This is a genomic window from Stenotrophomonas sp. NPDC077461 (assembly GCF_049545475.1).
GTDB lineage: Bacteria > Pseudomonadota > Gammaproteobacteria > Xanthomonadales > Xanthomonadaceae > Stenotrophomonas > Stenotrophomonas nematodicola.
In genome coordinates this window covers 110,042-218,081 of record NZ_JBMWDO010000004.1, presented here as the reverse complement: position 1 = coordinate 218,081, position 108,040 = coordinate 110,042, and the positions used below count along the sequence as shown (strand labels likewise).

Below are 108,040 nucleotides of genomic sequence, written 5' to 3'. Positions count from 1 at the left end.
CCGGCAGCGCCACGCGCGCCGTGTCGGCCGACAGGTTGAACGCCAGCAGCAGCGTCTCGCCGGCATGGCGACGCTCGAACATCAGCACCGGCTCGGCCGTCTCCAGGAACGCGATGTCACCCACCAGCAGGGTCGGCATGGTCCGCCGCCACGCCAGGAACTGGCGGAATGCGTTGAGCACCGACTGTGGATCGTGGCTCTGCACGGCTACCGCCGCTGCCTGATGCTCGGCCGGAATCGGCAGCCACGGCGTGCCGGTGGTGAAACCGGCCAGTGGCGCGTCGATCCACGGCATCGGCGTGCGGCAGCCGTCGCGGCCCTTGAAGTTCGGCCAGAAGGTGATGCCGTACGGGTCCTGCAGGGCCTCGAACGGGACGTCGGCCTCGCCAAGCCCCAACTCTTCGCCCTGGTACAGGCAGATCGAGCCACGCAGCGAGCACAGCAGCGCCACCAGCAGGCGCGCCAGCCGCGGCTGCGCCGGATGCCCGCCCCAGCGGGTCACCGCACGCTCCACATCGTGATTGGAGATCGCCCAGCACGGCCAGCCCTCGGTCATGGTCGCTTCCAGCCGCGACACGGTGTCGCGGATGTAACCGGCGCTGAAATCCTTCACCAGCAGCTCGAAGCTGTAGCCCATGTGCAGGCGGCCAGGCGCGGTGTACTCGGCGGTGGTGGCCAGCGAATCCTCGGCGGAAATCTCGCCCAGACTCACCGTCCCCGGGTACTCGTCGAGCAGGCCGCGCAGGCGCTCGATGAAGCCCAGGTTCTCCGGCTGCGTGTTGTTGTAGTAGTGGTACTGGTAGGCGTACGGATTGTCCGCGCTGAAGCCCCGGCCCACCCGCTGCTCCAGCGGCTTGGCCGGGTTGTCGCGCAGCTGCGCGTCATGGAAGCAGAAGTTGATCGAGTCCAGGCGGAACCCGTCCACGCCGCGGTCCAGCCAGAACCGCACATAGTCCAGCGTGGCCTGCTGCACGGCCGGATTGTGGAAATCCAGGTCCGGCTGGTCGGCCAGGAAGTTGTGCAGGAAATACTGCTCCCGGCGCGGCTCCCACTGCCAGGCCACGCCGCCGAAAATCGACATCCAGTTGTTGGGCGGGGTGCCGTCCTCGCGCGGGTCGGCCCACACGTACCAGTCCGCCTTGGGGTTGGTGCGGTCCTGGCGGCTCTCGCGGAACCAGGCATGCTCGATCGAGGTGTGGCTGAACACCTGGTCGATCATCACCTTCAGGCCCAGCGCATGCGCCTTGGCCAGCAGGCGGTCGAAGTCGGCCAGGGTGCCGAACAGCGGGTCCACATCGCGGTGATCGGCGATGTCGTAGCCGAAGTCGGCCATCGGCGAGGTGAAGAACGGGGAGATCCAGATCGCGTCCACGCCCAGCGCGGCCACGTAGTCCAACCGGTCGATGATGCCGGGCAGGTCGCCCACCCCGTCGCCGTTGGCATCGAGGAAGCTGCGCGGGTAGATCTGATAGATGACGGCGCCGCGCCACCAGGGAATCTGCAACATTTGAGGGCCCCCTCCGGGCTTCCAGGGCACCCGATCCGGGGGCCAGAACATACCCGCCAAGCTTAGCGGCGGCCCTGCCGGGATGGCGCTGCATGCATACGTATTCACGCCTGCGGCCGCCCCGGGCGGTCTTCGCGGGCGGAAGACGGCCGCAACGCCTATAATTCGCTGTACGCCTGAAAGTCAGACCGCATGACCATCACCGAAGACACCCGCCCCGCGCTGGGCCTGCCCCAGATCCAGTCGCTTGCCGCGCCCGACATGGCCGCCGTCGATGCCCTGATTCGCCGCCGACTGTCTTCGGATGTCGTCCTGATCAACCAGATCGCCGACCACATCATCTCCGCCGGCGGCAAGCGCCTGCGCCCGATGCTGGTCATGCTGGCCGGCCACGCGGTCGGCCAGGCCGGGCCGGAGCACCACCAGCTGGCAGCGATCATCGAGTTCATCCACACCTCGACCCTGCTGCACGACGACGTGGTGGACGAGTCCAGCCTGCGCCGTGGTCGCAGCACCGCCAACGCCCTGTGGGGCAATGCGCCGAGCGTGCTGGTGGGCGATTTCCTGTACTCGCGCAGCTTCCAGCTGATGGTCGAGTTGGACCGCATGCCGGTCATGCGGATTCTGGCCGACACCACCAACCGCATCGCCGAGGGCGAGGTGCTGCAGCTGCTGCACGTCCACAATCCGGACACCGACGAGGCGGCCTACCTGCGCGTGATCGAGCGCAAGACCGCGGTGCTGTTCGCCGCCGGCACCCGTCTGGGCGCGCTGGCCAGCGGCGTGGACGAGGCCACCCAGCAGGCGCTGTACGACTACGGCATGCACCTGGGCTACGCCTTCCAGATTGCCGACGATGTGCTGGACTACTCGGCCAACGCCGACGAACTGGGCAAGAACCTGGGCGACGACCTCGCCGAGGGCAAGGCGACCCTGCCGCTGATCCACGCGATGGCACATTCGGATGCGACCACCCGCGAGCGCCTGCGCGAGATCGTGCAGAACGGCGATGCCGAGGCGATGCCGGAGGTACTGGCCGCCATCCACGCCACCGGCGGGCTGGACTACAGCCGCCGTCGGGCCGAGGAATATGCCGACGCCGCCGAGCGCGCGCTCGACGCCCTGGCCGACAACGATGCCGTCGCCGCCCTGCGCGGTCTGGCGCGCTACGCGGTGCAGCGCTCGCATTGAGGCAAGCTGGGCCGACCGCGGGTCGGCTGCACCGCGCATCGCGCCGGCCGGCTCCCCTCAGCGGCGCTCGAAGCGCTCCTCGAAGAACTCGTCCAGTGCCTTCCAGGCACGCCTGGCGGCGCGCGGGTTGTACAGACAGCCCGGCGGACTGTTGGCGTCGGACTCGGCAAAGCAGTGCACCGCGCCGCTGTAGTTGGTGAACGTCCAGTCGACCTTGGCCGCGTTCATTTCCTGCTCGAAGCTGGCGATGTCGTCCTTGCTGACGCCCTTGTCGTCGGCACCGTTGAGCACCAGCACCGAGGGATGCGTGCCACCGGCCTTCGCAGGCAACGGCGAACCCAGCCCGCCGTGCAGGCTGACCACGCCGGCCAACGGCGCACCGGCGCGCGCCATCTCCAGCACCGTGGTGCCGCCGAAACAGAAGCCGACCGCGCCGATCCGGGCGGCGTCCACCGGCGCCTTGCCGGCCTGCGCCTTGAGCACCTCGATCGCCTTCAGCGCGCGTGCGCGCAGCACCGGCCGGTCATTGCGGAGTTTCGTCGCGACCGGTCCGGCCTCGGCATCGGTCTTCGGGCGCCCCCCCTTGCCGTACACATCGGCGACCAGCACCACGTAGTCGTCGCCGGCCAGCTGCTTGGCCTTGCCGATCGCCGAGTCGTTCACACCCTTCCAGTTGGGCACCATCACCAGACCGGGACGCGTGTCGGATTCGCTGTCGTCGTAGACCAGCACGCCGCTGAAGGTGGTGCCGTCCAGGCTCCACTCCACCGGCTGGGTCTTCATCGCCGCCATCGCCGGCAACGCGGCCATGCCCAGCAGCATCGCCGCACCCCACTGCCATCGCCTGTTCATTCGCCTGCTCCTCGGAAGAGAATCCGACTATACGGCGCGAAGCCGCAACGTCACGTAGAGCCGGGCTCTGCCCGGCTGTCGCGCGCAGCGCGGGGGCGCGTGGCCGGATCTACGGGGGATCGCGTGCGGTGTGAGAGGTGCGTGGCCGGACCCACGTAGAGCCGGGCTCTGCCCGGCTATCGCGCGCAGCGCGGGGGGCGCGTGGCCGGATCTACGTGGGATCGCGCGCGGTGTGAGAGGTCGTGGCCGGACCGGAGAGCAGCCGGGCAGAGCCCGGCTCTACGGGGATCACGCGCGGTGTGAGAGGTGCCTGGCCGGACCCACGTAGAGCCGGGCTCTGCCCGGCTGTCGCGCGCAGCGCGGGGGCGCGTGGCCGGACCGGAGAGCAGCCGGGCAGCGCCCGGCTCTACGGGGGATCGCGTGCGGTGTGAGAGGCGCCTGGCCGGACCCACGTAGAGCCGGGCTCTGCCCGGCTATCGCGCACAGCGGGGGGTGCGTGGCCGGATCGGAGAGCAGCCGGGCAGAGCCCGGCGCTACGGGGGAGCGCTGCGCTCAGGCAATGCCGATGCCCGGGATCGCGGTGATCTGGTCGGGGTCGAATCCGGCCAGTTCGGCGAAATGCCGGCCGCGGGCGACATAGTCGCGGTATACCCCGTAGCTCGGTGCGCCGGGCGACATCAGTACCACCCCGCCCTGCGCGCCCAGTGCAGCACGCGCCAGGCGCATCGCCTCGGCCAGGTCGGTGGCCGCATGCAGGCCGAAACGCCCCTGGTCTGCCAGCGGCTGCAGCAGATCATGGATGCGCGGCCCGTTGGCCCCCATCGTCACGATCTCCACCGGCGGCACGTCATGGGCCATATGCTGCACGAAGTCGTGCCAGTCCAGACCACGATCATGCCCGCCCACCAGCAGCGCGATGCGGCGGCCGGCGAAGCATTCCAGCGCCGCCAGACTGGCATGCGGTGTGGTGCTGATGGAATCGTTGACGAACGTGACGCCCTCGCGGCTGCCCACCGTCTGCAGCCGATTGGGCAACGGCCGGAACGCCTGCACCGACGGCGCCAGCGCCACCGCGTCCAGCCCCAGCGCTTCGACGGCGGCCAGTACCGCGCACAGGTTGCCGCGGTTGTGACGCCCTGGCAACGGCGTGCTGGCGGTGTCGAACACGGCCTGCCCGCCCCGATGGACCACATCGCCGCGCATGTGCCAGCCCTGCGGCTGGTTGAACCACACCACCTCGCTGTCGGGCAGCGACAGCGCGGCCAGGTGCGGATCGGCGGCATTGAGCACCGCGATGCGCGGCGCAGCCTCGGTGACCAGCCGCAGTTTGTCCTGGATGTAACGCGCTTCGCTGCCGTGCCAGTCCAGGTGCTCGGGGAACAGGTTCAGGATGACCGCCACCTGCGGATGCACGCCGCTGCGCGCCACTTCGCCGGTCTGGTAGCTGGACAGCTCCACCGCCCAGTACCGCGGCACCGGCTCCGGATCGAGCACTTCCAGCAGCGGCAGGCCGATGTTGCCCACCAGCGCAGTCGGCGCGCCGGAGGCACGCAGCAGATGCGCCAGCAGCGAGGTCGTGGTGCTCTTGCCCTTGGTGCCGGTCACGCACACCGTGTCGCGCACGGTGCCATCGGCATCGGCGTGCTCGGCGAACCACAGCGCGGTGCCGCCGATGAACTGCGTGCCCTGTGCGGCAGCGGCCTGCGCGACCTCCCCGTACGGGCTGATCCCCGGCGATTTGATCACCAGCTCGAACGCCCCCAGCGCCTCGCCGCTGACATCCGAACGCACCTGCAGCGCGCCGTGGGTCTCCTCACGGGCAGCGGCGGCTTCGGCCTCGGGACAGAACAGCGTCAGCGGCAGCGACGGCAGCCGCTGCTGCAGCACGCGGAAGGCCGCACGGCCTTCACGGCCCCAGCCCCACAGCGCGACCCGCTTGCCCTCAAGCTGCGAAATCCGCACGCAGGCGCTCCCAGATCGCCGCCGGAATCCGGTGTTCGCCTTCCAGTACCAGCAGCGGCTCGACCTGCAGTTCGCCTGCGTCGAGGTGCGGCTGGATCTCCTGGATGAAACGCTTCACCAGCGCGTCTTCGCTCCATTCCGGGCGCGCGGCCAGGGTCGCCATCGCCGCACGCGATTCGCGGCCTTCGCCGACGCATTCGAACGGCTTGTGGTCCTGGAATTCCAGCAGCGCATCGAAGCCGCCGGCCTGGTCGGCATCGTCCAGCAGGTTGCGGCCGAAGATGTTCACCAGGCGCGGCTTGGGCATGAACGGCGCCAGCGCCAGGAACACGAAGTGGCACTTCGGGCACACCCCGCACCAGCGGTTGACCGGGCGTTCGCCGAGGATGTGGAAGTTGCGGTTGCAGCTGGAGAAGTGCGCGTCGTAGAAATCACTCTTGGCGAACTGGCGTGCCACCGCCAACTCCGACAGCGGCCGCAGCAGCGAGTAATAGTGGAGATCGGCGGCGATGTGCGTTTCCACATGCTCGCCGAACGCCTGCTCGAACGCCCAGCCCTTGGACCACTGGTGGTTGACCTCGCCGGTGCCCGGAATCTGGCTGCCATAGCTGGCCGAGCGCTCGTTGGAGAACACCACCTGGTCCACGCCCTGCAGCAGCGCGGCCAGCACCATGATCATCGAGTTCACCGCAGTGACCGGGATATGCCCGTTCCACGCGCCCTGGCGGTTCAGTTCGAACAGCTCCGGGGCCAGCGTGCGGCCGATGTTGAGGATCGGCAGGCCAGTGCGTTCGGCGCAGGCGCGGATCAGTTGCGAACCGCCGATCCAGGTCACCGTCTCGGCGATGCCCAGCGTGCGCAGGGCCTCGATGCTGACCAGCGAATCCTTGCCGCCACCGATGGCGACCAGGGCATGCTCGCGCAGGCCCAACGCGGGCGCGGCCACCGGTGCGCCCTCGACCGGCAGGCGGAACCGCCCGCGCAGGTTCAGGCCATTGCGGTAGGCGAACTCACCCAGGCCGTTGAGGTAGACCGTTTCCACCAGCGCGGCGGTGGCCGCGTCGATGGCATAGCTGTCGATGCGCACCTGGTCCGGCACGCCGGCCTTGTAGTAGCTGACGCCGGCAATCAGGTGCAGCAGCCGCAGCGCCTGCTGCACGGCCTCGGCGCGGGCACCGTCGAGCACGAACGGGGCGCCCGGAATGGTCACCGTCTCGATCAGCTCGGGGCCGTCGTCGAAGGCGTAGACCAGTTGCGCCACGCCCGTGTCCGCCGCGAAATCGCAGCGGACGAAGCGGAAAACGGCAACCTGGTGTTTATCGAAAGCAGTCATGGTGTATCCGGTTCAGAGGGCGGCAGGCGGCAATCAAGGCACGTCATCGATGACGTCCTCGCGCGGCAGCTCGCGCTGGTTGTAAGTGTTGGCCATGACGTAACCGTAGGCGCCGGCATCGGCGATCAGCATCACATCGTCCGGGGCGGTCGACACCGGCAGGCGGCGGCGCTTGCCGAACACATCGCTGGACTCGCAGATCGGGCCGACCACGTCGAAGGCGGCCTCCGCATAGCCACCGAGGCGGCTGAGGTTGTCGATGTCGTGCCAGGCGTCGTAGAGCGCCGGGCGCATCAACGTGTTCATGCCCGCATCCAGGCCCACGCGGCGAACGCCGTCCTTCTCCACCACCTGGGTGGCGCGGGCCAGCAGCACGCCGGATTCGGCCACCAGGTAGCGGCCGGGTTCGATCGCCAGGCGGAACGCCGGGTGCACCGCCTTGACCTCGGCCAGGCCAACCGCCCAGGCCTCCAGGTCGAACGGCTCGTCGTCGGCGCTGTACGGAATCGGCAGCCCGCCGCCGATGTCGATGGTTTCGATGCTGCCGATGCGGCGCGCAAAACCGGCCAGTTCATCGCACATCAGGCGCCAGTGCTGCGCGGTTTCCACGCCGCTGCCCAGGTGCGCGTGCAGGCCGACCACGCGGGTGCCCAGCGCGGTGGCCAGACGCACGAATTCGTCCACGCGCGCGATCGGCAGACCGAACTTGGACTCCTTGCCGCCGGTGCGCACCTTGGCGTGGTGGCCTTCGCCACGGCCCAGGTCCACGCGCAGCCACAGCTCGCGGTTGCTGAACAGTTCCGGCCAACGCTGCAGCGCTTCCACATTGTCCAGGGTAACGGTCACGCCGAGCGCGAAGGCGGCCTCGTACTCGGTCCGCGGTGCGAAGCTCGGGGTGAACAGCACACGCCTGGGTGACAGCGTGGGCAAGGTGTTGAAGACATGCTTAAGCTCGCCGTGCGACACGCACTCCAGACCGAAACCCTCCTGTTCGAGCAGTGCCAGGATGGCCGGGTGCGAGTTGGCCTTGATCGCGTAGTAGCGCTGGTCGATGGCCTTGATCGCGGTCAGCGCGCGCGCACGCGCACGCACGGTCGGCAGGTTGTACACGTAGCGCGGCGTGCCGGCCTGGGCCAGCGCCAGCAGGTGCTCGCGCTGCCCACGCCACCACGCGGTTTCGCGCGCGCGGACGGTGCCGGCGATCTCGCGCCAGCGCGGGCCGAACACTTCGCCCTCCTCCACCGGCATCGCGCCGCTGTCGATCAGCTCGGCGTGCAGGATCGGCAGCAGGCCATCGGCATCGGACTCATCGATCACGAAGGTCAGGTTGAGGTCGTTGGACGACTGCGAAATCATGTGCACGCGCTCGCGGCCGAACGTGGCCCACACGTCGGACAGCTTGTGCAGCAGCGAACGCATGCCGCGGCCTACCAGGGTGATCGCCGCGCACGGCACGATCACCTTGACCTTGCAGATCTGCGACAGGTCCGCCGACAGCGCGGCCAGCACGTCGGTGTTGACCAGGTTCTCGGACGGGTCAAGCGACACGGTGACGTTGGTCTCGGCCGAACCGATCAGGTCCACCGACAACCCATGCTTCTTGAACAGCCCGAACACATCGGCCAGGAAGCCGACCTGCTGCCACATGCCGATGCCTTCCATCGACACCAGCACGATGCCGTTGCGGCGGCTGATCGCCTTCACGCCCGGCACCGGTGCGGCATTGCCGTCGATGCTGGTGCCCGGCAGTTCGGGGCGCTCGGTATCCAGGATCGCCATCGGCACGCCGGCATCGCGGCAGGGCTTGATCGAGCGCGGATGCAGCACTTTGGCACCGGTGGTGGCGATTTCCTGGGCTTCGTAGTAATCCAGCCGGGTCAGCAGGCGCGCATCGGGCACGTCCTTCGGATTGGCACTGAACATGCCCGGCACGTCGGTCCAGATCTCCACGCGACTGGCACCGAGCAGCGCGCCGAAATAGGCCGCCGAGGTATCCGAGCCGCCGCGGCCAAGAATGGCGGTACCGCCGTCGGCATGCCGCGAGATGAAGCCCTGGGTGATCAGCATGCGGGTGGGCTGTGCGTGGAAGCGCGCGACCCAGGCAGCATCGGCGCGCCACTGGCAGTTCACCGACAGGCGCTGCGACCACTCGCTCTGGTTGGGCTGCGGCGGCAGGGCATCGAGCCACTCGCGCGCATCCATCCAGCCGAAATCCAGGCCGCTGGCGCGCAGGTAGGCCGCGCCCACCGTGGAGGACAGCAGTTCGCCCTGGCCCAGCACGTCGGCCTGCCAGTCCAGCGGCCGCGTCGCCGCGCGCGGATCGTCGAGCAGCCCGGCCAGCGCAGCCAGCCGCGCGTCGAGCGCGCCCGCCTCCAGCGACAGTTCGACCAGGAACTCGCGATGGCGGGCGACCAGCGCGTCCACACGGGCACGGCTGTCGGCGGCGCCATCGGCGATCGCGGTCAGCTCGTTGGTCACCCCGGACAGCGCCGAGACCACCACCAGCACGCGCGAGCCGGTTTCTTCCGCACGTTTTTTCGCCAGCTTCCCGATCGTGTCCCAGCGGTGACGACGCGACACGGAGGTGCCGCCGAACTTCAGTACGATCCAACGATCGACAAGGGGGGAAGCTGACATGGAGGTAATGGAGAAGTCGTAGTGAGGGGATTCGCCCGGCACGCCGGGCCGAACCCCCGATTCTATGCCAAGCCCGGGCCGTGCAGGGCCGGCGTGCGGCGGCCCTGACGCATTCATGCCCGGCGCGCCGCCGTCGGCCCGGCGCGGGTTGGTAAGCTGCGCACCCCTTTGCCCCTGCCCGCCGCCTCGATGACCACCCGCCGTTTCCTGCAGTTGGACGTGTTTTCCCCCTATCCCGGTGCCGGCAATCCGCTGGCCGTGGTGCTCGACGCCGAAGGCCTGGACGATGTGGCCATGCAGGCCATCGCCCGCTGGACGCGGCTGCCGGAGACCACCTTCGTGTTCGCCCCGCAGGCGCCGGGCGCCAGCTACGGCATCCGCATGTTCAGCCCGCAGAAGGAAGTGCCGTTCGCCGGCCACCCCAGCGTGGGGACCGCGCACGCCGTGCTCGAGGCCGGCCTGGCCGCGCCGGTGGACGGCGTGCTGGTCCAGGACGGTATTGCCGGCGCGCTGCCGCTGCGTGTGGAGGGCAGCGGCGCCCAGCGCACCATCGCCATCCGCACCCCGCGTGCCCAGGTGGCCGAGGTGACCGTGGCCGATGACCCGCGCCTGCAGGCCGTGCTGGCCGGCTGGGCGCTGGGTGACCTGCCGCCGGCCCGCATGGACGGCGGGCGCAGCTGGTGGGTGGTGGAACTGGCCGACGAAGCGCACCTGCGCGGCCTCACGCCGGACTGGGCCGCGATTGCGGCCCTGGCTGAATCCACCGGCAGCATGGGCGTGTTCGCCTATGCGCGCAGCCAGGAGCCGGCCTACGACCTGGCGGTGCGCGCCTTCGTCGGCAATGGCCGCCGCTTCGAGGATGCCGCCTCGGGCGCGGCCAATGCGGTGCTCGCGGCGTGGCTGGACAGCCGGGGCGCGCTGCCCCGCGACGAACCGCGCTACGTGGTCAGCCAGGGCCGCGAAGTCGGCCACGATGCGCGGCTGAGCCTGCACATCGATGCCGGGGGCGATGTCTGGTCCGGCGGCCAGGTGCAGACCGTCATCCGCGGCACCCTGGACTGGTAAGCGCAGGGGCGGCGCGTCAGCGCGCCGCCTCGTATACCGGCGTGCCGCCCACCCAGGTGGCTCGCACCTGCAGGTCGGCCAGCTGCGCCGGGGGCACCTGCAGCGGATCGCGGTCGAACACCACGAAGTCGGCCTGCAGCCCCGGCTGCAGGCGACCAACGCGATCCTCGTCGCGACCGGCGAACGCGGCATCGGCGGTGAACCCACGCAGCGCCTCGGCGGCGCTCAACCGCTCATCCGGCTGCCAGCCAGCCGACGGGTGGCCGGTGCGGTCCTGTCGCGTCACGGCGGCATACAGCCCCAGCCGCGGATCAACCTGCTCCACCGGGAAGTCCGAGCCCAGCGCCAGCGGCACGCCCGCCGCCAGCATGCGCCGCCAGGCGTACGCCCCCAGGATGCGCTGCGGCCCGACGCGATCCTGCGCCCAGCCCATGTCCGAGGTCGCGTGGGTGGGCTGCATCGAGGCGATCACCTTGCCCTGCGCGAACCGCGGAATGTCCTCCAGCGCCACCACCTGGGCATGTTCCACGCGCCAGCGGTGATCGCCGCCGCTGCGCTCGCCCAGCACGCGTGCGTAGGTGTCGAGCACGATGCGGTTGCCGCGGTCGCCGATGGCGTGTGTGGCCACCTGCAGTCCGCAGCCATCGGCCTTGCGCACGGCCGTTTCGAAATCGGCCGGCGACGTCACCAGCAGGCCGCGGTTGTGCGGATCATCGCTGTAGTCGGCCAGCAGGGCGGCGCCACGACTGCCGAGTGCGCCGTCCATGAACAGCTTCACGCCGCGCATCGCCAGGTGACCGCCGGCATGCCGGTATGGCCCCTGCGCGCACAGATCGTCCAGTGCTCCGCCATTGCCGTCGGCATACGCCTCGATGCGCAACGGCAGGCGACCGGCATCGGCGAAGCGACGCATCAGCGCCAGGTCCTCGCGCGACACGCCCATGTCGTGCACGCCGGTCAGTCCCTGGCTTGCCGCCGCAGCCAGTGCGCGCGTCAGCATCTGTTCGCGCGCCGCTGCAGTGGGCGCGGGGATCGCGGCTTGCATCAGCCCCATCGCCTCATCGACGAACACGCCGGTCGGCCGACCCGCCGCATCGCGCTCGATGCGTCCGCCCGCCGGCTGCCAGCGCCCCTGCAGCGTGCGCTGCCCCGGCACCGCCGCCAGCGCGCGCAGGGCTGCGCTGTTGCCCCAGCCGGCGTGGCCGTCCACGCGCCCCAACCAGACCGGTCGATCCGGGAACGCCGCGTCCAGATCGGCGGCACTGGGGAAGCGCGTGTCGGCCCATCGATTCTGGTCCCAGCCGTTGCCGAGCAGCCACCCGTCGGGGTGGTCGGCAGCGAAGCGCTGCAGGCGTGCCACTACCTCCGCGCCGCTGTCCGCACCGGTCAGATCGGCCTGCATCAGCGTCTGCCCCAGGTACATCAGGTGCGCATGTGCGTCGATCAGGCCCGGCACCACCGTGACATCGCCGAGGTCGGTGAGCGGTGCCAAGGGGTACAGCGTCAGGAGGGCCTGGCGGTCGCCTACCGCCAGCACCCGCCCATCTGCCGTGTCCCAGGCCAGTGCGGTCGCCACCGGCGCATCCGCGGCGCCGGTATGGATGGTGGCGGCCGTGACCAGACGGACATCGGCCTGCGCCTGGGCGGCGCAGAAACACGACAGCAGGACAGCCAGAAGGCAATGGCGCACGCGAAGCTCCCGCAGAACGAAACAGGGGCGACTATGCCGCCCCTGCCGGGATCACTCAATCCGCGCTGCGGCATGCGTCAGCCGGCGAGCTCGGCCTCCAGCGAGATCGGCACCGCGCTGAGCGCCTTGGACACCGGACAGTTCTGCTTGGCATCGTCGGCGATGGCGCGGAACTGCGCCGCATCGATCTTCGGCACCACCGCCTTGACCTTCAACGTGATCTGCGACAACTGCGGGCCGCCTTCCATCGACAGATCGACCTTGGCCTCGGTATCCAGCGAGGTTGGCACGAAGCCGGCCTCGGTCAGCTTGGCCGACAGCGCCATCGTGAAGCAGCCGGCATGCGCGGCGGCGATCAGCTCTTCGGGATTGGTGCCCTTCTCGTCGCCGAAGCGGCTGCTGAAGGCGTAGCGGGTACGGTCCATGAGCCCGCTCTGCGGGGTGCTCAATTGTCCCTTGCCTGTCTTGAGGTCACCTTCCCAGTGCGCGGTAGCGTGTCGCGAAATGCCCATCGTGAGTCTCCTTCGGGATGAATGGCAGGCCCAGCCTAGACCGGCGGGCGTTAGCGTGGCGTCGGGTCGGAGGTGGCGCGGCCCCCGGCGTGCCGCGGCGGGTCGCACGCGCCACGTTTTCCGCACACGGAGGCTGTTTTCAAGGCATTTTCCGCAGGTACGCAGTGCGCCAACCGCCAGCATCGGCAAGCCGGGGGTACGCACAGCCCCGTGTTTTCAGGGCATGTGCTGATGCACTGCGGTAACCGGAACGGCGAAAAACGCGATTTTTATGCGTCTGCCTATTGGCGGCGCACCCGTGTTGCCCTACATTTCGCTTGCCGACGGGGTTCGGCGCGACCACACCACCAACCGTTCACGAGAACAGGACACCATGGCAAAGACCGCTAAAAAGGCTGCCCCGAAGAAGGCAGTGAAGAAAGTCGCTACGAAGGCAGCCGCGAAGCCGGCCGCTCCCAAGCCGATCAAGGAAGTGCTGAGCAAGTCTGGTCTGGTTGCACACATCGTTGAAGCGTCCGGCGTTGTCGCCAAGGACGTGCGCGCTGTGCTGGCCTCGCTGGAAGGTGCCGTGGCCGCCTCGGTCCACAAGAAGGGCGCAGGCAGCTTCACCCTGCCGGGCCTGCTGAAGATCACCACCGTCAACGTGCCGGCCAAGCCGAAGCGCAAGGGCATCAACCCGTTCACCAAGGAAGAGCAGTGGTTCGCCGCCAAGCCGGCCTCCACCAAGCTGAAGGTGCGTCCGCTCAAGAAGCTCAAGGACGCTGCGCTGTAATCAGCGCGCTTCCTGCAGCACCCGGACGGGACGGCCACGGTCGTCCCGTCTTTTTTTGGCTGGTCTGCCGATCGCAGCGCCCTTGCCCACGCCTCCCGCGCAACACAGCGTTGCCGCAGCGTCCGGCCATGCCTGCAATGCGCGCAAACCCTGCGCCGGCCCCACTGTGCGGCACACCGCCTGCGGCTGGAACGCACAAGGTGGAACACTGCGTGCGACCGTCCCTGTCGCCGATCCCGGGCGTGCGGCCTATGGTGGGCCTGTCCCCACTGTGCAGGCCGCCATGTCCACCTCCTCCCAGCGTTACCGCATTACCGTCACCCCGATCGAGAAGGACGGGTTGCAGTGCAGCGGGCGCTGCACCATCGAACTGGAGCACCGGGCGCAGCGCGACTGGATGCGCCTGCTGGAAGTGGCCAGGCGCCATACCGGGCTCAGCGGCGATGAGCGCGCCGCCGCCATCGTCGCCACCCAGCTGCTGCGCGATCTGGCCCAGCGCCACGCCGCCGAGCCGACGCACGCACTGACTGTGCTGCAGCCCCAGCTGGACGAGGTGCTCGGCGCGCTGGACGCCATCCAGGGCGCGCCCTGATCGACCGCGCCGGCTACACTCGCCCCATTCCAGGGGAGGGGTGCCGATGCGTTCTGCCAGTGTCCTGCTGCCGCTGCTGCTGATCGCCGGCTGCTCGTGCCAGCGTCAGGGCGATGGGGTCGAGGCGGCCGCCGCTGCGTCGGCCACGCCGTCGCCGCGCACCACCGCCGTCACCGTCCCTGCGGATGCCGATGCCGCTGCCGCGGCTGCCGGCACAGTGCCGGCGACGCCGCCGCCCGGTGCGGTGGCAGCGGGCGCAGCCGATGAAGGGGCCACCGTGCGCAACTACATCGGTGTGCTGCTGCGCGGGGATCGCGCTGCCGCTGCGGCGTACTGGGATGGCGGCACCACCCGCCTGCAGCCCGACGACGCCCCGCTGCACCGTCTCACCGACGTGGTGTCGCTGCGGGTGGATACCGACACGCCGATCGCGCGCGACACCGCCCGTCCCTCGCGCCTGCGCGAGGTGCCGATCCGCCTCCGCATCCTGACCCGGCAGGGCACGCTGCACTACCACGGCTGGTACCGCCTGCAGCCACGCGCCGATGGCAGCGGCTGGGAACTCAGCGGCGCGTCGCTGCAGCCGAGCCTGGACTGACCGAGCGGCACCGGCGCGCACGTGTCAAAGCTGGATTCAGGCAATGGCGCTATCGTTGGCCACTCATTCCCCACGGCCGCCGCCATGAACGTTCGCCCGATGTTGTCCCGCCTCGCCGCCTGCACCGTTCTTCTGGCCGCCGCCATCGGCGCGCAGGCCGCGCCCACCGTGTCCGGCCGCCAGCTGTCGGTTGGCGCGGCCGACGTGCAGCAGTATCTGGATGGCAGTTTCCCGCGGACCCAGGACGCCCTCGGCGGCCTGATCGCGATGACCATGAGCCATCCGCAGCTCGCGCTGCCGCAGGGCAACCGCCTGGATCTCGGTTTCGATGTCGCGCTGGGTACCGCCGGCAGCGCGCCGGCACCGCTGGGCAAGGTCAAGCTCAGCAGCGGTCTGCGCTACGACGCGCAGACCCAGGGCTTCCACCTTGAACAACCCACCGTGGACGACTTCACCCCGGCCAACAACGGCGGCAAGCTGGACTCGCGCACGCGCGGCCTGCTCAACGCTAGGCTGACCGACTATGCGCGCCGCGAACCGATCTACAGGATCGACCCCAGCGTGGCCGCGGTGCTCGGTGCATTGCAGGTGCAGTCGGCGCAGGTCGAGAACGGCAAGCTGGTGGTCACCTTCAACCAGGACCTGGGCAAGCTGATCCCGGCCGGCGTACTGGGCCGCTGACCGCAGCGGCGGCACCGGCAACCACCGCCGGACCCGGGGATGGCACCGACTGCGGGTCGGTGCCCTGCCCGTCTACGCCGCCAGTGCCTTGGCCACTGCGTCGGCAAACGCCGGAATGTCGCCCGGCTTGCGGCTGGTGATCACATGCCCGTCCACCACCACCTCGGCGTCGGTCCATTCGGCGCCGGCATTGCCCAGATCGGTTTTCAGCGACGGCCACGAGGTCAGGCGGTGGCCGCTGGCCAGGCCGGATTCGATCAGCAGCCACGGGCCGTGGCAGATCGCCGCCACCGGCTTGCCGGCTGCGCCGAACGCCTTGATGAACGCCACCGCCTGCGCATCGATGCGCAGCTTGTCCGGATTGATCACTCCGCCAGGCAGCACCAATGCATCGTAGTCGTCCGCCGTGGCGCCCTGCAGCGGCTGGTCCACGGCCACACTGTCGCCCCAGTTCTTGTCTTTCCAGCCGCGGATCCCCGCGCCGTCACCTGGCGCCACCACCTTCACCGTGGCGCCCCAGGATTCGAGAAGGCGTTTGGGTTCAAGCAGTTCGGACTGCTCGAACCCGTCGGTGGCCAGGATCGCGACGTGCTTGCCGTTGAGTGCGTGTGCCATGCAGGGCTCCGTGGATGAGGGAGCCTGCAGTGTGCCGGCACGGCCATTGGGCCCCGGTGACCGCGATGTGCACGCAGCGTAGGCTTACCGCTTGGGCTGCAGCATGGTCCCGGTGCACTTCTTCGACCCACAGCGGCATTCCCAGATCTTCTTCAGGCGCGCGGTGTGCCGCTCGGCCAGGACAATGCCGTAGTTGTAGGTCAGCTCGTCGCCCGGCTGGATATCCTTGATCGCCTCAATGAACACCTTGTCCTCGCGACGGTTGTCGCCCTCGGCCTCTTCGATCACCGCCTCGCAGTTCGGGTCGCAGCTGTGGTTGAGCCAGCGCGCATCGTTACCTTTGTAGTTGGCATCGATGACGTAGTCGTCATTGAGAGTGAACAGGAAGGTGTGGCCACTCTCGACGTCACCGGTGTCGTCCGCGTCGACATCGGCGTGGCTGCGCAGCAGCCCCTTGTACTGGATCACGCGCTCACCCTTGCTGATCGGCGCCAGCGCGAACACGCCATTGCCATGAATGGTGGACTTGCGCGCTTGGATCTTCTTGGGCATCTGGCTGGCCGTTGCGATGGGAAGGGCCGATTCTCCCTTAATCTTTGTGATTGCCAAAGCTACACTGTGTCCCGGCCCTGCCGCGGCCCCGCTGTCAGCGTCCTGAACGGGGTGGGTTGGATGCCCGGGGATAAAAGCGTACAATTTCAGTCCGCTTTATGGCTCTGCCTTCCCCATGCTCCGCGTCACCAAGCTCACCGATTACGCCACCGTCGTACTGACCGTACTCGCTGCCCGTCCGGGCGAGGTACTCAGCGCGACCGAACTGGCCGACTTCGCCAGCCTCGAACCGCCGACCGTCAGCAAGCTGCTCAAGCCGCTCGCCCAGGCCGGTCTGGTGGAAGGCCTGCGCGGCGTGCGTGGCGGTTACCGCCTCACCCGGCCCGCCGAGCGGATCTCGCTGTTCGAGATCGTCGAGGCGATGGAGGGGCCGCTGGCCCTGACCGAATGCAGCCACGACCACAGCCAGTGCGGCCGCGAGCTGCAGTGTGGTGCGCGCAGCAGCTGGCGCCTGATCAACGACGTGGTGGCCGAAGCCCTGCGCGCGGTCAGTCTGGCGCAGATCCTGCCCCCTCTCCCCCTTGTTGACGCCCACCGCCGCGCCATCGCGGCGGACGTCGTCTCCTGATCCACAGGCAGCCCCCATGGCCACCGATACCCTCGATACCGTCGCCGCCGGCGATACCCCCAACCGCGAGATCCACGAGCAGCTCGGCCGCAAGTACGCGGCGGGCTTCATCACGGAGATCGAATCGGACTCGCTGCCGCCAGGCCTGGACGAGGACACCATCCGTGCCCTGTCGGCCAAGAAGGACGAGCCGGAATGGATGACGCAGTGGCGCCTGGACGCCTACCGCCACTTCCTGACCATGCCGATGCCGGACTGGGCCAAGCTGCAGATCGCGGCGATCGACCTGCAGGCGCTGAGCTACTACTCCGCGCCGAAGGGCCCCAAGTACGCCTCGCTGGATGACGTGCCCAAGGAACTGCTGGATACCTACGACAAGCTGGGCGTGCCCCTGCACGAGCGCGCCAAGCTGGCCGGCGTCGCCGTGGACGCGGTGTTCGACTCGGTCTCGGTCGGCACCACCTTCCGCAAGGAGCTGGCCGAGAAGGGCGTGATCTTCTGCTCGATGTCCGAAGCCATCAAGGAGCACCCGGAACTGGTCAGGCAGTACCTGGGCAGCGTGGTGCCGGTGGGCGACAACTACTTCGCCGCGCTGAACTCGGCGGTGTTCTCCGACGGCAGCTTCGTGTTCATCCCCAAGGGCGTGCGCTGCCCGATGGAGCTGAGCACCTATTTCCGCATCAACGCCGGCCACACCGGCCAGTTCGAGCGCACCCTGATCATCTGCGAGGACAAGGCATACGTGTCCTACCTGGAAGGCTGCACCGCGCCGATGCGCGATGAGAACCAGCTGCACGCCGCGGTCGTCGAGCTGGTGGCGCTGGAAGACGCCGAGATCAAGTATTCCACGGTGCAGAACTGGTACCCGGGCGACGAGAACGGCGTGGGCGGCATCTACAACTTCGTCACCAAGCGTGCCGAATGCCGTGGCGCACGCAGCAAGGTCACCTGGACCCAGGTCGAAACCGGTTCGGCGATCACCTGGAAGTACCCGTCCTGCGTGCTGCTCGGCGACGACTCGGTGGGCGAGTTCCACTCGGTGGCGCTGACCCATCACCGCCAGCAGGCCGATACCGGCACCAAGATGATCCACATCGGCAAGCGCACCAAGAGCAAGATCGTCAGCAAGGGCATCAGCGCCGGCCGCGGCCAGAACACCTACCGGGGCCTGGTCAAGGTGGACCGCAATGCCGACGGCGCGCGCAACTACACCCAGTGCGACTCGCTGCTGATCGGCAAGAAGTGCGGTGCACACACCTTCCCGTACATCGAGGTCAAGAACCCGAGCGCGACGGTGGAGCACGAGGCGACCACCTCCAAGATTTCCGACGACCAGCTGTTCTATTGCCGCGCGCGCGGCATCGACCAGGAGAACGCGGTGTCGATGATCGTCGACGGCTTCTGCAAGCAGGTCTTCCGCGAGCTGCCGATGGAATTCGCGGTGGAAGCCAAGAAGCTGCTGGAAGTCAGCCTGGAAGGCTCGGTCGGATGAAGACCCTCCTCGCTCTCGTCCTGCTGCTGGGTGCCACGTGTCCGGCGTTCGCGCAGCGCGCCGACTGCAACCCGGGCGGCAACCAGATGGAACTCAATGCCTGCGCCGCGCAGGAACTGCAGCGGGCCGACGCCGCGCTCAACGCCGTGTATCGCCAGGTGCTGGCCAAACACGCCGGTGAAGCGGTCGCGCTGGAGAAGATCAAAGCCGCCCAGCGGTTGTGGATCCAACTGCGCGACGCCGACCTGGAGGCGCGTTATCCGGTAGGCAAGGACGAGAACCCGCGCGTCCTGTACGGCTCGATGTACCCGATGCTGTATGCCGGCTACAAGGCCGCGCTGACCGAAATCCGCACCACCTACCTGCGCAACGAATTCCTGGAGCGCAGCGAATACGACCTCTGAGTCGCGCTGCACGCCCAAATCCCTATCTGACAAGACGACTATTGCAATGTTGAAGATCGACAACCTGCACGCCCGCATCGGCGACAAGGAAATCCTCAAGGGCCTGTCGCTGGACGTGAAGCCCGGCCAGGTGCACGCCATCATGGGCCCCAACGGCGCCGGCAAGTCCACCCTGGGCAACGTCCTGGCCGGCCGCGACGGCTATGAGGTCAGCGAAGGCAGCGTCCAGTTCGAGGGCGCCGACCTGCTCGAGCTGGCCCCCGAAGAACGGGCTGCCGCCGGCCTGTTCCTGGCCTTCCAGTACCCGGTGGAAATCCCCGGGGTGAACAACACCTACTTCCTGCGTGCCGCACTCAACGCGCAGCGCAAGGCACGTGGCCAGGAAGAACTGGATTCCATGCAGTTCCTCAAGCTGGTGCGGCAGAAGCTGGCCGTGCTGCACCTGAAGGACGAACTGCTGCACCGTGGCGTCAATGAAGGCTTCTCCGGTGGCGAGAAGAAACGCAACGAGATCTTCCAGCTGGCGGTGCTCGAGCCGAAGCTGGCCATCCTGGACGAAACCGACTCCGGCCTGGACATCGACGCGCTCAAGAGCGTGGCCGACGGCGTCAACGCACTGCGCTCGCCGGACCGCTCGTTCCTGGTCATCACCCACTACCAGCGCCTGCTGGACTACATCAAGCCGGACGTGGTGCACGTGCTGGCCGACGGGAAGATCGTGCAGAGCGGCGGCCCGGAACTGGCGCTGGAACTGGAAGCCCACGGCTACCACTTCCTGAAGGACCGCGTGGTGCCGGAGGCAGCGGTCTGATGAGCGCACTGCTCGATTCCCTCGCCAGTGGCTTCTGCGGCAGCGACGCCCGTCGCGCCGAGCTGGATGCCGCGCTGCAGGCCGGCCTGCCGGGTCCGCGCACCGAAGCCTGGAAGTACACCTCGCTGCGCCAGCTGGAACGCCGCAGCTTCCGCCCGGCGCCGCTGGCCGCCGCCGAGGTCGACCCCGCGCTGCTGGCCGACGTGCCGTCGCCGCGCCTGGTGTTCGTCAATGGCCGCCCCTCCGCGGCGCTGAGCGAGCTGGGCGACCTGCCGGCCGGCGTGCAGCTGCAGACCCTGTCCGCGGCCCTGGCCGGCGGCGAAGACGCGCTGCGCTTCCTCGGCCGCCGTTTCGAGCGCAGCGACGAGATCTTCGCCCGCCTCAACGCCGCCCTCGCCGATGAAGGCGTGCTGGTGCGAGTGGACGACAAGGCGCAGATCGACCTGCCGCTGCAGCTGGTGTTCGTCAGCGTGGCCGGCAGCGCCGACCTGGCCTGGCACCACCGCCACCTGATCGAACTGCGCGCCGGCGCCTCGCTCGGCGTGATCGAGCACCACCTGCATGTGGGCGATGTCGCCCACCTGGGCAACACGCTGGTGCATGTGCACCTGGCGCAGGACAGTGTGCTGGCCCACGCCCGCGTGCAGGCCGATGGCGTGCGCGCCACCGCGCTGCTGCGCACCGACGCCGTGCTGGCCCGCAACGCCCAATACCGCCGCATCGACCTGGAGCTGGGCGCGGCACTGAGCCGCCACGAGCTCAACGTGCGCCTGGAAGGCGACAACGCCCAGCTGACCGCCAACGGCGTGCTGCTCGGCAATGGCCGCCGCCATGTCGATACCCGCCTGGGCATCGACCACATCGCACGTGATACCGCCTCGGAAATGCTGTGGCGCGGCGTGGCCGCCAACCGCAGCCGCGTGGTCTTCCACGGCGGCATCCACATCCGCGAAGGCGCCGATGGCACCGACGCCAACCTGTCCAACAAGAACCTGCTGCTCTCGGCCGATGCCGAGATCGATACCCAGCCCACGCTGGTGATCGACGCCGACGAGGTGAAGGCCGCGCACGGTGCCACCGTGGGCCAGCTCGACGCCAATGCGCTGTTCTACCTGCGCTCGCGCGGCCTGCCCGCCGACCAGGCGCAGCAACTGCTCAGCGCGGCGTTCTGCCACGAACCGCTCAAGGTGCTCGACGCGCGCCTGACCGGGCAGCTCGCCCGCCACCTCGACCGCGCCCTGGCACAGGCGGGCGTGGCATGAACCTGTCCACGCCGCGCCCGGTCGTGCCCACCGGCAGCGCCCCCGACTGGGCGCGCGTGCGCCTGGACTTCCCGCTGCTGATGCGCGAAGTGCACGGCAAGCCGCTGGTGTACTTCGACAACGCCAACACCGGCCAGAAGCCGGTGCAGGTGATCGGCGCGGTGGACGAGTTCTACCGCCGCTACAACGCCAACGTCAGCCGTGCCGTGCACGCGCTGGGTACCGAAGCCACCGATGCCTACGAGGGCGCGCGTGCGAAGCTGGCACGCTTCCTCAACGCGCGCGCCAGCGAGCTGGTGCTGTGCAGCGGCACCACCTTCGCGCTCAACCTGGTGGCCTACTCGTGGGCGCTGCCGCGCCTGAAGGCCGGCGACGTCATCCTGGTCTCGCGCATGGAGCACCACGCCAACATCGTGCCGTGGCAGCTGGTCGCCCAGCGCACCGGCGCGACCATCCGCGTTGCCGAGATCACCCCGGAAGGCGCGCTCGACCTGGACGCCCTGCGCAAGGCCATGACCCCCGAGGTCAAGCTGCTTGCTGTCACCCACGTCTCCAACGTGCTGGGCACGGTAAATCCGGTCCGCGAGATCTGCCGGGAAGCGCGCAAGCGCGGCATCGTCACCGTGGTGGACGGCTCGCAGGCCGTGCCGCACCGCAAGGTCGACATCGCCGCGATCGGCTGCGACTTCTACGCCATCACCGGCCACAAGATGTGCGGCCCCACCGGCACCGGCGCCCTGTGGGCCCGACGCGAGCACCTCGATGCCATGCCCCCGTTCCTGGGTGGCGGCGAGATGATCAAGGAAGTCAGCTTCGAGGGCACCGTGTTCAACGACGCCCCGCACAAGTTCGAGGCCGGCACCCCCAACATCGCCGGCTTCATCGGCCTGGGTGTGGCGGTGGACTACCTGGAAACGCTCGGCCTGGAGCACGTGGAAGCGCGCGAGGCCGACCTGCTGGCGCACTTCACTGAAGAGCTGAACAAGATCGACGGCCTGCGCATTTTCGGCACCACGCCGGACAAGGCAGCGGTGGTGTCCTTCCTGATCGACGGCGCCCATTCGCACGATCTGGCCACCCTGCTCGACCTGGAAGGGGTCGCTGTGCGCTCCGGCCAGCACTGCGCGCACCCGCTGCTGCAGTACTACGGCGTGGCGGCCACGTGCCGTGCTTCGCTCGCGTTCTACAACACGCATGATGAAATCGAGCGCTTCATTGCGGCGTTGAACAAGGTGCGCAAGTTGCTGGGGTGATGCGTCGGTGAGTACTGGGCGCCAGAGAAAACGCTGCGGGAGATCGCGGCGTTTTTTTTGCCATTGCCTCTGCACCGTGGCCAGCCCGCGCCGGCATGTCACCGTTCAATAGTGACGCTCTCGAGGACACCCATCCGGCCTGAATCAACCGGATCTGCGTGAGCGTTGCGGACACCCGCCTGATTCCAATGAAAGACACCGGTTGCCCGGACATACATCGCGTTGTCAGGCGCAGCCTTGAAGGACACCGCTCCCATGCCCGGACTCGTTCCTCGATAGATCACCAGTGAACTGGACGAGTCCCGCATGTCCAGCGCCTCACGCGTAGGAAAGACAAGAACGGCGTCGTTGACCTCATCCACCCATACGCCCACCGATATCTTCATTCCGTCGAATCGATCCGGTGCAGCAAGCACGCTGGTTAGGCTGGTCATGCAGGTCGGCGAGCCATCGCCATTCCCCTGCATCCTGCATGCCGCAGGCACCTGACTGCCCTCCCCGCCCGCCGGTAGATACCCGCATCCGGGAAGTGCGACGAGACCTGCGGCGAGCAGGAACAGGCGTAGGCAGGGCGTCATCACGGGGTCGGCATCCTCAATCCTGGCAACCTGCCAGCGGGAAGCAATCCCGCTGATCCATGCGGATGAAACATCCGCGTGGGAATGATCATACGGCGCCGCTCGGGTCGTAGTGGACATCTCCCGATTGCAGAGCCCGCCGGCATTTCAATGAATCAGCCGGTCATCAACGCCACGCTGGCAAAAGCCACTACCGCAATCACCAACAGTACGCGTATTGCAGCCATCTCGCCGCGAACCTGATGCAGCGCGTGTAACGGTGCCCGCTTCTCCAACCCCAGTACCACCGTCAGGTACGTTGCCTGCCCGTGCAGGCCCAGGGATTCTGGACAGCCCAGACGCCTCCATAGCGCTGGATACAGCTGAGGAAATCGCCGGGTAAATCTGAAAAACGTGATCAGGTAGAAAAAAACAGAAACAAACGCCACTAGAAAAACGATATTGATCATCATGGTAGTTCCCCGGGTGCAACCCGCAACGTCACACATCCCGACACTCGCTGCCGCCCGCGCCTCCTTCGCGCGTGACGACGCCAGCACGCTACAACCGCAGCATCGTGACGATTCCATACACAATCAGAACTGCGTATGTAGCCACAACGCCTCTCAGCACCCACCGCGTTCTGGCAGGGACGCTCAGCCCCTGCTGCGTCATTGCGAGCGCGAACACGCCACGCAGGCACGCAAACCACCAATCCACGTTCTGAATACCAACCCGGCGCAGCACATTCGGGTGTGACTTATCCATCCTGACAAGAAGAACGTGCGCGGCAATACCGTTAACCCACGCGGCCAGCCCCACGATCACGAGCATCATGGATAGCACCCCATCAACCCCATTCATTCCCAGCCCCCTGTCAAATCCACGATTCTTACCGGCACCATAGAACATGAGCCCCAGATGGGGGACCCGCCAGATGAACAGCATAAACACTCCCCAGTCCACACGGCCGGATCTGCTGCGCACCACACTGATCGTCGCCGTCACCACCGCGAAGAAGTGCTGCAGCGCTGGCCGCATTACTACCAGGGTGGCGGACGCGGCTGCTCAGAAGGACTGGGTTCCACGCGCCGACAGGCACAGGCGCTTGGCCGTGTGCGCGACCGTCCGCGCGCACGTTGTCATGTCGACGCCACAGCTGTCCGCCTCCAGAAACCTGTCATCGGACCCGACAATTGCGAAGTAGACCCGCTGTCTGGTGGGCTCGATGGTGCCTGCGCCAGCAACACGGACCACGTCTACTATCCGCACGCTGCAATACAATGGTGCGGCAGTGGAGCGCAGCACGTCTGCCACCGACATCGCATAGTCAATCGCCAGCGGGTTACCCGGCTGTTGATTGATCACATTGACATCTGCGGCCCGCTCCGGTGTGCAGGCGCTTGCGAAGATCGTGCAGAAGCCCAGGCTGCCCACGCACCCAGTCAACGCACCCACCCGGGACAGGATACCGGCTGATTCGCCAGACCCACCCAACTTGGCAACCCTTGGAAACTTGCGCATCGTAGCTACCTGCTCCGGAACGTGACCGATCGACTCCACCCGTGCGCCCCTCGAACCGAGGTTCCCTGCAGGGCCCTTCCAGTACGCACAACCCAGCTACTCCTGCGGATTCTTACAGGCGGAACGGGCGAGATCGGCTGCCTTGGCTACGCAATCTCCAACACCATCGGAGCATGTCTCAGCGGCTACGAACCGGTTCTGGCCATCAGCCACCACGTAGTAGAACCTATCCCCCGTCTTCCCGTCAGCCGAGCGCTCGATCTGAGATGCAATCAGATTCACCTTGATTCCAGGACCACCCACCCGGCCGTCTGATTCCAGACGACGGAGAAGCTCCACCTCAAACTTCTGTGCGCTGCCACTATGCGGCTGATGATTCAGCACATCAAAATCGCACGCCGGCCTGCTTACGCACCCCGACGTTCCGCAGATGATCGCCAACAGCACCGCACTCCGAGTCAGGCTGACGTCCACACTGGTCTCCATAGGCAAAAAGCCACGTGGACGTATCCGAGAACTGCCGATCAAGCCGCTTGGCATCAAGCCTCCCTTCGATGCTATGGAATCCCTTGAAGTCTCTCAGGTCAAGTTTCGAAGTGCCTTCATTTGACCCGCCTCGGTCCGACATGAAATGTGCGTTGGTGAACCCATCCTTCGGTACGGGCGTTCTAGCCCCAGGCACGCAAACCACCCATCCACTTTTTGATACCAACCCTGCATAGCGTATTCGGGTTTGACTTTCCACGACTCCTACCAACGACCATCCAGGGTGAACGCTATTCGCCGGATGCCGCCCCTTGGCTGGCGGGCTTGAGCATAAAGCGCGCGGCAACAACTCCAACATAGAACGTGATCCCCAGATAGGGGACCAACCAGATGAACAGCAGGAACATTCCCCAGTCGACAAGCCGGGAGATGCCATGCCGCCGTTCCTGGGCGGCGGCGAGATGATCAAGGAGGTCGGCGTCGAGGGCACCGTGTTCAACGATGCCCCACATATGTTCGAGGCCGGCATCCCCACATCGCCGGCTTCATCGGCCTGGGCGTGGCGGTGGACTACCTGGGGACCCTCAGCCTGAAGCACGTGGAAACACGCGAGGCCGCCCTGCTGGCGCACTTCACCGAAGAGCTGAGCAAGTGTCCGTCAGTTCGTCGGTCCGGCGCGCAACGCTACCGGTGTGGCGTCGTGGTGGACGCCTCCCGGTTGCGATGCCGCGCCGGCATTTTAATGACTCACCCGGTCATGAACGCCACGCCGGTAAAAGCAACTACCGCAATCGCCAACAGCACGCGTATTGCAACCATCTCGCCGCGAACTTGACGCAGAGCGTGTAACGGCACCCGCTTTTCCAACCCCAACACCACCGTCAAGTACGTTGCCTGACCATGCAGGCCCAGGGATTCTGGACAGCCCAGACGCTTCCATAGCTCTGGATATAGTCGCGGAAAGTTTTGAAGACCGTTTTTATGAATCAGCGGCGGCCTATCGTCAATAACCAATTGGCTATCGAAAACTGATACTCGAACCCACATCGGCTATCGTTATATTCACCTGCATTTCAATGAGGCTTTTTCCTACGCACTGATGCTGCAGCGCAATCAGGCGACGCGCTTGCACGGTCCCCGTTGTGCCCCCTTGCCCCCGCCCTCCCGGCCCGCCCCCAATCATGCAATAATGCGAACACTTCTCATTTGCATAGATCGCAATGGCGTCCCCGGTCGTCTCCCCCGATGCGCTCGCCTCGCTGTTCCGTGAGCATCACCGCTGGCTGCTGGCGCGGCTGAGCCGCCAGATGCGCTGCCGCTGGGACGCCGACTACACCTACACCAACTTCTGCCACAGCGGCCGCGCGTATCCCACCCGGACCGAGGCGTGCCACGCCGGCGGTGTCAACGACAGCTACGCCAGCAACCACATCCCGCCGCGCGCGGCCGGCGCGCTGACGTTGGGCACCCACCTGTTCGAGCAGCGCCTCACCGCCGGCACGCGGGTCAGCTACACCGGCCACCGGCCGATGCGCGAGGCCGGTGCCAGCCTGATCCCGGTGGTGGACTGGGGCTCGTACGTGCTGGTGGACGTATTCGCCAACTACCGCCTCAACGACCACGTCGCCGTCGACCTCACCGTCGACAACCTCACCGACCGCTACTACATGGACGCCATGACGCTGGGCCTGATGGCCTCGCCGGGGCGCACGGTGCGGTTGGGCTTCACCGTGAACTTCTAAGGAGCGCCCGCCCATGTCCACGACATCCCCTGCTGCCGCCGCCCCGACCCGCAGTCAGCGGCTGAAGGCAGCCACCCACGCCACTCACGACCGGCTCGACCAGCGCATCATGCGCGGCGACCCGTTTGCCTCCATCGACACCTACCGCCGCTTTCTGCGCGTGCAGTACCGCTTCCACCGCGACATCGCCGCGCTGTACGCGGTGCCGGCGCTGCACGCGCTGGTGGAGAATCTGGCCGAACGCCAGCGTCTGCAGGATCTGGCGGCCGACCTGGCCGACCTCGGCGAGCCCGTGCCGGCCGATGACGGCCGCGCACTGCCGGCCGACGTCGATCTGGCCACAGCGCTGGGATGGCTGTACGTCGCCGAGGGCTCCAACCTCGGCGCGGCGATCCTGTTCAAACTGGCCGCACGCATCGGCCTGGATGAGACCCGCGGGGCGCGTCACCTCGCCGGACACCCGGAAGGGCGCGCCCGGCACTGGCGCCAGTTCACCGCGGCGCTGGACGGCGCCGCGCTGGACCCGGCCCAGGAGCAGCGGATGATCGACGGTGCCACCCAGGCATTCGTGCGCGTGCACGGCTATGTCGAACAGGCGTTCGCGGCCTGAGATGGACGCCACCCAGCCCACCCTCGCCGTCCCGGCCGTCCGCCCACGTCACCGCGTGGTGCGTGCCGGTTACCTGCTGCTCGGGCTGCTGATGGTGGGCCTGGGCATCATCGGGGCGCTGCTGCCGGTGATGCCCACGACCATTTTCATGATCCTAGCGGCGGCCTGCTTCGGCAGATCCTCGCCCCGTTTCGAACGCTGGCTGCTGCAGCACCCCCGCTTCGGCCCGCCGCTGGTGCTGTGGCGCGAGCAGGGGGCGATGTCGCGCCGTGCCAAGGCATTCGCCTGCGGTGGCATGGCCGTCGGCTTCGCCGCGTTCTGGATCGCCGCCCATCCCTCGTTCGTGCTGTGGATCGCCGTGGCGATCGGCATGGGCGGCTGCGCGCTGTACCTGCTGTGCCGCCCGGTTCCGCGCGGCACCCCGCCCAGCCGCCTGCTGCAGATTGCCGAACGCCATGCGCATGGCCTGGCGGCCGTACTGACCGTGCTCGCCCACGTCACCGTCTTTGCCCTGCTGCTGTGGACCCGCGTGCCGACCGCGCCGGACCTGCCACCGCCGCCCGCCGAGCGCACCCAGCTGGTGCTGTTGCCGCCCCGTGCGCCGGAAGTGCCACTGGAGGAGATCGTCGCACCGACCCCGAGCACGGCCGCGTCGGTGCAGCAGCAGAAACCCGAGCCGCCGCGCCCGCTGCCGGACACCCCGCCGCGCGCCGCAGCGAACTGGGTGATTCCGCCGCCGACGCCGCCACTGCCCACGGTCGAATCGCCCGCGCCGCGGCAGCAGGACGCGTCGGTGGCCGCGGCACCGCTCACGCCGCCGCTGCCACCCGGCCCCAGTGAAGCCACGCCTGGCCGCGACAGCTGGGAAGGCCGCGTCATGGCGCGGCTGGAGCGCTTCCGCCGCTACCCCAATGCAGCGCGCGCGCGGCGCCAGGAAGGCATCGTGCAGGTCCGCGTGAGCCTGGCCCGCAACGGCACCCTGCTGGCGCTGTCGCTGGAACAGTCGTCCGGCTTCCCGCTGCTCGACCAGGCCGCACTGGAAACCTTCCGCCGCGCCGCGCCGCTGCCGGCCGTGCCCGACGAACGCCCGGCGCCGGTGGAACTGTCGTTCCCGGTGGAGTTTTTCATGCGCTGACAAGCGCGGCGGCCACACTGCAGCCGCGGGAACGGCTGCGGCGTTTCATTGCTTGCCTTCGAAGCGTTTGCGCTTGCGACTACGATTGCGACTGCGGTTACGCCTACGGCGCTCTATCTTTGGACTGCGCCGGGATGCCAGAAGAGAAATGATGCACAGCGCGACACCCACCACAGCCCATTGCATGCCGATGATCAGATGCGCGCGGGGCTCTCCAAAATAGATCACCAGTGCATAATCAATTCCGCATTTCGCGCGACATGGGATCGGCCCTTGAGCCAAGCCACGCATTACCGCGCCGCCATACGCGATAATGATCAAACCAATTGACAACCCAAATCCGCGCGCCCAGGCGCTCATCCCCGACCTCTCCACCGCTTTGTTTGGCCCCCCCTCAGGCCCGAGAGCCCCCGCATTTCCCGGCTTGATCGAGCGCAGGAAGCTCTCCAGCCAGCGCGTCCCCGCCCCCATCTCGCCCCCTCTGCGCATCATTGCACGTCAGTGACGTTTCCCGGCCACTGCAGGCGGACATTCAATCAACCTTGATCTATTCATCGAGCAGCCACGTTCCGTTGCATTTGGCATCGTTGCATGGACGAATCCCCAAACAGGGCGGGAGCGTTTCCAGCCCGCCCCGGCCCGCCTAGAATGTGCCCATGACCACCCTCACCTTCCGTGCGGCCACGCTGGCCGACATCCCCGCCCTTGTTGCCCTTGTCACCGCTGCCTACCGGGGTGATGCCAGCCGGGCCGGCTGGACCACCGAGGCGGACATGCTCGATGGCGCCCGCATCGACCCGCAGGGTCTGCAGGCCGATATCGAACGTCCGCGCAGCACCATCCTGCTGGCCGAACGCGAGGGCCGTCTGCTGGCCTGCGCGCATGTGGCCGACGACCAGGGCAAGGGCTACTTCGGCATGTTCGCGGTCGAGCCGACCCTGCAGGGCGGCGGCGTGGGCAAGCAGGTGATGGACGCCGCCGAAGCCCATGCGGCTGCGGCGTGGCAGCTGGAGGTGATGCAGATGACGGTGATCGACATCCGCGACGAGCTGATCGCCTTCTATGAGCGCCGCGGCTACCGCCGCACCGGGATCAAGAAGCCGTTCCCCTACGGTGACGAGCGCTTCGGCATCCCCAAGCGCGATGACCTGCAGTTCGAGATCCTTGAAAAGCCGCTGGTGGCCCAGGCATGAGCGACACCTGGACCTTCGTCTGCGCCAGCGCCGAGCTGCTTCCCGGTGAGATGAAGAGCACCTTCGACGAGGTGACCGGCACGCCGATCGTGGTGTTCAACCTCGATGGCGAGCTGTATGCACTGGAAGACCAGTGCACGCATGACGAGTTCGAGCTGTCCTCGGGCACCTTCGACACCGCCGAGGGCAGCATCGAGTGCGTACTGCACGGCGCGCGCTTCGACATCCGCGACGGCCGCGCCCTGTGTGCGCCGGCCTACTCGCCGGTGTCCCGGTTCCCGGTGAAGCGCGAGCACGACGCCGTCTGGACCCGCGACGACCGCGACTGACCGGTTTCGACGCCTGAATGGCGGGTCTTTGATAACGCGAATTGTTGCTATTAACATAGGCATTGCGGCGCTTTGGCCGCTCCTGCCTGGTCCTTCGTGCTTCGTCGCCGCCGCCGCTTCGGTATCGCCGCCCTGTGGGCCACGCTCTGCGTGGTGCTGCTGGGCCTGGCGTGGCCGGGCGACAGTGGCCGACCGGGTGCACCGGGCCGCCCCGCGGCTGCCGTCGAGGCGGCCGGCCACAGCACCCTCGACCTCGTCTCGCACGCCCAGCCGGCGCCTGCTCCGGTTCCCGAGGGGGTGCACGCGGCCCGGCTGGGCAGCGAGACCGGCGGCGACGCCGAGTCGGACAGCACTGCCATCCGTCGCGCCAGCCACCGGACCCCGTGGATCGCCCGGGTGCCACTGTGGCGCGCCGACGCGCTGCGCTGGCAGCGGCTGGAACCCGCGCTGCGGCTCAATCCCGGCCACGCCCCTCCCTACGCCTGATCCCGGCGTCAACGCCCTGCGTTGATGCCCTGCACGCCTGCGCGCCGCGGCGTCGTGGGCCATGCCTGCCCGCTCCTGTCCGCTGTCTTCCCGCCCCACACCCACCGGCCGCGACGCTCCGCCTGTTCCGGCCCCTGTCCGCATCCCCAGGAAATCCCATGACCGTCCGCCCCACTCCGCTGTCGTCCGCCCTGCTGCTGGCCATCGCCGCCCCCGCCCTGGCCCACGCCGAGACCGACGCGGGCGCCGATCCGCAGCGCGCCACCGAGCTGGATGGCGTCGATGTGCACGGGGAGCGCGTGCGCCCGCAGTCGTCCAAATTCACCGCGCCGCTGCTGGACACCCCCAAATCGGTCAGCGTGATTTCCCAGCAGGTGATCGAGCAGACCGCCGCCACCACCCTGCTCGATGCGCTGCGCACGGTCCCCGGTATCACTTTCGGCGCCGGTGAAGGCGGCAACCCGACCGGCGACCGTCCTTTCATCCGTGGCTTCGACTCGGCGTCGGACATCTACGTGGATGGCCTGCGCGATGCCGGCAGCCAGACCCGCGAAGTATTCGCGATCGAGCAGATCGACGTGGTCAAGGGCCCGAGCTCGGCCTACTCCGGCCGCGGCTCGGCTGGCGGCACCATCAGCCTGGTCAGCAAGACCCCAAAGCTGGACAACTTTGTGCAGGGCTCGCTGGCCGCCGGCACCGACAGCTACCGCCGCGGCACGCTGGATGCCAACCAGGTGATCGGTGACGGCATCGCCGCCCGCGTGAACATCATGAGCCACGATGCCGATGTGGCCGGCCGCGACGCGGTCAACAGCAGCCGCTGGGGCATCGCGCCGTCGCTGGCGTTCGGCCTGAACGGCCCGACCCAGGCGGTGATCAGCCATTACCACATGGAAACCGACGACCTGCCCGACGCCGGCGGCTTCCCGTACAACAACCCGTTCACCAGTGGCCCCAACCTGCCGCTTAACGGCGACGGCAGCCCGATCGTGACCAACCGCGATGCGTTCTACGGCCTGGTGGACCGCGATTTCCAGAAGACCAAGGCAGACATCACCACGCTGAACCTGTCGCACGACTTCGGCGGCATCGTCCTGCGCAACATCACCCGCTACGGCGACACCCGCAACGACTACCTGTGGACCCAGCCGGACGACAGCAAGGGCAACCCGAACCTGTTCGGCACGATCTGGCGCCGCACCAACTCGCGCGCCACGCAGACCGACAGCTTCGTCAACCAGACCAGCGTCACCGGCGAGTTGGAGACCGGCCCGCTGCGCCACAGCTTCACGGCCGGCGTGGAATACAGCGATGAGAAGACCGTACGCGGCAACTACGTGATCGGCGACGTGGTGCGCCCGAACGGCCAGACCACCGGCGGCACCAACAACCCGGTCACCGGCAACCAGAGCTGCCCGACCACCGGCGCGGCCACCGGCTACAACTGCACCGACCTGACCAACCCGAACCCGAACGACCCGTGGTCGGCGACCCACACCGTCACCCGCAGCAACCCGCTCAACGATGCGCGCCAGACCACCCGCACCACGTCGGCCTATGTGTTCGACACCATCAGCTTCAGCGAACAGTGGATGTTGAACCTGGGCGCGCGCTTCGACGACTACAGCACCCATCTGTTCAGCCCGACCGCGGCGGCCAACGCACAGCACCTGCGCAACGACACCTCGTTCTGGAATGGCCAGGCCGGGCTGGTCTACAAGCCGGTCGCCAACGGCAGCATCTACCTGTCGTGGGGCACCTCGTCCACGCCGGTGGGCGTGGATGCCGGCGACGGCGCCGACGGCATCACCGCGACCATCAAGGACCTCGAACCCCAGCGCAGCCGCAACATCGAGCTGGGCACCAAGTGGGACCTGTTCGATGCCCGCCTGTCGCTGACCGGTGCGATCTTCGAGACCGAGATGACCAACGCCCGCGTGCTCAGCGACGCGGGCACCACCCAGAACGCGGGCCGCAAGAAGGTCAAGGGCGCCGAGATCGGCTTCAGCGGCACCATCGTGGAGGGCTGGCAGGTGTTCGGTGGCTACACCTACCTGGATGCGGTGGTCGAGGACAACGGCTTCCTGCTGGTCAATGGCGTGTACGTGCCTTCGCCGTACAACGGCAACCAGTTCCCCAACACCGCCAGGCACAGCGCCAGCCTGTGGACCACCTGGGCCCCGTCGTTCGTGCCCGGTCTGAGCCTGGGCGCCGGCGCCAACTACGTGGACAAGGTGTACGGCAACGTCAACAACACCAAGTGGGTGCCGTCGTACACCCGCTGGGACGCGATGGTGGGCTACCAGTTCAACCCGCGCTACAGCCTGCAGTTGAACGTGCAGAACCTGACCAACAAAACCTACTTCACCAAGGCGTACGCTTCGCACTTCGCCGCCATCGCGCCGGGCCGTTCGGCAACGCTGGCGTTCAACTTCACGTTCTAAGCCACACGCCACCTCCCGCGCGCCTGCGCGGGAGGTGTTGGAGCCGACCATGCTGCTGCACATTCCCGACGTTCTCACCGCCGAGCAGGTCAGCCTGGCCCGCCGGCAACTGGCCACCGCCGGATGGACCGACGGGCGCCTGACGGCGGGCTATCAGTCCGCGCAGGCCAAGCACAACCTGCAGCTGCCCGAGTCCGACCCGGCCGCCCGCGCGATCGGCTCGATCATCCTCGACGCGCTCGGCCGCAACAGCACCTTCTTCTCCGCGGCCCTGCCGCGCCGCATCTTCCCGCCGCTGTTCAACTGCTACCAGCCGGGGCAGACGTTCGGGTTCCATGTGGACAATGCCGTGCGCTACGACTACAGCGCCGCCGGCCAGCCGCAGCCGGTGCGCACCGACCTGTCGGCCACCCTGTTCCTGAGCGATCCGGACGAGTACGAGGGGGGCGAACTGGTCATCGAAGACACCTACGGCAACCAGCGGGTCAAGCTGCCGGCCGGCCACATGGTGCTCTACCCCGGCACCAGCCTGCACCAGGTCACCCCGGTCACCGCCGGCGCACGGCTGGCGTCCTTCTTCTGGATCCAGAGCATGCTGCGCGACGACGGCCAGCGCCGCCTGATGTGGGATCTGGACGTGTCCATCCGCCGCCTCACCCACGATCACCCCGAACACCCCGCGCTGGTCAACCTCACCGGCGTGTATCACAACCTGCTGCGGCAGTGGGCCGATGTCTGAGCCGACCACCGGGGCATTGGATGCCGACGCGCTGGTCGCGCTGATGCAGCGCGATCCTGCGGCGGCGCTGGCCGCGCTGGAAGCCACCGCCCAACGGGGCGACGCGCAGGCGCAGTTCCTGCTCGGGCAGGCGCGCATGGAAGGCCGCGGCGTGGCCCAGGATGCCGCCGCCGCCATGCTCTGGTTCGAGCGCGCCGCCAACGGCGGCCTGGCCATCGCGGCCAACATGCTGGGACGCTGCCATGAGCTCGGCACCGGCACCCCGGTCAACCTGGAACTGGCCGTGGTCTGGTACCGCCGCGCCGCCGAGGCGGGGCTGGACTGGGGCCTGTACAACCTGGCCAACCTGGTGGGCACCGGGCGCGGCACCGCACGCGACGAGCGCGCCGCGTACGCGCTGTACCTGCGGGCAGCCCAGCGCGGCCATGCCAAATCGATGAACCTGGTGGGCCGCTGCCTGGAAGACGGCATCGGCGTGGCGGCCGACCCGGCCGCCGCGCCGGCCTGGTACCGACGCTCGGCTGAGGCCGGCGACTTCCGCGGCCAGGCCAGCCATGCCTCGCTGCTGCTCGCGGCCGGCCAGGTGGACGCCGCAGTGAGCTGGCTGCAACGCGCGCTCGCCACCGGCAGCCCGTCGTTCCAGGCGCATATCCGCCCGCTGCTGGCCGCCTCCCCGCATGCGCAGGTCCGCGCGCTGCTGGACGACGGCAGCGCCTGACTACAGTCGCAAATCATTCGCATTTGCGCCGGATAACCAATCTCACCTACAATCCCGCCGCCCCACCCTGCGCCGCTGGCCATCCGCCTGCGCCGCCGCCGGCGCGTGGCTGTCGGGCCGTAGTGCCTCATCCAACGCCGTCCAGGGAATCGTCTTGCGCCATCCTCACCGCCACCGCAGCTTCGCTCCCGCCATGCGCGGGCAGCGTCCGGCGTTGGCGACGGTGCTGGCCTGGCTGGCCCTGCTGTCTATGCTGCTGGCCATACTGCCGATGCTCGGGCACGCCGTGCCCGGCAGTGCGCAGCTGGTGCAGGCGCCGATGGACGAACGCCTGCCCGGCGGCGGCGAATCCGCCCCGCAGGAAGAGGCCCCGGCCAAGCCGCGCCGGCTCGCCAGCGCGCGCGCCGCCGCAGCACCGCCCCTGGTTCCGTCCGCCACTGCGGCCGACGGACTGGACGCCCTGATGGCCACACTGGTGGCCGCGCCACCGCAGGTGGCCCCCTCGATCGATTCGGCACCGGCCACGCCGCTGCCTGCTGCCCCCGGCCTGCGCGTCCAGCGCGGCCAGGCGCCCCCGCAGGGCTGATCCCGGTCACGGCCGACGCCACCGCGTCGCGCTGCCGGTACCACCGCTGCCTGCCCGCCTTGCGGGCGCTTCCCTGATCCCCTGCAGGTGCCGAGGCCGATAGCCCGGGCCCGCGCATCCGTCTTTCTTTCGAGGTATTGCTCATGGCCCTGCGCCAGCGTCGCCGCACGTCCCTGTCCCGCCACACCCTGTCCATCGCCCTGCTCAGCGCGCTGTCGGCGCCGGCCTTCGCCACCGGCAGCGGTGCCCCGCAGACCCTGGACAAGGTGGTGGTCACCGCCTCGGGCTTCGAACAGAAGATCACCGATGCGCCGGCCAGCATCAGCGTGGTCAGCCGCGAAGAACTCAGCAAGCGCCCGTACACCAGCCTGGTGGACGCGCTGCGCGACGTAGAAGGCATCGACGTGGGCATGGAAACCACCGACAAGAACGGCCGCGCCACCATTTCCATGCGGGGCATGCCGTCCGAATACACCCTGGTGCTGATTGACGGCCGTCGCCAGAGCAATGTCGGCCAGCTGTACCCGAACAACTTCGGCGGCGGCCAGTTCGCCTACCTGCCGCCGCTGGATGCCATCGAGCGCATCGAAGTGGTGCGCGGCCCGATGTCCACCCTGTACGGCTCGGACGCGATGGGCGGAGTGATCAACATCATCACCCGCCGCAACCAGGACACTTGGCACGGCTCGGTCACCCAGGGCTTCACCGTGCAGCAGGACGACCAGTTCGGCGATGCGCGCACCACCGACGTGTACCTGAGCGGCCCGCTGGTCAAGGACCGCATCGGCCTGTCGGTGCGCGGCAGCTACTACGATGCCAAGGCCTCCAACCCGGAATGGGATGACCTGCCGCTGCCCGATGGCACGCTGTGGGCGCGCAGCATCGGCTTCGGCGGCGGCGGCAAGGCCGTGGCCAACACCAACTGGAACACCGGTCTGCGCCTGAGCTTCACCGTCAACGACGATCACGACCTGTGGCTGGACTACGACGTCTCGCGGCAGAAGTACGACAACAGCCAGGGCCAGACCGGCACACTGGACAGCCTGGCCAGCCTGTGGCGCGTCGGCAATGCCACCCTTCCCAACCCGAACGGCACCGGCACCACCACCCGCCGCGTGGTGCAGCCGCGCGTGGGCTACACCGCCTACCAGCGCTATGAGCGCGATCAGGTGGCCCTGACCCACCAGGGCCGGTACGACTTCGGCACCTGGCAGACCACGCTGACCCACACCACCAGCAACAACCTGGGCCGCTCGCTGCCGCTGACCCTGGACGAGCGCGCCGACCTGCAGACTCTGTGGAACGACGTGTGCCGCCGCACCGGCGCGGCCAACAACTGCGCCGCCGGCCGCGGCAACGCGCTGACCGCCCTGAACCCGGCCGAGCTGGCGCGGCTGCAGGCCTTCCTGCCGCGTCCGCTGCGCACGATGGAACTGGACGGCATCGTGCTCGACACGATGCTGGACATGACCTTCGGCGCGCACAAGCTGACCGTGGGCGGCCAGTACACCGACACCGACATGACCGACGGCGTGTTCGGCATGGACGGCAACGGCTACCAGGACAACGTGAAGCAGAAGCACCGCATGTCGTCGGTGTTCGCCGAGGACAACTGGTCGCTGACCGATACGCTGACCGCCACCATCGGCCTGCGCTACGACCACCACAACATCTTCGGCAGCCACCTCAGCCCGCGCGGCTACCTGGTGTGGAACGCCAGCGATGCCTGGACCGTCAAGGGTGGCGTGAGCACCGGCTACAAGACCCCGCGCCCGGACCAGCTGTTCCCCGGCGTCACCGGTTTCGGTGGCCAGGGCGTGCTGCCGCTGGTGGGTTCGCCCAACCTCAAGCCGGAAACCAGCACCAACTATGAGCTGGCCGCCTACTACGAGGGCGCCGACTGGGGCTTCAACGTCACCGGCTTCTTCAACCAGTTCGACGACAAGATCGCCAGCGGCGGCACGTTCCCGAACTGCGAGGTCGCCCCGGCTGGCGGCGGCTACTGCGTGGACGTGGGCCCGGGCTGGGCCGAACTGGGCTACAGCACGTTCACCCAGAGCGTGAACGTGGACAAGGCCGAAACCAAGGGCGTGGAAGCGGCTGCCTACGTGGACCTGCTGGACAACCTGCAGCTGCGCGGCAACTACACCTACACCCGTTCCGAGCAGACCAGCGGCGTGGACAAGGGCAAGCCGGTGGGCGGCACCACGACCCCGGCGCGCCACATGGCCAACGCCAGCCTGAACTGGCAGCTCAACGATGCGGTCAGCCTGTCGCTGATCGGCGAAGGCCGCTACGACCGCTACCGCGACACGCTGGTGACCAGCGTCGGCGGCGTGAGCACCTCGCAGGTGCGCTACTACGAGGACTACACCGTCTTCCATCTCGGTGGCAGCTGGACCATCACCCCGTGGCTGACCCTCAACGCACGCGTCAACAACCTGTTCGACAAGGACTTCGTGTCCCAGTCGTGCGTGCTGATCAGCGACAGCGAGTACAACTGCGTGGACGACTACGCCACCAAGGACCAGCGTCGCAGCTACTGGATGTCGCTGAACGCAAGGTTCTGAGGCGGCGCCCGACCCGCGGTCGGGCGCCACCTTGCCGGGTGTTGTGGTAGGGGCCGACCGCGGGTCGGCCCCCCTTCCCGCCCAAAATTGCGAACCATTCTCATCAATGGTGTAATTCGCCATTGAGCTCCTGATCCCTGCCTGTGACCACTCCTTCCTCCAGCGTGCAGCAACAACAAAGCCGCGGCTTCTGGCTGCGCACGCTGCACCAGTGGCACTGGATCAGCTCGGCCGTCTGCCTGATCGGCATGCTGCTGTTTGCCGCCACCGGCATCACCCTCAACCATGCGGCGAAGATCGAAGCCAAACCGGTGGTGGTCAGCCAGCAGTTGACGCTGCCGGCCGACCTGCTGGGCACGCTCGGCGACCGCGCCGACGGTCATGCCCCGCTGCCGCGCAAGGCCAGCCGCTGGCTCGATGCCCAGCTCGGCATCGCCATCGGCCGCCGCCCGGCCGAGTGGTCCGACGGCGAAATCTATCTCTCCATGCCCAGCCCCGGCGCCGACGCCTGGCTGAGCATCGACCGCGACTCCGGCGCCGTGGAATACGAATCCACCGCGCGCGGCTGGGTCTCCTATTTCAACGACCTCCACAAGGGCCGCAACGCCGGCCCGGCGTGGGGCTGGTTCCTGGACATCTTCGCCGTTGCCTGCCTGGTCTTCTGCATCACCGGCCTGTTCCTGCTGCACCTGCACGCCCGCCAACGCCGCATGACCTGGCCACTGGTCGGGCTGGGCCTGCTGGTGCCGCTGCTGATCGCCCTGATCCTCATCCATTGACCGTTTTCCTTTCCGGAGCCGCACCATGCGCGTCACCCTGACCATTGCCCTGAGCGGCCTGCTGGCCACCTCGCCGGCCTATGCCACCACGCTGGACATCAACGTCGAGGTGCCCAAGCTCAACGTCGCCGAGTACCACCGGCCCTACGTCGCGGTGTGGCTGGAAGGCGCCGACCAGAAGGTCGCCGCCAACCTGTCGGTCTGGTACCAGCAGACCAGCAACAGCGAAGGCCACGGCACCAAGTGGCTGCCCGACCTGCGCCAGTGGTGGCGCAAGAGCGGCCGCACGCTGGACGTGCCGGTGGACGGTGTCACCGGCCCGACCCGCCCGGTCGGCAAGCACGCACTGTCGTTCTCCGACAAGCAGCCGGCACTGAAGGCCCTGGCGCCGGGCAACTACACGCTGGTGGTGGAAGCGGTGCGCGAAGTCGGCGGCCGTGAACTGCTCAAGATCCCGTTCACCTGGCCTGCCACGTCCGCACAGACCGGCAAGGCCCAGGGCAGCACCGAGCTCGGCCTGGTCACGCTGTCGGCCAAGCCCTGATTCTTTCCCTTTCCCTGGAGTTGTTGATGAAGCGCACGCTCGTCCTAGCCGCCGCCCTGGCCGCCGCCCTTCCGTTCTCCGCCCTGGCCCACAAGGCCTGGCTGCAGCCCTCGCAGACCGTCATCGCCGGCAACAACCCGTGGATCACCGTCGACGCGGCCGTGTCCAACGACCTGTTCTACTTCAACCACGTGCCGCTGCGCCTGGACAACCTGGTGATCACCGCACCGGACGGCACCACCGTGCAGCCGCAGAACGCCTCCACCGGCAAGTTCCGCAGCGTGTTCGACGTTGAGCTGACCCAGCAGGGCACCTACCGCCTGGCCACCGTCAACAACGGCCTGTCGGCCACCTGGGACGAAGATGGCAAGCCCAAGCGCTGGCGCGGTACCGCCGCCACCTTCGCCAGCGAAGTGCCGAAGAAGGCCAAGAACCTGAAGGTGTCGCAGTCGGTCGGCCGCGTGGAAACCTTCGTCACCAACGGCACCCCGAACGACACCGCCCTCAAGCCCACCAAGCAGGGCATCGAGATGGTGGCGCTGGCCCATCCCAACGACCTGGTCGCCGGCGAGCCCGCGTCCTTCCGCGTGCTGGTCGATGGCAAGCCGCGCGCCGGTCTGGCGTTCGAGATCACCCGCGGCGGCACGCGCTATCGCAACGCCCAGGAAGAGATCAAGGTCACCACCGACAAGAAGGGCGAGTTCACCGTCACCTGGCCCGAGGCCGGCATGTACTGGCTGGAAACCGGCACAGAGGACAGGAAAGTGTCCGTCAAGCAGGCCAAGACCCGTCGCCTGAGCTACGTCGCCACCCTGGAAGTGCTGCCGCAGTAACCGTACGCCGGGCCCTGCCCGGCGTCCCTGCCCTCGCCCATGAACGACACGCTCCTCGACATCGCCAGCCTCGGTGGCCGCAGCATGGGCACCACCTGGCAGGTAAAGCTGGCGGTGGCGCGTACGCGCGACCTGCACCCGCTGCATGCCGGCATCCAGGCCCAGCTCGACGCCGTCGTGGCGCAGATGAGCACCTGGGAGTCCGGCAGCGACATCGCGCGGTTCAACCGCGCCGATGCCGGCCACTGGCAGGCCCTGCCGCCGCTGTTCGACACGGTCGTGCAGTGCGCGCTGGACATCACCCGGCGCAGCGGCGGCGCCTTCGATCCCACCGTCGGTCCGCTGGTGGCGGTGTGGGGGTTCGGTGCACAGGCGCAGGCCCGGCGCGTGCCCGACGCGCAGACCCTGGCCGCCACCCGTGCACGCTGTGGCTGGCAGCGCCTGCGGCATGAACCCGGCCGGCTGTACCAACCCGGTGGACTGGAGCTGGATCTCTCGGCCATCGCCAAGGGCTTCGGTGTCGACCAGATCGTCCATTGGCTGCGCCAGCAGGACGTGCACGCCGCGCTGGTGGAAGTGGGGGGCGAACTGCATGGCTATGGGCGCAAGCCCGACGGCCAGCCGTGGCGCGTGCTGGTTGAATCCGCGCCGGAGGACGATGCGCGGGCAACCCACCCGCCCCGCGTGCTGACGCTCGACGATCGCGCCGTCGCCACCTCCGGCGACCGCTGGCATCACTTTGAACAGGACGGCGCGCAGTTCAGCCACACCCTGGACCCGCGCAGCGGTGCGCCCGTTGCACGCGCGGCCGCCGCCGTCACCGTGGTGGCCCCCGATGCGATGCACGCCGATGCGTGGGCAACCGCCCTGACAGTGATGGGCGTGGAAACGGGCCTCGCCTTCGCGCGTGCCCACGGCCTGGCGGCCCGCTTCGTCACCCGTGGCGCGCAGGGCATCGACGAACACCTGAGCCCGGCCTTCGCGCAGCTGCTTGGCGATGATGCGGCGGGCGCGGCATGAGATTCCCCTCGCGCGCCACCCTCGGCAACACCGCCGTCATCGCGCTGCTGTTGCTGATCGCAGTGTGGCTGCTGGGCCTGCACCAGCAGGACGCGTGGTGGCAGAGTGCACCGCTGCCCGCGCGCTGGAGCTGGGCCGCCGGCAGCGTGGTGGCGTATGCAGTGTTCTGCGCGGTGGTGTGGTGGCGGGGCCGTCCGCGCGACGACACCGCCAGCGACAGTGGCCCACCGCCGACCCTGCTGGTCTGGTCCAGCCAGACCGGGTTTGCCCAGCAGCTGTGCGAACGCAGCGCCGACGCCCTGCGTGCAGCCGGCGTGGCGGTACGCGTCCGCGGCCTGCACCAGATTGATGCGGCGACCCTGCAGCAGGCCACGCAGGCCCTGTTCGTTGTCAGCACCACCGGCGAAGGCGATGCGCCCGATCACGCACTGCCGTTCCTGCGCAACGTCATGCCACAAGCGCTGGCCCTGCCCGGGCTGCACTACGGCGTACTGGCGCTGGGCGACCGCAGCTACGGGCATTTCTGCGCGTTCGGGCACCAGCTCGATGCGTGGCTGCGCCAGCACGGCGCGCACCCGTTGTTCGATACCGTGGAGGTGGACAACGCCGATCCCGCCGCGCTGCGCCACTGGCAGCAGCTGCTCGGCCAGCTCGGCGGCGCCGCCACCGACCTGCCGGACTGGACCCCGGCCGAGTACCGGCCGTGGCACCTGCAGGCGCGCACGCTGGAGAACCCCGGCAGCCCTGGCACCGGTACCTGGCGGATCGCGCTGGTGCCGGCTGACGGCGCGCTGCCGGCCTGGCAGGCCGGTGACGTAGTGGAAATCGGGCCGCGGCACGCGCCGGCCGACGTGGCGGCGTGGCTGGCCACCCACGCACGCGACGGCGCGAGGATGGTGGGCGGCGAGCCGCTGTCGGCCCACCTGGCGCGCGCGCACCTGCCGGCCTTGCCCGATGCGGTGCCCGCCGAGGACGCGGCCCTGGTCGCCTCGCTCACGCCGCTGCCGCACCGCGAGTACTCCATCGCCAGCATGCCCGTCGAAGGCCAGGTGATGCTGTTGCTGCGCCGCCAGCTGCGCCCGGACGGCACGCCCGGGCTGGGCAGCGGCTGGTTGTGCGACCACGCCGACCTGGGCGGCCGCATCGACCTGCGCTTCCGCAGCAACCCGAATTTCCATGCACCGGCGCACGACGCACCGTTGATCCTGATCGGCAACGGCACCGGCATCGCCGGGTTGCGCGCGCATCTGCGCGCCCGCATCGATGCCGGCGCGCGGCGCAACTGGCTGCTGTTCGGCGAGCGTACCCAGGCCCACGATTTCTTCTTTGGCGATGAACTCATCGCCTGGCATCAGGCCGGGGGCATCCAGCGGCTGGATACGGTGTTCAGTCGCGACGGCGGTGAACATCGCTACGTGCAGGACCGGCTGCAGGCGCGCCTGGACGAGCTGCGCCAGTGGGTGCGCGACGGTGCCACGATCCTGGTCTGCGGCAGCCTGCAGGGCATGGCCCCGGCGGTGGATGCAGTGATCGAACAGGCGCTGGGACGCGAAGGCAAAGAAGCCCTGATCGTCGCCGGACGGTATCGGCGCGACGTGTACTGAGCAACGGCCATCGGGCATCGCCGGCAACGACTGCCTGTAGCAGTGGCCTGCGCGGCGAACGCATCACCGGTGCCGCCTTCGATCGACGGTCACGCCCTTGCCGGACGTTGCGCAGCGTAGGCAGTTGATCGACGGCCAGTTACCCGCAAGGTGTGCGCCGGTTCGGCGGGAGAGCAGTGCCAATGCAGCAACGCATGCCGTGCTTCCCTGATCCGGGTCAGCAGCCGTTGATTGCCGGTGTCGTCATGCAAGTGGGGGTTTTCCGGGTGAAACCCGGATCGCCAACAACTCCCCACCGCCGCGCAGCGCGAAACGCCGGCGTTCACCGGCGGCCAGCCACGCGGTATCGCCGGCTTCCAACGGCGGCAGGTTGGTGTCGCCGTCGAACTGCGCCTGTCCGGACAACAGGTGGATCGCCCAGGCGGTGTCCGCTTCGGTGAAGAAGAACATGCTGCCCACCAGCGGGCGATGCAGCAGTTCGGCGTTCACTGCATCACGGCGCCACATCAGGTTGAAGTCGTGGGTGACGCCGTCCACCAGCTCGCCACGCACCTGCGCTTCGCCGGCAAAGCGCAGGCGGTCATGCGGCGGCATCAGCGTGTGCAGCGTGCCATCGGCAAAGCGCAGGCGCAGGCCTTCGCCACGCAGCAGTACCAGCTCGCGCTCGATCCCGGGAAACGCGGAGAAGGCGGCATCCTGCTCGATCTCGGCGATCGACAGGCGCACCTGCCAGTCGTCGGTGTCGGGCACGCGCACAATCTCGCGGGTCCAGCCCAGGCCGTTGCGCCAGCGCTCGCGGCGGTACTCGACACTGGGAATCACGCGCGTGGCCGCGCTCAGGAAGGTATCGGTCGACATGCCGGCATTGTGCCTCAGCCGGCGCTGCCGCCGCAGTCCGGTTCCAGCAGCCGCGAACGCGCCAGCCAGTCCTTGTCCGGGTAGTAGGCGAACACCATCGCACCACCGCGCAGGCTGTCGATCAGCGGCTTGGCCACCGTCAACCGCACGGCCGGGCAACCGAGACTGCGGCCGAGCCGGCCCTGCATGCGGGCGAAGGTAGGGTTCACGTACGGCGCGCCGTGGATGACGATGGCCCGATCGCGCGCGTTGTCATTGAAGCCCGGCTCCAGGCCTTCCAGGCGCAGCGAGTAACCGTTGCCGCCCATGTAGGTTTCCTTCGCGGTGAACGCGCCCAGGCTGGACATGAAGCTGCCGTCGCGGTTGGAGAAATGCTCGGTACGATTGCCGCCGCTGTTGCGGCCATGCGCCACCCATTCCTCGAACAGCAGCGTCTGCCGGCGCAGGTCGAACACCCACATGCGCGGTTCGGTGGAGGGGCGCGAATAGTCGATCACGCTCAACCGCGCCGGGTCGACGCCAAGATCGGGCCGACGCAGCGCGCACGACATCGCCTTGGCCGCCAGCTGCAGCACGTTGCGGTCGGCCGACGGTGCCGCCTGCGCCAGCATCTCGGCCAACCGGGCCGGGTCCTGCGCCGCCGGGCGCGCGGCGCTCGAGGCGGATGGCGCAGCCGCCGCCACGGGGATCCCGGCTGCGCCCGCCGAGGCGGACGCAATCAGGCCGAGCGCAGCGGCCAACAGGGCTTTCACAGCAGACATGGGCAACCACCCGCCAACGGGAGCAATCCCTACAAGGTGGACCCCGGGGCGTCGGATTCCAAGACCGGCTGCAGGTTCTGTTCATCGGCCACCGGGCGTACCGCCGGCAGACTGGTCACCAGCAGCGTGGTGCCCGGCACCAGCGCCTTGTACAACTGCTCGGCAAACGCCGGCGGCAGCGCCATCGGCAGGCTCGGCGTGGCCAGCAGGTCCGGGCTGGCGTTGCCCTCGCTCTGGCCCAGCAACGGGTACGCCGTCCACTTGTGCAGGCGCTGGTGCGCGTCCAGGGGGCTGGGAACATCCGCGTACCCCTGCTGCATCACGAACAGCGTAGTGCCCTCGAAGGCCGGCAGCGCCTTGGCTTCCAGCCGCGATTCACCGATCAGCACGCCGTCGCGCAGCACGTACAGGCGCTGGTCGTGCAGGCTGACCAGGATACCGACCTGTCCGGAGGGCGCGGCGGCGTCGTTCCAGTAGTGGTCCGGTGCATCGGTGGTTTCGACCAGCGGTTTGCCGGTGCTGTTGACCGGTGCCAATACCGCCGGATAGGCCAGCGTCATCGGCGCGCTCTTGGCATCGGCCACCACCACGGTGTCGCCGCGCCGGGTCTCGCCAAACAGCTTCTGCGCGAACGCCTGCGGCAGGCGCACGCAACCGTGGGATGCCGGATGCCCGGGCAGGCTGCCGCCGTGCAGCGCGATGCCATCCCAGGTCAGGCGCTGCATGTACGGCATCGGCGCGCTGTTGTAGAGATTGGACCGGTGGTCCTTGTCCTTCTGCAGGATGGTGAACACGCCGGTCGGGGTTTCGTGCCCGGCCTTGCCCGAGCTGATGGTGCTCAGCCCGATGGCGATGCCGTTGCGATACACATAGGCGCGCTGCTCATCCAGGCTGACCACCAGCACGATCGGACCGGCCGGCGAAATCTCCGGATGCCAGAGGAACTCGCCGGGCTTGAGGTCGGTGGGGCCGCGTACGACCTCGGTGGTGGCCGCCGTCGCCGGGGACGGGGGCGTGGCGGCGTGGGCCAGGGACAGTGCAGCGACAAGCGCGGTTGCCACCCCGCTCAACAGACAACGACGTACGCGCATTGCTTCATTCCTGTGCAGTGACGCGCCGAGGCTACACGATGCGCCGCACGGCAGTGGTGATTCGCGGCGCGGCAGTGCGCCACGCGCGCAGAAAAGAAATTGCCCGGCCATACGTCCTGTACGGTACCGGGCAATCTTCACGTCCTTGTCGGCATCCCGCCTTCCCCCTTTCGCATCCTGCCAAATGGGTCCCGACCATGCTCCCTGCACTGGGCCGTTGTTCTATCCGCCATCGCATTCCCTTCCCGGGTCTGGATGCCACCGTCCTGGTGGTGTCCTGCCTTCCGTTGGCGCCGCGTCCGTGCGGCATGGGCGTCCCTGCTGCGTCCGGTGCCATCGGGCGTCCTGCCCGCGTGGCCGACCAGCGTCCTGCCCGTCTCCGGCAATCCTGTCCGTCAGCGCCTGGGTACGGAGCGCGGCGCCTCCTTCCTGGGAGGCTCCTCGACGGGCATCGTCCTGATGCCTGCCGTCATCCGCTGTCGATTCCGTTCGACGGTTGCTGTCCCTATCCCCTTGACCCGAGCCAGTTCCTCGACTCGAAGAAAAGGGCCGTGTTGTCGCCGGTATGCAACGATCGCCTCAGCCCGTCTGGGCCCTACGTTCGCCAGTCCCTGCTCCAGCATCGACGCATCGGCGGTATTGATGTCGATCCGGTCCGCCGCATGGGCAGGCCACATCAACAGCATTCCCAGCACCAGCGCCTTCCACGAAACCCAAGGCCCCACCGTGAAACTCCTTGTGACTTGGAAACAGTGCCTGCCGACATTCCCTTCGGCCAAAACAGTGTCCCGCGCCACATACACACAGCCTATCGTCCACTGCACCTTCACGCAGCCGGCCAAATACCCGACGTGATGTAGGGAAATCCCTACCCCGATGGGAGGCGTAGAATGTGAGGACTAGCCAATGCACTCGGAGTTTCAGATGGACAGCGCCAAACTCGGCCAATTCCTCAGTGACAAGTGGGACAACGACATCGTCCCGCAACTGGTCGATTACATCCGTATCCCCAACAAATCGCCGATGTTCGACGCTGATTGGGTCGCGAACGGCTACATGGAGCAGGCGGTCACGCTGATGGAGAACTGGGCCAAGGCCCAGAACCTGCCCGGCCTGAACGTGGAAGTGGTGCGCCTGGAAGGCCGCACGCCGCTGATCCTGCTGGAGATTCCCGCCACCGGCGCCGAAACCGGCGACGACACCGTGCTGCTGTACGGGCACCTGGACAAGCAGCCGGAAATGACCGGCTGGGACGACGACCTCGGCCCGTGGGTGCCGGTGCTGCGCGGCGACAAGCTGTACGGCCGCGGTGGCGCCGACGACGGCTATGCGATCTTCGGCTCGCTGGCCGCGGTGCTGGCGCTGCAGGAACAGGGCCTGCCGCACGCACGCTGTGTGGTGCTGATCGAAGCCTGCGAGGAATCGGGCAGCTACGACCTGCCCGCCTACGTGGATCACCTGGCCGACCGCATCGGCAAGCCGTCGCTGGTGGTGTGCCTGGATTCGGGCTGCGCCAACTACGACCAGCTGTGGTGCACCACCTCGCTGCGCGGCCTGACCGGCGGCAATTTCTCGGTCAAGGTGCTCAATGAAGGCGTGCATTCCGGTGATGCCTCCGGCGTGGTGCCGTCCAGCTTCCGCCTGCTGCGCCAGCTGCTCTCGCGCATCGAGGACGAGAACACCGGCCGCATCCTGATCGACGGCATGAATGTGGACATTCCGGCCGAGCGCCTGGAACAGGCCAAGCGCGCCGCCGACGTGGTGGACACCGCGATCTTCGAGAAATTCCCGCTGGTCGACGGCCTCACGCCGATGAATGACGACCTTACCGAACTGGTGCTCAACCGCACCTGGCGCCCGGCGCTGTCGGTGACCGGTGTGGACGGCATGCCGCCACTGGCCTCGGCCGGCAACGTGCTGCGCCCGCATACCGCTGTGAAGCTGTCGCTGCGCCTGCCGCCGACCGCCGACGGCAAGACCTGCGGCGAGCTGCTCAAGGACGCCCTGCTGCGCGATCCGCCGAACGGTGCCGAAGTGACGCTGGACCTGGAGAAGGCCTCCACCGGCTGGAACGCGCCGGCGATGGCGCCGTGGCTGACCAAGGCAATCGACGATGCCAGCCAGACCTTCTTCGGCAAGCCGGCGATGTACATGGGCGAAGGCGGCTCGATTCCGTTCATGGGCATGCTCGGCGAGAAGTTCCCCGGCGCGCAGTTCATGATCACCGGCGTGCTCGGCCCGCACTCCAACGCACACGGCCCGAACGAGTTCCTGCACATCCCGATGGGCAAGCGCGTGACCGCCTGCGTGTCCAAGGTGATCAGCGAGCACTACGCGGCCAGCCTGCGCGGTGAGACCAGCGGCTCGCCGGTGGCGGCCGACAGCGGCACCCGCCACGGCGGCCACGGCTGCTGCTGACCGTCCCGGTGACGGACGCAGCCTGCACTTGGTAGGCTGCGTCCATCTCCTGCGGGAATCGGCGTCATGAACAGTCTGTTCGGCAGCACCAGCTGGCTCTACATCATCCTGGTCGGCTTCATCGTCGGCCTGCTCGGGCGTTTCTTCATGCCCGGCGACAACCGCATGGGCTGTCTGCTGACCATCGTGCTGGGCATCGGCGGTGCGCTGTTTGCCGGCTGGTTCGGCCAGTACATGGGCTGGTATGCACGCGGCGAACCGGCCGGCTTCATCGGCGCGGTGATCGGCGCGGTCGCCATCCTGGCCGTGCTGCGACTGGTCAGCGGCAAACGCTGACCTTGCCCCACTCCTTTCCTTCCGCGCGCCATCCGGCGCCGCTTCGACGTACCCGTCCATGAACGATCCCGCTTCCGACCCGCTGCGCGCCGACCTCCGCCGGCAGTGGGCAGGTTCCATGCTTGGCGACCCGCACCTGGCGCTCGACCGCGCCTCGGTGGACGCCGGCTTCCGCAGCTACTGGCGCGCCACCAGCACGCGTGGCAGCCACATCGTGATGGATTCTCCGCCTGGCCTGGAGGACGTGCGCCCGTGGCTGCGCATGCATGATCTGCTCGCACCCAACGGCGTGCGCGTGCCGCAGGTGTTCGAGCGCGATGTCGAGCAGGGGTTCCTGCTGCTTGAGGACCTCGGCGGCCCCACGCTGGCCCGCCACATCGACGATGCCAACGCAGATGCCTGGTTCGACGCCGCCTTCGCGCAACTGATCCGGCTGCAGTCGATCCCCGTGCCCGACGGCATGGGCAGCTTCGGTGAGGCACTGCTGCAGCGCGACGCCGGCCTGTTCGACGAGTGGTTCCTGCAGCGCCACCTGGGGCTGCAACTGGACTGCGGCGAGCTGGAAGGCCTGCAGCTGGTGCATCGCCGCCTGATGGACAACGCCCTGGGCCAGCCGCAGGTACTGACCCACCGCGATTTCATGCCGCGCAATCTGATGCCGGTCGACGACGGGCCCGCGGTGCTCGACTTCCAGGACCTGGTGCGCGGCCCGATCGCCTACGACCCGGTCAGCCTGTTCAAGGATGCCTTCCTGAGCTGGCCGCTGGCGCGGGTGGATGCCTGGCTGGCGCGCTACCACGCACAGGCACGGGCCGCCGGCCTGCCGGTGCGGCCGTGGCCGCAGTTCCTGCGCGACGCGGACTGGATGGGTGTGCAGCGGCACCTGAAGATTCTCGGCCTGTTCGTGCGCCTGCGCGACCGCGACGGCAAGGGCCATTACTTCGACGATGCGCCGCGCTTCATCCGGTACCTGGACGAAGTGCTGCCGCGCCACCCGGAACTGGCCCCGCTGCGGGCGCTGCTGGAAGACCGCATCAAGCCCGCGCTGGCCCGGCTGGCGCAACCGCGGCCGGCGCGCGCATGAAGGCGCTGGTGTTCTGCGCCGGCAAGGGCGAGCGGATGCGACCGCTGACCCTGCACACACCCAAGCCGCTGCTGGTGGCCGGTGGCAAACCGCTGGTGGTGTGGCACCTCGAACGCCTGGCCGCGGCCGGCATCGACGAGGTGGTGATCAATACCTCGTGGCTGGGCGACCGGTTCGCGCCGGCGCTGGGCGATGGCGCGCGCTGGGGCCTGCGCCTGCATCTGGTCGACGAAGGTCCGATACCGCTGGAGACCGGCGGCGGCATTCTCAACGCGCTGCCGGTGCTGGGTGACGGCCCGTTCCTGGTGGTCAACGGCGATGTCTGGACCGACGTGGATTTCGCCACGTTGCCGGTACAGCCGCACGGCGACGCGCACCTGGTGCTGGTCGACAATCCGGTGCAGCACCCGCGCGGGGATTTCATCCTGCACGACGATGGCACGGTGGGCGATGTGGGCGATGCGCCGCGCCTGACCTATGCCGGTGTGGGCGTGTTCCGCCCGGGGATTGTGCAGGGATGGCGCGAGGTCATCGGCGGTACCGACGGTGCCGCTGCCACGCCGCCGCAGTTCGGACTGGCGCCGTTGATGCGTCACGCGATGGGCGACGGCCGGGTCACCGGGCAGCATCATCGTGGGCAATGGACCGATGTGGGCACGCCGGAGCGGTTGGCGGCACTGGATGCGGCGCTGCGCCGGCAGCCACAGCGGTAGAGCGCGCTACAGGCGGTGCGAGCCTTCTTCCACCACCTGGCGCAGGAACGGCACGGTGATGCGCCGCTGCGCGGCCAATGATTCGCGGTCCAGCCAGTCCAGCAGGCTGACCAGGCTGCCCAGCTCGCGTCCGGTGCGGGTCAGCAGCCATTCGATCGCGGCCTCGTCGATGGCCAGGCCACGGCGCGCCGCACGCTCGCGCAGCACCGCCGCACGGCCTTCATCGTCCAGCGGCTGCAACACCACGCGCACGCACTGCTGCAGGCGCGAACGCAGGTCCGGCAGCACCAGGCCCAGCTGGTCGGGCGCATGCTGGGCGGTGTACAGCAGCGTGATGCCGGCACTGCGTGCGCGGTTGTGGAAGTCGAACAATGCCACTTCATCGTCGCGGTGCCCGGCCACGGCATCCAGGCCGTCGAGCGCGACCAGATCGCGGCCTTCCAGTGATTCCAGCGCGGCGCGCGTGCGCCCGACCACCGCCTTCAGCGGGAGGTACGTCGGCTGCCGACCGGCCTGCTCGGCCAGCGAGCACATCGCCAGCGCCTGGTGGGTCTTGCCGGTGCCTGCCGCGCCTTCCAGGTAGACCCAGTCCGATGCCGCGCCGATGGCGATCGCACGCAGCTGCGCCAGCGCCCCGTCCGGGGCGCCGATGAAGGTTTCCAGGCGCTCGTCCTGCGGGTAGCGCAGGGCAAGCGGCAGCTGCGGGACCACGCTCACTGGCCGTCCGGATCCTTCGGCATCGTGATCACCACGTCGGTCTTGTCGATGTAGGAATCGAGCACGATTGCCGAGCGCTCCCCGGCATACAGCTCGCTTTCGCGGTAGCGCTGGTGCGCGTAGCGCAGCAGCACGTTGCTCACCGCCGCCACCGGCAGCGCCAGCAGCATGCCCAGGAAGCCGAACAGCTGGCCACCGGCCATCACCGCGAAGATGACGGCCACCGGATGCAGGCCGATCTTGTCGCCGACGATGCGCGGGGTCAGCACGTAGCTCTCCAGCAGCTGGCCCACGGTGAACACCACGCCCACCAGGATCAGCAGCTTGAGATCGAAGCCCTGCGCCTGCACCAGCGCGGCCACCACGGCCATGACGATGCCGGTGGTCGCACCCAGGTAGGGGATGAAGCTGATCAGACCGGCGACCAGGCCGATCAACAGGCCCAGCTTGAGCCCCACCAGCGACAGCCCGGCCGCGTACACCACGCCCAGCGCGATCATCACCAGGAACTGGCCGCGGATGAACGCACCGAGCACTTCATCCGACTCGCGCGCCAGGTTGGTGATGGTGGCAATGTGGTTGCGTGGGATCATCGAGGCCACCCGCTCCACCAGCTTGTCCCAGTCGCGCAGGAAGTAGAACGCCAGGATCGGCAGCAGCAGGATGTTGACCACCCAGGTGACCATCGTGAAGCCAGAGCGCGACACGTAGCCGAAGAAGGTCTTGGCAAAGCCGCCGGCCTGCTGCCAATGGCTGCGCACCCACTCGATCAGGCGGTCCGGGTCCAGCCACTGCATGACTTCCAGGCCGGTCTTCTGCTCGAACCACGGAATCCCGGTCTGCATCAGCCACTGCTGCGCCTGCGGGATCGCCGCGATCAGCGTGGCGATCTGGCGCTCGATCATCGGCACCAGGATCAGCAGTGCCGCCGTGATCACCAGGATCATCGCCACGAACACCAGCACCACGCCGGTATTGCGGGAACGGCCGGTGGCCTCGATCCGATCGACCAGCGGGTCGCCCAGCCAGGCCAACGCCAGTGCCAGCACGAACGGGGTCAGAATCGGGCCGAGCAGCCAGATCACCCAGCCCGCCGCCAGCGCGACCAGCACGTATTTGAGGCGGCGCAGGAACTGCGCGATTTCCGCTTCGGGGCTGAGGATCATCGCAGGCGGTACTCGTTGCTGGCCGGCACCGGCGCGGCAGTGGGTTCGTCGCCATCGACCGGGACGGGCAGCGGTGCGACCGGCACCAGCACGCCATTGTCGCCGAGCATGCGGTTCAGGCCGGCCAGGCCGGTGGTCATGTCCAGCGCCAGCTCCAGGCGGTCGCCGGCAGCGCGCACCGGCACCACGTTGCGCACCACCGGGGTCTCGCGCAGGCCGGCGGCCAGGCGCATGTAGTCCTCGGCGCTGTGGATGCCGGTGACCACGATCCGGTAGGTACCCGCCGTACCGGTGGCTGCACCGGCCTTGGCGTAACGCCGCACCAGCGCGTCGGCGGCCCCGTCGGCACCACCGGCCATCGCGCGGCGGGCATCGGTGTCCCTGGTGGACCACTTGTTCAGTTCCTTGCCGCCATCGACGAACACCCAGTCGGCCACCCAGCCGCCGCTCTTGTCGCGGTACAGCTTGCCCACCAGCTGCATCGGCGGGGCATAGCGCGCCGACGCACGGGCCACCGCGGCGGTGTCCTGGCGCCAGATCGCACCGACCAGGGCCTGCTCGGCCGCACTGCCCGACGGCAGGCCCAGCTTGTAGCCGCGCTCGATCGCGCGGTTCAGCAACGGGCGGGCGGCATTGGCCTGCTGCACGGTGACCAGGCGCGGGCCCGAGCCGTCATCGATGGCCAGCCAGACCACCGGCTTGGGCCGCGGCTGCGGCCACAGCGGCAGCCCCAATGCGCCGATCAGCCCATCCACGTCATCCTGGCGGAAGCGCGCCACCAGCACCGTCCGGTAGCTGGGGGCGCCGCTGGCCGAGGTGCTCTGGTCCTGGCGGTAGTCGTAGCTGGCCACGTAATCCTTGGCCCCGCGCAGCGACTGCGCCACGCCCGGCCGGGCCATCACGCCGCGGTCGCCGGAGAGCTTGGCCAGCACGTTGCCCAGCGCGCGCGCCAAGGCGCCATTGCGGTCGGCATCGCTCTGGCTGTTGACCGGCACCTCCGCCTCATAGGCGCCGGAGGCGCTGGCGACATCGCCCTCGGTCCGCAGGCCACTCTGGGCCATCGTGGCCACCGGCAGGCACAGGGCGAGGAACATCACAAACAGGAGGCTGCGGCGCATCAGGACTTTCCATAGAGCGTATCCAGGGGGAATTGTTGCCCGAATAGGGCCTGTGCGCCAACGTGGCCTGTTAAAATCCCGCTTTCACCCCAGCGCAGCGCCTACGCCCGTGACCAACTCCCCGTCTTCGACCCCTCCTTCCCTGACCTACCGCGACGCCGGTGTCGACATCGACGCAGGCAACGAGCTGGTCGAACGCATCAAGCCGCTGGTCAAGCGCAGCTTCCGGCCGGAAGTGATGGGCGGCCTGGGCGGTTTCGGTGCTCTGTTCGACCTGTCCAACAAGTACCGCGAACCGGTGCTGGTCTCGGGCACCGACGGCGTGGGAACCAAGCTGAAGCTGGCCCAGCAGCTGGGCCGCCACGACACCATCGGCATCGACCTGGTGGCCATGTGCGTGAACGACGTGCTGGTGCAGGGCGCCGAGCCGCTGTTCTTCCTGGATTATTTCGCCACCGGCAAGCTGGACATCGACACGGCCGCCGCCGTGGTCGGCGGCATCGCCAATGGCTGCACCGAGGCCGGTTGCGCGCTGATCGGCGGTGAAACCGCCGAAATGCCGGACATGTACCCGCCGGGCGAATACGACCTGGCCGGCTTCACCGTGGGCGCGGTGGAGAAGTCCGAGCTGCTCGACGGCGCGCGCGTGGCCCAGGGCGACCTGCTGATCGGCATCGCCTCCTCCGGCCCGCACTCCAACGGCTACTCGCTGATCCGCCGCATCTACGACCGCGCCGGGCAGCCGGCCGACCTGGTGCTGGAGGACGGCAAGCGCCTGGTCGATGCGCTGATGGCGCCGACCGCGCTGTACGTCAAGCCGGTGCTGGCGCTGCTCAAGGCCCACGGCGAGGCCATCCACGGCATGGCCCACATCACCGGTGGCGGCCTGACCGAGAACATCATCCGGGTGGTGCCCGATGGCCTGGGCCTGGACATCCGCGCCAGCGCCTGGTCGCTGCCGCCGGTGTTCCAGTGGCTGCAGCGCGAAGGCGCCGTGGCCGATGCCGAAATGTGGCGCACCTTCAACTGCGGCATCGGCTTCGTGCTGGTGGTCCCGCCGGCGCAGGCCGGGCGCATCGGCACCGCGCTGGACGGCCTGGGCCTGGCGCACTGGACCATCGGCGAGGTCACCGCCGCCACCGATGGCGCCGAACGCGTCCACATCGGCTGATCCGGGAGATACGCATGGACGCTGCCCCCACCCCGCTGGCTCCGCCGCCGCTGCTGTCGCTGGAAGACCAGGGCCATCTGCGCCTGCTGTCGATCTTCCACTACGTGGTCGCCGGCCTGATGGCCCTGTTCGCGCTCTTCCCGCTGCTCTACATCGGGATCGGCCTTGGCATCGTCAACGGCTGGTTCCCGGCCAACCAGCAGGCCGCCGGCGCCAACAGCGACCTGATGGTGGGCTGGATGTTCGTCGGCATGGGCGCGCTGTTCCTGGTGGTCTGCCTGACCATGACATCGCTGATGGTGCTGGCCGGGCGAAGCCTGGCGCAGCGCCGCCGGTACACGCTGTGCCTGGTGGTGGCGGCCCTGTCGTGTCTGTTCACGCCGTTCGGCACCGTGCTGGGCGTGTTCACCCTGGTGGTGCTGTTGAAGCCGGCGGTGAAGCCCGCCTTCCAGCCCGTGCCGGCCCAACCCTGAGCGCCCGATGACCCCGACCCCGCCCCCCTTGCCCGCCCCGTCCTCGCAGTGGACCCCGCTGCAGGTCCGTTCGCACCTGCAGAATCTCAACATCCTGTTCTACGTGCTGGCCATCGTGCACGTCCTGGCCGGCGGCCTGTTCGTGCTGATCAGCGTGGCCGGCTATGTCAGCGAGCGCGGGTCGACCAGCCCGGACGCCGCGCCGGTCGGCCTGTTCATCGTCCTGCTGGCGTTGTCGGTACTGGGCGCGATCCTGGGCGTGGTGCAGTTCTTCACCGCCCGCTACATCGGCCGTCGGATCCGCCTGCGGTACTGCACCATCGCCAGCTTCCTGGCCTGCTTCGCCGGGCCGCTGGGCATGGCCCTGTGTGCGTACGCCTACGTGGCCTTCAAGCGTCCGGAAGTGCGCGCGGCCTTCGACGACGGCAACGCCCTCCCGGCATGAGTACGCGCATCGCGGTGCTGGCCTCCGGCCGTGGCAGCAACCTGCAGGCCATTCTGGATGCCCAGGCGGCCGGGCAGCTCGACGCCGACGTGGTGGGCGTGCTGTCCGACCGCCCCGGCGCGGCCGCGCTGCTGAAGGTGGCACCGGAACGGCGCTGGGCATGTGCGCCGGCCGACTTCGCCGACCGCGCCGCGTTCGATGCAGCCCTGGCCGATGCGCTGGCCGCGTTCGCGCCGGACTGGGTGGTCTGCGCCGGTTACATGCGCATCCTCGGGCCGGCCTTCGTGCAGCGTTTCAGTGGCCGCCTGGTCAACATCCATCCCTCGCTGCTGCCGCGCTACAAGGGCCTGCACACCCACGCCCGTGCGCTGGAAGCCGGCGATGCCGAGCACGGCGCCAGCGTGCACTTCGTGGTGCCCGAGCTGGATGCCGGCACGGTACTGGCCCAGGCGCGGGTCCCGGTCCTGCCCGGCGACAGCGCCGAATCGCTGGCCCAGCGGGTGCTGGCGGTCGAACACCCGCTGCTGATCGCCAGCCTGCGCCTGCTCGTGGCCGGGCGCGTGTCTGAACGCGACGGTCAGGTTGCTGTCGACGGTCACCCCCTGTTTAATCCGCTGCGCCTAGATTGCGCCGGACAGCTGAACCGCTGACTGCGGCGCACACATGCCGCTGACCCCGGCGCTGGCATCCTCCCTCCTCCGCTCTTCTTGACCGCATGAGAACGCCCTTGTTCAAGCCAGTGCTGCTGATCGCATCCCTGCTGTGCACCGCTGCCCTCGTGCAGGCGCAGGAAGCTCCGGCCGCGCCCGAACCGCCGCCGGCCCTGCCTGCAACGCCGTGGGAGGCACCGCCGCTGCAGCCGTTCACTGCCACCTACCAGGCGATGTACAAGGGCAAGGAGGCCGGCGATGCCACGATGCGGGTCACCCATACCGGCGGTGCGCAGTGGCGCGTGGACATGCAGGTGGTGGGACGCCGTGGCTTCGCCAGCGTGCTCGGTCTGAACCTGGAACAGAGCACCGTGTTCGAGAAACAGGGCGACACCTATGTGCCGCTCAGCCAGGCCACCGTCCGCAAGGGCCTGTTCCTGGGCAAGAAGGTCACCGGCACCTACAACTGGCAGGCCGGCACCGCGCAGTGGCTGGGCGACCTGAAGAAGGAACGCACCGTGCCGATCCCGCTGCAGCGCGGCGACCAGAGCGCCCTGCTGCTGAACCTGGCGATCATGCGCGACGCGCGCCCGGGCGGTCAGATGCACTACCGCTACGTGGACGTGGGCCGCGTGCGCCAGCACGACTACCAGGCCGCCCCGGACACCGAGAACGTCCAGGTCGGCGACCTGTCCTACAACGCGCTGCGGGTGTATCGCACCAACGGCGGCAACGATGAAACCATCCTCTGGATCGCCAACGGCGTGCCCACGCCCGTACGTATCCTGCAACGCGAAGACGGCGAAGATCGGATCGACCTGCGCCTGATCGAATACCAAGGAGTTTGAGCATGACCATGATGAACCGTCCGCTGACCTGGATCGCCGCCGGCGCACTGGCCGTGGTGAGCCTGCCGGCAATGGCGTTGCAGCCCTTCAAGGCCGATTACCAGGCCAGTTACATGGGCATGCAGGCCAATGGCACCATGACCCTGGCCAGCGAAGGCGCCAACAAGTGGCGCTACAGCCTGAACGTGAAGAACCAGCTGGCCGACCTCAGCCAGAGCACGGTGTTCGAGGAAGCCGCCGGCCGCCTGCGCCCGCTGAGCAGCCACGACCGCTCGATCCTGCTGGTCAAGAAGCGCAATGTGGATGCCGCCTACAACTGGACCAGCAATCAGGCGACCTGGACCGGCGACATCAAGCCCGAGCGTCGCGGGCCGGTGGCGCTCAAGGCCGGCGACATGGACGCCCTGCTGATCAACCTGGCGATCGCGCGCGATCTGGCGGCCGGCAAGCCGCTGAACTACCGCATGGTCGACGAAGGCCGGATCAAGCCGATGACCTACAAGGTGGTCGGCCAGGAAAAGATCACCGTCGAAGGCAAGACCTACGATGCCACCAAGGTCTCGCGCGGCGATGGAAACAAGGAACTGATCGCCTGGATCGTGAAGGAGTTCCCGGTACCGGCGCGCCTGCTGCAGCGTGAGGGCGGCAAGGACGCGCTGGACCTGACCATCAAGTCCTTCAAGTAAGCCGCCAAAAAAAACGCCCGCTTGCGCGGGCGTTTTTTCATTCCGGGCTGGCCTCGCCAAACACGGTCTTGCAGTCCACGCGGATCTGCTCGTGATTGGCGCGCCAGTAGAAGGTGCGGCAGTGCCGGTTGCCTTCCTGGGTATCGTCCACGCCCACCGCGTAGAACGCCTGCAGCACTTCGATGCGGCTGACGCTGCCGTCGGCGTTCCAGTCCATGTCCTGCTGCTCGATGCCACGGGTGATGGCGATCCTGGCGTACCAGGCATAGCCCAGCCAACCCAGCACCACCAGCACCAGGATCAGCAGCGCCTTGCGGCGGCGGGTGAACCGGCCGCGCAGGATCATGCGGCCACGCGCCGGATGGTGGCCCCCAGCGAAGACAGCTTCTCTTCGATGTTCTCGTAGCCGCGGTCCAGGTGGTAGATGCGGTCGATGGTGGTATCGCCGTCGGCCATCAGCCCGGCCAGGATCAGCGACGCCGACGCGCGCAGATCGGTCGCCATCACCGGCGCGCCGCTGAGTTCGACCGAGCCGCGCACGATCGCCGTGTGGCCTTCAACCTGGATGTCCGCGCCGAGGCGCAGCAGCTCGTTGACGTGCATGAAGCGGTTTTCGAAGATCGTCTCGTTGATCACGCCCACGCCGTCGGCCACGCAGTTGAGCGCCATGAACTGCGCCTGCATGTCCGTCGGGAAGGCCGGATACGGCGCGGTGGTCAGGTTGACCGCGCGCGGACGCTTGCCCTGCATGTCCAGGGTGATGCTGTCGTCGGTGGTCTCGATCGTCGCACCGGCTTCAACCAGCTTGGACAGCACCGCGTCCATCGTGTTCGGACGTGCGCGGTTGACCGTGACCTTGCCGCCGGTCATCGCGGCGGCGACCAGGAACGTACCGGTTTCGATGCGGTCCGGGAGCACTTCGTGACGGCCGCCGGAGAGACGCTCGACGCCTTCGATCACCAGGCGGGCGGTGCCCAGGCCCTCGATCTTCGCGCCCAGCGCGATCAGGCAGTGGGCGAGATCGGTCACTTCCGGCTCCATCGCCGCGTTGTCCAGCACGGTGGTGCCTTCGGCCAGCACGGCAGCCATCAGCACGTTCTCGGTGCCGGTGACGCTGACCATGTCAAAGGTGAAGTGGGCCCCCTTCAGACGGGTGGCGTGGGCCTTGATGAAGCCGTTCTCGACAGTGATCTCAGCCCCCAGCGCCTGCAGGCCCTTGATGTGCTGGTCGACCGGACGCGACCCGATCGCGCAGCCGCCGGGCAGCGACACTTCGGCCGCGCCAAAGCGGGCCAGCAGCGGGCCCAGCACCAGGATCGACGCGCGCATGGTCTTGACCAGCTCATACGGCGCCACGTGCTGGTTGACCGGACGCGGATCGACCACGATCGCGCTGCCGCGCGACAGGGTGCCCTGGTCGATGGTGACCTTGGCGCCCAGTTCGCCGAGCAGCTTCACCGTGGTGACCACGTCGTGCAGGTGCGGCACGTTGGTGATCTCCACCGGCGCATCGGCCAGCAGCGTCGCGCACAGGATGGGGAGGACGGCGTTCTTGGCGCCGGAAATGTTCACTTCACCGTGCAGCGGCTTGCCGCCGGTCACTACGATCTTGGCCATAAACTCTGCAGAAAAAGGGGGAAGAGGAAGGAATGCAGGCGACGGGGGTGGAGCCGGCTGTCAGTCGGCTGAACGGCCCGTCAGCCCACTTCAGCCGGCGTAACCGTCTTCAGCGCCAGCGCGTGGATCGCCCCGCCCATCAGATCACCCAGCGTGGCATAGACCATGCGGTGGCGTGCCAGCGGCAGCTTGCCGGCAAAGGCCTCGCACACCACGGTGGCCTCGAAATGTACCCCGTCATCGCCCTGCACGTCCGCGCGGGCGCCCGGCAGGCCGGATTCGATCAGTTTGCGGATGGTCTCAGCGTCCAACGGGCTTTCCTAATAAAATGTGGGCTCATTCTACTCTTCCGCGTGGCGCCCGCATGGCTGTATCGCCCCTTCTGCCCCATCCGGCCGACCCCGCCGCCCTGGTCGCCAGCGGCCGCCGCGTGTTCGACATCGAGCGCGATGCGCTGGCCGCCGTTGCCGAGCGGCTGGGTGATGCGTTCAGCCAGGCCTGCCAGCTGGTACTGGAGAGCAAGGGCCGGGTGGTGGCCACCGGCATGGGCAAATCCGGGCACGTGGCGCGCAAGATCGCCGCGACCCTGGCCTCCACCGGCACCCCGGCCTTCTATGTGCACCCCGGCGAAGCCGGCCACGGCGACTTGGGCATGATCACCGAGGCCGACGTGGTGCTGGCGCTGTCCTACTCGGGCGAGTCCGACGAGCTGCTGATGCTGCTGCCGGTGCTCAAGCGCCAGGGCAACCGGCTGATCGCCATGACCGGCCGCCCGGCCTCCAGCCTGGCCCAGGCCGCCGATATCCACCTGGACGTCAGCGTGCCGGCCGAGGCGTGCCCGCTGGCGCTGGCGCCGACCTCCAGCACCACCGCCTCGCTGGCGATGGGTGATGCCCTGGCCGTGGCCCTGCTCGACGCGCGTGGCTTCACCGCCGACGACTTCGCCCGTTCGCACCCGGCCGGCAGCCTCGGACGACGCCTGCTGCTGCACATCACCGACGTCATGCACAGCGGCGACGAACTGCCCCGCGTGGGCGCCGACGCCAGCCTCAGCGAAGCGCTGGTGGAAATGAGCCGCAAGCGGCTGGGCATGACCGCCGTGGTCGATGCCGATGAGCGCCTGATCGGGCTGTTCACCGACGGCGACCTGCGCCGCGCGCTGGACAGCGCGCTGGACGTGCGCAGCGCGCGCATCGCCGATGTGATGACCCGCCACCCGCGTACCATCGGGGCCGACCAGCTCGCCGCCGAAGCGGCGCGGCTGATGGAAACCCACAAAATCACCGGCCTGATGGTGGTCGACGCCGACGGCCGGCTGGTCGGTGCGCTCAATATTCATGACCTGTTGCGGGCGCGGGTGGTTTAAACCACAGTTCCCCCCTTCCATTCAGCTGACCTGCCGCCCTGATGCCCTACTCCCCGTTGCCCGGTTTTCCGCCCCACCTGCATGCCATCGCCGGCCGTATCCGGCTGGCCTGCTTCGACGTGGACGGCACGCTCACCGACGGTCGGCTCTACTACGACAAGGACGGCAACGAGAGCAAGGCGTACTACGTGCAGGATGGACTTGGCCTGAAACTGCTGCAGCAGCACGGGATCCACCCGGTGCTGATCACCGCGCGCAACAGCCAGTCCGCGCTCCGGCGCGGCGCCGACCTGGGCATCGACACCCAGATCGCGGTCGGCGACAAGCTGGCCAGCGTGCGCGCGCTGTGCGCCCAACACGACATCGGCCTGGACCAGGTCGCCTTCATGGGCGATGACCTGCCCGACCTCGCGCCGCTGTGCGCGGTCGGCCTGGCGGTGGCCCCGGCCAATGCACATCCCTGGATCGCCGAGCGCGTCCACTGGCAGACCCGCGCCGATGGCGGCCGCGGCGCGGCCCGCGAACTGTGCGATGTGCTGCTGGCCGCTCAGGGCAAGGTCGATGCGGTGCTGGCGAGGTTCGGCGCATGAGCTGGCGGACCGGACTGGGCGCCCTGCTGCTGGTTGCCGCGCTGCTCAGCGGCTGGTCGCTGCTGCGCAATGGCAGCAGGAGCGACATCGTGGCCGGCGACGACGGCGGCAAGGACTACGTGCTGCACGACTTCCAGATCGTGGCGCTCGACGAACAGGGCAAGGAGTCCACCACCCTGCGCGCGCCGCTGCTGGAACGCACCCGCAGCGACGCCACCATGAACATCACCACCCCGGTGTTCCTGCTGCCCGACCAGGACGGCAACCACTGGGAGCTGCGCAGCGACAAGGGCTGGGTCAGCGCCAAGGGCGAGCAGCTCAAACTGACCGGCAACGTCAGCGGCGACAGCCCGAAGGTGCCTGCGGTCCCCCCCACCACGTTCCGCACCGACCACCTCGACGTGTTCCCCAAGGAGAACCGCGCCAGCACCGATGCCAAGGTCACCATGACCCGCCCGGGTATGATGCAGTCCGGGGTCGGGTTCGAACTGGATTCCAAGACCAAGACCTACCGTTTCCTCAGTCAGTCCAAGGGCAGCTACACGCCCACCCGCTGACCAGGCTGCCGGCCGTGCCGCCGTCCCCGGACAGGCGCAGGCCAGCAGCGGTTGCCCCCTCCACGCGTCTGGCATGGTGCCAGCCGTGACCCCGATACCGCCCCGGCCCCACGGCCCGGCCCCAACACCGGCAGAACAGACCACCTCATGAAGATCCTCTTTGCAGCCGCCTGCGCGATCAGTCTTCTCGTCCCCGCCTTCGCCGCCAGCGCCAAGTCCACCGACCGCAACGAGCCGATGTCCATCGACGCGGGCGCGCAGACCGGCACGCTCGACGGCAATGGCAAGACCACCCTGTCCCAGGGCGTCATCGTCATCCAGGGCACGCTGGACCTGCGCTCGTCCGAAGCGGAGATCTACCTCAAGGACGGCGAGCCGGTGCGTGCGGTATTCACCGGCAAGCAGGCCAAGCTCAAGCAGCAGCTCGATGACGGCAGCTGGATGGATGCCTCGGCCGACCGCATCGACTACGACATCAAGGGCGAAGTGCTCACGATGACCGGCAACTACAACGTCAAGAGCGCGCGCGGCACCAATGCCGGCCAGAAGATGACCTACAACACCCGTACCGGCGAGATGAACAGCGGTGGCGACGGCACCCGTGTGCGCACCGTGATCCAGCCGAAGGCCAAGGCCGCCGCGCCGGCCGCTGCCGGGAGCAAGAAGTAATGCTCGTCGCCAAAGGCCTGCGCAAGCGCTACAAGCAGCGCGAAGTGGTGAAGGATTTCGGCCTGACCCTGGACGCCGGTGAAGTGGTCGGCCTGCTCGGGCCGAACGGCGCCGGCAAGACCACCTGCTTCTACATGATTGTCGGGCTGGTCGAAGCCGATGCCGGCAGCATCGTGCTGGACGGCAAGGACATCACCGGCGACCCGATGTACACCCGCGCCAAGCAGGGCGTGGGTTACCTGCCGCAGGAACCGTCGGTGTTCCGCAAGCTGACCGTGGCCGACAACCTGCGCCTGGTGCTGGAACTGCGCGAAGACCTGGACAAGGACGGCCGCGAGAAGGAGCTCAACTCGCTGCTCGACGAACTGCAGATCGGTCACGTTGCCGACCAGCTCGGCGCCAGCCTGTCCGGCGGCGAGCGCCGTCGCTGCGAGATCGCCCGCGCGCTGGCGGCCCGCCCGCGCCTGATCCTGCTCGATGAACCGTTCGCCGGCGTGGACCCGATCTCGGTCGGTGAGATCCAGCGCATCGTCACCCACCTCAAGCAGCGCGGGATCGGGGTCCTGATCACCGACCACAATGTGCGCGAAACCTTGGGAATCTGCGACCGCGCGTATATCCTCAACGAAGGCAGCGTGCTGGCACAGGGCGCGCCGGACGAGATCCTGGCCAACGCCGACGTCCGACGCGTCTACCTTGGGGACACCTTCAAGCTCTGATCCAGCGGCCGCCGCAACGCCTTCCCTCCGTTCGGCACAGGCATGAAAGCACGGCTGCAGACATCGATGGGGCAACAACTGGTCATGACGCCGCAGCTGCGTCAGGCCATCAAGCTGCTGCAGATGTCCAGCGCCGAGCTCGACCTGGAAATCGCCGAGGCCGTGGAGACCAACCCGCTGCTGGAATGGGCCGAGAACGCCGAACCGGCGCTGGAGGCCCTGCCCGGCGAGACCGCCACGACCGTGAATGCAGGCGACGGCGAGGAGCACGGCGACCGGGATGCCGATACCGCCGGTCCCGGTGCGGATGACTGGGCGCCTGGCGAGGGCGACTGGAGCAGCGGCAACAGCGGCGGCTCGTTCGATGACGACGACACCGGTAGCGCCGCCGAGCGCGTGGCCGAAACCGAATCGCTGGCCGACCACCTGCTGTGGCAGCTGCACCTGTCCCACCTCTCCAGCCGCGACCGCAGCATCGGCGCGGCGCTGATCGATGCGCTCGAGGATGATGGCTATCTGCGCGAGCCGCTGAGCGCCATCGCCGACACCCTGCTCCCGGGCATCCACGCCAGTGAAGCGGAAATCCTGACCGTCCTGCACCAGATCCAGCGCTTCGACCCGATCGGGATCGGCGCGCGCAGCCTGGGCGAGTGCCTGCGCCTGCAGTTGGACGTGCTGCCCGCCGACACCCCCGGGCTGGCCCTGGCCCGCCGCATCGCCGACGGCCCGCTGGAGCGCCTGCCGCGCAGCGGCGTGGCCGGCATTGCCCACGAGCTGCGCGAGCCACTGGCCGAAGTGGACACCGCCGTGCAGCTGCTGCGGACCCTGGACCCCCGCCCCGGCACCCAGATCGGCGAGCTTTCCCACGACAGCTACGTGGTGCCCGACTGCGTGGTCTGGCGCCAGAACGGCATCTGGCGGGCGGCCCTGGCCGGCCATGCCGGCCCCCGGGTCGTGATCCACCGGGGCTACGAACAGATGATCCGCCGCTGCGGGGAAAGCGACGCCGGCTACCTGCGCGCCCACCTGCAGGAAGCGCGCTGGCTGCTCAAGGGCCTGGAAGCCCGGGGCGAAACCCTGCTGCGGGTGGTGCGCTGCCTGCTGCAGCAGCAGGCCGCCTTCCTGGAGTTCGGCGAACAGGCCCTGCGCCCGCTGACGCTGCGCGAGGTGGCCGGCGAGCTGGGCCTGCACGAATCGACCATCTCCCGCGCCATCGCACGCAAATACGTCCGTACCCCCCGCGGCACCTTGGCGCTGCGGTCGTTCTTCGCCTCGGGCATCGATACCGACAGCGGCGGGGAAGCCTCCAGCACCGCCATCCAGGCCATGATCCGGCGCCTGATCGACGACGAGAACCCGCGCAAGCCGCTTTCTGACGCCAAGCTGGCTGACCTGCTCAAGACCTCGGGAATACCGGTGGCGCGGCGCACCGTGGCGAAGTATCGTGAGGCCATGAACATTTCCGCCTCGCACGAAAGAGTAAGAATCGCCTGACGCTCCACCGCGCCAGGCGGGAAGGTTCATTGGCAAATCCGAACGAAGGAGAAACCCGATGCGCATCGAAACGTATGGCCAGCAGCTTGAACTCACCCCCGCTCTGAACGAGTACGTGGAAACCAAGCTGAAGCGGCTGGGGAAGCATTTCGACCAGCACTGCGAGATTCGCGTGCAGCTGTCGATCCGCAAGCCGGACCACCATGCAGATGCCAGTGTGAACGTCCCCGGGCAGACCCTGCACGCCGACGCCAGCGGCCCGACCATGTACGCCGCCATCGATATCCTGGCCGACAAGCTCGACCGCCTCGTGATCAAGCACAAGGAGAAAAAGCAGCAGCACGCGCCGCTGCCGCTGCCGGTGGGCGACAATGAGGGCTGACGCCCTCGTTCTTCCCTGACATGCCTTTGACTGACCTCCTGGCGGCCGTGCGCACGCAAGTGTTGCCGGCCGCCGACCGCGACAGTGTCCTCAAAGCGGCCGCCCGCCTGCTGGCCTGCCGCGAAGCCAATGCCGAGCTGATCTACCAGAACCTGTGCCAGCGCGAAGCGCTGGGCAGCACCGGGATCGGGCACGGCATCGCCATCCCGCACGGCCGCGCGCCGCTGCTCGAGCGCCCCCGCGGTGCCCTGCTGCGCCTGGAGTCACCGGTGGAATTCGGCAGCGACGAACCGGTGGACCTGGTGTTCGCCATCGCCGTCCCCGCGCACTACACCCATCAACATCTGATGCTGCTGTCCGAGCTGGCCGAACTGTTCTCCGAACCGGCCATCCGCCAGGCACTGCGCGAGGCGCGCGACGGCGACGCCCTGCGCCAGGTCATCGAATTCCCTCCGCCGGCGAGTGCCGCATGAATACGAGCATCACCGCACGCGAATTGTTCGAACAGCAGCGCGATCGCCTCAGCCTGCGCTGGGTGGCGGGGCAGAAGGGCGAGCGCCGCGAGCTCGAGGCCGGCAATACCGTGTCGCGCCGGCCCTCGCTGGCCGGCTACCTCAACGCGATCTACCCCAACAAAGTGCAGATCCTCGGCACCGAGGAACTGTCCTGGCTGGATTCGCTGGACTCGCGCCAGCGCTGGGAGACCATCGAGCGGATCATGCAGTCGCATCCGCTGGCGCTGGTGATCACCCGCAACCAGTCCTGCCCGGAAGACCTGCGCGCGGCCGCCGACGAGTCGCAGACCCCGCTGTGGGTCTCGCCCAAGCGCGGCCACGAGCTGCTCAACCATCTGTCCTACCATCTGGCGCGCACGCTGGCGCCGCGGGTGATCCTGCATGGCGTATTCATGGAGATCTACTCCATCGGCGTGCTGATCACCGGCGAGGCCGGGTCGGGCAAGAGCGAGCTGGCCCTGGAGCTGCTCAGCCGCGGCCATCGGCTGGTGGCCGATGACGCCCCCGAGTTCACCCAGATCGCCCCGGACGTGCTCGACGGCACCTGCCCGGAGCTGCTGCAGGATCTGCTGGAAGTGCGCGGACTGGGCGTGCTGAACGTGCGGGAGATGTTCGGTGACACCGCGGTAAAGAAGAACAAGTACCTTCGGCTGATCGTCCACCTGACCAAGCCGATGACCGAGCCGACACCCCACGGGTACGAACGCCTCACCGGCGATTCGGGCACCCGCCACGTGCTGGACCTGGACGTGCCGCTGATCACCCTGCCGGTGATGCCCGGCCGCAACCTGGCCGTGCTGACCGAAGCGGCCACCCGGCTGCACATTCTACGTACCAAGGGTATCGACCCCGCCGCGATGTTCATCGCCCGCCACAGCAACATGTTGGAACGCCGCACCCCATGAGCCTGCCCACTGCCCCCGCCACTGCCCCGCCCCCGGCCACGCTGATAATCGTCAGCGGGCTGTCCGGCTCGGGCAAGACGGTCGCACTGAAGACCTTCGAAGACCTCGACTACTACTGCTCGGACAACCTGCCGATCAACCTGCTGCCGGACTTCGTGCGCAGCCTGCTCGGCGACAGCGGCACCGAGGGCCCGCGCCGGCTGGCGGTGGGCATCGACGTGCGCGCGCAGAGCGACCTGACCCAGCTTTCGCACTGGCGCGAGGATGCCAAGGCCGCCGGGCTCGACGCCCAGCTGCTGTTCTTCGATGCCACCGATGAAACCCTGCTCAAGCGCTACGCCGACACCCGGCGCCGCCACCCGCTGAGCCAGCTTGGCCTGTCGCTGCCCGAGGCGATCGCCCGCGAGCGCGAACTGACCGCCCCGCTGCGCCGCGCCGCCGATGCCGTGATCGACACCACCGACCTCAACGTGCACCAGCTGCGCCGCAAGGTGGTGACAGGGTTCGCGCTCAACCACGGCAGCAAGCTGTCCCTGCTGTTCGAGTCGTTCGCCTACAAGCGCGGCGTGCCGGCCGAGGCCGACTTCGTGTTCGACGTCCGCGTGCTGCCCAATCCGCACTGGAACACGGAACTGCGCCCGCTGTCGGGCCGCGACCGGGGGGTGCGCGAGTACCTGGACGAGCAGCCGGACGTAAAGCGCTATGCCGCCCAGCTGGTGGATTTCCTCGACACCTGGCTGCCGCGCCTGGGCAACGACACCCGCAGCTACGTGACCGTCGCCTTCGGCTGCACCGGCGGCAAGCACCGTTCGGTGTACCTGGCCGAGCGGATGGCCCGGCATGCGCGGGACCAGGGCTGGCCGGACGTGGCCACGTTCCATCGCGAACTGGATTGATCCGTCGAGCCGGCCGCTGGCCGGCTCTCCGGGACACCCGGCGCAGGCGCCACACCGACTCATCATGAATACGGGATACAGCGCCCCTGTTTTGCGGCTATCGCCAATTCACGTTGACCTGTTAACGTTTGGCAATGACCTGTGGCATTCTCCTCGTAACCCACCCCGGTGTTGGCACTTCCCTGTTGGACGTGGCAACCCGGTTGCTGCGGCACCTGCCGCTGAAGACCGACGCTTTCGAAGTACCGTTCGACGCAGACCTGGACGCCCTGCTCCCACTCGCCTCGGCCGCCTTGCGCCGGGTGGACAGTGGACAGGGCGTGCTGATCCTGACCGACCTGTACGGCGCCAGCCCCAGCAATCTGGCCGGGCAGCTGGCTCGTCTGGGCACCCCGGCGCGCCGGGTTTCGGCGCTTAGCCTGCCGATGTTGTTGCGGGTGATGAATTATCCGGAACAGGGACTGGATCAACTACCTGCCACTGCTGCGGCAGGCACTCGCAATGGAGCGATTGTCGACGATGCTTGAACGAGAACTCACTGTATCCAACCGTCTGGGCCTGCATGCCCGCGCCACTGCCAAGCTGGTGCAGGAGCTGGCGCCCTTCCGCTGCAACGTGACCATGGCCGCCAAGGGCCGTGAGATCAACGCCAAGAGCATCATGGGCGTCATGCTGCTGGCCGCCGGCCAAGGCACCCCGGTGACCGTGCGCATCGACGGCGAGGACGAAGCTGCCGCGATGGATGCGGTGGTGTCGCTGTTCGAACGGCGTTTCGACGAGGACAGCTGAGCATGCCGGGGCAACCGTCGCGACCGGCCGCCAGCACCACGTCACGGACCGCGTCCGGGGCGGTGCTGCTGGGCGGCCACGGTGCCTCGCGCGGCAACGCGCTCGGGCGTGCGCGGGTCCGCCTGCCGCACGTGCTGGAGGTGGCCGAGCAGCGCATTCCCGCCGCCAAGGTGGATGCCGAGCTCAAGCGGCTGCATAGCGCGGTGGACGCCGCCCGCGGCGAAATGCACGACCTGCGCCAACGGCTGCACGGCGCGCTGAACCAGGAGGCCGGCGAGTTCCTTGACCTGCACGCGCTGCTGCTGGACGACCCGGAGCTGCTGTTCGGGCTGGATGAACTGATCCGCAGCGGTCCGTACAGCGCCGGCTATGCCCTGCGCGTGCAGCGTGACCGGCTGGCCAAGGTCTTCGACGGCATGGACGATGCCTACCTGAAGAGCCGCATGGACGATCTGGACCATGTGATCGGCCGCATCCACGCCTTCCTGCAGAAGCGCCCGCCCGACGTCAAAGGCATGGCCGGGGAGATTCTGGTCTGCGACAACATCGCCCCGTCCGAGCTCGCACAATTGCAGGCGCACGGCGTGGTCGGCATCGTCACCGCCGGCGGCAGCGCGCTGTCGCACAGCGCGATCCTGGCGCGCAGCCTGCACCTGCCGCTGATCGTCAACGTGCCCAACGCGCTGCAGAAGGTGGCCGACGGCGACGTGCTGATCATGGACGGCAGCGACGGCACCGTCACCATCAACCCGCACGCACCGGACCTGCGCGACTACCGCGGGCGGCTGCGCGAACATGCGCGCGAGCAGCGCGAACTGGGCCGGCTGCGCACCAAGCCCAGCCGCACCCGCGACAACGTCGACATCGTCCTGCTCGCCAATGCCGAATCCAGCGAGGATGTCACCCAGGCGCACGCCCTCGGCGCGCAGGGCCTGGGCCTGTACCGCACCGAATTCCTGTTCCTGCAGCGCAACGAGCTGCCGGACGAGCAGGAGCAGTTCGAAACCTACCGCGACGCCGCGCTCGGCATGAGCGGCCGGCCCGTCACCATCCGCACCCTGGACCTGGGCGCGGACAAGGCCGACCGCACCGGGCTGACCCTGAGCAACGAAGAGAATCCGGCATTGGGCCTGCGCGGTGTGCGCCTGTCGCTGGCCCGGCCCAAAGTGGCCGATACCCAGCTGCGCGCGATCCTGCGCGCCTCGGCCTACGGCAAGCTGCGCATCCTGATCCCGATGGTGAGCACCCGCGAGGAAGTGCTGGCGGTGCGCCGGCGCTTGAACAAGCAGGCCGAGCTGCTGCGCGCCGAGGGCCACGAGGTGGCCGAACACATCCCGTTCGGCGCCATGATCGAGGTACCTGCCGCCGCCATCGCACTGGAGAGTTTCATCGACCTGGTCGACTTCCTGTCGATCGGCACCAACGACCTGGTGCAGTACCTGCTCGCCGCCGACCGCAACAACGAAGCCGTGGGCGAGCTGTACTCGCCGCTGCATCCGGCGGTGGTACGCCTGCTCGCGCACATTCTGCGCACCGGCCAGGCCTACGACATCCCGGTGGCGGTCTGCGGCGAGATCGCCGGCGATCCGCGCATGACCCCGCTGCTGCTGGCGCTTGGCCTGACCGAGTTCAGCCTGCACCCGGGCACGCTGCTGGAAGTCCGCCGCGCCATCCGTGACAGCGACCTGTCGATGCTGCAGGCAATGGCGCCCAAGCTGCTGCAGGCGCGGGACCGCCGTGGCATCGAACGCTGGATCGAGAAGGCAGGCGGATGAATCTGCGTGGTTGCCGGCCAGCAGCCGGCGCCATCGCGCCGCGTGCGGCCCACCCCGCGCACCTACCCGATTGACACACAAGCGCGCGATAATGACGCGCTGACCACCGCCGATGCCGCATCCTCTCCGGGATAGCGGCCTTTTCTTTTTCCGCAGGAGCTGTGCATGGCCGAAGCCGTACGCCACGACAAGACGGCACGCCAGCTGCGGCTGTTGTCCGATGCACTGGACAGCGGGCGCCTGGGTCCGGTACGCCGGCTGGTCAATACGCTGGCACCGGCCGAGATCGGCAACCTGCTCGAATCGCTGCCGCCGGGCAAGCGCGAGGTGGTGTGGGGACTGGTCGACCCGGAAGACGACGGTGAGGTGCTGGTCCACGTCGGTGAGGAAGTGCGCGAGAGCCTGCTCGCGGACATGGACCCCGACGAAATCATCGCTGCGGTCGAAGATCTCGACATCGACGATCTGGCCGACCTGGTCGAAGACCTGCCGGACACGGTCATCGATGAAGTGCTCAAGTCGATGGACCGCGAGAACCGCGAGCGGCTCGAGCAGGTGCTGTCGTATCCCGAGGACAGTGCCGGCCGCCTGATGAACCCGGACGTGGTGACCGTGCGCGCCGACGTCAACGTCGACGTGGTGCTGCGCTACCTGCGCCTGCGCGGCGAGCTCCCGGACCATACCGATCACCTGTTCGTGGTCAGCCGCCGTCACCAGTACCTGGGCCGGCTGTCGCTGGCATCGCTGGTCACCCATGAGGACAACACCCCGATCAACCGGCTGATCGACGACGAGCAGCCGGCCATCGACGTCGGCGAGAGTGCCGAGGAAGTGGCCCGCCAGTTCTCCGACCATGACTGGGTGTCGGCGCCCGTGGTGGATGACAACAACATCCTGCTCGGCCGCATCACCATCGATGACGTGGTCGACATCATCCGGTCGCAGGCCGAGCACCAGGCGCTGGGCGCCGCCGGTCTGGACGAGGAGGAAGACCTGTTCTCGCCGATCAGGCGCGCCGTGCGCGGCCGCGTGGTCTGGCTGGGCATCAACCTGTGCACCGCCTTCCTCGCCGCCAGCGTGATCGGTCAGTTCGAGATGACCCTGCAGAAAGTGGTGGCCCTGGCGGTGCTGATGCCGATCGTGGCCGGCGTCGGCGGCAACGCCGCCGTGCAGGTGCTGACCCTGATGGTGCGCGGCATCGCGCTGGGCCAGGTGGGCCAGAGCAATGCGCGCATCCTGCTGTGGAAGGAATCGCGGGTGGCGCTGATCAACGGCACCCTGATCGGCACCGTGGTCGGCATCATCGCCTTCCTGTGGTTCCACAGTTTCCTGCTCTCGCTGGTCATCACGCTCGCGCTGATCATCAATTTCTGCGCCGCCGCGCTGGCCGGCGTGCTGCTGCCGCTGCTGCTCAAGCGCATGAACGTCGATCCGGCCGTGGCCGGCACCGTGGTGGTCACCGCAGTGACCGACGTCATGGGCTTCTTCAGTTTCCTCGGCCTGGCCACCCTGATCCTGCTGCACTGACCCGGACACCCCTATGGCGCTCACTCTCGACAACTACTTCCAGCCCGGCTGGCGCGAGCAGACCCATGCCTGCCCCGCCTGTGAATGGCAGGGCAGCGCGCGCCAGATGACACTGGAACTGCACGAGGACGAGGCCGAGTTCGACTGCCCCCAGTGCGAGAACCCCCTGCTGCTGGTGGTCCACCCCAGTCTGGCGCAGGTGCAGGCCGCCGCCGCCGACGGCCACCCCGAAGCGATCGAGCAGTTGCAGATCCTGGCGGCCGCACCGCAGCGGGACTGACGCACTGCACGATGCCACGGCACGCCGCGCCGCCTAGACTGAAATCGATTTCAATCAGGGCACGACAATGGCGCGACGCTGGGGTGGATGGCTGCTGTGGGCGGTGACGATGATGATGGTGACCGGATGCGCGTCCACCCCGGACGACGCGACCGGCACCTTCGTCGGCCGCGCGGTCAAGGTCGATGGCCGAACCTCGTACTACCAGGTCTTCGTGCCACGCGGCGCGGCGGCCTCGCGCGGTGCGCTGCCGGTGGTGCTGTTCCTGCATGGCTCGGGCGAACGCGGTCGTGATGGCCGCCGCCAGACGCTGGCCGGGCTCGGGCCGTACCTCCGCCAGAACGCGGACAGCTTCCCGGGTCTGGTCGTGTTGCCGCAGGTGCCGCAGAACCAGCACTGGTCCGACGACAACAACCGCATCGCCCTGGCCGCCCTCGATGCGACCATCGCCGAGTTCGGGGCCGATCCCCGCCGGCAATACCTGACCGGCATGTCGATGGGGGGCTACGGCAGTTGGAACATCGCTCTGGACGTCCCCACCCGCTTCGCCGCGATCGTCCCGGTGTGCGGCGCGGTAGCGGCCCCGCGCGCGGTACGCCCCACCCTGCGCGTAGAGGACGTCGCGCACGAAAGCGACCCGTATGCCACCATCGCCCAGCGCCTGAAGCAGACCCCGATCTGGATCTTCCACGGCGCGCTGGACGACGTGGTGCTGCCCGACGACGACCGCCGGCTCTACGCCGCCTTCCAGCAGGCCGGTGCCCGCGACGTGCGCTATACCGAGTACCCGCAGGGCAACCACAACGCCTGGGATGCGACCTATGCCGATCCGGCGATGTGGTCGTGGCTCTGGGCGCAGACGCAGCACTGACATCCGGCCCGAAGACGCGGTATCGTCGCCGCCACACTGGTTGCATGGAAGCTGACGATGCGTGTGCGCCCGCAGGTACTGTTGATTGCCCTTGCCGTTCCGCCCCTGGGGCTGGCCCAGGAACCGCCGTCCTCCAGCTACAGCGTCACCACCGCGCTGCCCGCCGCGCAGGGCGAACCCGCGCTGGGCACGCAGTACCGCACTGCCGTGCAGGACGCCGTGGACCTCAGTCTGGCCGGCAACCCCGCCGCCGCCGCACCGGTGCTCACCGACGCCGTGCGCTACTGCGATGCGCAGCAGGCGGTACCCGGGCGCCGTGCACTGAGTTTCCAGACCCACCGCCAGTACGCGATGTACATGGAAGGCCCGGGGCGTGGCACGCCGACCGAATGGCTGGACCTGGCCTGTGCCAAGGCCTACAACCACCTCGGCTACATCGCTCTGGAGCACGGCGACGTGGACGCCGCGCTGCGGTGGCTGGACAAGGCCATCGCGGTGGCGCCCTACGATGCCGAAGCGCTGTGCGAACGCGGCGCGGCCCTGGTCCGGCGCAAGGATTGGCAGGGCGCGATGGACGCCTACACCCGCGCCCTCGAGCTGGCCCGCAGCCAACCCGAGAACCGCCGCATGGAAGCCCTCGCCCTGCGTGGCGTCGGCTTCGCCCACATCGAACTGGGCGATCTCCCAAGCGCGCGCGCCGCCTACCTCGCCTCGCAGAAAATCGACCCCGACAGCAAGACCGCCAGGAACGAACTGATCTACATCGACCAGCTGGAGCAGGCCGCCGGCCGGCGCCCATCCACTCCACCCAACTGAACCCACCTCAGGCCGCCCGCCATCCGGACCACGGGGCCCGCGACGTCCGGGCATGGCCGGCCGCTGGCCGGCGCTTCACGCGGGCCACAGGCACCGGAAGTGCCGGCGAGCGGTCCTTACCCCAGCAGCGTTTCCAGCACCGCCATGCGCACGGCGACGCCGTTGGCGACCTGGCGCAGCACCCACGACTGCGGGCCGTCGGCCACTTCGTCGGTGACTTCCACGCCGCGGTTGATCGGGCCGGGGTGCAGCACGGCGGCCTCCTGGCCGGCACGCTTCAGGCGCGCGGCATCCAGGCCGTACTGCGCGTGATACTGCTCGAGCGACGGCACCAGGCCTTCTTCCATGCGCTCGCGCTGCAGGCGCAGCATCATCAGCGCATCGGCGCCTTCCAGCATGGCGTCGAAATCCTGGCCGACGATGCAGCCTTTCAGGGTGTCGTCGTCCGGCAGCAGCGACTGCGGGCCGCACACGCGGATCTCGCCCACGCCCAGCGTGCGCAGCGCATGCAGATCGGTACGGGCCACGCGCGAGTGCTTCACGTCGCCGACGATGATCACCTTCATTTTCGAGAAATCGCTGCCCTTGGCCTGGCGCAGGGTCAACATGTCGAGCAGGCCCTGGGTCGGGTGCGCGCTGCGGCCGTCACCGGCATTGACCAGGGCCGTGCCCTCGCCTGCGGCCGCGGCCAGCGCAGCCACGGCGCCGTCATCGGGATGGCGTACGACAAAGCCGCGCACGCCCATCGCTTCCAGGTTCTTCAGCGTATCGCATGCGGTTTCGCCCTTGCGCGTGGACGAGGTCGACGCGTCGAAGTTCAGCACATCCGCGCCCAGTCGCTGTGCAGCCAGCTGGAACGAACTGCGCGTGCGCGTGGACGGTTCGAAGAACAGGGTGCACACCGCCGAGCCCCCCAGCACGTGACGCTTGTTGCCGACCCGGCCGACCGCGGCGTCGCGGATCTGGCCGGCCCGGTCGAGCAGCTGCAGCAGGGTCTGGCGGGGAAGCCCTTCCAGGGTCAGCAGGTGGCGCAGGCGTCCATCGGAATCGAGTTGCGAGGCGGTCATGGGCTAGGTCTGGGGGTCAGGAAACGGGGGTGGCGTCGTCGGGCGAAGACAGCCAGCGTTCGATGATCACCGCTGCGGCCACCGCATCCAGGGTGGCGGCATCACGGCGACGCTTGCGGCCTTCGGCGCGCTCGACCGCAAACCGGCGTGCCGCCTCGACCGAGCTGGAGCGCTCGTCGATCAGCACCACCGGCAGTTTGAAACGTTCGCGCAGCTGCCGCGCGAAACCCTGCGCGCGCTTGCGGTTGGGCTGGTCCTGGCCGTCCAGGGTCAGCGGATCGCCAACCACCAGCCCGTCCGGGCGCCATTCCTTGAGCAGGCGCTCGACCGCTGCCCAGTCCGGCCCATTGCCATGCACATCCACAACCGCGATGGCCCGGGCATGCGTGCCGAACGAACTGCCGATGGCCACACCGATCCGGCGCGAGCCCACGTCGAAACCGAGCACGGTGCCGTCTCGGCGGATGGTGCCGGGCGCGGTGGCGGTCGGCTCAGACATGGCCGCTGTAGTCGGTGAGGCGGAACAGATCCACGCCGATGCGCGAGGCCGCGCCCTGCCAGCGCTGCTCCAGCGGCGTGGTGAACAGCAGCTCCTCGTCGGCCGGCACGGTGAGCCAGCTGTTGTCGGCCAGTTCGCTTTCAAGCTGGCCTTCGCTCCATCCCGCGCAGCCCAGCGTGACCAGCGCGTTGCGCGGGCCTTCGCCGCGGGCCATCGCTTCGAGGATGTCGCGCGAGGTGGTCAGGTACACACCCTGGCCCACGTTGAGGCTGGAATCCCACGGTCGCGCATCGTCATGGATCACAAAGCCGCGTTCGGGATGCACCGGTCCGCCGTTGAGCACGATCTGCCCACGCAGCGCGCCGTCATCGGTCGGGATCTCCATCTGCGCCAGCACGTCGCCGAGGGTGTACTCGGAAGGCTGGTTGACCAGTACTCCCATCGCACCGTTGTCGTCGTGCTGGCAGATCAGCGCAACGCCGCGCGCGAACGGGGGATCGCTCAGCGACGGCAGCGCGACCAGGAAATGATGGGCGAGAGAGGTGGAAAGCTCGGACATGGGGCCATTCTACCCGCTGGCCTGCGCACCGGCGTGAGCCCTCCGCTACGATGCACGCACTCACGCAAGGAGAGCCTCCATGAACGACAGCCCGCCGCTGCCGCTGAACACCCGCAGCGCGATCGTGCTGATTGCCTTGTTGCAGGGACTGCTGCTGTACATCGCCACCCAGGCAGATACCACCTGGCCGTTCGACAGCATCACCGGCCAATTGTGCTGGAACGCGGCCGTCCTGCTGGTACCGGGCGCGATCGTACTGGCGGCAACACGGCTCAACGACCGCCGTCTCTGGGTGCACGCCGCCGTCGGCCTGCTGGGTGTGCTGGCGCTGTCCGGCTGGATCGGCTGGAATCTGCAGGGCGCGCCCGGCCTGGCCGAAGGCCCGCTGGTGACGCCATTCGCCTTGAGCATGGCGGTGGGCTTCTTCGTGCTGCTGCCGTGGTGGCAGTACCGGCTCGCCAGCGGCCATTGGCGCGCCACCTACACCGCGTTGTTTGAACACGCCTGGCAGAACGCCCTGACGCTGGCCCTGGCGGTGGCGTTCACCGGACTGACCTGGCTGCTGCTGTCGTTGTGGGCACTGCTGTTCATGCTGGTGGATATCCGCTTCTTCCGCGACCTGTTCCAGCAGGGCGCCTTCATCGCATTGGCCACCGGCACGCTGATGGGCTTTGGCATCCTGATCGGACGCACCCAGCAGCGCGCGGTGCAGGTCACCCGGCAGGTGCTGTTCGCGGTGTGCAAGGGACTGCTGCCACTGCTGGCGTTCATCGCGGTGCTGTTCGTGTGCAGCCTGCCGTTCACCGGGTTGGAACCGCTGTGGAAGACCCGCTCGGCTGCCGCCCTGCTGCTGTCCATCGTGGCGCTGCTGGTGGTGTTCACCAATGCGGTTTACCAGCAGGACAGCGACGTGACGCCGTATCCGGCGTGGTTGCGGCGGCTGGTGGATGCCAGCCTGCTGGCGTTGCCGGTCTACGCCGGATTGGCCCTCTACGCAGTGGCCCTGCGCGTGGAGCAGCATGGCTGGACGCTGCCGCGGGTGTGGGTGGCGCTGATCGCGCTGCTGCTGGCCGGGTACGCGCTCGGCTACGCGTGGGCCGCGCTGCGCCGGTTCCCGCGCTGGTTGCAGGGCATCGAGACGATCAACCGATGGGTCTGCTGGGCCGTGCTGGCCGCTGCGGTGCTGCCGCATACGCCCCTGCTGGACCCGCTGCGGCTGAGCGTGCACAGCCAGGTCGCCCGCCTGCAGGCGCAGGCGCCGCAGATCGAGGAAGATGACGCACGCGTACTGCGTTTCGAGCTCGGCCGGCGCGGCTACCAGGCCCTGCAGGCGCTGCGTGACGCCCCGGGCTTCAAGGACGCTCCCGCCGCCGTGGCGGTGATCGATGCCGCGCTGGCGCGCCAGTCGCGCTGGCATGGCGACCGTGCGACGTCGTCGTCGTCGGTGGCGGCGGTCACCGAGCGCGCGGTGCTGCAGCGCCAGCTCGTGCCTGCCGCCAACAGCCCGGCACCGGATACCGCCTGGTGGGACGCGCTGCTCGCCGGCAAGGTGTCCGCCAACGACTGCCTGCGGCCCGGCCATCCGTGCGTCGCCCTGCGCCGCGATCTGGATGGCGACGGCCGCGACGAGATTCTGTTGTGCGATGTGAGCGGCACGGTGGGATCGTCCTGCCAGCTGCATGTCCTGGAAGGCGCACAGTGGCGTGACGGCGGTACCCTCACCTTCTGGGCCGGCAGCACCGGCCGCATCCAGACCGCAGTGCGCCAGGGCAACATCACGCTGCATCGCCCGCGCTGGCCGCAGGTATCACTGGATGGCGGCGAGCCGCAGGACATCCAGACCCCTCCCCCTTCGTCCGAGGACACCCCGTGAGCGGCTACTGCCTGATCGCCCCTGGCCATCCCGTGCATGGCCACTACCACGACCACGAGTACGGCTTCCCGCAACGCGACGAACGCGAGCTGTTCGAACGGCTGATCCTGGAGATCAACCAGGCCGGGCTGAGCTGGGAGACCATCCTGAAGAAACGCGAGGGCTTCCGTGCCGCCTACGACGGTTTCGATGTGGACACCGTGGCCGCCTATGGCGAGCGCGACATCGAACGCCTGCTGGGCGACGCCGGCATCATCCGCAACCGGCTCAAGGTGCATGCCGCCGTCCACAACGCGCAGGTCATCCAGCAGCTGCGGGCCAGCCACGGCAGTTTCGCCGCCTGGCTGGACGCGCACCATCCGCAGGACAAGGCGGCCTGGGTGAAGCTGTTCAAGAAGACCTTCCGCTTCACCGGGGGCGAGATCACCGGCGAGTTCCTGATGAGCCTGGGCTACCTGCCAGGCGCGCACAGCCCGGACTGCCCGGTGTTCGCGCGGCTGGCAGCCGCCTCGGGTCACACGCCCATGTAACGGCCGGGGCGGTGGTTGAACATCAGCACCAGGCTGAGCACCACCGCGCCGATCGCCGAGTACATCACCTTCGACGGGGACAGCACGAAGAAGGCCACGCACATCAGCAGCGTGTCGAAGGACATCTGCACCTTGCCCGCGCTCCAGCCACGGGTGCGCTGCAGGTACACCGCCAGGATGCCGATGCCGCCGAGGCTGGCACGGTGGCGGATGTAGAACAGGATGCCCAGGCCAGCCAGCGCGCCACCGACGATGGCCGAGTACAGCGAGCTGATGTGGGCGAAATCGGCCCAGCGCGGCAGCAGGTCGGTCAGCACGCCACAGGCGGTCACCGCCGCGAAGGTCTTGAGCGTGAACTCCCAGCCCATGCGTCGCACCGCCACCCAGTAGAACGGCAGGTTGACCAGCACGAACACCAGGCCGAAGTTCCAGCCGAAGGCGTAATGGGCCAGGAACGCCAACCCGGCCATGCCCCCGATCATCAGCCCGCCCTTGGCGAAGATGGCCAGGCCCAGCGAGGCCACCAGCGTGGCCAGCAGCATGCCCTGCACGTCCTCGGCAACGGAATGGCGCAGCGCCTTCTCGTCGGCGACGGTGCCGGCACTGTCCGGCGGCGGGGTCAGCGGGCCGGCGGTGACCAGGTGGCCGTCAGCGTCGCCGCACGGCTCGGGGCTGTGGGAATCAAGGGAAGTCACGTGGGGGTACCGCGGGTGGGGGCGGTATTAGACACGATCTACGTGACAGTTGCAGTTGAAATCGTTCAGCCAGCTGGCCGGGCCGTTCAGCCGCCCCCACCGCGCAGGTGGTGGGCCACCAGCGCATTGGCGTGGCCGTGGCCCAGCCCGTGCTCGGTTTTCAGGAACGCCACCAGTTCCATGTGCTTGAGCCCGCCCTGGGTAACCAGCAGCGCCAGCCAGTGGCCGACCGGCTGGCCATAGGTTTTCTCGATGGATGGGAAGTAGGACGCAGGGCCTTTGATCGGGGTGTCGCTCATCTCGGTACTCCGCAGGGCGGCGGGCCGGAGGGCACGCCTGTCATCGGTTCGACGCTGCAGCGGGTGGAGAATCGACACGCCGCCGGCCGCCGGTTCTTTTCATGCCGGCTGAACACCCGGCTGCGGCAGCATGCTGGCCTCACCCCGCGTATCCCCCACCCCCAAAGGAGTTCGCGTCATGCCGTATGTCACCACCCCGGACAACACCCAGATCTTCTACAAGGACTGGGGCAAGGGCCAGCCGATCGTCTTCCACCACGGCTGGCCGCTCAGCGCCGACGACTGGGACAGCCAGCTGCAGTTCTTCCTGCTGCAGGGCTACCGCGTGATCGCCCACGACCGGCGTGGCCACGGCCGCTCCTCGCAGACCCGTGACGGCCACGAGATGGACACCTATGTGGCCGACGTCAATGCCCTGGCCGAGCACCTGGACCTGCGCGACGCCGTGCACGTGGGGCATTCCACCGGCGGCGGGGAGGTGGCCCATTACGTGGCCCAGGCCAAGCCCGGGCGCGTTGCCAAGGCCGTCCTGATCGGCGCGGTGCCGCCGGTCATGATCAAGAGCGCCACCAACCCGGGCGGCACGCCCAGGGAGGTGTTCGACGGCTTCCGCGCGCAGCTGGCAGCCGGGCGCGCCGCGTTCTACCGCGAGGTACCGATTCCCTTCTATGGTTTCAACCGCGACGGCACCCCGCCGGTGCAGGGCATCATCGACAACTGGTGGCGCCAGGGCATGATGGGCGCGATCAACGCGCACTACGACTGCATCAAGGCCTTCTCGGAAACCGACTTCACCGAGGACCTGAAGAAGATCGACGTGCCGGTGCTGGTGATGCACGGCGACGACGACCAGATCGTGCCGATCGCCGACTCGGCGGAGCTGGCGATCAAGCTGCTCAAGCACGGCACGTTGAAGGTCTACAAAGGCTATCCGCACGGCATGTGCACCACCCACGCCGACGTGATCAATCCGGATCTGCTGGCGTTCATCCGCGGATGAGGTAAACGCACCGGGTCAAGGGCGCGCCGGTCATGCACCGCGCGCGCCCGCGTCCGACCCCGCCGCGTCAGCGGATCTCGGAAATCTCCACCCCATCCAGACCCTGCGACAGCGTGCGCGCGTCGCCGCCCTGCGACAGCTTGATGCGCAGGCGTACTTCGTTCTGCGAGTCGGCGTAGCGCAGGGCATCCTCGTAGCTGATCTCGCCGGCCTGGTACAGCTCGAACAGGCTCTGGTCGAACGTGCGCATGCCCAGCTGCACGGACTCCTTCATCACTTCCTTGAGCTTGTGGATCTCGCCGTCGCGGATGTAATCCTGCACCAGCGGCGTGCCAAGCATGATCTCCATCGCCACCTTGCGCGACTTGCCGTCCGGCGAGGGAATCAACTGCTGGGCCACCACGCCCTTGAGATTCAGCGACAGATCCATCAGCAGCTGGTTGCGGCGGTCCTCGGGGAAGAAGTTGATGATGCGGTCCATCGCCTGGTTGGCGTTGTTGGCATGCAGCGTACACAGCACCAGGTGGCCGGTCTCGGCAAATGCGATGGCGTGGTCCATGCCTTCGCGGGTCCGCACCTCGCCGATCATGATGACGTCCGGTGCCTGGCGCAGCGTGTTTTTCAGCGCCGCTTCCCAGCTGTCGGTATCGATGCCCACTTCACGCTGGGTGATGATGCAGCCTTCGTGCTTGTGCACAAACTCGATCGGGTCTTCGATGGTGATGATGTGCCCGGTGGAGTTGTGGTTGCGGTAGCCGATCATCGCCGCCAGCGAGGTCGACTTGCCGGTGCCGGTCGCGCCGACGAACAGGATGATGCCGCGCTTGGTCATCGCCAGCGTCTTGATGATCGGCGGCAGGCTCAGCTCTTCCACGGTGGGAATGCGCGTCTCGATCCGACGCAGCACCATCCCCACCTGGTTGCGCTGGTAGAAGCAGCTCACGCGGAAACGGCCGACACCGGACAGGCCGATGGCGAAGTTGCATTCGTGGGTCTTCTCGAACTCCTCGCGCTGCGCCGGCGTCATCACGTTGAGCACCAGGTCGCGGCTCTGCTGCGGCGTCAGCGGGGTCTGGGTGATCGGCGAGATCTTGCCGTTGACCTTGATCGCCGGCGGCATGCCGGCGGTGATGAACAGGTCCGACGCCTTCTGGTGCGCCATCAGCTTGAGGAACGAGGTGAAGTCGATGGTGGTGGTGCTCATCGCGGTGTGCTCCGAAGATTGCCAGGTGCCGGCCAGCGGCCGGCACTACCGAACGTATCGAACCGGGCCGGGCCCGGCGCGACCTCTATTCGAAAATGCGCTTGTCCTTGGCGTAATCCTTGGCCTGGTTGCGCGTGATCAGGCTGCGCTTGACCAGGTCCTGGAGATGCTGGTCGAGCGTCATCATGCCCATCTGCTGGCCGGTCTGGATCGCCGAGTACATCTGCGCCACCTTGTCCTCGCGGATCAGGTTGCGGATGGCCGGGGTGCCCACCATGATTTCCCACGCGGCGGTACGCCCGCCGCCGACTTTCTTCAACAGCGCCTGCGAGATCACCGCACGCAGCGACTCGGACAGCATCGAGCGCACCATCGACTTCTCGCCGGCGGGGAACACGTCGATGATGCGGTCGATGGTCTTGGCCGCCGAGCTGGTGTGCAGCGTACCGAACACCAGGTGACCGGTTTCGGCAGCGGTCAGTGCCAGACGGATGGTCTCCAGGTCGCGGAGTTCGCCGACCAGGATGATGTCCGGATCTTCGCGGAGGGCCGAACGCAGCGCTTCGTTGAAGCCATGCGTATCGCGATGGACTTCACGCTGGTTGATCAGGCACTTCTGCGAGGTGTGGACGAATTCGATCGGGTCCTCGACGGTGAGGATGTGGCCGTATTCGTTCTTGTTGATGTGGTCGATCATCGCCGCCAGCGTGGTCGACTTGCCCGAACCGGTCGGGCCGGTGACCAGAATCAGGCCCTGCGGCTGGTCGATCAGCTCGCGGAAGATCGGCGGGCACGCCAGGTCTTCCAGCGTGAGCACTTCCGAGGGAATGGTACGGAACACCGCACCGGCGCCCCGGTTCTGGTTGAACGCGTTGACACGGAAGCGCGCCAGCGACGGGATCTCGAACGAGAAGTCGACCTCGAGAAACTCTTCGAAATCGCGGCGCTGCTTGTCCGACATGATGTCGTACACCAGCGCATGCACCTGCTTGTGGTCCAGGGCCGGAATGTTGATGCGACGGACATCGCCGTCCACGCGGATCATCGGCGGCAGGCCGGCCGACAGATGCAGATCCGACGCTTTGTTCTTTACGGAAAACGCCAACAGTTCGGCGATATCCATGCGCTGCTACTCCCCATGACTGCTGCGACTGGAAGGTTCTTTCCCCGGGCGGCAGTATAGCGTTCCTGATCTACCGGAATACGCCCGTGTCCGCGCTGCCCCTGTCCACCCTCCTGATGAACCTGCACAACGCGGCCTCGGCCGCCGGGCGGCCAGATCCCCGTCTTCTGGCCGTCTCCAAGACCCAGCCGGCCGACGCGGTCGCCGCACTGGCCGCACAGGGGCAGCGTGCGTTCGGCGAGAACTACGTGCAGGAAGCGGTGGCCAAGATCGACGCGTTGGCCGCGCTGGGCTTGGAGTGGCACCTGATCGGTCACCTGCAGTCGAACAAGGCCGAACTGGCGGCACAGCGCTTCGACTGGGTGCAGAGCGTGGATCGGCCAAAACTGGTCGCCGCGCTGGCCGCACATCGCCCGGCCTCCCTCACGCCGCTGAACGTGCTGATCCAGGTCAACATCGACGATGAAGACAGCAAGCACGGCTGCACGCCCGAGGCGATCCCGGCGCTGGCGGCAGCAATCGATGCCGCGCCCACCCTGCGCCTGCGCGGCCTGATGGCCATCCCCGCGCCGTGGCCCGAAGCATCGCGCCGAGCGGCGGCGTTCGAGCGCATGGGCGGGCTGTTCCAGGCACTGTCGGCCACCCATCCGGCGGTGGATACGCTGTCGATGGGCATGAGCGGCGACTACCCCGAGGCCATCGCCCACGGTGCCACCCTGGTCCGCATCGGCACCGCCCTGTTCGGCGCACGCCATTGATCCGAAGAGCGGGGCCCTGCCCCGCGGCTTCCCGCACACGGCACCCGCAGCCCCGTGGAACCCGCCGCTACGATCTGCCTCGCACCACGCAGCCGGGTTGCCCCCGGCGCTCCCCTCTGACCAAGGACGCCTCATGACCAGCACTTCGATCACCTTCATCGGCGGCGGCAACATGGCCCGCAGCCTGATCGCCGGCTTGATCCGCCAAGGGGTCGCCCCCGCCCATCTGCATGTCGCCGAACCGGTGGCCGAGCTGCGCAGCCAGCTCACCGCCGACTTCGGCGTGCACACCTACGCCAGCGCCAGCGAAGCCGCCGCGCAGGGGCAGGTCTGGCTGCTGGCGGTGAAACCGCAGGTGCTGCGCGACGTCTGCGCGTCGCTGGAAGAGAGTGCCGCAGCACAGGCCCCCCTGGTGGTCTCCATCGCAGCCGGCATCACCAGCGCGCAGCTGGTGCGCTGGCTGGGGGGCAGCCCGGCGGTGGTCCGCGCCATGCCCAACACCCCCGCCCTGCTCGGCGCCGGCGTCACCGGGCTGTTCGCCACCGCCGGTGTCAGCCACGCCCAGCGCCAGCAGGCCGACACGCTGCTGGCCAGCGCCGGGCGCACGGTCTGGATCGACGACGAAGCGCGGATGGACGCGGTCACCGCCGTCTCCGGCAGCGGCCCCGCGTATGTCTTCCTGCTGGCCGAAGCGATGGAGGCGGCCGCGCAAGCGCAGGGCCTCGCTCCGGATGCCGCGCGCGTGCTGGTTGTGCAGACGCTGCTCGGTGCGTCGCGCATGCTCGATGAATCCGGCGAAGCGCCCGCCGAGCTGCGCCGCCGCGTGACCTCGCCGAACGGCACCACCCAGGCGGCCATCGAATCGTTCCAGGCCGACGGTTTCGAGGCCATCGTCGGACGGGCGATCGAGGCCGCCACCCGCCGCGGCCAGGCGTTGTCGGCCGCCAACGACTGACGGCCCTCAGGCCGGCGCTGCCGCGCCGACGCTGTCCAGCAGAAACGCCACGAAGCTGGACAGCTTCGGCCGCGGCCGGCGATCCGGCAGGTAGGCCAGATGCAACGGACGCGGCTCGGGCAGGTAATCGGCCAGCACCGGCTGCAATCGCCCCGCCGCCACATCCTCGGCCAGCAGCACCGCCGGCTGCAGGATCAGCCCGGCGCCGGCCAATGCGGCGCGACGCAGGCCGTCGCCGTCGTTGCACAGCAGCCGCGAATGCTCCGACCAGTCCTGCTCGGGGTGCCCGCGCAACCGCCAGCCATGCCCCCCGCGCCAGGCCAGGTGGGTCAGGCAATCGTGGTCGCGCAGGTCACCCGGATGCTGCGGAATGCCCTTGCGCGCGAGGTAGGACGGCGCCGCGCAGATCTGCATCGCATACGGCGGCAGCGGTCGCGCCACCCATTCGGCCGACCCGAGCTGGCCCATCCGCACCACCGCGTCGAACTGCTCTTCGATCATGTCCACGCGGCGGTTGTTGAGGTCCAATTCCACCGTCACCTGCGGATACGCGGCCAGGTAGCGCGCCACCAGCGGCGCCAGCACGCAGCTGCCCCAGGTCACCGGCGCGCTGATCCGCAGCACACCCTGCGGTTGCGCCTGGAGGCCTTCCACACTGGCTTCGGCCTGCTGCACCTGCTCGAGCACCGCCCGGCAGCCGGCCAGGTAATTGCGGCCGGCATCGGTGAGACTCTGGCGGCGTGTGTTCCGCTGCAGCAGGCGCACGCCAAGGTGCGTCTCCAGCTGCTGGATGTACTTGCCGACCATCACTGACGACACCGCCAACTGCTCGGCGGCGGCGTTGAAGCTGCCCTGTTCAACCACGGCCACGAACGCCTGCATGCAGCGCAACGTATCCATTGGAAACCCCTGCTTTGCAATCTGCAAAGCATACGCCGGTTACCGAACCACTCGCAGCAGCGCAGACTGGGCTTCCCTCACCCGGAGCGAGCCCCATGAAAATTCTGCTTGTCGGCGCCAGCGGTACCCTCGGCCAAGCCGTTGCCGCCACCTTGGGCGCGCACCATGAACTGATTCGTGCCGGCCGGCACGGCGGCGACGTGCAGGTGGACCTCACCGACGATGCCAGCGTGCAGGCGATGTTCGACCAGGTCGGCACGCTGGATGCGGTGGTCGCCACGACCGGCCGCCTGCACTTCGGTCCACTGGCCGACATGCGTGCCGACCAGTTCAACCTGGGCCTGCAGGACAAACTGCTCGGCCAGGTGCGGCTGGCACTGGCCGCACAGCGCCATCTGCGGGTGGGGGGATCGATCACGCTGACCAGCGGCATCGTCAGCGCCCAGCCGATCCGCGACGGCGCCAATGCCACCGCCGTCAATGCGGCGCTGGAAGGCTTCGTGCGCGGTGCCGCCTGCGAACTGCTGCCGCGCGGGCTGCGCATCAATGTGGTCAGCCCGAACGTGCTGGTCGAGTCGATGGACAACTACGGCGCGTACTTCCCCGGGTTTGAACCGGTGACCGCGCAGCGTGCGTCACTGGCCTACCAGCGCAGCGTGGAAGGTGTGCAGAGCGGCCAGGTGCTTACCGTCTGGTGAGCCGACGCCCAGGCCCGGCCGTGCCGGCCGCTGGCCGGTACGTGTTCATTCCCAGCGCCGCGGGCCGTCGCCCTGCTCGCCCAGTGCATCGCCCGGGTTGGTCAGCCGGCAGCGCTTGAGCGACAGGCAGCCGCAGCCGATGCAGTCGGTGAGCTGGTCGCGCAACAGCAGCAGCTGCTCGATCCGCTGATCCAGCTCACTGCGCCACAGCGCCGACATCCGTGCCCATTCGGCCTTGGTCGGGGTCTTGTTCTCCGGTAGCGCGGCAAAGGCGGCGGAGACGGCCTCCAACGGCATTCCCACCCGCTGCGCGACGCGGATCACCGCCAGCCGGCGCAGTACATCGCGGGCGAAACGGCGCTGGTTGCCCGCCGTGCGCAGACTGCGGATCAGCCCTTTGCGCTCGTAGAAGTGCAGCGCCGATACCGCCACGCCACTGCGCCTGGCCACTTCGCCTACACTCAATTCCTGCGCGATCACTGCTTGACCTCAACCTTGGTTCAGGTGACATCCTGCGCTGTGCGCCGGCGCCCTGCAAGCGCCCTGCCCCCCTGTTGCCTGGATGTTCCCATGTCTTCCGATGTCAGCGTCACCGCGTCCGCCCCCGATCGTGCCCCATCGCCGTCGATCCTGTCCCCGACCTACCGCGCCACCACCATCGGCATGGTCGCCCTCGTGTCGCTGCACGGGTTTGAGGCGTTGGCAGTGGCCGCCGCCATGCCCACTGTCGCGCATGACCTGGATGGCCTGCGGCTCTACGCACTCGCCTTCGGCGGAACGCTGGCCACCAGCGTCATCGGCATGACCCTGGCCGGACGCTGGAGCGATCAGCGCGGTCCGGCGCGGCCGCTGTGGCTGGGTCTGGCCTGCTTCATCGCCGGCCTGCTGGTGGCCGGGCTGGCCCAGCACATGCCGATACTGGTGCTGGGCCGGCTGATGCAGGGCTTGGGCGCCGGTGCGATCTCGGTGGCGCTGTATGTCCTGGTCGGCCGCACATTTCCAGAGGCAATGCGCCCACGCGTGTTCGCCGCATTTTCCGCCGGTTGGGTGGTGCCTTCGCTGATCGGCCCCAGCATCAGCGGGCTGATCGTGCAGCATCTGGGCTGGCGCTGGGTGTTCCTGGCCGTGCCTCTGCTCGCCATCCCGGCCGCCTTGCTGCTGCGCCCGGCGCTGCGCAAGCTGCCGCCCACCGGCGCCGCTGCCGACAGCCACCCCACGGTGGTGCGTTGGGCCATCGGTGCGTCGATCGGCGCGCTGCTGCTGTATATCGGCGGCCAGCAGTCCGGCTGGGCAGCCCTGGGCCTGCTGCTGCCGGCCCTGGCGTTGCTCGCGCTGTGCAGTTGGAGGCTGCTGCCGCGCGGCACCCTGCGCCTGCATCGCGGCCTGCCCAGCGTGATCGCGTTGCGCGGCATCGCCGCCTCGGCCTTCTTCGGCTGCGAAGCCTTCCTGCCGCTGCTGCTGCAGCGCGAACGCGGCCTGACCCCGTTGCTGGCGGGCGTGGCATTGAGCCTGGGCGCACTGGGCTGGTTCAGTGGCTCCTGGTTGCAGGGCCATCAGCAGCGCGGCTGGTCACGCCGGCAACTGCTGCAGAGCGGCGCCCTGCTGATGTGCGCAGGCATCCTCGCCACATCACTGGCGATCCAGCCCGGCGTGCCGCTGTGGCTGGCGCTGGCCGGCTGGTCGCTGACCGGACTCGGCATGGGCCTGATCTACCCGAGCCTGTCGGTGCTCACGCTGTCACTGTCGCCGCCGGCCGAACAGGGCGCCAACACATCGGCCCTGCAGTTGAGCGAAGCGCTCGGCGTGGCGACCACGCTGGCCATCTCCGGCTCGCTGTTCGCCCTGTTGCTGCAGGGCAACGTGATGGTCGGCTACCTGCTCACCTACGCCATCATGCTGCTCCTCGCCGTGGCCAGCGCAGCCGTGGCACGGCGCGTGTAGCGCCCGGCAACCGTTGAAGGCCCCCCGTAGAGCCGGGTTCTACCCGGCTGCCGTTGAAGTCCCCCGTAGAGCCGGGTTCCACCCGGCTGCCTTTCGCATCGGCCCATCGCAGCGGGGCAGAGCCCCGCTCTACGGGAGCGCGCCCAACCGCGCGCCGGCTTCCACCCGGCAACCGTTGAAGGCCCCTGTAGAGCCGGGTTCTACCCGGCAACCGTTGAGGCCCCCGTAGAGCCGGGTTCTACCCGGCTGCCCTTCGCATCGGCCCAACGCAGCGGGGCAGAGCCCCGCTCTACGGGAGCGCGCCCAACCGCGCGCCGGTTTCCCTCCGGCAACCGTTGAAGGCCCCTGTAGAGCCGGGTTCTACCCGGCTGCCTTTCGCATCGGCCCAACGCCGCAGGGCAGCGCCCCGCTCTACGGGTGCGCGCCCAACCGCGCGCCGGCTTCCACCCGGCAACCGTTGAAGGCCCCTGTAGAGCCGGGTTCTACCCGGCTGCCCTTCGCATCGGCCCAACGCCGCAGGTCAGCGCCCCGCGCTACGGGTGCGCGTCGCCCACTTCCTTGAGGTCCTCGCGCAGGATGCGGCGGATTTCCAGCACGGCCTGCGGGGTTTCCTGCACGCTGTGGCCGGAGATGATCACCTTCTCCGACACCGCCCCCTCCAGATGCGCGCTCCAGTACGGCACCAGCCCGTCGTCGGACTGTTCCAGCGGCACCTCGGGTTTGCGCTGGGCGATGATCGAGTGGTACTTCAGCCCCGGCATGATCGGCAGCGCACCGGCCGCCTTCACGAATGGATCGCTTGCCTTGAGGTTGTCGATGCTGTTGGGAATCTGCAGCTTGGTCGGCTGCGCCGACTGCGTCTCGGCCTGCTGCAGGGTCTGGAACACATCCTCGAACTTGCCCAGGAGGGTGATCGGCAGACGCACCAGCCGCCCGATCAGGCGACCGATCCGGTTGCCGGCGATATCGGTGCCCTTGTGCGGCGCGGCGATGAAGATCGCACGCTCCACGCTGGGCTCGGCGGTGAAGTGCAGCAGTGGCCCGAGCTTGGCCTCCACCCGCTTCAGCCGTTCGCCCTTGAGATCGTAGTTGGCCAGAAGCTGGTCCCACAGTGCGTCGCCGGATGAGGTCACCAGCAGGCGCGCCAGCACGCCGCCCATGCTGTGGCCGATGAACACCATGTCTTTGGAGGCCGGGCTGCTGCCGGTGGGATCGAAGTGTTTCAGCGTGTTGTTGAACGCCTGGTTGATCTCGAACCGGTTCAACGCGATCGGCGCATTGGTCGGGTAGTACACCTGCCACACCTGGAAATGCCGGCGCAGCTCAGGATCGCCCATGACCTCGTTGGCCACGTTGACCCACGCCTCCGGACTGCTGCCCAGGCCGTGCAGCATGAAGATGATGCGGCGGTTCGGGTCCCACGGCTGCATCAGGTACATGTGCGGCTCGGCGATGCCTTCGCTCAGTCCGAACAACGTGCGCAGCGACTGCGTGGCGAATCCCGACTGGGCCAGCCACATGCCGTAGGCGGCCGTGAAGTTGCCGGCCAGCGGCACCTTTTCGCCGTGCAGGTCCACGCTTTCGGTGGACTCCGGCGAGTACACATCGAACAGCACCTGGGTGGTATCCAGCACCTGCTGCAGGGTATCGCCCTTGAAGCGCAGCAGGGCGGTGGCATTGATCGCCGACATCTCGCTGTACTGCGGAATCGCGGCCTTCTGGCCGTCCGCCGGCGCCACCAGCTTGGGCGGGTCCATCACCACCACCAGTTCGGCGCCGAAACCATCACGGCGATACGTGCTGCGCAGCCCGGCGAAGCTCACCGAGGAGGCCGAGACCATGCTGGTGGGGATGCTGGGCATCCGCAGTTCATCGAAGTCCGAGGTCAGCGTCCAGCGCTCGCCGGCCACTGGTGCGTTGTAGTCCTCGCCTTCCAGCGCGCGCGCGCGGGCACGTTTGAACACTACCGCCGCCGTCTGTTCGGCAGCGTAGTTGTAGTAGTCGCGAACCTGGGTCTGCCGGTCCTCGAACGCGCGATCGGACGGCGTACGCCCGCTGAAGAAGAGGTAGGCATAGGCATAGCGTGCCGCTTCCAGCCACGCATCCAGCGCCGCATCGGACATAGGGTATTTGTCGCGGTCCTTCGGCTTGGGGCTCAGGCCCAGCGCCGTCTTCACCCACAGCTCGGACAGCGCCGACAACCGCTGTTCCTCGGGCAGGACCACGGTGTCCTCGAGCGTCTTCTGGCAGGCCACCGTGTCCTTGGCGCACAGATCCTCATCCAGGCCGATGACGCTCAGCGTTTCCTGCGAGGCGGCGCTCAACTTGCCTGACGTCAGTACGTCGCCGCGCTTGTTGGCCAGGTAGTCGGTAGGCGCCACCTGTTTCATCGTCACCATCGCGCAACCGCTGGACAACAGCAGCGACAGCACCATCGCCAGCAACGGCAGCACGCGCCGCGACAGGCCATTCACACGCAGCATCATGGTTCGATTCCTTGCTCGATGCCGGGGACACCGCGGCGGATCTGGCGGGAGAAATCGGGCGCGTCGCCGGCGGCGCGGGCCCGTTCAGTAATGCGCCCACGCGCCTTCAGCGTGGCGAACGGCACGCCTGGGGTCAGCACGCCCAGATCGCGCGCGTACTCGGCGAAATAGCCCGATACCAGCAGCCGGTAGTCCAGTGGCAGGCCCGGCGCGATCTGCCTGGCCAGTTCGTAGACGATCGTGGTGCAGTTGCTGGTCAGCGTGTTGTAGAACGCCGGTGCGGCATCCAGCTTGCGCGCCTCGCCCAGGTAGGACACGAACAGCCCCTTGAGCTGCTCGCGGGTCATGCCCTGCAGGCGGTACAGATACACATCTTCGCCGCGCAAATTGCTGCGCACGCGCACGATGTCGGTTTCCTCCGACGCCACCAGGGTCATTTCGAACTTGCGGAAAAAGCCGCCCAAGGCCGAGAACGACTCGCCCCGCTCCTTGCGGATCTCCAGCGAGAACACCAGGTAGCGGCCATCGGCGAAGCCAAAGGACACCAGCGTGTGCGCGATCGTCGGGCCCATCCAGTAGGACAGGATCAGATCGGCAGAGCGCAACTGGTCGAGGTCATAGGCGCGGCGCTCCCAGCGCACATCGTGATCGTCCTCGCTGCGCCAGGTGAAGTTCCGCACGTTGTCGAGCACCACGTGGTTGCCATCGAACGCGACCACCTTGAGCCGCTGGGCGACATCGTCGGCCCAGACCCGGTCCTGGCGCGGCGCCACCAGCATCCACCACACCCCGGTCACCACCAGCACCGTCACGAACACCGGCCCCGGCCAACGGCCGGCGCGGGCGCGGCCCACCGCCACCGCAGTACCGACGGCAAACAACGCCCAGGCCCCGACCACCCCGTAACGCACCCACGCGGGCCCGGGGAACTGGAAGGCCAGCCAGCCGCTCACCCACAGGGCCGCCACCAGCATCAGGGCGGCCAGCCCCCATCGTCCTGCTTTCTTCACACGCGTCGTTCCGTCGTTGATGATCCGGGGCGCTAGTTAGCCACAACCCCGCCGAAGGCAACACGTTTACGTGTTCAGGTTTGTCGGGGCCGCATCAGAATGGGCCGCTCAGTCGCGCCGGCGAGGACCGCCTGCAACCTTCTGCCACGGCGCCATGCCCTTTCGCCCATGCAGCAGCGGACGCTTCAACGGCGGGCGACGCGGCAGCGCGATGCCCACGCCCGGAGCAGGAGCGTCATCGCGGCGCAGCGCGTCGGCGCGCTCGCCGACCAGCAGCGCGGCGATCTCCACCAGACCGTCGCGCATCACGCGGCTCGCAGCCTGCAAGGGATTCATGGGGGTCTCCAGCAGCAGTGGGGACGATCCACGTTACGGCCGTGCGTGCGTACGCGCCGTGGAGGGCATGTGGCATCCGCATGAATGCGGCTATTTCCCTGCCGTCATCGCCGCTGCCTGCATCCATTGCTGCAGCGCCGGCGCCCGCTCACCGCCACGCAGGCACAACTGCAGATCGAACGACGCGTCCGCATCGGCCAGCGGCTGGTAGTGGATATCCTCCGCGCGGAAGCCGCGCATGCTCGCCGGCACGATCGCGATGCCCGCGCCGACCGCCACCAGCGACAGCACCGCATGCATGCCGTGCGCCTCCTGCACCACATGCGGCACGAAGCCGGCGGCAGCGCACAGCCGCACCACCTGCGCATGGAAGCCCTGTCCTTCGCGCGCGGGCCACAGTACGAACGGCTCCGCGGCCAGTGCGGACAAGGCAAGGGAGGCATCGCCGGCACGCGGATGGCTTCGCGGCAACGCGATCGCCAGCCGGTCCGTATCGAACGCGCGCAGCTGCATGTCGCCGGCCTCGTGCACCGGTGGAATCAGCACCCCGACATCCAGCCGCTGCCCGCGCAGCAGCGCGACCTGGCGTGCGGACGTCGCCTCGATCAGTTCCAGCCGCACCTGTGGATGGCTGACCCGGAACGCACGGATCACCCGCGGCAGGCGCCCGTACAGCGCACTGCCCACATACCCCACCCGTACCGTACCGGTGCGCCCGGCCGCCGCATCACGGGTGGCCACCAACGCATGGTCGGCCTGCTGCAGGGTCGCGCGTGCCTCCTCCAGCAGCACCTTGCCGGCCGCAGTCAGTCCCAGCGTGCGGTTGCCACGTTGGATGAGCTCGCTGCCGATCGCTTCCTCCAGCCGCCGGATGGCCGCGGTCAACGGTGGCTGCGACATGTGCAGGCGCGCGGCCGCACGGTGGAAGTGCAGCTCCTCGGCGACGGCGACGAACTGACGGAGCTGGCGGAGATCGACCATGTGCGATGTTGTCCCGGAACACAGCCCCAAGCGTAAACCGCGTGCGGTCAGCGTGGCTCGATCGTCGCCTGCGCAATCGCCGGCCACTGCGCGGCCACCGCCTCGACGCTGCCGGCGCTCACCGCGTGCAGATCGCGCGGATAGGTGACTGCGGCCGCTTCCACGCTGCGGGTGGCATGGAACTGGCCATTGCTGGCACGCAGGATCCAGCCCCCGTCCCGGCACGCCGGCGATGCGAGGAACGCAACACCGGGCGCCACCGCGGCCGGGTGCAGCTCATCCGGTTCGCCCTGTATGCCCCACACCCGGGTCTTGGCCACCGGCGACACCGCGTTCACCACGATGCCGTGCGCCGCGCCCTCGTCGGCCAGCACATTGACGATGCCCACCGCCGCGAGCTTCGCCGCGGCATAGGCCGCCAGACCCTTCTGCACGTACTGCGGATACAGCGCGCGGTCGGACGTGGTCAGCACGATCCGGCCGTAGCCGGCCGCCTGCATCGCCGGCCAGGCCGCCTGCGCCAGCCACAGCGGGGCCTTCGCCGCGATGGTCATCATCTGGTCGAAGCGCGCCTCGTCGAGCACGTCAATCTGCTGGTACTCCACCCAGCCGGCGTTGTGGATGATGAAGTCCAGCCGGCCATGCTGCTGCAGGATCGCGTCCACCTGCGCATGGCAGTCGCTGCGGCAGGCGATGCCACCGGGTGCTGCCTGCGCCTCCAGGCCCTCCTCGCGCAGCCGCGCGGCGGCCATCGCGATCCGCTGCGGATCGCAGCCGGTGCCATCCAGCCCGGCCCCTACGTCCTGCATCACCACCCGTGCGCCGCGCTGGGCCAGCAACCGGCTGTACGCCAGCCCGAGGCCGCCGGCAGCACCGGTCACCAGGCCTACCTGTCCATCGAAAGAAAGCGTGTTGTGCGTTGTCATCCACACAGCATCGGCCGGATACCGCGCGGGCATCCAATACCCGTTGTATGCCGCTGCGATACCTGGCGCGTATCGCGGCGCTCAGTTGGCGCCCGGCGGCGGCCGGCGTCGAAGGCGCGCGATCACATACCCGATGGCCAGCCACAGCGCGATGTACAGCGCCACATACATCAGCTGCGGTATTGCCGTGTCCGCCCGCATCCGCGCCAGCACCCGCCACGTATCCACACAGAACGTGCCCACCGCGACCAGCATCGCCAAGCCGCCCAGCCCCGTGCCCAGCCAGCGCGCCCAGGCGTGCCGGCGCACCAGCAGCAGCGGCGCCACCAGCAGCAGCACCAGCCCGAGCAGCATCAGGGTCAGCCCGGTCAGCATGCCGGTGAAATCCGAGGCCATCGCCGGCAACGGCAGGCAGGCCACCACGGCCGCGCAGACGCGCAGGCAGGGCGAGGAAACGCGGGGGACGGTCGTCGGCATCATCTTCCTTTGAACGGCGGACGCAGGCATGCGGCGCGGGGCGGCCGCCTCAATCATAGCCGCAGCCCGTCGCACCAGAACGTGCCGAATGCGGCACAGCATGGATCGGAACGGGTTCACAGCATCGGCCCTGCGGCCGCAGGGTGAGGCATCCGAAGCGTGCCAGTAGTCGTAAACGACATACATGGCCCGTCACGCTTCGCATTCGCCCCGCACTTTCCCTACATAGCACCTCCCGGGTTTCGGCGTATCACCCACGGCACTGCACGCCGCCGTGCGCCTGTCGCCGTTGCACCCAAGGAGCCCACATGAACCGCACACCGCTTGCACTGGCGCTGGTCGCCCTGCTTTTCAGCGTCTCTGTGAACGCACGCGAAGACGACGACTGCCCGTCCGACGCGCAGATGATCGCCAGCATGTCGATGGCCGAGCTTCGGCAGTACGAGGCCGCGCTGGAGAATCCAGAGCTTCCCTTCGACGAGGTCTGCAAGGACGCCAGCGACCAGGACGAAGCCGACGCTGCAGGCTCGCGCCTGCACTACTGCGTGAAGCGAACTGCACCCTATTCCTCCCACAACCCCGACACCGGCAAGACCGAAACCGCCACCGTTACGCTGTACGACTACGTGTCCCTGCCCCGCAACGGCCAGACATGGATGCATCGCGTCCGCGTGGTGTTCGATGCCGTGCAGGGCAATGCAATGGCCGGGCTGGTGGTTACGCCCGAGCTTTACTGCGGGAGCTGCACCGACAAGCAGCCCTTCGCTCCCCTGACCCTTTCGGGCCCAGGTACGTACGACTTTGCCGTCCCCCTGGGATTCGATACCGATGAGGGAAAGACCGGCCAGGACACCCAACTGGTGCTGTCGCGCTTCAACAACGACCAATCACTGATTCAGAGTTCGGCACCGACACTTCGCTGCGACAAAGTAGCCAGGAGCAGTACGTCCGGGTGTCGATTCGCCGACTACCCTGCCGTCTTCGAGGTAAGCCTGAGCGATCCCGATACGGATGAGTCGGCCGAGCACATCAAGGTTGCACAGTCGACGCTCCCGGCACGATCGGCAGGTGGCATGAAAATCCTGATGCACGGGGTGTACCTTTGCGACGCTTGAGGAACAAGAGAGTTGCAGGAGAGAATCGCAACGTATCCGGGGCGCTGTGCAGAGCACGCTTTCCTGATGGAGCCGCGACTGGACTGAACTGCGACGAGTATCCTTTCGCAGCAACGCATGAGGGCGCATCTCTCGTACCGGAGACATCCATGTCTGTCCGTTACATTCTCGGCGAAGACAACAAGAAGGCGGGTGGAAAGCTGGGCGCGTTCTACTGCACGCATGCGCGGCTTCTGGATGGAGAAGAGTTCTGGGTCAAGGTTGTGGATTGAACCGCCGGATAGAGGCTCATCATGTGGAAGCAGTTACTTGACGAATTGAACGCCGCAGCTCTCGCAAACATTGAGCGAAAGCGGCTCGAACCAAGCGAGCATCTTGGCCTTGAGCCGTTCATCAATGGTTTTCCGGACAGTCCGCTGGCTCAACTTGCCGCCCGGATCGGCAAGGAACATGTTGGATGGCTCGGGCAACCGGGAGCATCACTTGAGCAGATTCGCGAAGCCGAACAACGTCTTGGCGTGATTCTCCCTGCGAGCTACCGTGAGTTCCTGCTGGAGTCGAACGGATTCCTTGTTCCCGGCACTTACTGCTGCGTACTACTGCCGATTGAACTTGTACGGCGGTTTAGCGACGACAACTACCCGATTGTGGCAATGTGGAATGATCTGCACGAAGCCGACCCGTATCTTGAGGAAGCTGATTTCACAGCACATATCGGCGAGGCCCTCCAGATCTCTGCATGCCCCAGCGACTTTGATTGGTTCGCGCTTATCGACACGGTCAACACAAGTCCAGAAGGAGAGCTGTGGACAATCATGTACAGTCGCCAAGGGTATGAGGCCAGTTCGACCTTTACCGAACTCATCCAGGAGCTTGTTTGCAATTACAGGTAGCTCCATCACATGCCCGAGCAGCCCGGTTTCCTGTGCGGTGGCGGTGATGTCTGCCATGAGACGCGCACGCCAAGCCCATGCCCTGCATCGGCTTGGTGACGGCACGTCAGCCCAGACGGGCGACGGAGACGCTACATACCGCGCGGATATCCAATACCCGTTGTATGCCGCTGCGATACCTGGCGCGTATCGCAGCGCTCAGTTGGCGCCCAGCAGCAGCGGCGCCACCAGCAGCAGCACCAGCCCGAGCAGCATCAGGGTTCGCCGACTACCCTGCCGTCTTCGAGGTAAGCCTGAGCAACCCCGATACGGATGAGTCGGCCGAGCACATCAAGGTTGCACAGTCGATACTGCCGGGGAACATCGGCTACTGGCATCACGATGCTTGGCTGAGAGGCGCGGCACTGACACGAACGAGTGACGCCAGACTAAAGACCGCCAACCGCACTGCAGCCGGGAAACTGTGTCGCACGCGATTTCCAGAGAGCGCGGGCGCTGGACTGAACTGTGACGAATACCCGTTCGCAGCAACGAACCAGGGCGCCTCTGTCGTGCCGGAATCGTCCATGTCGGTACGCTACATTCTTGGCGAAGGCAATCAGAAGGTCGGGCGCAGACTGGGCAACTTCTTCTGCACCGCGGCACGCGTGCTCGATGGTGAGCAGTTCCGGGTGAAGGTCGTCGAGTAATGCGAATGAGACGTCGCGCGAGCGCAGCGGCGCACCAGTCATTGATCGGAGACAGTAACGATGATGGCAATGGATGAGCTGATGCAGGCAATGAACACTGCTGCAATCGCGCACTGGAGAGCCTCGCCAGCAGAGGCGCATGTCGACCTTGGGCTGAGTCCATTCCTCGCAACGCACCCGGATTCCGCACTGGCCGATCTGGCGCGACGCTGCCTGTCGGGGGATGTCGTCTGGCTCGGAATGCCCCCCGCATCCAAGGCCAGCATTCTCGCTGCAGAGGCGCGGCTTGGGATCTCGCTTCCGCCAAGCTACAAGCAGTTTCTGTCTGTCAGCAATGGGTTCTTGATGCCCGGCAACTACATCAGCACCTTGCTTCCGGTCGAGTTGATCCAGCCATTCGGCAATGAGAACGCGACGATTGCCTCCGACTGGAGGAGCATGCTTGAAGAGGAGGCATCGGAGGATGAGCCGTGGCTGATGGCACGTCTTGGCGACGCGATTCAGCTGTCCGGGCCGCCCGGCAAAGGTGAAGACTTCATCTTGCTGGATCCAACGTTCATGCATCCTGGCGAAGAGAACGAAATCGTGACCTACTGGACACAATTGCAGGAGCATCACAGCAGCTTCGTCGCCTACCTTGAAAGCGCGCTGGCCGGCTTGTTGAATCTGACTGCGTTTCTTCAGAAGGGAACAGATCGTTGAACGCAACTGCGGCGTACCGCTTCCGGTACGCCGCACGGTACCTCACCGGCTGGTAGGCTCCACCACCACCGCCGTCCCGTAGCACAGCACCTCGGTCAATCCGGTCATGATGTCGGTCGCGTCATAGCGCATGGCGATGATCGCGTTGGCACCCAGCAGCCGCGCGTGCCTGGCCATGTCGCGGTAGGTTTCCTCGCGCGCCTGCTCGCACAGCTCGGTGTAGATGGTGATGTTGCCGCCAAACAGCGTCTGCAGGCTGCCAAGGACGTTGCCCACGATCGAGCGCGAGCGCACGGTAATGCCGCGTACCACGCCGAGACTGCGCACCACGCGGAAGCCGGGCAGTTCCATTGCCGTGGTCACCATCGAATCGTCGAGCCGGGGGGCGGCAGGCGGATGTGCGCTGTTGTTGTAAGGATCTGCCATTGCGTCTCTCTGGTGACTGCGGGTACGGCTGTACGCGGTGTCAGCGCGGTTGCGAGGCGCGGGTCAGCGCGTCGGCAACCAACTGCCGCAGCAGCGGCCGCGCGTCGGCCCGCATCTCGGCAGCCACCGTGTTCTGCAGCGCGTTGAAACGCGCCGCGTGCGGTGAGCGGGTCCCTTGCGATGCCAGCGAATGCAGCGCGTCCGCGGAGAAGTGCCGGGCATAGATTGCCGCCAGCATGCCGTCCCAGCGGGCCTGGTAGGCCGGCAGCATGCGGCCGATCTCCGCCTGCACGCGCTGCGTCGCGGCATCGGCCCCGGTCTGTTCGACCATCGACGCGAACGTGGTGGTGCTGCGTGCCGCCTCGTCGGCGAGCTGCGCCAGCCCCTTGCCGAGCCTGAAGCGCGCGACCAGCGCCGCTGCGGGGTCGGCAGACGCCGTCGGGGCGGAGGGCACACCCGTCCTTGTTGCCGTCGATGGCGCCTCACCACAGCCTGCCAACGACAGCCCCGCCAGCAACGCCGCCACGTGTACAGAACGCACGCATGCCCGGAACGTCATTCCAACCTCCATGCAGGGACGACTGCCACACCGTGCATCCGTTGCGACGCACCCGAGCGCGACAGCCCGATCCCCCTATTGTGCCCCATCCCGATGCCGCCGCCGGGTCCACCGGCCCCACTGCCGGGTGGCTCCGGCCGCGTCCGCTGCGTGGCAACGCGCGGTCATCGTGCCGCCCGCCACGGCTTCACAGGGACATTTGCTATCGTGCCCCCCGTCAGCTCCCGCTTCCCTGGATTCGCATGCCCCGTAAACCGCCCGCCTCCGCCTCCCCGGCCGCCCTGCTGCGGGTAGCTACCAAGGAGGCGTATGAGCGCGTCCTCGTGCTGCTCAACGCCAGTTTCGCCGACTTCAGCCCGGAACAGCAGCGCAGGATCCGGGCCGCCGTGGCCGTTGAGCACTCGACCCACCCCGGCCCCCGCGCCAAGCCCGCCAAAGCGGCGGCAGAGACGCCGCCACGCTACTGGCTGCCGCACAGCCAGGTCACCTGGTCCGGCCGCGGCCGCGTGCCCCAGGCCTTCCTCGCCTGGGAAGGCACCGTGGCCCATACCGAATGGAAAAAGCACCACCCCGACGAACGCTTCCCGGCGTACCCGGGCTGATGGACGCAGACGCGCATCAGACGGTCATTCCGCAACTGCGCATGACCGACGCCACCCTAAGCGTGCCGTTCTATCAGCGGCTCGGGTTTGCCGTTGACTGGGAGCACCGGTTCGCCGACGGCATGCCGCTGTTCGTGCAGATCAGCCGCGCAGGGCAGCAGGTGTTCCTCAGCGAGCACGCCGGTGATTGTGAGCCGGGCGGCGCGGTGTACTTCCGCGTGGCGGACGTGGATGCCGTGCATGCGGCGTTCGTGGCGGCCGGCGCGCCGGTGTTGCGCGCGCCGGCAGACATGCCGTGGGGCGGGCGCGAGATGATGGTGGTCGATCCGGACAACAACCGGCTGCGGTTTGCGACGATGCCCGCCGCCGAATCACGCAGCGGTTCACGATGAGTCGCGGCATGAAGATGCGCACCGCCGTGGGTACGCACGGCACCCTGCACCGTGTTGACGACCTGCAGAAGCGCCATGACACAAAACAGACCCTGCCCACCCTGCTGTGTGACAGCCCGGGGTGCGGCGTTCCGGTGACGTTCGTGCCCGGGCACAGCAGGCGCCACGCCGGTCATGCCGAGCCCGTGCACATGCCGGCCTACATCGACCTGGGCAAGGAAGCCGAGCACCGCCCCGGCTGCCGGTACGATGCGCCGGCGCACCTGCAGGCCCTGCTCGCCGCCGGCGCCGATGCCGACTTCCTGCCCCCGCTTGGCGAAGGAACGCACGAGCTGCGGCTGTTGCTCCTGCAGCAGGGCCTGAAACGTGGCGGTGCTGAGCATCACGGCGCGGACCCGGTACTGGCGGGCTACCTGCGCACCCTTGCCGATCTGCTCATCCTGCGCGCGATGTGCGGCAGCGACACGCTGCTGGCGACGCACCTGACCCTGCGCCTGGGCAAGAAGAAGGTCGACTGGAGCAGCTTCTTCTACACGCAGGACCGGTACGACGAGGCCTGGGAACGGCTGGGCGCGACATCCACCGACCTGCCCCTGCCGCTGGTCGGCACGGTCCGCTCGCACCGCGCCACCCAGCCTGGTTCGGTGTACCTCAACTGCGCACCGAAGTACCAGCACACCGGCGTGACCGACCGCAGGGATTTCTATGAAATCAGCGTCGGGCACAGCGATGCGGCGTGGCTGCAGTCCTTCCCGGTGGGGACGGAAATCGTGATGTTCGGGCTGTGGCGCCAGGGCAGAACCACCACCTCGTCCCGGCCCCATCCCACCGACCCGCGCCGTACCATCACCAACGTGACCCACAAGCTGGCCTTGTGGCCCAGCGTGAAGCACCAGCTGGTGCGGGTGGCGTAAGCATCGGCGACGCGCGCCCGCGCCCTGCGTCAGGGCTGCGGGGTGCGCGTCGACGCCGGCTTGCTGTACCAGAGCGCGTTGACGATGATCCAGCGTTCGCCGAATCGCCCCATGTGGAAGTAGTCCACGAACCACGGCGTCTCCAACCGCACCGAGGCCGCATCGGCCGTCACATCCAGCACGCGGCAGCTGCGGTTCCACTGCTCCCTCGGGGTCTTCAACGCACCCTGGCGGGTGAGCTCCACCAGTTCCTCCCTGCTCATGCGGCGCAGGCCCAGCCGCTCGTCCGGGGTATCGCCCAGCACCCTGCGCTTGGCCAGGTCCGGGTGCAGCGACCGCGCCACCCGGTCCGGGTCCGCCTCCAGTTGGCCGTCCACATAGTCCAGGCAGGTGGCCTCGATGGCCGCCAGTGTGGCGGCATCCGGCGCGGACGGCGTGTTCGCTGCCACGGCAGCGACAGCGGCAATCAGCAGGGCAAGCGCGGGCATCGTTGTTCCAGGCGGTGAGCAAGGGTGACCGCATTGAACGCCATTGCCCGCCGGCTCTGCCAGTGCCCCGGGTCGCTCACCGTGATCCGGTCACTCACCCGCACCACTGCTGCTCACACGGGATGCCGTCGTTGTCCCCGTCCATCTGCGTACCGGGACAGTTCTGGATGAAATACGTGGCCTCTTCGCACGAGCGCATGTGCGAGCAGTGCGTGCGGCCATCGCAGCTGTAGCGCGCAGGCGCTGCCGTGGCAGGTTCAGGTGCAGCCCAGGCGCTGCGGGAGGTTCCAACATCGGCAAGGTCAACGTGCCTGAGCTTGCTGTAGCCGTACGCGGCGACCAGGCACAGTACCGCGCCGATAATGATCTTCTTCATCGTCCCTGGCTCCCCCTGATCTGGCTGGAGCATAGGCAAGCACAGGACGGCCGGCAAGCGGGCGTGGGCAGGCAGCCGCCCGTCAGCGCGCGCTTCCGTCCACATAGGGTCGCGACTGCAGCATCAGCACCTCATCGCCCACCACGGCCCACTCGATGTCCTGGTCCACGCCGCCCAGTGCCTGCTTGGTGGTTGTTCCGATCCTGGCCAGCCGCGCGATCAGCGCATCGGTCAGGACCTGCCGCGAGCCGGTGATGGGCACCTCGCGGACGCCACCCGCGGCGTTGGCCACCAGCTGGGTATCCTCGGCCGACCGGCTCAGCACCTGCACTGCCTTGGACCAGCTGGAGTACATCACCTGCTCGGCCTGGCGCTTGCCTTCCACCACGCGGATGCCCAGACCGCGCTTGGCCGAAATGTAGGTGATGTGGCGGCGCGCGGCATCGAAGGGGTCACGGGTGATCATCACACCGGAACTGTCTGAAGGCGCGGCGCGCTGGACCAGTACCGCCATCGCCACGGCATCCTGCTGCAGCCCGGCGGCCGTGCGCGCTTCGTATGCCTCGAAGTTGTAGACCGATGCCCACACCGTCTGCACGGCCTTGGCCAGGTCATCGGCGCGGGTCACGTTGGGAACGGTGGTGTACAGGCCTGCACCGCTGAAACCGGGGAGATCTTCGGAGTTGGACGAGCTGCGTACGAACACCCCGCCTCCCTGCAGCTGCTCGCGCCAGCGGGCCTCCAACGTGCGGATGAAGGCCGGATCGGGCGCGGCATTGGCGATCTCGGCACGCAGCGTGGCCAGCGCCTCGCGGCGCACGTCCGGGTCTGTGCCGAAGCCGGGGCGCCGCTGCAGCGCGTGCAGCCGCTCGTCGATCTGCAGCCGCTGCATCATCGCCTGGTAGTGCGAGAACGGGATGCAGAAACCGTCCGGCACGCGCGCGGCGGGCGGCAGCGCGGTTTTCAGTGTGCCCAGGTTGGCCGCCTTCACCCCGCAGTGGGAACTGTCGCGCGCACGCAGGGACGCCAGCGGCTTGAGCGCCACCACCGTCAGGTCCGGGCGGGGCAGATTGCGTGCCGCCGGGCGGGCCGCCGTGGCGGAAGGCGTTCTGGCCGGGCGCGCCAGCGGCGTAACCCGGTAGTTGTTGGCGGTCACCTCCAGCGTCACCCAGCGCCCGTCATATTGGCGCAGCGCATTCTGCGCGTCGGCCACGTATGCGTTGGGGATGCCCCAGCCCTTGGCCAGCAGGTTGACGTGCGACAGCAGCGTGGACGGTCGCTGCGTCACCAGGCCGGCCACCGGTGCCAGCGCGATCGGCACCTCATCCAACACCGGAATATCGCGCGGCGACAGCGTGCGCAGCTGCTGCTCGGAACGCACGATGCGCAGCCGGCCTTCCGCGCGGCCGGTGTTCAGCGGCAGGAAGCGCTGCTCGCGCAGCAGGGCCTCCTGGCTGACGTAAGGCAGCTTCATGGTGCTGGCCAGCTGCTCGTGCCGGGTGGAGTTGGTCTTGAAGCGGATGGGGTCGCGGAACGAGGCGCGCACCACCTGGTCGGTCTGCAGCAGCAGGGGCGCGGTGAGCTGGTCGCCCTCCCAGAACTCGTAGGTGTAGCCCGGCAGATCCTGCTGCCAACTGATCGTGCCGAACAGGAAGCGCCGCTGCGGATCGCGGTACTGCGCATTGAGCGTGGCCTTGTCCATGCCCGGCAGCAGCCGTTGGCGGCGTACGAACTGCTCGTGCAGCGCAATGCGCGGGGTGTTGATGTAGTAGATGCGCGCCGCGTTGCGCCGGTCGATCACGAAGATCAGGTGCGGCATTTCCAGCGCGGTGCCTGCGTTGTACACGCGCGCGAGCTGCATGAACTGGGCGCGGCTGTCGATGCGCGACAGGTAATCCGGTCCCTCGGCCACCGGCGTGGCGGACGTATCGCTGCCCTGCCGGTACTCGTAGGGCGACGGTTTGCGCGCGGTCTGCGCCAGCGCGGGAGCGGCACACCCCAGCAGCAATGTGAGAACGGCGACACGTGCCCACAGGGGTCGTACAGCAGAGGTCGTACAGGCTCGTTCCATGATGCCGGTGCGGGAATGAAGTGGGTGGATCATAAGGCAGTCCCGCCCGCGCTGCCGGAACTGGGGTCCGGGCCAGGCATGCGCCGGCCCGGGCACCTGATTGTCGCGGTTTGGCACCCACCCGACGTGGTGGCGCGCGGCTGGGAGATACTGCGAGGCCCACGCCAAGGAGCGGTCCGTGATGCCACCGTTGAGAATGCCCACCGCCTCGGTAGCCGACACCGACACCCTGTTCCGGCTGATGCAGCTGTACTACTTCGACGCATCCCGGTGGAGCGGCGAGAACATCCAGCCCGACGGTCTGTACGACTGCACACGAAGCGATGTCGAGGCCACCCTGCGCGAGCAGCCGACGTGGGCGCGATTGCTGTGGTGGGAGGACACGCTGTGCGGCTTTGTGCTGGTGGACGACGTCGCGTTCCAGGGCCAACCGATACGCGAGCTGGCCGATCTGTTCGTCCTGCCCACACACCGGGGCAAAGGCATCGCCACCGCCGTCGTTGCGGCGCTGGTCACGCCGCAGAGCGGGCAATGGTTGCTGGCCACCTGGCGCAGGGATCTGCAGGCGAAGGCGTTCTGGCAGCGGAACCTGCCGAGGATGGGCGTGGAGGTCACCGTTCCTGTACAGGACGACGAATCCGACTTCGATATTCGCCTCATCCGGCGCGCCGGCATGACGCCGGACTGATCCTGCAGGCCTGCGTCGCGGCGGCGGGTGTGATCGCGCTGCCCGCCGGGTTCACGCCAACAAAAAAGCCCCCGTTTCCGGAGGCTTTTTCGACTGAATCATGGTGGGCGGTGCAGGGTTCGAACCTGCGACCCTTGCCGTGTGAAGGCAATGCTCTACCGCTGAGCTAACCGCCCGATGCTGCTGAGCCGCTCATTATAGGGCGGCAAATTTTCACGTCAACGGTTTTCCTGAAATTTCTTCACATCGTGTGCGTGGGCTTGTCCGAGGTGATGATGCCGGCCAGCAGCGTCTCGATCTTGTGCCGTACGGCCTCGCCTTCGGTGCCTTCGGCGAGCTGTACGCCGATGCCGGCGGCGCGGTTGCCCTGCGCACCGGCCGGGGTCACCCAGATCACCTTGCCGGCCACCGGCAGGCGCTCGCTGGAGTCCGGCAGGGTCAGCAGCAGGAACACCTCGTCGCCGAGGAAGTAACGCTTGGGCGTGGGCACGAAGATGCCGCCGTTCTTCACGAACGGCATGTATGCGCTGTACAGCGCGGCCTTGTCCTTCACGGCCAGGGACAGGATGCCCTGGCGGGCGTTGGTGGCGCTCATGCTCTAGTTCCCCTTGGGTGCCGCTCGTTGACCTTGTTCCAGGCCAACAACAATTCCACCACCGCCAGATCGGCGCGCACGGTGGTGCGCAGCAGGTCGCGGGTTCGGTTGGCGGCGTCGAACCACGACGCCAGCTTGTGCAATCGGTCCGGATCGGTCAAGCCGCCCCCCGCCGCCTGGGCCAGCGCGAGGTCGGCGGCATGGCGCAGGCGCAGCGCGCCGTGCTCGTCGCCGGTCCAGCGCTGGGCCAGTTCCACCGCGCCGGCGCGGCCGGCCACCAGCGATTCCAGATCGGTGGCCACCTGGCGGCGCAGCGCCAGGCCATCTTCGCGCAGCCAGTCATCGGCCAGGCCGGGATGACCGCGCGCGGCGTCGAGGGCTTCGCGCGCACTGGCGTCGCTGTGGCCCTGCGCCTGCAGCCACGCCAGTGCTTCCTCGCGCGGCGGCAGCTTGAACTCCAGCCGCTGGCAGCGGCTGCGCACGGTCGCCGGCAGGCGCGCCGGGTCGCTGCTGATCAGCCACAGGTAGCGGCCGGGCTGCGGCTCTTCGAGGGTCTTGAGCAGCGCGTTGCAGGCGGCGCGATTGATCGCATCGGCCGGATCGACGATCACGACCTGGGCAATGCCGTACTGCGGGGTGAGCGCCAGCTTCTGCGAGATCTCGCGCACCTGCTCGATCACGATCTCGGTGCGCAGCTTGTCGCCGGACTTGTTGGGAATGAACGAGATCAGTTGCAGGTCCGGGTGGGTACCGGCGGCAATCAGCTGTGCGCTGCGCTTGGCCGCCGCCGGTTCGCCACGCCCGAGCACATGTTCGGCCAGGCGCAGCGCAACCGCGCGCTTGCCCAGCCCGGCCGGGCCGCAGATGAGCAGGCCGTGGCCCAGGCGGCCGGCATCCAGCGCGGCCACGGTCTGGTCGTAGGCGCGCTGCTGCCAGGGTGAGAACGTATCAGTCATGGGCAGGCTCCTGTGCCAGCCACGCGTCCACCGCGGCCACCACCGACCGCGCCACGCCGGCCTGGTCCTGGCCGGCGTCGATCAGGCGGAAACGCGCGGCGTCATCGCTGGCGCGCTGGCGGAATACCGCGCGCACTCGCTGGAAGAAATCGTCCTGCTCGCTCTCGATGCGGTCCGGCCACAGATCGCGGCCATTGGCGCGGGCGCGGCCCACGGCCACGTCCACATCCAGCAGCAGGGTCAATCCCGGCAGCAGGCCGACGGCGCGGCGCTCCAGGTCGGCAATCCAGGCCGCATCGAGGCCGCGTCCGCCGCCCTGATAGGCGTAACTGGAATCAGTGAAACGGTCGCTGATGACGTAGGCGCCGCGTTGCAGGGCTGGCTGGATCACCTCGCGCACATGCTGGGCGCGCGCAGCGAACACCAGCAGCAGCTCGGCTTCGGCCGACAGCGGCTCGGCGGCGATCTCCGCATCGGGGGTGAGCACCAGCGCGCGGATGCGCTCGGCCAGCGGCGTGCCGCCGGGCTCGCGGGTCAGCAGCACCTCGTGGCCCCGCGCGTGCAAGGCATCGCGCAGGGCGTTGATGGCCGTGGTCTTGCCCGCGCCCTCGCCGCCTTCCAGGCTGATCAGGCGCGGGTGGCGCAGCAGCGAAACCGTCATTGCGGTGCCGCCTGGCTGCGCTGCTGGCGCAGCTGCTGCAGGTAACGCGCGACCGCGGCGTTGTGGTCGGTGTAGTTGGCCGAGAACACATGCGCGCCGCTGCCGTCGCCAACCGCCACGAAATACAGCGCGTCGCCGGCGGCCGGCTGCGCGGCCGCATGCAGGGCGTCGCGGCCGGGCATGGCGATCGGGGTCGGGGTGAGGCCGGCGCGGGTGTAGGTGTTGTACGGCGTGTCGGTGGTCAGGTCGCGCTTGCGGATGTTGCCGTCGTAGCGGCTGCCGATGCCGTAGATCACCGTCGGATCGGTCTGCAGGCGCATGCCGATCTTCAGGCGGCGCACGAACACGCCGGCAATCTGGGGGCGCTCGCTGGGCAGCGCGGTTTCCTTCTCGATGATCGAGGCGAGGATCAGCAGCTCATACGGTGAATTCAGCGGCAGATCGTCGGCGCGGCTGTCCCACGCGGCGGTCAGCGCCTTCTCCATTGCGGCATGGGCGCGCTTGAGCACGTCCAGGTCGCTGTCGCCACGCTGGTAGACGTAGGTCTCCGGCAGGAAGCGGCCTTCGGGGTGCTCGCCCGGGAAGCCCAGCGCCTTCATCAGCGCGGGGTCGTCCATGTCATCGGTGGTGTGGCGCAGCGGATCGGCACGCTTGAGCGCGGCGCGCACCTGGCGGATGTTCCAGCCTTCGACGATGGTCAGCCGGTGCTGAAGCACGCGGCCCTGACGCATGCGGATGAGCAGTTCGCGCGGGGTGAGGCCGGCGTCGAGCGCGTACTCGCCCACCTTGAGCTTGCCGGCGGCATCGAGCTGGCGTGCCAGCAGTGTCCACTGGGTATCGTTGCCTTCGTCCACACCGGCAGCACGCAGCTTGCCCAGCACCGTATTCAGGCCATCGCCGGAGGCGATCACCACGCTGGACTGGTCCGGGGTGATCGGCGCGTCGGCAAAGCGGCTCTGGTCGTGCCAGAACCAGGCACCCACTGCCGCCAGCACCAGGCCGCCCAGCAGCAGCACCGCCAGCACGGCCAGACATCCCCGCTTCGCACCCGCCATGTTCACCTCGTGTCGTTATTCAGTGCGCGGCACCGGCCAGCGGCCGGCACCCCGTCGGACAGCATACCGTGGCTCAGTCCTGCCGCCCCAGCGCACGCAGCAGGCCACGCGCCTTGGCACGGGTTTCGTCCAGTTCCTTGACCGGGTCCGAATCGACCACGATGCCGGCACCGGTGCGGAACACCGCCGTGTCGGCGGCCACTTCGGCGGTGCGGATCAGGATGTTCAGGTCCAGGTCGCCATCACGGTTCAGCCAGCCGAACGCGCCGGTGTAGGCGCCGCGTGCGGTCTGCTCCAGCTCGGCAATGATCTGCATGCAGCGCACCTTGGGGCAGCCGGTGATGGTGCCGCCGGGGAACGTGGCGGCGATCACCGCGCCGGGGCTGACATCCTGGCGCAGGCGACCACGCACGTTGCTGACGATGTGATGCACGTGGGCGTAGCTTTCCACCGTCATCAGCTCGTCGACCTCGACGCTGCCGGGCGTGCAGATGCGCCCCAGGTCGTTGCGTTCCAGGTCGATCAGCATGACGTGCTCGGCACGCTCCTTGGGATGGCCCACCAGCTCCTGGATGCGCGCGGCATCGTCGTCGCCGGCGAAGCGCGGGCGCGTGCCGGCGATCGGACGGGTCTGCACGTCATCGCCATGCACCGAGACCAGGCGCTCGGGGGAGGAGCTGACCACTGCCCTGCCCTGCGCCATGAACAGGCCGGCGAACGGGGCCGGATTGGCCACCCGCAACTGGGCATACAGGGCCTGCGGCGACAGCGGCTGGGCGAACTGCGCTGCCCAGCGGCGCGACAGGTTGACCTGGAACACATCGCCGGCGCGCAGGTAGTCGATCACCTTGCCAACACCGTCGGTGAAGCGCTGCGGGGCGTCTTCCGTCACGTCGGCCGGCGGCTGCCAGGCCGGCAGCGGTGCCAGCGTGGTGGATGCCTGCACATCGGCCAGCAGGGTCGGCAGCAGCCCGGCGTGGTCGGTTTCGCAGATGGCGTGGTACTGGCCGAGAACGCGGTCGTGCAGCACGGCGGCCGGGCAGCGCAGGGCCAGTGCGGAGGGCAGGCCGTCGGCGCGCGCGGGCACCTGCAGCACGGTTTCGATCTGCCCGGCCAGTTCATAGTCCAGCATCAGCGCCCAGCCGCCGCGGAACGGCAGCATGGTCTCCTCGCGGGGCAGGCGCAGGGCCGCCCAGTGCGCATCCAGCGCCTCGAGAAAGCTGCCGGCGTGGGCGGTGCCGTCAGCGTCGCGGACCACGCCGTCGGCGTGCAGCGCCAGCGCCTGGCCGTTGGCCATCAGCAGCAGGTCCCAGCGCCCCTGGGCGGTGCCCGAGGCGGTGGACTCCATCAGCAGCGGATAGCGCGAGGGGTCCATGCGCTGCAGCGCGAGCAGATCGGTGGTGGCGGGCAACGGCTGGATCTGGAGCATGGCAGGGAACCGGAAAGGAGCGCGGGGGCCAGATACACCAAGGCCGCCATGATGGCGGCCCGGGCGCGGGGTACGACGGTGCGCGGATCAGACGCGCTTGAACACCAGCGTGCCGTTGGTACCGCCAAAGCCGAAGCCGTTGGACATGACCACATCCACCTTCTGCTGGCGCGCCACGTTGGGCACGTAATCCAGGTCGCAGCCTTCGCCCGGCTGCTGCAGGTTGATGGTCGGCGGAATGATGTTGTCGCGCAGCGCCAGCACCGAGAAGATCGCCTCGACGCCGCCGGCGGCACCGAGCAGGTGGCCGGTCATCGACTTGGTCGAACTGACCATCATCCTGTACGCGTGGTCGCCGAACGCGGTCTTCATGGCCATCGTTTCGCCGAGGTCACCCAGCGGGGTCGAGGTGCCGTGCGCGTTGAGGTAGCCGACCTGGTCCGGGGTCACACCGGCGTCCTTGAGGGCCATCGTCATGCAGCGCGCAGCGCCTTCGCCGTT

Annotated in this window: 123 protein-coding genes, 1 tRNA gene and 1 pseudogene (2 of these 125 cut by a window edge); 72 read left to right on the top strand and 53 right to left on the bottom strand. The window is 68.1% G+C overall.

What is annotated here, in order from left to right; all coding sequences use genetic code 11:
• Positions 1–1,507 carry the 5' portion of an alpha-glucosidase gene (locus tag ACPEH8_RS09740; protein ID WP_136006106.1) on the bottom strand. The gene continues 107 nt to the left of window position 1, outside the view, so the window shows 1,507 of its 1,614 coding nt (coding positions 1–1,507); its start codon is at positions 1,505–1,507; the stop codon falls past the left edge of the window.
• A gap of 192 nt (positions 1,508–1,699) precedes the next feature.
• On the opposite strand from ACPEH8_RS09740, the gene ACPEH8_RS09735 reads away from it, so the two are divergent.
• On the top strand, positions 1,700–2,698 hold the full coding sequence (locus tag ACPEH8_RS09735; RefSeq protein ID WP_136006104.1) for a polyprenyl synthetase family protein: 999 nt from the start codon (positions 1,700–1,702) through the stop codon (positions 2,696–2,698).
• Positions 2,699–2,755: 57 nt separating this feature from the next.
• Here ACPEH8_RS09735 and ACPEH8_RS09730 read toward each other — a convergent pair whose 3' ends face one another.
• From ACPEH8_RS09730 to ACPEH8_RS09715, 4 genes are all read right to left on the bottom strand, one after another.
• Positions 2,756–3,550 carry a dienelactone hydrolase family protein gene (locus tag ACPEH8_RS09730; protein WP_423666594.1) on the bottom strand — a complete coding sequence of 265 codons (795 nt, stop codon included), beginning with the start codon at positions 3,548–3,550 and terminating at the stop codon, positions 2,756–2,758.
• Between the two features lie 552 nt (positions 3,551–4,102).
• Positions 4,103–5,512 (bottom strand): UDP-N-acetylmuramoyl-L-alanine--D-glutamate ligase, encoded by a 1,410-nt coding sequence (murD, locus tag ACPEH8_RS09725; RefSeq protein ID WP_136006595.1) that lies wholly within the window; start codon positions 5,510–5,512, stop codon positions 4,103–4,105.
• Complete coding sequence (gene murL, locus ACPEH8_RS09720) at positions 5,493–6,845, bottom strand: UDP-N-acetyl-alpha-D-muramoyl-L-alanyl-L-glutamate epimerase (protein ID WP_017356985.1); 1,353 nt, start codon at positions 6,843–6,845, stop codon at positions 5,493–5,495. The genes murD and murL overlap by 20 nt, the downstream gene beginning before the upstream one ends.
• 33 nt (positions 6,846–6,878) lie before the next feature.
• Positions 6,879–9,482 (bottom strand): bifunctional aspartate kinase/diaminopimelate decarboxylase, encoded by a 2,604-nt coding sequence (locus ACPEH8_RS09715; protein WP_287252897.1) that lies wholly within the window; start codon positions 9,480–9,482, stop codon positions 6,879–6,881.
• 189 nt (positions 9,483–9,671) lie between these two features.
• Here ACPEH8_RS09715 and ACPEH8_RS09710 point away from each other — a divergent pair, with 189 nt between their 5' ends.
• Complete coding sequence (locus tag ACPEH8_RS09710; protein WP_136006591.1) at positions 9,672–10,547, top strand: PhzF family phenazine biosynthesis protein; 876 nt, start codon at positions 9,672–9,674, stop codon at positions 10,545–10,547.
• 16 nt (positions 10,548–10,563) lie between these two features.
• Here ACPEH8_RS09710 and ACPEH8_RS09705 read toward each other — a convergent pair whose 3' ends face one another.
• A complete protein-coding gene (locus tag ACPEH8_RS09705) occupies positions 10,564–12,237 on the bottom strand; it encodes an amidohydrolase (protein WP_423666592.1) in 1,674 nt (557 codons plus the stop codon).
• A 77-nt stretch (positions 12,238–12,314) separates the two neighbouring features.
• On the bottom strand, positions 12,315–12,749 hold the full coding sequence (locus ACPEH8_RS09700) for an OsmC family protein (protein ID WP_136006588.1): 435 nt from the start codon (positions 12,747–12,749) through the stop codon (positions 12,315–12,317).
• A gap of 373 nt (positions 12,750–13,122) precedes the next feature.
• Between ACPEH8_RS09700 and ACPEH8_RS09695 the strand changes: the two genes are divergently transcribed.
• The 4 genes from ACPEH8_RS09695 (at position 13,123) to ACPEH8_RS09680 (ending at position 15,392) form a co-directional block, all read left to right on the top strand.
• Positions 13,123–13,521, top strand: coding sequence for an HU family DNA-binding protein (locus ACPEH8_RS09695; protein ID WP_136006586.1), 399 nt, complete (start codon positions 13,123–13,125; stop codon positions 13,519–13,521).
• Positions 13,522–13,804: 283 nt separating this feature from the next.
• Positions 13,805–14,113 carry a DUF3861 family protein gene (locus tag ACPEH8_RS09690; protein ID WP_136006584.1) on the top strand — a complete coding sequence of 103 codons (309 nt, stop codon included), beginning with the start codon at positions 13,805–13,807 and terminating at the stop codon, positions 14,111–14,113.
• A gap of 46 nt (positions 14,114–14,159) precedes the next feature.
• Entirely contained in the window at positions 14,160–14,711 is a 552-nt protein-coding gene (locus ACPEH8_RS09685) for a hypothetical protein (protein WP_423666590.1), read from the top strand.
• A gap of 99 nt (positions 14,712–14,810) precedes the next feature.
• Positions 14,811–15,392, top strand: coding sequence for a DUF1439 domain-containing protein (locus ACPEH8_RS09680; protein ID WP_423666588.1), 582 nt, complete (start codon positions 14,811–14,813; stop codon positions 15,390–15,392).
• Positions 15,393–15,464: 72 nt separating this feature from the next.
• On the opposite strand, the gene ACPEH8_RS09675 is transcribed toward ACPEH8_RS09680, so the two are convergent.
• Both ACPEH8_RS09675 and ACPEH8_RS09670 read right to left on the bottom strand, forming a co-directional pair.
• Entirely contained in the window at positions 15,465–16,007 is a 543-nt protein-coding gene (locus ACPEH8_RS09675; RefSeq protein ID WP_423666586.1) for a type 1 glutamine amidotransferase domain-containing protein, read from the bottom strand.
• An 84-nt stretch (positions 16,008–16,091) separates the two neighbouring features.
• The gene (locus tag ACPEH8_RS09670) at positions 16,092–16,559 is read right to left on the bottom strand and encodes an SET domain-containing protein (protein WP_017356443.1); all 468 of its coding nucleotides are present in this window, start codon (positions 16,557–16,559) and stop codon (positions 16,092–16,094) included.
• 175 nt (positions 16,560–16,734) lie between these two features.
• Here ACPEH8_RS09670 and ACPEH8_RS09665 point away from each other — a divergent pair, with 175 nt between their 5' ends.
• Genes ACPEH8_RS09665 through ACPEH8_RS09640 form a run of 6 tightly spaced genes read left to right on the top strand, consistent with a single transcriptional unit; the run spans position 16,735 to position 22,409 of the window.
• The gene (locus ACPEH8_RS09665) at positions 16,735–17,187 is read left to right on the top strand and encodes an SUF system Fe-S cluster assembly regulator (protein WP_423666584.1); all 453 of its coding nucleotides are present in this window, start codon (positions 16,735–16,737) and stop codon (positions 17,185–17,187) included.
• A 16-nt stretch (positions 17,188–17,203) separates the two neighbouring features.
• Positions 17,204–18,679: a Fe-S cluster assembly protein SufB gene (gene sufB, locus ACPEH8_RS09660; RefSeq protein ID WP_017356441.1), complete on the top strand. Its 1,476-nt coding sequence runs from the start codon at positions 17,204–17,206 to the stop codon at positions 18,677–18,679.
• Positions 18,676–19,083, top strand: a complete 408-nt coding sequence (locus ACPEH8_RS09655; protein WP_423666582.1) for a lysozyme inhibitor LprI family protein — start codon at positions 18,676–18,678, stop codon at positions 19,081–19,083. The genes sufB and ACPEH8_RS09655 overlap by 4 nt, the downstream gene beginning before the upstream one ends.
• Before the next feature lie 46 nt (positions 19,084–19,129).
• A complete protein-coding gene (gene sufC, locus ACPEH8_RS09650; protein WP_017356439.1) occupies positions 19,130–19,894 on the top strand; it encodes a Fe-S cluster assembly ATPase SufC in 765 nt (254 codons plus the stop codon).
• Entirely contained in the window at positions 19,894–21,156 is a 1,263-nt protein-coding gene (sufD, locus tag ACPEH8_RS09645) for a Fe-S cluster assembly protein SufD (RefSeq protein WP_153164523.1), read from the top strand. Before sufC ends, sufD begins: the two co-directional genes overlap by 1 nt.
• On the top strand, positions 21,153–22,409 hold the full coding sequence (locus ACPEH8_RS09640) for a cysteine desulfurase (protein WP_423666580.1): 1,257 nt from the start codon (positions 21,153–21,155) through the stop codon (positions 22,407–22,409). The genes sufD and ACPEH8_RS09640 overlap by 4 nt, the downstream gene beginning before the upstream one ends.
• 98 nt (positions 22,410–22,507) lie before the next feature.
• On the opposite strand, the gene ACPEH8_RS09635 is transcribed toward ACPEH8_RS09640, so the two are convergent.
• The 5 genes from ACPEH8_RS09635 to ACPEH8_RS09615 all read right to left on the bottom strand — a co-directional run bounded on the left by ACPEH8_RS09635 (position 22,508) and on the right by ACPEH8_RS09615 (position 25,488).
• Positions 22,508–23,107: a hypothetical protein gene (locus tag ACPEH8_RS09635; protein ID WP_166472705.1), complete on the bottom strand. Its 600-nt coding sequence runs from the start codon at positions 23,105–23,107 to the stop codon at positions 22,508–22,510.
• Positions 23,108–23,142: 35 nt separating this feature from the next.
• Positions 23,143–23,439, bottom strand: coding sequence for a hypothetical protein (locus ACPEH8_RS09630; RefSeq protein WP_017356435.1), 297 nt, complete (start codon positions 23,437–23,439; stop codon positions 23,143–23,145).
• 88 nt (positions 23,440–23,527) lie between these two features.
• Positions 23,528–24,007: a hypothetical protein gene (locus ACPEH8_RS09625; protein ID WP_423666578.1), complete on the bottom strand. Its 480-nt coding sequence runs from the start codon at positions 24,005–24,007 to the stop codon at positions 23,528–23,530.
• 27 nt (positions 24,008–24,034) lie between these two features.
• A complete protein-coding gene (locus ACPEH8_RS09620) occupies positions 24,035–24,490 on the bottom strand; it encodes a hypothetical protein (protein ID WP_423666576.1) in 456 nt (151 codons plus the stop codon).
• A 776-nt stretch (positions 24,491–25,266) separates the two neighbouring features.
• Positions 25,267–25,488: a hypothetical protein gene (locus tag ACPEH8_RS09615; RefSeq protein ID WP_165699741.1), complete on the bottom strand. Its 222-nt coding sequence runs from the start codon at positions 25,486–25,488 to the stop codon at positions 25,267–25,269.
• Between ACPEH8_RS09615 and ACPEH8_RS09610 the strand changes: the two are divergent.
• Positions 25,408–25,626, top strand: a pseudogene (locus ACPEH8_RS09610) (aminotransferase class V-fold PLP-dependent enzyme); the annotation flags it as partial. The gene ACPEH8_RS09615 and the pseudogene ACPEH8_RS09610 overlap by 81 nt on opposite strands.
• 97 nt (positions 25,627–25,723) lie before the next feature.
• Here the strand turns inward: ACPEH8_RS09610 and ACPEH8_RS09605 are convergent.
• The gene (locus tag ACPEH8_RS09605) at positions 25,724–26,023 is read right to left on the bottom strand and encodes a hypothetical protein (protein WP_262072284.1); all 300 of its coding nucleotides are present in this window, start codon (positions 26,021–26,023) and stop codon (positions 25,724–25,726) included.
• 173 nt (positions 26,024–26,196) lie between these two features.
• Here ACPEH8_RS09605 and ACPEH8_RS09600 point away from each other — a divergent pair, with 173 nt between their 5' ends.
• Genes ACPEH8_RS09600 through ACPEH8_RS09590 form a run of 3 tightly spaced genes read left to right on the top strand, consistent with a single transcriptional unit; the run spans position 26,197 to position 28,463 of the window.
• Complete coding sequence (locus ACPEH8_RS09600; RefSeq protein WP_136006568.1) at positions 26,197–26,718, top strand: TonB-dependent receptor domain-containing protein; 522 nt, start codon at positions 26,197–26,199, stop codon at positions 26,716–26,718.
• Between the two features lie 13 nt (positions 26,719–26,731).
• Entirely contained in the window at positions 26,732–27,328 is a 597-nt protein-coding gene (locus ACPEH8_RS09595) for a biliverdin-producing heme oxygenase (RefSeq protein ID WP_423666574.1), read from the top strand.
• Position 27,329: 1 nt separating this feature from the next.
• Positions 27,330–28,463, top strand: a complete 1,134-nt coding sequence (locus tag ACPEH8_RS09590) for a TonB family protein (RefSeq protein WP_229296454.1) — start codon at positions 27,330–27,332, stop codon at positions 28,461–28,463.
• Between the two features lie 45 nt (positions 28,464–28,508).
• On the opposite strand, the gene ACPEH8_RS09585 is transcribed toward ACPEH8_RS09590, so the two are convergent.
• The gene (locus tag ACPEH8_RS09585) at positions 28,509–28,823 is read right to left on the bottom strand and encodes a hypothetical protein (protein WP_166472695.1); all 315 of its coding nucleotides are present in this window, start codon (positions 28,821–28,823) and stop codon (positions 28,509–28,511) included.
• 296 nt (positions 28,824–29,119) lie between these two features.
• Between ACPEH8_RS09585 and ACPEH8_RS09580 the strand changes: the two genes are divergently transcribed.
• The 13 genes from ACPEH8_RS09580 to ACPEH8_RS09520 all read left to right on the top strand — a co-directional run bounded on the left by ACPEH8_RS09580 (position 29,120) and on the right by ACPEH8_RS09520 (position 42,308).
• Positions 29,120–29,656, top strand: coding sequence for a GNAT family N-acetyltransferase (locus tag ACPEH8_RS09580; protein ID WP_136006561.1), 537 nt, complete (start codon positions 29,120–29,122; stop codon positions 29,654–29,656).
• Positions 29,653–29,985, top strand: coding sequence for a non-heme iron oxygenase ferredoxin subunit (locus ACPEH8_RS09575; RefSeq protein WP_017357420.1), 333 nt, complete (start codon positions 29,653–29,655; stop codon positions 29,983–29,985). The genes ACPEH8_RS09580 and ACPEH8_RS09575 overlap by 4 nt, the downstream gene beginning before the upstream one ends.
• 96 nt (positions 29,986–30,081) lie before the next feature.
• Positions 30,082–30,471 (top strand): hypothetical protein, encoded by a 390-nt coding sequence (locus ACPEH8_RS09570; RefSeq protein WP_166472383.1) that lies wholly within the window; start codon positions 30,082–30,084, stop codon positions 30,469–30,471.
• Positions 30,472–30,629: 158 nt separating this feature from the next.
• Positions 30,630–32,915 carry a TonB-dependent receptor gene (locus ACPEH8_RS09565; protein ID WP_153164529.1) on the top strand — a complete coding sequence of 762 codons (2,286 nt, stop codon included), beginning with the start codon at positions 30,630–30,632 and terminating at the stop codon, positions 32,913–32,915.
• Between the two features lie 49 nt (positions 32,916–32,964).
• Positions 32,965–33,654 carry a Fe2+-dependent dioxygenase gene (locus ACPEH8_RS09560; protein WP_017357313.1) on the top strand — a complete coding sequence of 230 codons (690 nt, stop codon included), beginning with the start codon at positions 32,965–32,967 and terminating at the stop codon, positions 33,652–33,654.
• Positions 33,647–34,372 (top strand): tetratricopeptide repeat protein, encoded by a 726-nt coding sequence (locus ACPEH8_RS09555; RefSeq protein ID WP_136006553.1) that lies wholly within the window; start codon positions 33,647–33,649, stop codon positions 34,370–34,372. Before ACPEH8_RS09560 ends, ACPEH8_RS09555 begins: the two co-directional genes overlap by 8 nt.
• Before the next feature lie 154 nt (positions 34,373–34,526).
• Positions 34,527–34,958, top strand: a complete 432-nt coding sequence (locus ACPEH8_RS09550) for a hypothetical protein (protein ID WP_229296455.1) — start codon at positions 34,527–34,529, stop codon at positions 34,956–34,958.
• A 143-nt stretch (positions 34,959–35,101) separates the two neighbouring features.
• Positions 35,102–37,528 (top strand): TonB-dependent receptor domain-containing protein, encoded by a 2,427-nt coding sequence (locus ACPEH8_RS09545; RefSeq protein WP_423666572.1) that lies wholly within the window; start codon positions 35,102–35,104, stop codon positions 37,526–37,528.
• A 143-nt stretch (positions 37,529–37,671) separates the two neighbouring features.
• Positions 37,672–38,307 (top strand): PepSY-associated TM helix domain-containing protein, encoded by a 636-nt coding sequence (locus tag ACPEH8_RS09540; RefSeq protein ID WP_017355782.1) that lies wholly within the window; start codon positions 37,672–37,674, stop codon positions 38,305–38,307.
• 25 nt (positions 38,308–38,332) lie between these two features.
• Positions 38,333–38,851, top strand: coding sequence for a DUF2271 domain-containing protein (locus ACPEH8_RS09535; RefSeq protein ID WP_017355781.1), 519 nt, complete (start codon positions 38,333–38,335; stop codon positions 38,849–38,851).
• A gap of 26 nt (positions 38,852–38,877) precedes the next feature.
• Positions 38,878–39,684, top strand: a complete 807-nt coding sequence (locus ACPEH8_RS09530) for a DUF4198 domain-containing protein (protein ID WP_313217281.1) — start codon at positions 38,878–38,880, stop codon at positions 39,682–39,684.
• A gap of 39 nt (positions 39,685–39,723) precedes the next feature.
• On the top strand, positions 39,724–40,704 hold the full coding sequence (locus ACPEH8_RS09525; protein WP_313217280.1) for an FAD:protein FMN transferase: 981 nt from the start codon (positions 39,724–39,726) through the stop codon (positions 40,702–40,704).
• On the top strand, positions 40,701–42,308 hold the full coding sequence (locus ACPEH8_RS09520) for a sulfite reductase subunit alpha (RefSeq protein ID WP_423666570.1): 1,608 nt from the start codon (positions 40,701–40,703) through the stop codon (positions 42,306–42,308). The genes ACPEH8_RS09525 and ACPEH8_RS09520 overlap by 4 nt, the downstream gene beginning before the upstream one ends.
• Before the next feature lie 243 nt (positions 42,309–42,551).
• Here ACPEH8_RS09520 and ACPEH8_RS09515 read toward each other — a convergent pair whose 3' ends face one another.
• The 4 genes from ACPEH8_RS09515 to ACPEH8_RS09500 all read right to left on the bottom strand — a co-directional run bounded on the left by ACPEH8_RS09515 (position 42,552) and on the right by ACPEH8_RS09500 (position 45,695).
• Positions 42,552–43,166 (bottom strand): HutD/Ves family protein, encoded by a 615-nt coding sequence (locus tag ACPEH8_RS09515; protein WP_136006539.1) that lies wholly within the window; start codon positions 43,164–43,166, stop codon positions 42,552–42,554.
• Between the two features lie 14 nt (positions 43,167–43,180).
• Positions 43,181–43,927, bottom strand: coding sequence for a murein L,D-transpeptidase catalytic domain family protein (locus tag ACPEH8_RS09510; protein WP_153164534.1), 747 nt, complete (start codon positions 43,925–43,927; stop codon positions 43,181–43,183).
• 29 nt (positions 43,928–43,956) lie between these two features.
• Positions 43,957–45,018 (bottom strand): L,D-transpeptidase, encoded by a 1,062-nt coding sequence (locus tag ACPEH8_RS09505; RefSeq protein ID WP_136006534.1) that lies wholly within the window; start codon positions 45,016–45,018, stop codon positions 43,957–43,959.
• 395 nt (positions 45,019–45,413) lie between these two features.
• A complete protein-coding gene (locus ACPEH8_RS09500; RefSeq protein ID WP_262072343.1) occupies positions 45,414–45,695 on the bottom strand; it encodes a ComEA family DNA-binding protein in 282 nt (93 codons plus the stop codon).
• Between the two features lie 247 nt (positions 45,696–45,942).
• Between ACPEH8_RS09500 and ACPEH8_RS09495 the strand changes: the two genes are divergently transcribed.
• From ACPEH8_RS09495 to murU, 4 genes are all read left to right on the top strand, one after another.
• Entirely contained in the window at positions 45,943–47,436 is a 1,494-nt protein-coding gene (locus ACPEH8_RS09495) for a M20 family metallopeptidase (protein ID WP_136006532.1), read from the top strand.
• A gap of 66 nt (positions 47,437–47,502) precedes the next feature.
• Positions 47,503–47,772 (top strand): GlsB/YeaQ/YmgE family stress response membrane protein, encoded by a 270-nt coding sequence (locus ACPEH8_RS09490; RefSeq protein ID WP_423666568.1) that lies wholly within the window; start codon positions 47,503–47,505, stop codon positions 47,770–47,772.
• A 58-nt stretch (positions 47,773–47,830) separates the two neighbouring features.
• Positions 47,831–48,856, top strand: coding sequence for an aminoglycoside phosphotransferase family protein (locus ACPEH8_RS09485; RefSeq protein WP_153164536.1), 1,026 nt, complete (start codon positions 47,831–47,833; stop codon positions 48,854–48,856).
• Entirely contained in the window at positions 48,853–49,569 is a 717-nt protein-coding gene (murU, locus tag ACPEH8_RS09480; RefSeq protein WP_017356240.1) for an N-acetylmuramate alpha-1-phosphate uridylyltransferase MurU, read from the top strand. Before ACPEH8_RS09485 ends, murU begins: the two co-directional genes overlap by 4 nt.
• A gap of 6 nt (positions 49,570–49,575) precedes the next feature.
• Here murU and hda read toward each other — a convergent pair whose 3' ends face one another.
• From hda to ACPEH8_RS09465, 3 genes are read right to left on the bottom strand one after another with little or no spacing between them, the layout of a single operon-like run.
• Positions 49,576–50,286, bottom strand: coding sequence for a DnaA regulatory inactivator Hda (gene hda, locus ACPEH8_RS09475; protein ID WP_017356239.1), 711 nt, complete (start codon positions 50,284–50,286; stop codon positions 49,576–49,578).
• Entirely contained in the window at positions 50,283–51,452 is a 1,170-nt protein-coding gene (locus ACPEH8_RS09470; RefSeq protein WP_017356238.1) for an AI-2E family transporter, read from the bottom strand. The genes hda and ACPEH8_RS09470 overlap by 4 nt, the downstream gene beginning before the upstream one ends.
• Entirely contained in the window at positions 51,449–52,570 is a 1,122-nt protein-coding gene (locus ACPEH8_RS09465) for a DUF2066 domain-containing protein (RefSeq protein ID WP_017356237.1), read from the bottom strand. The genes ACPEH8_RS09470 and ACPEH8_RS09465 overlap by 4 nt, the downstream gene beginning before the upstream one ends.
• A gap of 109 nt (positions 52,571–52,679) precedes the next feature.
• Between ACPEH8_RS09465 and purM the strand changes: the two genes are divergently transcribed.
• From purM to ACPEH8_RS09435, 6 genes are all read left to right on the top strand, one after another.
• Entirely contained in the window at positions 52,680–53,741 is a 1,062-nt protein-coding gene (gene purM / locus ACPEH8_RS09460; protein ID WP_017356236.1) for a phosphoribosylformylglycinamidine cyclo-ligase, read from the top strand.
• A gap of 14 nt (positions 53,742–53,755) precedes the next feature.
• Positions 53,756–54,214, top strand: a complete 459-nt coding sequence (locus ACPEH8_RS09455) for a membrane protein (protein WP_017356235.1) — start codon at positions 53,756–53,758, stop codon at positions 54,212–54,214.
• A gap of 7 nt (positions 54,215–54,221) precedes the next feature.
• Positions 54,222–54,659 carry a hypothetical protein gene (locus ACPEH8_RS09450; RefSeq protein WP_026070794.1) on the top strand — a complete coding sequence of 146 codons (438 nt, stop codon included), beginning with the start codon at positions 54,222–54,224 and terminating at the stop codon, positions 54,657–54,659.
• Positions 54,656–55,309 carry a phosphoribosylglycinamide formyltransferase gene (purN, locus tag ACPEH8_RS09445; protein WP_017356233.1) on the top strand — a complete coding sequence of 218 codons (654 nt, stop codon included), beginning with the start codon at positions 54,656–54,658 and terminating at the stop codon, positions 55,307–55,309. Before ACPEH8_RS09450 ends, purN begins: the two co-directional genes overlap by 4 nt.
• A gap of 65 nt (positions 55,310–55,374) precedes the next feature.
• Positions 55,375–56,157 (top strand): DUF3108 domain-containing protein, encoded by a 783-nt coding sequence (locus tag ACPEH8_RS09440; RefSeq protein ID WP_026070793.1) that lies wholly within the window; start codon positions 55,375–55,377, stop codon positions 56,155–56,157.
• 2 nt (positions 56,158–56,159) lie between these two features.
• A complete protein-coding gene (locus ACPEH8_RS09435) occupies positions 56,160–56,843 on the top strand; it encodes a DUF3108 domain-containing protein (RefSeq protein WP_017356231.1) in 684 nt (227 codons plus the stop codon).
• A 37-nt stretch (positions 56,844–56,880) separates the two neighbouring features.
• On the opposite strand, the gene ACPEH8_RS09430 is transcribed toward ACPEH8_RS09435, so the two are convergent.
• The 3 genes from ACPEH8_RS09430 to ACPEH8_RS09420 all read right to left on the bottom strand — a co-directional run bounded on the left by ACPEH8_RS09430 (position 56,881) and on the right by ACPEH8_RS09420 (position 58,771).
• Positions 56,881–57,189 (bottom strand): EF-hand domain-containing protein, encoded by a 309-nt coding sequence (locus ACPEH8_RS09430; protein ID WP_423666566.1) that lies wholly within the window; start codon positions 57,187–57,189, stop codon positions 56,881–56,883.
• Positions 57,186–58,460 carry a UDP-N-acetylglucosamine 1-carboxyvinyltransferase gene (gene murA / locus ACPEH8_RS09425; protein ID WP_017356229.1) on the bottom strand — a complete coding sequence of 425 codons (1,275 nt, stop codon included), beginning with the start codon at positions 58,458–58,460 and terminating at the stop codon, positions 57,186–57,188. Before murA ends, ACPEH8_RS09430 begins: the two co-directional genes overlap by 4 nt.
• A gap of 80 nt (positions 58,461–58,540) precedes the next feature.
• Entirely contained in the window at positions 58,541–58,771 is a 231-nt protein-coding gene (locus ACPEH8_RS09420) for a BolA family protein (RefSeq protein WP_136006526.1), read from the bottom strand.
• 53 nt (positions 58,772–58,824) lie between these two features.
• Between ACPEH8_RS09420 and ACPEH8_RS09415 the strand changes: the two genes are divergently transcribed.
• The 17 genes from ACPEH8_RS09415 to ACPEH8_RS09335 all read left to right on the top strand — a co-directional run bounded on the left by ACPEH8_RS09415 (position 58,825) and on the right by ACPEH8_RS09335 (position 72,611).
• Positions 58,825–59,826 carry a KpsF/GutQ family sugar-phosphate isomerase gene (locus ACPEH8_RS09415; RefSeq protein ID WP_017356227.1) on the top strand — a complete coding sequence of 334 codons (1,002 nt, stop codon included), beginning with the start codon at positions 58,825–58,827 and terminating at the stop codon, positions 59,824–59,826.
• Positions 59,827–59,867: 41 nt separating this feature from the next.
• Complete coding sequence (locus ACPEH8_RS09410) at positions 59,868–60,416, top strand: KdsC family phosphatase (RefSeq protein WP_017356226.1); 549 nt, start codon at positions 59,868–59,870, stop codon at positions 60,414–60,416.
• Positions 60,413–60,973 carry an LPS export ABC transporter periplasmic protein LptC gene (lptC, locus tag ACPEH8_RS09405; RefSeq protein ID WP_017356225.1) on the top strand — a complete coding sequence of 187 codons (561 nt, stop codon included), beginning with the start codon at positions 60,413–60,415 and terminating at the stop codon, positions 60,971–60,973. The genes ACPEH8_RS09410 and lptC overlap by 4 nt, the downstream gene beginning before the upstream one ends.
• Before the next feature lie 147 nt (positions 60,974–61,120).
• The gene (gene lptA, locus ACPEH8_RS09400) at positions 61,121–61,642 is read left to right on the top strand and encodes a lipopolysaccharide transport periplasmic protein LptA (RefSeq protein WP_017356224.1); all 522 of its coding nucleotides are present in this window, start codon (positions 61,121–61,123) and stop codon (positions 61,640–61,642) included.
• Positions 61,642–62,361 (top strand): LPS export ABC transporter ATP-binding protein, encoded by a 720-nt coding sequence (gene lptB / locus ACPEH8_RS09395; RefSeq protein ID WP_017356223.1) that lies wholly within the window; start codon positions 61,642–61,644, stop codon positions 62,359–62,361. The genes lptA and lptB overlap by 1 nt, the downstream gene beginning before the upstream one ends.
• A gap of 42 nt (positions 62,362–62,403) precedes the next feature.
• Positions 62,404–63,855, top strand: coding sequence for an RNA polymerase factor sigma-54 (locus ACPEH8_RS09390; protein ID WP_423666564.1), 1,452 nt, complete (start codon positions 62,404–62,406; stop codon positions 63,853–63,855).
• 58 nt (positions 63,856–63,913) lie between these two features.
• Positions 63,914–64,237 carry a ribosome hibernation-promoting factor, HPF/YfiA family gene (gene hpf / locus ACPEH8_RS09385; RefSeq protein ID WP_017354941.1) on the top strand — a complete coding sequence of 108 codons (324 nt, stop codon included), beginning with the start codon at positions 63,914–63,916 and terminating at the stop codon, positions 64,235–64,237.
• A 20-nt stretch (positions 64,238–64,257) separates the two neighbouring features.
• The gene (locus tag ACPEH8_RS09380) at positions 64,258–64,710 is read left to right on the top strand and encodes a PTS sugar transporter subunit IIA (RefSeq protein ID WP_017354942.1); all 453 of its coding nucleotides are present in this window, start codon (positions 64,258–64,260) and stop codon (positions 64,708–64,710) included.
• Positions 64,707–65,657 carry an HPr(Ser) kinase/phosphatase gene (gene hprK / locus ACPEH8_RS09375; RefSeq protein WP_017354943.1) on the top strand — a complete coding sequence of 317 codons (951 nt, stop codon included), beginning with the start codon at positions 64,707–64,709 and terminating at the stop codon, positions 65,655–65,657. Before ACPEH8_RS09380 ends, hprK begins: the two co-directional genes overlap by 4 nt.
• On the top strand, positions 65,654–66,553 hold the full coding sequence (rapZ, locus tag ACPEH8_RS09370; RefSeq protein WP_165699767.1) for an RNase adapter RapZ: 900 nt from the start codon (positions 65,654–65,656) through the stop codon (positions 66,551–66,553). The genes hprK and rapZ overlap by 4 nt, the downstream gene beginning before the upstream one ends.
• Before the next feature lie 134 nt (positions 66,554–66,687).
• Positions 66,688–67,080 carry a PTS sugar transporter subunit IIA gene (locus tag ACPEH8_RS09365; RefSeq protein ID WP_017354945.1) on the top strand — a complete coding sequence of 131 codons (393 nt, stop codon included), beginning with the start codon at positions 66,688–66,690 and terminating at the stop codon, positions 67,078–67,080.
• Positions 67,073–67,342 (top strand): HPr family phosphocarrier protein, encoded by a 270-nt coding sequence (locus tag ACPEH8_RS09360; RefSeq protein ID WP_017354946.1) that lies wholly within the window; start codon positions 67,073–67,075, stop codon positions 67,340–67,342. The genes ACPEH8_RS09365 and ACPEH8_RS09360 overlap by 8 nt, the downstream gene beginning before the upstream one ends.
• 2 nt (positions 67,343–67,344) lie before the next feature.
• Positions 67,345–69,117 (top strand): phosphoenolpyruvate--protein phosphotransferase, encoded by a 1,773-nt coding sequence (gene ptsP, locus ACPEH8_RS09355; RefSeq protein ID WP_136006517.1) that lies wholly within the window; start codon positions 67,345–67,347, stop codon positions 69,115–69,117.
• Positions 69,118–69,282: 165 nt separating this feature from the next.
• The gene (gene mgtE / locus ACPEH8_RS09350; RefSeq protein WP_017354948.1) at positions 69,283–70,644 is read left to right on the top strand and encodes a magnesium transporter; all 1,362 of its coding nucleotides are present in this window, start codon (positions 69,283–69,285) and stop codon (positions 70,642–70,644) included.
• Between the two features lie 13 nt (positions 70,645–70,657).
• A complete protein-coding gene (locus ACPEH8_RS09345; RefSeq protein WP_136006515.1) occupies positions 70,658–70,924 on the top strand; it encodes a hypothetical protein in 267 nt (88 codons plus the stop codon).
• A 67-nt stretch (positions 70,925–70,991) separates the two neighbouring features.
• The gene (locus tag ACPEH8_RS09340) at positions 70,992–71,795 is read left to right on the top strand and encodes a prolyl oligopeptidase family serine peptidase (protein WP_017354950.1); all 804 of its coding nucleotides are present in this window, start codon (positions 70,992–70,994) and stop codon (positions 71,793–71,795) included.
• A 57-nt stretch (positions 71,796–71,852) separates the two neighbouring features.
• A complete protein-coding gene (locus ACPEH8_RS09335) occupies positions 71,853–72,611 on the top strand; it encodes a tetratricopeptide repeat protein (RefSeq protein WP_017354951.1) in 759 nt (252 codons plus the stop codon).
• A 116-nt stretch (positions 72,612–72,727) separates the two neighbouring features.
• Here the strand turns inward: ACPEH8_RS09335 and ACPEH8_RS09330 are convergent, their stop codons facing one another.
• From ACPEH8_RS09330 to ACPEH8_RS09320, 3 genes are read right to left on the bottom strand one after another with little or no spacing between them, the layout of a single operon-like run.
• Positions 72,728–73,678 carry an aspartate carbamoyltransferase catalytic subunit gene (locus ACPEH8_RS09330; RefSeq protein ID WP_017354952.1) on the bottom strand — a complete coding sequence of 317 codons (951 nt, stop codon included), beginning with the start codon at positions 73,676–73,678 and terminating at the stop codon, positions 72,728–72,730.
• Positions 73,679–73,694: 16 nt separating this feature from the next.
• Positions 73,695–74,177 (bottom strand): Holliday junction resolvase RuvX, encoded by a 483-nt coding sequence (ruvX, locus tag ACPEH8_RS09325; protein ID WP_017354953.1) that lies wholly within the window; start codon positions 74,175–74,177, stop codon positions 73,695–73,697.
• Positions 74,170–74,736, bottom strand: coding sequence for a YqgE/AlgH family protein (locus ACPEH8_RS09320; RefSeq protein WP_017354954.1), 567 nt, complete (start codon positions 74,734–74,736; stop codon positions 74,170–74,172). The genes ruvX and ACPEH8_RS09320 overlap by 8 nt, the downstream gene beginning before the upstream one ends.
• Before the next feature lie 79 nt (positions 74,737–74,815).
• On the opposite strand from ACPEH8_RS09320, the gene ACPEH8_RS09315 reads away from it, so the two are divergent.
• Both ACPEH8_RS09315 and ACPEH8_RS09310 read left to right on the top strand, forming a co-directional pair.
• A complete protein-coding gene (locus tag ACPEH8_RS09315; RefSeq protein ID WP_423666562.1) occupies positions 74,816–76,609 on the top strand; it encodes a DUF4153 domain-containing protein in 1,794 nt (597 codons plus the stop codon).
• The gene (locus tag ACPEH8_RS09310) at positions 76,606–77,139 is read left to right on the top strand and encodes a DNA-3-methyladenine glycosylase I (RefSeq protein WP_017354956.1); all 534 of its coding nucleotides are present in this window, start codon (positions 76,606–76,608) and stop codon (positions 77,137–77,139) included. Before ACPEH8_RS09315 ends, ACPEH8_RS09310 begins: the two co-directional genes overlap by 4 nt.
• On the opposite strand, the gene ACPEH8_RS09305 is transcribed toward ACPEH8_RS09310, so the two are convergent.
• Positions 77,124–77,834 (bottom strand): YitT family protein, encoded by a 711-nt coding sequence (locus ACPEH8_RS09305; RefSeq protein ID WP_017354957.1) that lies wholly within the window; start codon positions 77,832–77,834, stop codon positions 77,124–77,126. The genes ACPEH8_RS09310 and ACPEH8_RS09305 overlap by 16 nt on opposite strands.
• An 86-nt stretch (positions 77,835–77,920) precedes the next feature.
• Positions 77,921–78,133, bottom strand: a complete 213-nt coding sequence (locus ACPEH8_RS09300) for a DUF4287 domain-containing protein (RefSeq protein ID WP_017354958.1) — start codon at positions 78,131–78,133, stop codon at positions 77,921–77,923.
• Between the two features lie 178 nt (positions 78,134–78,311).
• Between ACPEH8_RS09300 and ACPEH8_RS09295 the strand changes: the two genes are divergently transcribed.
• Positions 78,312–79,133, top strand: a complete 822-nt coding sequence (locus ACPEH8_RS09295; protein ID WP_017354959.1) for an alpha/beta fold hydrolase — start codon at positions 78,312–78,314, stop codon at positions 79,131–79,133.
• Between the two features lie 67 nt (positions 79,134–79,200).
• On the opposite strand, the gene ACPEH8_RS09290 is transcribed toward ACPEH8_RS09295, so the two are convergent.
• Positions 79,201–80,337 carry a PilT/PilU family type 4a pilus ATPase gene (locus ACPEH8_RS09290; protein ID WP_017354960.1) on the bottom strand — a complete coding sequence of 379 codons (1,137 nt, stop codon included), beginning with the start codon at positions 80,335–80,337 and terminating at the stop codon, positions 79,201–79,203.
• Positions 80,338–80,422: 85 nt separating this feature from the next.
• Complete coding sequence (locus tag ACPEH8_RS09285; RefSeq protein WP_017354961.1) at positions 80,423–81,460, bottom strand: type IV pilus twitching motility protein PilT; 1,038 nt, start codon at positions 81,458–81,460, stop codon at positions 80,423–80,425.
• A gap of 116 nt (positions 81,461–81,576) precedes the next feature.
• Here ACPEH8_RS09285 and ACPEH8_RS09280 point away from each other — a divergent pair, with 116 nt between their 5' ends.
• The gene (locus ACPEH8_RS09280; protein WP_423666675.1) at positions 81,577–82,218 is read left to right on the top strand and encodes a YggS family pyridoxal phosphate-dependent enzyme; all 642 of its coding nucleotides are present in this window, start codon (positions 81,577–81,579) and stop codon (positions 82,216–82,218) included.
• Between the two features lie 133 nt (positions 82,219–82,351).
• Positions 82,352–83,173: a pyrroline-5-carboxylate reductase gene (proC, locus tag ACPEH8_RS09275; protein WP_136006506.1), complete on the top strand. Its 822-nt coding sequence runs from the start codon at positions 82,352–82,354 to the stop codon at positions 83,171–83,173.
• Positions 83,174–83,179: 6 nt separating this feature from the next.
• Here the strand turns inward: proC and ACPEH8_RS09270 are convergent, their stop codons facing one another.
• Positions 83,180–84,073 carry a LysR substrate-binding domain-containing protein gene (locus ACPEH8_RS09270; RefSeq protein ID WP_017355467.1) on the bottom strand — a complete coding sequence of 298 codons (894 nt, stop codon included), beginning with the start codon at positions 84,071–84,073 and terminating at the stop codon, positions 83,180–83,182.
• Between the two features lie 95 nt (positions 84,074–84,168).
• Between ACPEH8_RS09270 and ACPEH8_RS09265 the strand changes: the two genes are divergently transcribed.
• Positions 84,169–84,771: a short chain dehydrogenase gene (locus ACPEH8_RS09265; protein ID WP_017355466.1), complete on the top strand. Its 603-nt coding sequence runs from the start codon at positions 84,169–84,171 to the stop codon at positions 84,769–84,771.
• A 45-nt stretch (positions 84,772–84,816) separates the two neighbouring features.
• Here the strand turns inward: ACPEH8_RS09265 and soxR are convergent, their stop codons facing one another.
• Complete coding sequence (soxR, locus tag ACPEH8_RS09260; RefSeq protein ID WP_017355465.1) at positions 84,817–85,251, bottom strand: redox-sensitive transcriptional activator SoxR; 435 nt, start codon at positions 85,249–85,251, stop codon at positions 84,817–84,819.
• A gap of 90 nt (positions 85,252–85,341) precedes the next feature.
• Here soxR and ACPEH8_RS09255 point away from each other — a divergent pair, with 90 nt between their 5' ends.
• Positions 85,342–86,712: an MFS transporter gene (locus tag ACPEH8_RS09255; protein ID WP_423666560.1), complete on the top strand. Its 1,371-nt coding sequence runs from the start codon at positions 85,342–85,344 to the stop codon at positions 86,710–86,712.
• 533 nt (positions 86,713–87,245) lie between these two features.
• Here the strand turns inward: ACPEH8_RS09255 and ACPEH8_RS09250 are convergent.
• The 6 genes from ACPEH8_RS09250 to ACPEH8_RS09225 form a co-directional block, all read right to left on the bottom strand.
• The gene (locus tag ACPEH8_RS09250; RefSeq protein ID WP_423666558.1) at positions 87,246–89,198 is read right to left on the bottom strand and encodes an esterase/lipase family protein; all 1,953 of its coding nucleotides are present in this window, start codon (positions 89,196–89,198) and stop codon (positions 87,246–87,248) included.
• Positions 89,195–90,172, bottom strand: coding sequence for a DUF4105 domain-containing protein (locus ACPEH8_RS09245; RefSeq protein ID WP_423666673.1), 978 nt, complete (start codon positions 90,170–90,172; stop codon positions 89,195–89,197). The genes ACPEH8_RS09250 and ACPEH8_RS09245 overlap by 4 nt, the downstream gene beginning before the upstream one ends.
• Before the next feature lie 144 nt (positions 90,173–90,316).
• Positions 90,317–90,544 (bottom strand): hypothetical protein, encoded by a 228-nt coding sequence (locus ACPEH8_RS09240; RefSeq protein WP_229296456.1) that lies wholly within the window; start codon positions 90,542–90,544, stop codon positions 90,317–90,319.
• Positions 90,545–90,634: 90 nt separating this feature from the next.
• Positions 90,635–91,525 carry a LysR substrate-binding domain-containing protein gene (locus ACPEH8_RS09235; protein WP_153164546.1) on the bottom strand — a complete coding sequence of 297 codons (891 nt, stop codon included), beginning with the start codon at positions 91,523–91,525 and terminating at the stop codon, positions 90,635–90,637.
• A 47-nt stretch (positions 91,526–91,572) separates the two neighbouring features.
• Entirely contained in the window at positions 91,573–92,406 is an 834-nt protein-coding gene (locus ACPEH8_RS09230; RefSeq protein WP_423666556.1) for an SDR family NAD(P)-dependent oxidoreductase, read from the bottom strand.
• A 126-nt stretch (positions 92,407–92,532) separates the two neighbouring features.
• Entirely contained in the window at positions 92,533–92,928 is a 396-nt protein-coding gene (locus ACPEH8_RS09225; protein WP_423666554.1) for a hypothetical protein, read from the bottom strand.
• Between the two features lie 308 nt (positions 92,929–93,236).
• On the opposite strand from ACPEH8_RS09225, the gene ACPEH8_RS09220 reads away from it, so the two are divergent.
• The 5 genes from ACPEH8_RS09220 (at position 93,237) to ACPEH8_RS09200 (ending at position 96,327) form a co-directional block, all read left to right on the top strand.
• The gene (locus tag ACPEH8_RS09220; protein ID WP_423666552.1) at positions 93,237–94,043 is read left to right on the top strand and encodes a hypothetical protein; all 807 of its coding nucleotides are present in this window, start codon (positions 93,237–93,239) and stop codon (positions 94,041–94,043) included.
• Positions 94,031–94,315, top strand: a complete 285-nt coding sequence (locus ACPEH8_RS09215) for a NucA/NucB deoxyribonuclease domain-containing protein (RefSeq protein WP_423666550.1) — start codon at positions 94,031–94,033, stop codon at positions 94,313–94,315. The genes ACPEH8_RS09220 and ACPEH8_RS09215 overlap by 13 nt, the downstream gene beginning before the upstream one ends.
• Positions 94,316–94,336: 21 nt before the next feature.
• A complete protein-coding gene (locus ACPEH8_RS09210; protein ID WP_136005636.1) occupies positions 94,337–94,936 on the top strand; it encodes an SMI1/KNR4 family protein in 600 nt (199 codons plus the stop codon).
• A 77-nt stretch (positions 94,937–95,013) separates the two neighbouring features.
• On the top strand, positions 95,014–95,625 hold the full coding sequence (locus tag ACPEH8_RS09205; RefSeq protein WP_423666548.1) for a NucA/NucB deoxyribonuclease domain-containing protein: 612 nt from the start codon (positions 95,014–95,016) through the stop codon (positions 95,623–95,625).
• Positions 95,626–95,694: 69 nt separating this feature from the next.
• Positions 95,695–96,327, top strand: coding sequence for an SMI1/KNR4 family protein (locus ACPEH8_RS09200; protein ID WP_423666546.1), 633 nt, complete (start codon positions 95,695–95,697; stop codon positions 96,325–96,327).
• Between the two features lie 42 nt (positions 96,328–96,369).
• Here the strand turns inward: ACPEH8_RS09200 and ACPEH8_RS09195 are convergent, their stop codons facing one another.
• Together ACPEH8_RS09195 and ACPEH8_RS09190 are read right to left on the bottom strand one after the other, a co-directional pair.
• Positions 96,370–96,753, bottom strand: a complete 384-nt coding sequence (locus ACPEH8_RS09195) for a YbjQ family protein (protein WP_153164551.1) — start codon at positions 96,751–96,753, stop codon at positions 96,370–96,372.
• Between the two features lie 40 nt (positions 96,754–96,793).
• The gene (locus tag ACPEH8_RS09190) at positions 96,794–97,312 is read right to left on the bottom strand and encodes a hypothetical protein (RefSeq protein WP_423666544.1); all 519 of its coding nucleotides are present in this window, start codon (positions 97,310–97,312) and stop codon (positions 96,794–96,796) included.
• A 242-nt stretch (positions 97,313–97,554) separates the two neighbouring features.
• On the opposite strand from ACPEH8_RS09190, the gene ACPEH8_RS09185 reads away from it, so the two are divergent.
• The 3 genes from ACPEH8_RS09185 to ACPEH8_RS09175 are packed head-to-tail and all read left to right on the top strand — an operon-like array spanning position 97,555 to position 99,220.
• A complete protein-coding gene (locus ACPEH8_RS09185; protein WP_423666543.1) occupies positions 97,555–97,914 on the top strand; it encodes a hypothetical protein in 360 nt (119 codons plus the stop codon).
• Positions 97,914–98,306, top strand: coding sequence for a bleomycin resistance protein (locus tag ACPEH8_RS09180; RefSeq protein ID WP_017356310.1), 393 nt, complete (start codon positions 97,914–97,916; stop codon positions 98,304–98,306). The genes ACPEH8_RS09185 and ACPEH8_RS09180 overlap by 1 nt, the downstream gene beginning before the upstream one ends.
• An 8-nt stretch (positions 98,307–98,314) precedes the next feature.
• Positions 98,315–99,220 (top strand): hypothetical protein, encoded by a 906-nt coding sequence (locus ACPEH8_RS09175; protein WP_423666541.1) that lies wholly within the window; start codon positions 98,315–98,317, stop codon positions 99,218–99,220.
• 29 nt (positions 99,221–99,249) lie between these two features.
• Here the strand turns inward: ACPEH8_RS09175 and ACPEH8_RS09170 are convergent, their stop codons facing one another.
• The 3 genes from ACPEH8_RS09170 to ACPEH8_RS09160 form a co-directional block, all read right to left on the bottom strand.
• Positions 99,250–99,708, bottom strand: coding sequence for a nuclear transport factor 2 family protein (locus tag ACPEH8_RS09170; RefSeq protein WP_017356312.1), 459 nt, complete (start codon positions 99,706–99,708; stop codon positions 99,250–99,252).
• 94 nt (positions 99,709–99,802) lie between these two features.
• The gene (locus ACPEH8_RS09165; protein ID WP_026070808.1) at positions 99,803–100,084 is read right to left on the bottom strand and encodes an excalibur calcium-binding domain-containing protein; all 282 of its coding nucleotides are present in this window, start codon (positions 100,082–100,084) and stop codon (positions 99,803–99,805) included.
• An 82-nt stretch (positions 100,085–100,166) separates the two neighbouring features.
• On the bottom strand, positions 100,167–102,155 hold the full coding sequence (locus ACPEH8_RS09160; protein ID WP_423666539.1) for a PEP/pyruvate-binding domain-containing protein: 1,989 nt from the start codon (positions 102,153–102,155) through the stop codon (positions 100,167–100,169).
• A 181-nt stretch (positions 102,156–102,336) separates the two neighbouring features.
• Between ACPEH8_RS09160 and ACPEH8_RS09155 the strand changes: the two genes are divergently transcribed.
• Complete coding sequence (locus tag ACPEH8_RS09155) at positions 102,337–102,843, top strand: GNAT family N-acetyltransferase (RefSeq protein WP_136005619.1); 507 nt, start codon at positions 102,337–102,339, stop codon at positions 102,841–102,843.
• A 101-nt stretch (positions 102,844–102,944) separates the two neighbouring features.
• Here ACPEH8_RS09155 and ACPEH8_RS09150 read toward each other — a convergent pair.
• From ACPEH8_RS09150 to fabF, 7 genes are all read right to left on the bottom strand, one after another.
• Positions 102,945–103,019 (bottom strand) — tRNA-Val (locus tag ACPEH8_RS09150).
• Between the two features lie 65 nt (positions 103,020–103,084).
• Entirely contained in the window at positions 103,085–103,438 is a 354-nt protein-coding gene (locus ACPEH8_RS09145) for a PilZ domain-containing protein (protein WP_136005617.1), read from the bottom strand.
• On the bottom strand, positions 103,435–104,394 hold the full coding sequence (locus ACPEH8_RS09140; protein ID WP_136005615.1) for a DNA polymerase III subunit delta': 960 nt from the start codon (positions 104,392–104,394) through the stop codon (positions 103,435–103,437). Before ACPEH8_RS09140 ends, ACPEH8_RS09145 begins: the two co-directional genes overlap by 4 nt.
• Positions 104,387–105,055 carry a dTMP kinase gene (gene tmk, locus ACPEH8_RS09135; protein WP_017357548.1) on the bottom strand — a complete coding sequence of 223 codons (669 nt, stop codon included), beginning with the start codon at positions 105,053–105,055 and terminating at the stop codon, positions 104,387–104,389. The genes ACPEH8_RS09140 and tmk overlap by 8 nt, the downstream gene beginning before the upstream one ends.
• Entirely contained in the window at positions 105,052–106,110 is a 1,059-nt protein-coding gene (mltG, locus tag ACPEH8_RS09130; protein ID WP_313218797.1) for an endolytic transglycosylase MltG, read from the bottom strand. Before mltG ends, tmk begins: the two co-directional genes overlap by 4 nt.
• A 73-nt stretch (positions 106,111–106,183) precedes the next feature.
• Positions 106,184–107,539, bottom strand: coding sequence for an aminodeoxychorismate synthase component I (locus tag ACPEH8_RS09125; protein ID WP_153164553.1), 1,356 nt, complete (start codon positions 107,537–107,539; stop codon positions 106,184–106,186).
• A gap of 87 nt (positions 107,540–107,626) precedes the next feature.
• Positions 107,627–108,040, bottom strand: partial view of a beta-ketoacyl-ACP synthase II gene (gene fabF, locus ACPEH8_RS09120; RefSeq protein ID WP_017357545.1) — the final stretch only. Its footprint extends 849 nt past the window's final position; the window shows 414 of its 1,263 coding nt (coding positions 850–1,263); its start codon lies off the right edge, out of view; it ends in the stop codon at positions 107,627–107,629.

Coding starts and splice junctions, on each gene's coding strand:
- ruvX (WP_017354953.1), bottom strand. CDS start 74,177: ATGTCTGAGCCGACCGCCACCGCGCCCGGCACCATCCGCCGAGACGGC.
- ACPEH8_RS09730 (WP_423666594.1), bottom strand. CDS start 3,550: ATGAACAGGCGATGGCAGTGGGGTGCGGCGATGCTGCTGGGCATGGCC.
- ACPEH8_RS09380 (WP_017354942.1), top strand. CDS start 64,258: ATGCCTTTGACTGACCTCCTGGCGGCCGTGCGCACGCAAGTGTTGCCG.
- ACPEH8_RS09605 (WP_262072284.1), bottom strand. CDS start 26,023: ATGTGGGTTCGAGTATCAGTTTTCGATAGCCAATTGGTTATTGACGAT.
- ACPEH8_RS09430 (WP_423666566.1), bottom strand. CDS start 57,189: ATGATCCTGCGCGGCCGGTTCACCCGCCGCCGCAAGGCGCTGCTGATC.
- ACPEH8_RS09360 (WP_017354946.1), top strand. CDS start 67,073: ATGCTTGAACGAGAACTCACTGTATCCAACCGTCTGGGCCTGCATGCC.
- ACPEH8_RS09455 (WP_017356235.1), top strand. CDS start 53,756: ATGGACGCTGCCCCCACCCCGCTGGCTCCGCCGCCGCTGCTGTCGCTG.
- murL (WP_017356985.1), bottom strand. CDS start 6,845: ATGACTGCTTTCGATAAACACCAGGTTGCCGTTTTCCGCTTCGTCCGC.
- ACPEH8_RS09545 (WP_423666572.1), top strand. CDS start 35,102: ATGGCCCTGCGCCAGCGTCGCCGCACGTCCCTGTCCCGCCACACCCTG.
- ACPEH8_RS09575 (WP_017357420.1), top strand. CDS start 29,653: ATGAGCGACACCTGGACCTTCGTCTGCGCCAGCGCCGAGCTGCTTCCC.
- ACPEH8_RS09625 (WP_423666578.1), bottom strand. CDS start 24,007: ATGCGGCCAGCGCTGCAGCACTTCTTCGCGGTGGTGACGGCGACGATC.
- ACPEH8_RS09335 (WP_017354951.1), top strand. CDS start 71,853: ATGCGTGTGCGCCCGCAGGTACTGTTGATTGCCCTTGCCGTTCCGCCC.
- proC (WP_136006506.1), top strand. CDS start 82,352: ATGACCAGCACTTCGATCACCTTCATCGGCGGCGGCAACATGGCCCGC.
- ACPEH8_RS09515 (WP_136006539.1), bottom strand. CDS start 43,166: ATGTCGACCGATACCTTCCTGAGCGCGGCCACGCGCGTGATTCCCAGT.
- ACPEH8_RS09315 (WP_423666562.1), top strand. CDS start 74,816: ATGAACGACAGCCCGCCGCTGCCGCTGAACACCCGCAGCGCGATCGTG.
- lptA (WP_017356224.1), top strand. CDS start 61,121: ATGAAGATCCTCTTTGCAGCCGCCTGCGCGATCAGTCTTCTCGTCCCC.
- ACPEH8_RS09175 (WP_423666541.1), top strand. CDS start 98,315: ATGAAGATGCGCACCGCCGTGGGTACGCACGGCACCCTGCACCGTGTT.
- ACPEH8_RS09450 (WP_026070794.1), top strand. CDS start 54,222: ATGACCCCGACCCCGCCCCCCTTGCCCGCCCCGTCCTCGCAGTGGACC.
- ACPEH8_RS09220 (WP_423666552.1), top strand. CDS start 93,237: ATGAACCGCACACCGCTTGCACTGGCGCTGGTCGCCCTGCTTTTCAGC.
- ACPEH8_RS09280 (WP_423666675.1), top strand. CDS start 81,577: ATGAACCTGCACAACGCGGCCTCGGCCGCCGGGCGGCCAGATCCCCGT.
- ACPEH8_RS09510 (WP_153164534.1), bottom strand. CDS start 43,927: ATGTCTGCTGTGAAAGCCCTGTTGGCCGCTGCGCTCGGCCTGATTGCG.
- ACPEH8_RS09170 (WP_017356312.1), bottom strand. CDS start 99,708: ATGCCCGCGCTTGCCCTGCTGATTGCCGCTGTCGCTGCCGTGGCAGCG.
- ACPEH8_RS09700 (WP_136006588.1), bottom strand. CDS start 12,749: ATGGGCATTTCGCGACACGCTACCGCGCACTGGGAAGGTGACCTCAAG.
- ACPEH8_RS09345 (WP_136006515.1), top strand. CDS start 70,658: ATGGCGCTCACTCTCGACAACTACTTCCAGCCCGGCTGGCGCGAGCAG.
- lptB (WP_017356223.1), top strand. CDS start 61,642: ATGCTCGTCGCCAAAGGCCTGCGCAAGCGCTACAAGCAGCGCGAAGTG.
- ACPEH8_RS09180 (WP_017356310.1), top strand. CDS start 97,914: ATGGACGCAGACGCGCATCAGACGGTCATTCCGCAACTGCGCATGACC.
- ACPEH8_RS09600 (WP_136006568.1), top strand. CDS start 26,197: ATGGCGTCCCCGGTCGTCTCCCCCGATGCGCTCGCCTCGCTGTTCCGT.
- ACPEH8_RS09185 (WP_423666543.1), top strand. CDS start 97,555: ATGCCCCGTAAACCGCCCGCCTCCGCCTCCCCGGCCGCCCTGCTGCGG.
- ACPEH8_RS09555 (WP_136006553.1), top strand. CDS start 33,647: ATGTCTGAGCCGACCACCGGGGCATTGGATGCCGACGCGCTGGTCGCG.
- ACPEH8_RS09255 (WP_423666560.1), top strand. CDS start 85,342: ATGTCTTCCGATGTCAGCGTCACCGCGTCCGCCCCCGATCGTGCCCCA.
- sufB (WP_017356441.1), top strand. CDS start 17,204: ATGGCCACCGATACCCTCGATACCGTCGCCGCCGGCGATACCCCCAAC.
- ACPEH8_RS09435 (WP_017356231.1), top strand. CDS start 56,160: ATGACCATGATGAACCGTCCGCTGACCTGGATCGCCGCCGGCGCACTG.
- hpf (WP_017354941.1), top strand. CDS start 63,914: ATGCGCATCGAAACGTATGGCCAGCAGCTTGAACTCACCCCCGCTCTG.
- ACPEH8_RS09410 (WP_017356226.1), top strand. CDS start 59,868: ATGCCCTACTCCCCGTTGCCCGGTTTTCCGCCCCACCTGCATGCCATC.
- ACPEH8_RS09495 (WP_136006532.1), top strand. CDS start 45,943: ATGGACAGCGCCAAACTCGGCCAATTCCTCAGTGACAAGTGGGACAAC.
- ACPEH8_RS09330 (WP_017354952.1), bottom strand. CDS start 73,678: ATGACCGCCTCGCAACTCGATTCCGATGGACGCCTGCGCCACCTGCTG.
- ACPEH8_RS09320 (WP_017354954.1), bottom strand. CDS start 74,736: ATGTCCGAGCTTTCCACCTCTCTCGCCCATCATTTCCTGGTCGCGCTG.
- ACPEH8_RS09615 (WP_165699741.1), bottom strand. CDS start 25,488: ATGTGGGGCATCGTTGAACACGGTGCCCTCGACGCCGACCTCCTTGAT.
- ACPEH8_RS09595 (WP_423666574.1), top strand. CDS start 26,732: ATGTCCACGACATCCCCTGCTGCCGCCGCCCCGACCCGCAGTCAGCGG.
- ACPEH8_RS09630 (WP_017356435.1), bottom strand. CDS start 23,439: ATGATGATCAATATCGTTTTTCTAGTGGCGTTTGTTTCTGTTTTTTTC.
- ACPEH8_RS09270 (WP_017355467.1), bottom strand. CDS start 84,073: ATGGATACGTTGCGCTGCATGCAGGCGTTCGTGGCCGTGGTTGAACAG.
- ACPEH8_RS09245 (WP_423666673.1), bottom strand. CDS start 90,172: ATGCTGGTGGCGGCCCTGTGGGTGAGCGGCTGGCTGGCCTTCCAGTTC.
- tmk (WP_017357548.1), bottom strand. CDS start 105,055: ATGACGGTTTCGCTGCTGCGCCACCCGCGCCTGATCAGCCTGGAAGGC.
- ACPEH8_RS09205 (WP_423666548.1), top strand. CDS start 95,014: ATGCCCTGCATCGGCTTGGTGACGGCACGTCAGCCCAGACGGGCGACG.
- ACPEH8_RS09200 (WP_423666546.1), top strand. CDS start 95,695: ATGGATGAGCTGATGCAGGCAATGAACACTGCTGCAATCGCGCACTGG.
- ACPEH8_RS09195 (WP_153164551.1), bottom strand. CDS start 96,753: ATGGCAGATCCTTACAACAACAGCGCACATCCGCCTGCCGCCCCCCGG.
- ACPEH8_RS09365 (WP_017354945.1), top strand. CDS start 66,688: ATGACCTGTGGCATTCTCCTCGTAACCCACCCCGGTGTTGGCACTTCC.
- ACPEH8_RS09390 (WP_423666564.1), top strand. CDS start 62,404: ATGAAAGCACGGCTGCAGACATCGATGGGGCAACAACTGGTCATGACG.
- ACPEH8_RS09140 (WP_136005615.1), bottom strand. CDS start 104,394: ATGACTGATACGTTCTCACCCTGGCAGCAGCGCGCCTACGACCAGACC.
- ACPEH8_RS09670 (WP_017356443.1), bottom strand. CDS start 16,559: ATGCCCAAGAAGATCCAAGCGCGCAAGTCCACCATTCATGGCAATGGC.
- ACPEH8_RS09145 (WP_136005617.1), bottom strand. CDS start 103,438: ATGAGCGCCACCAACGCCCGCCAGGGCATCCTGTCCCTGGCCGTGAAG.
- ACPEH8_RS09520 (WP_423666570.1), top strand. CDS start 40,701: ATGAGATTCCCCTCGCGCGCCACCCTCGGCAACACCGCCGTCATCGCG.
- ACPEH8_RS09655 (WP_423666582.1), top strand. CDS start 18,676: ATGAAGACCCTCCTCGCTCTCGTCCTGCTGCTGGGTGCCACGTGTCCG.
- ACPEH8_RS09565 (WP_153164529.1), top strand. CDS start 30,630: ATGACCGTCCGCCCCACTCCGCTGTCGTCCGCCCTGCTGCTGGCCATC.
- ACPEH8_RS09680 (WP_423666588.1), top strand. CDS start 14,811: ATGTTGTCCCGCCTCGCCGCCTGCACCGTTCTTCTGGCCGCCGCCATC.
- ACPEH8_RS09190 (WP_423666544.1), bottom strand. CDS start 97,312: ATGACGTTCCGGGCATGCGTGCGTTCTGTACACGTGGCGGCGTTGCTG.
- mltG (WP_313218797.1), bottom strand. CDS start 106,110: ATGGCGGGTGCGAAGCGGGGATGTCTGGCCGTGCTGGCGGTGCTGCTG.
- ACPEH8_RS09300 (WP_017354958.1), bottom strand. CDS start 78,133: ATGAGCGACACCCCGATCAAAGGCCCTGCGTCCTACTTCCCATCCATC.
- hprK (WP_017354943.1), top strand. CDS start 64,707: ATGAATACGAGCATCACCGCACGCGAATTGTTCGAACAGCAGCGCGAT.
- ACPEH8_RS09250 (WP_423666558.1), bottom strand. CDS start 89,198: ATGATGCTGCGTGTGAATGGCCTGTCGCGGCGCGTGCTGCCGTTGCTG.
- ACPEH8_RS09500 (WP_262072343.1), bottom strand. CDS start 45,695: ATGTGGCCTGCCCATGCGGCGGACCGGATCGACATCAATACCGCCGAT.
- ACPEH8_RS09690 (WP_136006584.1), top strand. CDS start 13,805: ATGTCCACCTCCTCCCAGCGTTACCGCATTACCGTCACCCCGATCGAG.
- ACPEH8_RS09340 (WP_017354950.1), top strand. CDS start 70,992: ATGGCGCGACGCTGGGGTGGATGGCTGCTGTGGGCGGTGACGATGATG.
- rapZ (WP_165699767.1), top strand. CDS start 65,654: ATGAGCCTGCCCACTGCCCCCGCCACTGCCCCGCCCCCGGCCACGCTG.
- ACPEH8_RS09505 (WP_136006534.1), bottom strand. CDS start 45,018: ATGCGCGTACGTCGTTGTCTGTTGAGCGGGGTGGCAACCGCGCTTGTC.
- ACPEH8_RS09465 (WP_017356237.1), bottom strand. CDS start 52,570: ATGCGCCGCAGCCTCCTGTTTGTGATGTTCCTCGCCCTGTGCCTGCCG.
- ACPEH8_RS09715 (WP_287252897.1), bottom strand. CDS start 9,482: ATGTCAGCTTCCCCCCTTGTCGATCGTTGGATCGTACTGAAGTTCGGC.
- ACPEH8_RS09695 (WP_136006586.1), top strand. CDS start 13,123: ATGGCAAAGACCGCTAAAAAGGCTGCCCCGAAGAAGGCAGTGAAGAAA.
- ACPEH8_RS09240 (WP_229296456.1), bottom strand. CDS start 90,544: ATGAATCCCTTGCAGGCTGCGAGCCGCGTGATGCGCGACGGTCTGGTG.
- ACPEH8_RS09470 (WP_017356238.1), bottom strand. CDS start 51,452: ATGATCCTCAGCCCCGAAGCGGAAATCGCGCAGTTCCTGCGCCGCCTC.
- ACPEH8_RS09585 (WP_166472695.1), bottom strand. CDS start 28,823: ATGAGCGCCTGGGCGCGCGGATTTGGGTTGTCAATTGGTTTGATCATT.
- ptsP (WP_136006517.1), top strand. CDS start 67,345: ATGCCGGGGCAACCGTCGCGACCGGCCGCCAGCACCACGTCACGGACC.
- ACPEH8_RS09235 (WP_153164546.1), bottom strand. CDS start 91,525: ATGGTCGATCTCCGCCAGCTCCGTCAGTTCGTCGCCGTCGCCGAGGAG.
- ACPEH8_RS09485 (WP_153164536.1), top strand. CDS start 47,831: ATGAACGATCCCGCTTCCGACCCGCTGCGCGCCGACCTCCGCCGGCAG.
- ACPEH8_RS09675 (WP_423666586.1), bottom strand. CDS start 16,007: ATGGCACACGCACTCAACGGCAAGCACGTCGCGATCCTGGCCACCGAC.
- murA (WP_017356229.1), bottom strand. CDS start 58,460: ATGGCCAAGATCGTAGTGACCGGCGGCAAGCCGCTGCACGGTGAAGTG.
- ACPEH8_RS09285 (WP_017354961.1), bottom strand. CDS start 81,460: ATGGATATCGCCGAACTGTTGGCGTTTTCCGTAAAGAACAAAGCGTCG.
- ACPEH8_RS09590 (WP_229296454.1), top strand. CDS start 27,330: ATGGACGCCACCCAGCCCACCCTCGCCGTCCCGGCCGTCCGCCCACGT.
- ACPEH8_RS09290 (WP_017354960.1), bottom strand. CDS start 80,337: ATGAGCACCACCACCATCGACTTCACCTCGTTCCTCAAGCTGATGGCG.
- ACPEH8_RS09155 (WP_136005619.1), top strand. CDS start 102,337: ATGCCACCGTTGAGAATGCCCACCGCCTCGGTAGCCGACACCGACACC.
- mgtE (WP_017354948.1), top strand. CDS start 69,283: ATGGCCGAAGCCGTACGCCACGACAAGACGGCACGCCAGCTGCGGCTG.
- ACPEH8_RS09635 (WP_166472705.1), bottom strand. CDS start 23,107: ATGTCCACTACGACCCGAGCGGCGCCGTATGATCATTCCCACGCGGAT.
- sufD (WP_153164523.1), top strand. CDS start 19,894: ATGAGCGCACTGCTCGATTCCCTCGCCAGTGGCTTCTGCGGCAGCGAC.
- ACPEH8_RS09210 (WP_136005636.1), top strand. CDS start 94,337: ATGTGGAAGCAGTTACTTGACGAATTGAACGCCGCAGCTCTCGCAAAC.
- ACPEH8_RS09665 (WP_423666584.1), top strand. CDS start 16,735: ATGCTCCGCGTCACCAAGCTCACCGATTACGCCACCGTCGTACTGACC.
- ACPEH8_RS09710 (WP_136006591.1), top strand. CDS start 9,672: ATGACCACCCGCCGTTTCCTGCAGTTGGACGTGTTTTCCCCCTATCCC.
- ACPEH8_RS09295 (WP_017354959.1), top strand. CDS start 78,312: ATGCCGTATGTCACCACCCCGGACAACACCCAGATCTTCTACAAGGAC.
- ACPEH8_RS09490 (WP_423666568.1), top strand. CDS start 47,503: ATGAACAGTCTGTTCGGCAGCACCAGCTGGCTCTACATCATCCTGGTC.
- ACPEH8_RS09620 (WP_423666576.1), bottom strand. CDS start 24,490: ATGCGCAAGTTTCCAAGGGTTGCCAAGTTGGGTGGGTCTGGCGAATCA.
- ACPEH8_RS09685 (WP_423666590.1), top strand. CDS start 14,160: ATGCGTTCTGCCAGTGTCCTGCTGCCGCTGCTGCTGATCGCCGGCTGC.
- lptC (WP_017356225.1), top strand. CDS start 60,413: ATGAGCTGGCGGACCGGACTGGGCGCCCTGCTGCTGGTTGCCGCGCTG.
- ACPEH8_RS09530 (WP_313217281.1), top strand. CDS start 38,878: ATGAAGCGCACGCTCGTCCTAGCCGCCGCCCTGGCCGCCGCCCTTCCG.
- ACPEH8_RS09225 (WP_423666554.1), bottom strand. CDS start 92,928: ATGCCGACGACCGTCCCCCGCGTTTCCTCGCCCTGCCTGCGCGTCTGC.
- purN (WP_017356233.1), top strand. CDS start 54,656: ATGAGTACGCGCATCGCGGTGCTGGCCTCCGGCCGTGGCAGCAACCTG.
- ACPEH8_RS09525 (WP_313217280.1), top strand. CDS start 39,724: ATGAACGACACGCTCCTCGACATCGCCAGCCTCGGTGGCCGCAGCATG.
- murU (WP_017356240.1), top strand. CDS start 48,853: ATGAAGGCGCTGGTGTTCTGCGCCGGCAAGGGCGAGCGGATGCGACCG.
- ACPEH8_RS09440 (WP_026070793.1), top strand. CDS start 55,375: ATGAGAACGCCCTTGTTCAAGCCAGTGCTGCTGATCGCATCCCTGCTG.
- ACPEH8_RS09165 (WP_026070808.1), bottom strand. CDS start 100,084: ATGAAGAAGATCATTATCGGCGCGGTACTGTGCCTGGTCGCCGCGTAC.
- ACPEH8_RS09560 (WP_017357313.1), top strand. CDS start 32,965: ATGCTGCTGCACATTCCCGACGTTCTCACCGCCGAGCAGGTCAGCCTG.
- sufC (WP_017356439.1), top strand. CDS start 19,130: ATGTTGAAGATCGACAACCTGCACGCCCGCATCGGCGACAAGGAAATC.
- ACPEH8_RS09535 (WP_017355781.1), top strand. CDS start 38,333: ATGCGCGTCACCCTGACCATTGCCCTGAGCGGCCTGCTGGCCACCTCG.
- ACPEH8_RS09125 (WP_153164553.1), bottom strand. CDS start 107,539: ATGCTCCAGATCCAGCCGTTGCCCGCCACCACCGATCTGCTCGCGCTG.
- ACPEH8_RS09265 (WP_017355466.1), top strand. CDS start 84,169: ATGAAAATTCTGCTTGTCGGCGCCAGCGGTACCCTCGGCCAAGCCGTT.
- ACPEH8_RS09415 (WP_017356227.1), top strand. CDS start 58,825: ATGGCTGTATCGCCCCTTCTGCCCCATCCGGCCGACCCCGCCGCCCTG.
- ACPEH8_RS09580 (WP_136006561.1), top strand. CDS start 29,120: ATGACCACCCTCACCTTCCGTGCGGCCACGCTGGCCGACATCCCCGCC.
- ACPEH8_RS09160 (WP_423666539.1), bottom strand. CDS start 102,155: ATGGAACGAGCCTGTACGACCTCTGCTGTACGACCCCTGTGGGCACGT.
- ACPEH8_RS09735 (WP_136006104.1), top strand. CDS start 1,700: ATGACCATCACCGAAGACACCCGCCCCGCGCTGGGCCTGCCCCAGATC.
- ACPEH8_RS09640 (WP_423666580.1), top strand. CDS start 21,153: ATGAACCTGTCCACGCCGCGCCCGGTCGTGCCCACCGGCAGCGCCCCC.